Source organism: Jeotgalibacillus malaysiensis, from assembly GCF_044789845.1.
In the GTDB taxonomy this organism is placed as follows: domain Bacteria; phylum Bacillota; class Bacilli; order Bacillales; family Jeotgalibacillaceae; genus Jeotgalibacillus; species Jeotgalibacillus malaysiensis_A.
The window spans coordinates 1,790,039-1,905,381 of the sequence record NZ_CP085252.1; the positions used below are offsets into that span (position 1 = coordinate 1,790,039).

125 protein-coding genes, 1 other RNA gene, 1 riboswitch and 2 other annotated features (2 of these 129 running past the window's edge) are annotated in these 115,343 nt (G+C 40.0%); of the genes, 20 read left to right on the forward strand and 106 right to left on the reverse strand.

Going from position 1 to position 115,343, the window contains the following annotated elements:
• On the forward strand, positions 1–370 hold the end of the coding sequence (speD, locus tag LG330_RS09640; protein WP_404409440.1) for an adenosylmethionine decarboxylase. The gene continues 467 nt to the left of window position 1, outside the view; the window shows 370 of its 837 coding nt (coding positions 468–837); the start codon falls outside the window, past its left edge; its stop codon occupies positions 368–370.
• Between the two features lie 186 nt (positions 371–556).
• On the opposite strand, the gene LG330_RS09645 is transcribed toward speD, so the two are convergent.
• The 5 genes from LG330_RS09645 to LG330_RS09665 form a co-directional block, all read right to left on the reverse strand.
• Positions 557–748, reverse strand: coding sequence for a hypothetical protein (locus LG330_RS09645; protein WP_404409442.1), 192 nt, complete (start codon positions 746–748; stop codon positions 557–559).
• 14 nt (positions 749–762) lie between these two features.
• On the reverse strand, positions 763–1,182 hold the full coding sequence (locus tag LG330_RS09650) for a hypothetical protein (RefSeq protein WP_404409444.1): 420 nt from the start codon (positions 1,180–1,182) through the stop codon (positions 763–765).
• Positions 1,172–2,059, reverse strand: a complete 888-nt coding sequence (locus LG330_RS09655) for a S1 RNA-binding domain-containing protein (protein WP_404409446.1) — start codon at positions 2,057–2,059, stop codon at positions 1,172–1,174. Before LG330_RS09655 ends, LG330_RS09650 begins: the two co-directional genes overlap by 11 nt.
• Positions 2,060–2,191: 132 nt before the next feature.
• Positions 2,192–2,572, reverse strand: a complete 381-nt coding sequence (locus tag LG330_RS09660) for a PadR family transcriptional regulator (protein WP_404409448.1) — start codon at positions 2,570–2,572, stop codon at positions 2,192–2,194.
• Positions 2,573–2,682: 110 nt separating this feature from the next.
• Entirely contained in the window at positions 2,683–3,285 is a 603-nt protein-coding gene (locus tag LG330_RS09665) for an alpha/beta hydrolase (RefSeq protein WP_404409450.1), read from the reverse strand.
• 162 nt (positions 3,286–3,447) lie between these two features.
• Between LG330_RS09665 and LG330_RS09670 the strand changes: the two genes are divergently transcribed.
• The gene (locus tag LG330_RS09670; RefSeq protein WP_404409452.1) at positions 3,448–5,052 is read left to right on the forward strand and encodes an ABC-F family ATP-binding cassette domain-containing protein; all 1,605 of its coding nucleotides are present in this window, start codon (positions 3,448–3,450) and stop codon (positions 5,050–5,052) included.
• Positions 5,053–5,086: 34 nt separating this feature from the next.
• Here the strand turns inward: LG330_RS09670 and LG330_RS09675 are convergent, their stop codons facing one another.
• From LG330_RS09675 to LG330_RS09690, 4 genes are all read right to left on the reverse strand, one after another.
• A complete protein-coding gene (locus LG330_RS09675) occupies positions 5,087–5,542 on the reverse strand; it encodes a YkvA family protein (RefSeq protein ID WP_404409453.1) in 456 nt (151 codons plus the stop codon).
• A gap of 81 nt (positions 5,543–5,623) precedes the next feature.
• Positions 5,624–5,755: a hypothetical protein gene (locus LG330_RS09680; RefSeq protein ID WP_404409455.1), complete on the reverse strand. Its 132-nt coding sequence runs from the start codon at positions 5,753–5,755 to the stop codon at positions 5,624–5,626.
• Between the two features lie 123 nt (positions 5,756–5,878).
• Positions 5,879–6,079, reverse strand: a complete 201-nt coding sequence (locus tag LG330_RS09685) for a cold-shock protein (RefSeq protein ID WP_039809180.1) — start codon at positions 6,077–6,079, stop codon at positions 5,879–5,881.
• A gap of 207 nt (positions 6,080–6,286) precedes the next feature.
• A complete protein-coding gene (locus LG330_RS09690) occupies positions 6,287–6,565 on the reverse strand; it encodes a YkvA family protein (RefSeq protein WP_404403294.1) in 279 nt (92 codons plus the stop codon).
• A gap of 92 nt (positions 6,566–6,657) precedes the next feature.
• Here LG330_RS09690 and LG330_RS09695 point away from each other — a divergent pair, with 92 nt between their 5' ends.
• Entirely contained in the window at positions 6,658–7,779 is a 1,122-nt protein-coding gene (locus tag LG330_RS09695) for an AI-2E family transporter (protein WP_404403296.1), read from the forward strand.
• 15 nt (positions 7,780–7,794) lie between these two features.
• Here the strand turns inward: LG330_RS09695 and LG330_RS09700 are convergent, their stop codons facing one another.
• Positions 7,795–8,151 carry a DUF1033 family protein gene (locus LG330_RS09700; protein ID WP_404403298.1) on the reverse strand — a complete coding sequence of 119 codons (357 nt, stop codon included), beginning with the start codon at positions 8,149–8,151 and terminating at the stop codon, positions 7,795–7,797.
• Between the two features lie 79 nt (positions 8,152–8,230).
• Positions 8,231–8,563, reverse strand: a complete 333-nt coding sequence (locus LG330_RS09705; RefSeq protein ID WP_404403300.1) for an ArsR/SmtB family transcription factor — start codon at positions 8,561–8,563, stop codon at positions 8,231–8,233.
• Between the two features lie 266 nt (positions 8,564–8,829).
• Here LG330_RS09705 and LG330_RS09710 point away from each other — a divergent pair, with 266 nt between their 5' ends.
• Both LG330_RS09710 and LG330_RS09715 read left to right on the forward strand, forming a co-directional pair.
• Positions 8,830–9,447: a 5-bromo-4-chloroindolyl phosphate hydrolysis family protein gene (locus tag LG330_RS09710; RefSeq protein ID WP_404403302.1), complete on the forward strand. Its 618-nt coding sequence runs from the start codon at positions 8,830–8,832 to the stop codon at positions 9,445–9,447.
• Between the two features lie 15 nt (positions 9,448–9,462).
• Entirely contained in the window at positions 9,463–10,641 is a 1,179-nt protein-coding gene (locus tag LG330_RS09715; RefSeq protein WP_404403304.1) for a toxic anion resistance protein, read from the forward strand.
• A gap of 265 nt (positions 10,642–10,906) precedes the next feature.
• Here LG330_RS09715 and LG330_RS09720 read toward each other — a convergent pair whose 3' ends face one another.
• Both LG330_RS09720 and LG330_RS09725 read right to left on the reverse strand, forming a co-directional pair.
• On the reverse strand, positions 10,907–12,817 hold the full coding sequence (locus tag LG330_RS09720; protein ID WP_404403306.1) for a vWA domain-containing protein: 1,911 nt from the start codon (positions 12,815–12,817) through the stop codon (positions 10,907–10,909).
• Between the two features lie 9 nt (positions 12,818–12,826).
• On the reverse strand, positions 12,827–13,699 hold the full coding sequence (locus LG330_RS09725) for an AAA family ATPase (protein ID WP_404403308.1): 873 nt from the start codon (positions 13,697–13,699) through the stop codon (positions 12,827–12,829).
• Between the two features lie 132 nt (positions 13,700–13,831).
• On the opposite strand from LG330_RS09725, the gene LG330_RS09730 reads away from it, so the two are divergent.
• Positions 13,832–14,620 carry an ion transporter gene (locus LG330_RS09730; protein ID WP_404403310.1) on the forward strand — a complete coding sequence of 263 codons (789 nt, stop codon included), beginning with the start codon at positions 13,832–13,834 and terminating at the stop codon, positions 14,618–14,620.
• A gap of 13 nt (positions 14,621–14,633) precedes the next feature.
• Here the strand turns inward: LG330_RS09730 and LG330_RS09735 are convergent, their stop codons facing one another.
• From LG330_RS09735 to LG330_RS09745, 3 genes are all read right to left on the reverse strand, one after another.
• On the reverse strand, positions 14,634–15,014 hold the full coding sequence (locus tag LG330_RS09735) for a hypothetical protein (protein WP_404403312.1): 381 nt from the start codon (positions 15,012–15,014) through the stop codon (positions 14,634–14,636).
• A gap of 13 nt (positions 15,015–15,027) precedes the next feature.
• Positions 15,028–15,231 carry a DUF6501 family protein gene (locus LG330_RS09740; protein ID WP_039809200.1) on the reverse strand — a complete coding sequence of 68 codons (204 nt, stop codon included), beginning with the start codon at positions 15,229–15,231 and terminating at the stop codon, positions 15,028–15,030.
• Between the two features lie 181 nt (positions 15,232–15,412).
• Positions 15,413–16,351: a C45 family autoproteolytic acyltransferase/hydolase gene (locus LG330_RS09745; protein WP_404403314.1), complete on the reverse strand. Its 939-nt coding sequence runs from the start codon at positions 16,349–16,351 to the stop codon at positions 15,413–15,415.
• 188 nt (positions 16,352–16,539) lie between these two features.
• On the opposite strand from LG330_RS09745, the gene LG330_RS09750 reads away from it, so the two are divergent.
• Entirely contained in the window at positions 16,540–16,674 is a 135-nt protein-coding gene (locus LG330_RS09750) for a sporulation histidine kinase inhibitor Sda (protein ID WP_152614714.1), read from the forward strand.
• 110 nt (positions 16,675–16,784) lie between these two features.
• Here the strand turns inward: LG330_RS09750 and odhB are convergent, their stop codons facing one another.
• Positions 16,785–18,056 (reverse strand): 2-oxoglutarate dehydrogenase complex dihydrolipoyllysine-residue succinyltransferase, encoded by a 1,272-nt coding sequence (gene odhB / locus LG330_RS09755; RefSeq protein WP_404403317.1) that lies wholly within the window; start codon positions 18,054–18,056, stop codon positions 16,785–16,787.
• 20 nt (positions 18,057–18,076) lie between these two features.
• Positions 18,077–20,890, reverse strand: a complete 2,814-nt coding sequence (locus LG330_RS09760; protein WP_404403319.1) for a 2-oxoglutarate dehydrogenase E1 component — start codon at positions 20,888–20,890, stop codon at positions 18,077–18,079.
• Between the two features lie 303 nt (positions 20,891–21,193).
• On the opposite strand from LG330_RS09760, the gene LG330_RS09765 reads away from it, so the two are divergent.
• Complete coding sequence (locus tag LG330_RS09765) at positions 21,194–22,363, forward strand: ISL3 family transposase (RefSeq protein ID WP_404403321.1); 1,170 nt, start codon at positions 21,194–21,196, stop codon at positions 22,361–22,363.
• Between the two features lie 43 nt (positions 22,364–22,406).
• On the opposite strand, the gene LG330_RS09770 is transcribed toward LG330_RS09765, so the two are convergent.
• From LG330_RS09770 to dapF, 10 genes are all read right to left on the reverse strand, one after another.
• Positions 22,407–23,801 (reverse strand): ATP-binding protein, encoded by a 1,395-nt coding sequence (locus LG330_RS09770; protein WP_404403323.1) that lies wholly within the window; start codon positions 23,799–23,801, stop codon positions 22,407–22,409.
• Entirely contained in the window at positions 23,798–24,469 is a 672-nt protein-coding gene (locus LG330_RS09775; RefSeq protein WP_404403325.1) for a response regulator transcription factor, read from the reverse strand. Before LG330_RS09775 ends, LG330_RS09770 begins: the two co-directional genes overlap by 4 nt.
• A gap of 80 nt (positions 24,470–24,549) precedes the next feature.
• Entirely contained in the window at positions 24,550–25,326 is a 777-nt protein-coding gene (gene trpA, locus LG330_RS09780; protein WP_404403327.1) for a tryptophan synthase subunit alpha, read from the reverse strand.
• Complete coding sequence (gene trpB, locus LG330_RS09785) at positions 25,326–26,525, reverse strand: tryptophan synthase subunit beta (RefSeq protein ID WP_404403329.1); 1,200 nt, start codon at positions 26,523–26,525, stop codon at positions 25,326–25,328. Before trpB ends, trpA begins: the two co-directional genes overlap by 1 nt.
• A gap of 1 nt (position 26,526) precedes the next feature.
• A complete protein-coding gene (locus tag LG330_RS09790; RefSeq protein WP_404403331.1) occupies positions 26,527–27,126 on the reverse strand; it encodes a phosphoribosylanthranilate isomerase in 600 nt (199 codons plus the stop codon).
• Entirely contained in the window at positions 27,116–27,892 is a 777-nt protein-coding gene (gene trpC, locus LG330_RS09795; RefSeq protein ID WP_404403333.1) for an indole-3-glycerol phosphate synthase TrpC, read from the reverse strand. Before trpC ends, LG330_RS09790 begins: the two co-directional genes overlap by 11 nt.
• Positions 27,893–28,912 carry an anthranilate phosphoribosyltransferase gene (gene trpD / locus LG330_RS09800; protein WP_404403335.1) on the reverse strand — a complete coding sequence of 340 codons (1,020 nt, stop codon included), beginning with the start codon at positions 28,910–28,912 and terminating at the stop codon, positions 27,893–27,895. It lies immediately after the preceding gene.
• The gene (locus tag LG330_RS09805; RefSeq protein ID WP_404403337.1) at positions 28,913–29,491 is read right to left on the reverse strand and encodes an anthranilate synthase component II; all 579 of its coding nucleotides are present in this window, start codon (positions 29,489–29,491) and stop codon (positions 28,913–28,915) included. It lies immediately after the preceding gene.
• Positions 29,488–30,882, reverse strand: coding sequence for an anthranilate synthase component I (trpE, locus tag LG330_RS09810; RefSeq protein WP_404403339.1), 1,395 nt, complete (start codon positions 30,880–30,882; stop codon positions 29,488–29,490). Before trpE ends, LG330_RS09805 begins: the two co-directional genes overlap by 4 nt.
• A 48-nt stretch (positions 30,883–30,930) precedes the next feature.
• Positions 30,931–31,115 (reverse strand) — a binding site (T-box leader).
• A 25-nt stretch (positions 31,116–31,140) separates the two neighbouring features.
• Positions 31,141–31,368: a binding site (T-box leader), on the reverse strand.
• Positions 31,369–31,448: 80 nt separating this feature from the next.
• A complete protein-coding gene (gene dapF / locus LG330_RS09815; RefSeq protein ID WP_404403341.1) occupies positions 31,449–32,441 on the reverse strand; it encodes a diaminopimelate epimerase in 993 nt (330 codons plus the stop codon).
• Between the two features lie 84 nt (positions 32,442–32,525).
• Between dapF and LG330_RS09820 the strand changes: the two genes are divergently transcribed.
• Entirely contained in the window at positions 32,526–32,801 is a 276-nt protein-coding gene (locus tag LG330_RS09820) for a hypothetical protein (protein ID WP_404403343.1), read from the forward strand.
• A gap of 42 nt (positions 32,802–32,843) precedes the next feature.
• Here the strand turns inward: LG330_RS09820 and LG330_RS09825 are convergent, their stop codons facing one another.
• From LG330_RS09825 to ribD, 5 genes are all read right to left on the reverse strand, one after another.
• Positions 32,844–34,133, reverse strand: coding sequence for an NCS2 family permease (locus tag LG330_RS09825; RefSeq protein ID WP_404403345.1), 1,290 nt, complete (start codon positions 34,131–34,133; stop codon positions 32,844–32,846).
• Between the two features lie 150 nt (positions 34,134–34,283).
• A complete protein-coding gene (gene ribE / locus LG330_RS09830) occupies positions 34,284–34,754 on the reverse strand; it encodes a 6,7-dimethyl-8-ribityllumazine synthase (RefSeq protein WP_039809230.1) in 471 nt (156 codons plus the stop codon).
• Positions 34,755–34,766: 12 nt separating this feature from the next.
• Positions 34,767–35,960, reverse strand: a complete 1,194-nt coding sequence (locus tag LG330_RS09835; RefSeq protein ID WP_404403347.1) for a bifunctional 3,4-dihydroxy-2-butanone-4-phosphate synthase/GTP cyclohydrolase II — start codon at positions 35,958–35,960, stop codon at positions 34,767–34,769.
• Positions 35,961–35,981: 21 nt separating this feature from the next.
• The gene (gene ribE, locus LG330_RS09840) at positions 35,982–36,617 is read right to left on the reverse strand and encodes a riboflavin synthase (protein WP_404403349.1); all 636 of its coding nucleotides are present in this window, start codon (positions 36,615–36,617) and stop codon (positions 35,982–35,984) included.
• On the reverse strand, positions 36,618–37,694 hold the full coding sequence (gene ribD / locus LG330_RS09845) for a bifunctional diaminohydroxyphosphoribosylaminopyrimidine deaminase/5-amino-6-(5-phosphoribosylamino)uracil reductase RibD (protein WP_404409555.1): 1,077 nt from the start codon (positions 37,692–37,694) through the stop codon (positions 36,618–36,620).
• A 132-nt stretch (positions 37,695–37,826) separates the two neighbouring features.
• Positions 37,827–37,961: riboswitch (FMN riboswitch) on the reverse strand.
• 150 nt (positions 37,962–38,111) lie between these two features.
• On the opposite strand from ribD, the gene LG330_RS09850 reads away from it, so the two are divergent.
• Together LG330_RS09850 and LG330_RS09855 are read left to right on the forward strand one after the other, a co-directional pair.
• Positions 38,112–39,242, forward strand: coding sequence for an amidohydrolase (locus LG330_RS09850; RefSeq protein ID WP_404403351.1), 1,131 nt, complete (start codon positions 38,112–38,114; stop codon positions 39,240–39,242).
• Between the two features lie 285 nt (positions 39,243–39,527).
• The gene (locus LG330_RS09855; RefSeq protein WP_404403353.1) at positions 39,528–40,079 is read left to right on the forward strand and encodes a GNAT family N-acetyltransferase; all 552 of its coding nucleotides are present in this window, start codon (positions 39,528–39,530) and stop codon (positions 40,077–40,079) included.
• A 29-nt stretch (positions 40,080–40,108) separates the two neighbouring features.
• Here the strand turns inward: LG330_RS09855 and LG330_RS09860 are convergent, their stop codons facing one another.
• The 6 genes from LG330_RS09860 to LG330_RS09885 all read right to left on the reverse strand — a co-directional run bounded on the left by LG330_RS09860 (position 40,109) and on the right by LG330_RS09885 (position 46,005).
• The gene (locus LG330_RS09860) at positions 40,109–40,756 is read right to left on the reverse strand and encodes an SDR family oxidoreductase (RefSeq protein WP_404403355.1); all 648 of its coding nucleotides are present in this window, start codon (positions 40,754–40,756) and stop codon (positions 40,109–40,111) included.
• An 86-nt stretch (positions 40,757–40,842) separates the two neighbouring features.
• Positions 40,843–41,919 carry an undecaprenyldiphospho-muramoylpentapeptide beta-N-acetylglucosaminyltransferase gene (locus LG330_RS09865; RefSeq protein ID WP_404403357.1) on the reverse strand — a complete coding sequence of 359 codons (1,077 nt, stop codon included), beginning with the start codon at positions 41,917–41,919 and terminating at the stop codon, positions 40,843–40,845.
• A 46-nt stretch (positions 41,920–41,965) separates the two neighbouring features.
• Positions 41,966–43,438 carry a phytoene desaturase family protein gene (locus LG330_RS09870; RefSeq protein ID WP_404403359.1) on the reverse strand — a complete coding sequence of 491 codons (1,473 nt, stop codon included), beginning with the start codon at positions 43,436–43,438 and terminating at the stop codon, positions 41,966–41,968.
• Complete coding sequence (locus LG330_RS09875; protein ID WP_404403361.1) at positions 43,435–44,523, reverse strand: glycosyltransferase; 1,089 nt, start codon at positions 44,521–44,523, stop codon at positions 43,435–43,437. The genes LG330_RS09870 and LG330_RS09875 overlap by 4 nt, the downstream gene beginning before the upstream one ends.
• A 28-nt stretch (positions 44,524–44,551) precedes the next feature.
• Positions 44,552–45,256 carry a lysophospholipid acyltransferase family protein gene (locus LG330_RS09880; protein WP_404403363.1) on the reverse strand — a complete coding sequence of 235 codons (705 nt, stop codon included), beginning with the start codon at positions 45,254–45,256 and terminating at the stop codon, positions 44,552–44,554.
• Positions 45,253–46,005, reverse strand: a complete 753-nt coding sequence (locus LG330_RS09885; protein ID WP_404403365.1) for a carotenoid biosynthesis protein — start codon at positions 46,003–46,005, stop codon at positions 45,253–45,255. Before LG330_RS09885 ends, LG330_RS09880 begins: the two co-directional genes overlap by 4 nt.
• A gap of 101 nt (positions 46,006–46,106) precedes the next feature.
• Here LG330_RS09885 and LG330_RS09890 point away from each other — a divergent pair, with 101 nt between their 5' ends.
• On the forward strand, positions 46,107–47,468 hold the full coding sequence (locus LG330_RS09890) for an MATE family efflux transporter (RefSeq protein ID WP_404403367.1): 1,362 nt from the start codon (positions 46,107–46,109) through the stop codon (positions 47,466–47,468).
• 9 nt (positions 47,469–47,477) lie between these two features.
• On the opposite strand, the gene LG330_RS09895 is transcribed toward LG330_RS09890, so the two are convergent.
• The 13 genes from LG330_RS09895 to LG330_RS09955 form a co-directional block, all read right to left on the reverse strand.
• Positions 47,478–48,251 carry an SDR family oxidoreductase gene (locus tag LG330_RS09895; protein WP_404403369.1) on the reverse strand — a complete coding sequence of 258 codons (774 nt, stop codon included), beginning with the start codon at positions 48,249–48,251 and terminating at the stop codon, positions 47,478–47,480.
• 247 nt (positions 48,252–48,498) lie between these two features.
• Entirely contained in the window at positions 48,499–49,251 is a 753-nt protein-coding gene (locus LG330_RS09900) for a CAP domain-containing protein (protein WP_404403371.1), read from the reverse strand.
• 300 nt (positions 49,252–49,551) lie between these two features.
• Entirely contained in the window at positions 49,552–49,809 is a 258-nt protein-coding gene (locus LG330_RS09905) for a hypothetical protein (protein ID WP_404403373.1), read from the reverse strand.
• Positions 49,806–50,717 carry a CobW family GTP-binding protein gene (locus LG330_RS09910; protein ID WP_404403375.1) on the reverse strand — a complete coding sequence of 304 codons (912 nt, stop codon included), beginning with the start codon at positions 50,715–50,717 and terminating at the stop codon, positions 49,806–49,808. Before LG330_RS09910 ends, LG330_RS09905 begins: the two co-directional genes overlap by 4 nt.
• A 56-nt stretch (positions 50,718–50,773) precedes the next feature.
• Positions 50,774–52,267 (reverse strand): S41 family peptidase, encoded by a 1,494-nt coding sequence (locus tag LG330_RS09915; RefSeq protein WP_404403377.1) that lies wholly within the window; start codon positions 52,265–52,267, stop codon positions 50,774–50,776.
• A 169-nt stretch (positions 52,268–52,436) separates the two neighbouring features.
• On the reverse strand, positions 52,437–53,141 hold the full coding sequence (deoD, locus tag LG330_RS09920) for a purine-nucleoside phosphorylase (protein ID WP_404403379.1): 705 nt from the start codon (positions 53,139–53,141) through the stop codon (positions 52,437–52,439).
• A 97-nt stretch (positions 53,142–53,238) separates the two neighbouring features.
• The gene (locus tag LG330_RS09925; protein ID WP_404403381.1) at positions 53,239–53,457 is read right to left on the reverse strand and encodes a YozE family protein; all 219 of its coding nucleotides are present in this window, start codon (positions 53,455–53,457) and stop codon (positions 53,239–53,241) included.
• A 112-nt stretch (positions 53,458–53,569) separates the two neighbouring features.
• Positions 53,570–54,070 carry a PTS glucose transporter subunit IIA gene (locus LG330_RS09930; protein WP_404403383.1) on the reverse strand — a complete coding sequence of 167 codons (501 nt, stop codon included), beginning with the start codon at positions 54,068–54,070 and terminating at the stop codon, positions 53,570–53,572.
• A gap of 94 nt (positions 54,071–54,164) precedes the next feature.
• On the reverse strand, positions 54,165–54,587 hold the full coding sequence (msrB, locus tag LG330_RS09935; RefSeq protein WP_404403385.1) for a peptide-methionine (R)-S-oxide reductase MsrB: 423 nt from the start codon (positions 54,585–54,587) through the stop codon (positions 54,165–54,167).
• Complete coding sequence (gene msrA / locus LG330_RS09940; RefSeq protein ID WP_404409557.1) at positions 54,584–55,072, reverse strand: peptide-methionine (S)-S-oxide reductase MsrA; 489 nt, start codon at positions 55,070–55,072, stop codon at positions 54,584–54,586. Before msrA ends, msrB begins: the two co-directional genes overlap by 4 nt.
• Before the next feature lie 63 nt (positions 55,073–55,135).
• Positions 55,136–55,711, reverse strand: coding sequence for a YpmS family protein (locus tag LG330_RS09945; protein WP_404403387.1), 576 nt, complete (start codon positions 55,709–55,711; stop codon positions 55,136–55,138).
• A gap of 1 nt (position 55,712) precedes the next feature.
• On the reverse strand, positions 55,713–56,519 hold the full coding sequence (locus tag LG330_RS09950; protein ID WP_404409559.1) for an SGNH/GDSL hydrolase family protein: 807 nt from the start codon (positions 56,517–56,519) through the stop codon (positions 55,713–55,715).
• Positions 56,520–56,674: 155 nt separating this feature from the next.
• A complete protein-coding gene (locus LG330_RS09955; protein WP_404403389.1) occupies positions 56,675–57,496 on the reverse strand; it encodes a DegV family protein in 822 nt (273 codons plus the stop codon).
• Positions 57,497–57,741: 245 nt separating this feature from the next.
• On the opposite strand from LG330_RS09955, the gene LG330_RS09960 reads away from it, so the two are divergent.
• On the forward strand, positions 57,742–58,377 hold the full coding sequence (locus LG330_RS09960) for a hemolysin III family protein (RefSeq protein WP_404403391.1): 636 nt from the start codon (positions 57,742–57,744) through the stop codon (positions 58,375–58,377).
• Between the two features lie 32 nt (positions 58,378–58,409).
• Here the strand turns inward: LG330_RS09960 and LG330_RS09965 are convergent, their stop codons facing one another.
• Both LG330_RS09965 and LG330_RS09970 read right to left on the reverse strand, forming a co-directional pair.
• On the reverse strand, positions 58,410–58,892 hold the full coding sequence (locus tag LG330_RS09965) for a dihydrofolate reductase (RefSeq protein WP_404403393.1): 483 nt from the start codon (positions 58,890–58,892) through the stop codon (positions 58,410–58,412).
• 11 nt (positions 58,893–58,903) lie between these two features.
• Positions 58,904–59,845 carry a thymidylate synthase gene (locus tag LG330_RS09970; protein ID WP_404403395.1) on the reverse strand — a complete coding sequence of 314 codons (942 nt, stop codon included), beginning with the start codon at positions 59,843–59,845 and terminating at the stop codon, positions 58,904–58,906.
• Positions 59,846–60,115: 270 nt separating this feature from the next.
• Here LG330_RS09970 and LG330_RS09975 point away from each other — a divergent pair, with 270 nt between their 5' ends.
• Positions 60,116–60,691, forward strand: coding sequence for a YpjP family protein (locus LG330_RS09975; protein ID WP_404403397.1), 576 nt, complete (start codon positions 60,116–60,118; stop codon positions 60,689–60,691).
• A 9-nt stretch (positions 60,692–60,700) separates the two neighbouring features.
• On the opposite strand, the gene LG330_RS09980 is transcribed toward LG330_RS09975, so the two are convergent.
• The 8 genes from LG330_RS09980 to mntR all read right to left on the reverse strand — a co-directional run bounded on the left by LG330_RS09980 (position 60,701) and on the right by mntR (position 68,417).
• A complete protein-coding gene (locus LG330_RS09980) occupies positions 60,701–61,489 on the reverse strand; it encodes a class I SAM-dependent methyltransferase (RefSeq protein WP_404403399.1) in 789 nt (262 codons plus the stop codon).
• Between the two features lie 5 nt (positions 61,490–61,494).
• Complete coding sequence (locus tag LG330_RS09985) at positions 61,495–61,929, reverse strand: BrxA/BrxB family bacilliredoxin (protein WP_404403401.1); 435 nt, start codon at positions 61,927–61,929, stop codon at positions 61,495–61,497.
• 4 nt (positions 61,930–61,933) lie between these two features.
• Positions 61,934–63,070, reverse strand: coding sequence for a conserved virulence factor C family protein (locus tag LG330_RS09990; RefSeq protein ID WP_404403403.1), 1,137 nt, complete (start codon positions 63,068–63,070; stop codon positions 61,934–61,936).
• 72 nt (positions 63,071–63,142) lie between these two features.
• The gene (locus LG330_RS09995; RefSeq protein WP_404403405.1) at positions 63,143–65,014 is read right to left on the reverse strand and encodes an ABC-F family ATP-binding cassette domain-containing protein; all 1,872 of its coding nucleotides are present in this window, start codon (positions 65,012–65,014) and stop codon (positions 63,143–63,145) included.
• Positions 65,011–65,622: an HD domain-containing protein gene (locus LG330_RS10000; protein ID WP_404403407.1), complete on the reverse strand. Its 612-nt coding sequence runs from the start codon at positions 65,620–65,622 to the stop codon at positions 65,011–65,013. Before LG330_RS10000 ends, LG330_RS09995 begins: the two co-directional genes overlap by 4 nt.
• Entirely contained in the window at positions 65,622–66,122 is a 501-nt protein-coding gene (locus tag LG330_RS10005; RefSeq protein WP_404403409.1) for a hypothetical protein, read from the reverse strand. The genes LG330_RS10000 and LG330_RS10005 overlap by 1 nt, the downstream gene beginning before the upstream one ends.
• 106 nt (positions 66,123–66,228) lie before the next feature.
• The gene (locus LG330_RS10010) at positions 66,229–67,914 is read right to left on the reverse strand and encodes a formate--tetrahydrofolate ligase (RefSeq protein ID WP_404403411.1); all 1,686 of its coding nucleotides are present in this window, start codon (positions 67,912–67,914) and stop codon (positions 66,229–66,231) included.
• Positions 67,915–67,997: 83 nt separating this feature from the next.
• Positions 67,998–68,417: a transcriptional regulator MntR gene (gene mntR, locus LG330_RS10015; protein ID WP_404403413.1), complete on the reverse strand. Its 420-nt coding sequence runs from the start codon at positions 68,415–68,417 to the stop codon at positions 67,998–68,000.
• A gap of 243 nt (positions 68,418–68,660) precedes the next feature.
• Between mntR and cspD the strand changes: the two genes are divergently transcribed.
• Positions 68,661–68,864 (forward strand): cold-shock protein CspD, encoded by a 204-nt coding sequence (gene cspD, locus LG330_RS10020; protein WP_041122656.1) that lies wholly within the window; start codon positions 68,661–68,663, stop codon positions 68,862–68,864.
• A 48-nt stretch (positions 68,865–68,912) separates the two neighbouring features.
• Here the strand turns inward: cspD and LG330_RS10025 are convergent, their stop codons facing one another.
• Both LG330_RS10025 and LG330_RS10030 read right to left on the reverse strand, forming a co-directional pair.
• Positions 68,913–69,098, reverse strand: a complete 186-nt coding sequence (locus LG330_RS10025; RefSeq protein WP_404403416.1) for a zinc-finger domain-containing protein — start codon at positions 69,096–69,098, stop codon at positions 68,913–68,915.
• The gene (locus LG330_RS10030; protein WP_404403418.1) at positions 69,091–69,759 is read right to left on the reverse strand and encodes a reverse transcriptase-like protein; all 669 of its coding nucleotides are present in this window, start codon (positions 69,757–69,759) and stop codon (positions 69,091–69,093) included. Before LG330_RS10030 ends, LG330_RS10025 begins: the two co-directional genes overlap by 8 nt.
• An 87-nt stretch (positions 69,760–69,846) precedes the next feature.
• On the opposite strand from LG330_RS10030, the gene LG330_RS10035 reads away from it, so the two are divergent.
• Complete coding sequence (locus LG330_RS10035) at positions 69,847–70,245, forward strand: reverse transcriptase-like protein (RefSeq protein ID WP_404403420.1); 399 nt, start codon at positions 69,847–69,849, stop codon at positions 70,243–70,245.
• An 11-nt stretch (positions 70,246–70,256) separates the two neighbouring features.
• Here the strand turns inward: LG330_RS10035 and LG330_RS10040 are convergent, their stop codons facing one another.
• From LG330_RS10040 to LG330_RS10055, 4 genes are all read right to left on the reverse strand, one after another.
• Positions 70,257–70,526, reverse strand: a complete 270-nt coding sequence (locus tag LG330_RS10040; protein WP_404403422.1) for a DUF6123 family protein — start codon at positions 70,524–70,526, stop codon at positions 70,257–70,259.
• Positions 70,523–71,389 carry a 5'-3' exonuclease H3TH domain-containing protein gene (locus LG330_RS10045; RefSeq protein ID WP_404403424.1) on the reverse strand — a complete coding sequence of 289 codons (867 nt, stop codon included), beginning with the start codon at positions 71,387–71,389 and terminating at the stop codon, positions 70,523–70,525. Before LG330_RS10045 ends, LG330_RS10040 begins: the two co-directional genes overlap by 4 nt.
• 219 nt (positions 71,390–71,608) lie before the next feature.
• Entirely contained in the window at positions 71,609–72,478 is an 870-nt protein-coding gene (locus LG330_RS10050) for a sulfurtransferase (protein WP_404403426.1), read from the reverse strand.
• 168 nt (positions 72,479–72,646) lie between these two features.
• The gene (locus LG330_RS10055) at positions 72,647–76,216 is read right to left on the reverse strand and encodes a dynamin family protein (RefSeq protein ID WP_404403428.1); all 3,570 of its coding nucleotides are present in this window, start codon (positions 76,214–76,216) and stop codon (positions 72,647–72,649) included.
• A 158-nt stretch (positions 76,217–76,374) separates the two neighbouring features.
• Here LG330_RS10055 and LG330_RS10060 point away from each other — a divergent pair, with 158 nt between their 5' ends.
• The gene (locus LG330_RS10060) at positions 76,375–76,827 is read left to right on the forward strand and encodes a chemotaxis protein CheX (RefSeq protein WP_404403430.1); all 453 of its coding nucleotides are present in this window, start codon (positions 76,375–76,377) and stop codon (positions 76,825–76,827) included.
• A 50-nt stretch (positions 76,828–76,877) separates the two neighbouring features.
• Here the strand turns inward: LG330_RS10060 and LG330_RS10065 are convergent, their stop codons facing one another.
• From LG330_RS10065 to LG330_RS10110, 10 genes are all read right to left on the reverse strand, one after another.
• Positions 76,878–77,651, reverse strand: coding sequence for an SDR family NAD(P)-dependent oxidoreductase (locus tag LG330_RS10065; RefSeq protein ID WP_404403432.1), 774 nt, complete (start codon positions 77,649–77,651; stop codon positions 76,878–76,880).
• A gap of 11 nt (positions 77,652–77,662) precedes the next feature.
• The gene (locus tag LG330_RS10070; protein ID WP_404409561.1) at positions 77,663–79,186 is read right to left on the reverse strand and encodes a carboxypeptidase M32; all 1,524 of its coding nucleotides are present in this window, start codon (positions 79,184–79,186) and stop codon (positions 77,663–77,665) included.
• 150 nt (positions 79,187–79,336) lie between these two features.
• Positions 79,337–81,247, reverse strand: a complete 1,911-nt coding sequence (locus LG330_RS10075; RefSeq protein ID WP_404403434.1) for an ATP-dependent DNA helicase — start codon at positions 81,245–81,247, stop codon at positions 79,337–79,339.
• 12 nt (positions 81,248–81,259) lie between these two features.
• On the reverse strand, positions 81,260–82,402 hold the full coding sequence (locus LG330_RS10080) for a class I SAM-dependent RNA methyltransferase (protein ID WP_404403436.1): 1,143 nt from the start codon (positions 82,400–82,402) through the stop codon (positions 81,260–81,262).
• A gap of 135 nt (positions 82,403–82,537) precedes the next feature.
• Positions 82,538–82,919: RNase P RNA component class B (gene rnpB / locus LG330_RS10085), an RNA gene on the reverse strand.
• Between the two features lie 62 nt (positions 82,920–82,981).
• The gene (gene gpsB, locus LG330_RS10090) at positions 82,982–83,308 is read right to left on the reverse strand and encodes a cell division regulator GpsB (protein ID WP_404403438.1); all 327 of its coding nucleotides are present in this window, start codon (positions 83,306–83,308) and stop codon (positions 82,982–82,984) included.
• A gap of 60 nt (positions 83,309–83,368) precedes the next feature.
• Complete coding sequence (locus tag LG330_RS10095) at positions 83,369–83,929, reverse strand: SLOG family protein (RefSeq protein ID WP_404403440.1); 561 nt, start codon at positions 83,927–83,929, stop codon at positions 83,369–83,371.
• 388 nt (positions 83,930–84,317) lie between these two features.
• Positions 84,318–85,550, reverse strand: a complete 1,233-nt coding sequence (locus tag LG330_RS10100; protein ID WP_404403442.1) for a ribonuclease H-like domain-containing protein — start codon at positions 85,548–85,550, stop codon at positions 84,318–84,320.
• On the reverse strand, positions 85,540–87,831 hold the full coding sequence (locus LG330_RS10105; RefSeq protein ID WP_404403444.1) for a DEAD/DEAH box helicase: 2,292 nt from the start codon (positions 87,829–87,831) through the stop codon (positions 85,540–85,542). Before LG330_RS10105 ends, LG330_RS10100 begins: the two co-directional genes overlap by 11 nt.
• Before the next feature lie 293 nt (positions 87,832–88,124).
• Positions 88,125–88,487, reverse strand: a complete 363-nt coding sequence (locus tag LG330_RS10110) for a YppE family protein (RefSeq protein ID WP_404403446.1) — start codon at positions 88,485–88,487, stop codon at positions 88,125–88,127.
• A 146-nt stretch (positions 88,488–88,633) separates the two neighbouring features.
• On the opposite strand from LG330_RS10110, the gene recU reads away from it, so the two are divergent.
• Together recU and LG330_RS10120 are read left to right on the forward strand one after the other, a co-directional pair.
• Complete coding sequence (gene recU / locus LG330_RS10115) at positions 88,634–89,239, forward strand: Holliday junction resolvase RecU (protein WP_404403448.1); 606 nt, start codon at positions 88,634–88,636, stop codon at positions 89,237–89,239.
• A 25-nt stretch (positions 89,240–89,264) separates the two neighbouring features.
• Positions 89,265–91,973: a PBP1A family penicillin-binding protein gene (locus tag LG330_RS10120; protein WP_404403450.1), complete on the forward strand. Its 2,709-nt coding sequence runs from the start codon at positions 89,265–89,267 to the stop codon at positions 91,971–91,973.
• A gap of 17 nt (positions 91,974–91,990) precedes the next feature.
• Here the strand turns inward: LG330_RS10120 and LG330_RS10125 are convergent, their stop codons facing one another.
• The 18 genes from LG330_RS10125 to LG330_RS10210 form a co-directional block, all read right to left on the reverse strand.
• Positions 91,991–92,491 carry a YpoC family protein gene (locus LG330_RS10125; protein WP_404403452.1) on the reverse strand — a complete coding sequence of 167 codons (501 nt, stop codon included), beginning with the start codon at positions 92,489–92,491 and terminating at the stop codon, positions 91,991–91,993.
• Between the two features lie 2 nt (positions 92,492–92,493).
• The gene (gene nth, locus LG330_RS10130; RefSeq protein ID WP_404403454.1) at positions 92,494–93,153 is read right to left on the reverse strand and encodes an endonuclease III; all 660 of its coding nucleotides are present in this window, start codon (positions 93,151–93,153) and stop codon (positions 92,494–92,496) included.
• A gap of 14 nt (positions 93,154–93,167) precedes the next feature.
• Positions 93,168–93,848, reverse strand: a complete 681-nt coding sequence (locus tag LG330_RS10135) for a DnaD domain protein (RefSeq protein ID WP_404403456.1) — start codon at positions 93,846–93,848, stop codon at positions 93,168–93,170.
• Positions 93,849–93,914: 66 nt separating this feature from the next.
• Entirely contained in the window at positions 93,915–95,207 is a 1,293-nt protein-coding gene (gene asnS, locus LG330_RS10140; RefSeq protein ID WP_404403458.1) for an asparagine--tRNA ligase, read from the reverse strand.
• 77 nt (positions 95,208–95,284) lie between these two features.
• Entirely contained in the window at positions 95,285–96,475 is a 1,191-nt protein-coding gene (locus LG330_RS10145; RefSeq protein ID WP_404403460.1) for a pyridoxal phosphate-dependent aminotransferase, read from the reverse strand.
• 14 nt (positions 96,476–96,489) lie between these two features.
• A complete protein-coding gene (locus LG330_RS10150; RefSeq protein WP_404403462.1) occupies positions 96,490–96,957 on the reverse strand; it encodes a hypothetical protein in 468 nt (155 codons plus the stop codon).
• Between the two features lie 12 nt (positions 96,958–96,969).
• Complete coding sequence (locus LG330_RS10155) at positions 96,970–97,140, reverse strand: YpmA family protein (protein WP_322420981.1); 171 nt, start codon at positions 97,138–97,140, stop codon at positions 96,970–96,972.
• 55 nt (positions 97,141–97,195) lie between these two features.
• Positions 97,196–99,958 carry an ATP-dependent DNA helicase DinG gene (gene dinG / locus LG330_RS10160; protein ID WP_404403464.1) on the reverse strand — a complete coding sequence of 921 codons (2,763 nt, stop codon included), beginning with the start codon at positions 99,956–99,958 and terminating at the stop codon, positions 97,196–97,198.
• Positions 99,959–99,983: 25 nt separating this feature from the next.
• Positions 99,984–100,370: an aspartate 1-decarboxylase gene (gene panD / locus LG330_RS10165; RefSeq protein WP_404403466.1), complete on the reverse strand. Its 387-nt coding sequence runs from the start codon at positions 100,368–100,370 to the stop codon at positions 99,984–99,986.
• A complete protein-coding gene (gene panC, locus LG330_RS10170; protein ID WP_404403468.1) occupies positions 100,355–101,218 on the reverse strand; it encodes a pantoate--beta-alanine ligase in 864 nt (287 codons plus the stop codon). Before panC ends, panD begins: the two co-directional genes overlap by 16 nt.
• Positions 101,215–102,054 carry a 3-methyl-2-oxobutanoate hydroxymethyltransferase gene (gene panB / locus LG330_RS10175; RefSeq protein ID WP_404403470.1) on the reverse strand — a complete coding sequence of 280 codons (840 nt, stop codon included), beginning with the start codon at positions 102,052–102,054 and terminating at the stop codon, positions 101,215–101,217. Before panB ends, panC begins: the two co-directional genes overlap by 4 nt.
• Positions 102,055–102,272: 218 nt before the next feature.
• On the reverse strand, positions 102,273–103,247 hold the full coding sequence (locus LG330_RS10180; protein ID WP_404403472.1) for a biotin--[acetyl-CoA-carboxylase] ligase: 975 nt from the start codon (positions 103,245–103,247) through the stop codon (positions 102,273–102,275).
• Positions 103,232–104,419, reverse strand: a complete 1,188-nt coding sequence (locus tag LG330_RS10185; protein ID WP_404403474.1) for a CCA tRNA nucleotidyltransferase — start codon at positions 104,417–104,419, stop codon at positions 103,232–103,234. The genes LG330_RS10180 and LG330_RS10185 overlap by 16 nt, the downstream gene beginning before the upstream one ends.
• Positions 104,412–105,557 (reverse strand): N-acetyl-alpha-D-glucosaminyl L-malate synthase BshA, encoded by a 1,146-nt coding sequence (gene bshA / locus LG330_RS10190; RefSeq protein WP_404403476.1) that lies wholly within the window; start codon positions 105,555–105,557, stop codon positions 104,412–104,414. Before bshA ends, LG330_RS10185 begins: the two co-directional genes overlap by 8 nt.
• A complete protein-coding gene (gene bshB1 / locus LG330_RS10195; protein WP_404403478.1) occupies positions 105,554–106,249 on the reverse strand; it encodes a bacillithiol biosynthesis deacetylase BshB1 in 696 nt (231 codons plus the stop codon). The genes bshA and bshB1 overlap by 4 nt, the downstream gene beginning before the upstream one ends.
• Positions 106,242–106,625, reverse strand: coding sequence for a methylglyoxal synthase (mgsA, locus tag LG330_RS10200; protein WP_404403480.1), 384 nt, complete (start codon positions 106,623–106,625; stop codon positions 106,242–106,244). The genes bshB1 and mgsA overlap by 8 nt, the downstream gene beginning before the upstream one ends.
• 12 nt (positions 106,626–106,637) lie before the next feature.
• The gene (dapB, locus tag LG330_RS10205; RefSeq protein WP_404403482.1) at positions 106,638–107,438 is read right to left on the reverse strand and encodes a 4-hydroxy-tetrahydrodipicolinate reductase; all 801 of its coding nucleotides are present in this window, start codon (positions 107,436–107,438) and stop codon (positions 106,638–106,640) included.
• Position 107,439: 1 nt separating this feature from the next.
• Positions 107,440–107,778, reverse strand: a complete 339-nt coding sequence (locus LG330_RS10210) for a nucleotide pyrophosphohydrolase (protein ID WP_404403484.1) — start codon at positions 107,776–107,778, stop codon at positions 107,440–107,442.
• A 45-nt stretch (positions 107,779–107,823) separates the two neighbouring features.
• Between LG330_RS10210 and LG330_RS10215 the strand changes: the two genes are divergently transcribed.
• Positions 107,824–108,726, forward strand: coding sequence for a YitT family protein (locus LG330_RS10215; RefSeq protein WP_404403486.1), 903 nt, complete (start codon positions 107,824–107,826; stop codon positions 108,724–108,726).
• A gap of 43 nt (positions 108,727–108,769) precedes the next feature.
• Here the strand turns inward: LG330_RS10215 and LG330_RS10220 are convergent, their stop codons facing one another.
• From LG330_RS10220 to aroA, 10 genes are all read right to left on the reverse strand, one after another.
• Positions 108,770–109,447, reverse strand: coding sequence for a zinc metallopeptidase (locus tag LG330_RS10220; RefSeq protein ID WP_404403488.1), 678 nt, complete (start codon positions 109,445–109,447; stop codon positions 108,770–108,772).
• A gap of 56 nt (positions 109,448–109,503) precedes the next feature.
• On the reverse strand, positions 109,504–109,647 hold the full coding sequence (locus tag LG330_RS10225; RefSeq protein WP_404403490.1) for a sporulation protein YpjB: 144 nt from the start codon (positions 109,645–109,647) through the stop codon (positions 109,504–109,506).
• A gap of 35 nt (positions 109,648–109,682) precedes the next feature.
• Positions 109,683–110,285: a DUF1405 domain-containing protein gene (locus LG330_RS10230; protein ID WP_404403492.1), complete on the reverse strand. Its 603-nt coding sequence runs from the start codon at positions 110,283–110,285 to the stop codon at positions 109,683–109,685.
• Between the two features lie 89 nt (positions 110,286–110,374).
• Complete coding sequence (locus LG330_RS10235) at positions 110,375–111,139, reverse strand: c-type cytochrome (protein ID WP_404403494.1); 765 nt, start codon at positions 111,137–111,139, stop codon at positions 110,375–110,377.
• A gap of 28 nt (positions 111,140–111,167) precedes the next feature.
• On the reverse strand, positions 111,168–111,842 hold the full coding sequence (gene qcrB / locus LG330_RS10240) for a menaquinol-cytochrome c reductase cytochrome b subunit (protein ID WP_322420998.1): 675 nt from the start codon (positions 111,840–111,842) through the stop codon (positions 111,168–111,170).
• Positions 111,843–111,859: 17 nt separating this feature from the next.
• A complete protein-coding gene (locus tag LG330_RS10245; RefSeq protein ID WP_404403496.1) occupies positions 111,860–112,369 on the reverse strand; it encodes a ubiquinol-cytochrome c reductase iron-sulfur subunit in 510 nt (169 codons plus the stop codon).
• Positions 112,370–112,518: 149 nt separating this feature from the next.
• On the reverse strand, positions 112,519–112,980 hold the full coding sequence (locus LG330_RS10250; RefSeq protein WP_404403498.1) for a YpiF family protein: 462 nt from the start codon (positions 112,978–112,980) through the stop codon (positions 112,519–112,521).
• A gap of 76 nt (positions 112,981–113,056) precedes the next feature.
• Complete coding sequence (locus tag LG330_RS10255; RefSeq protein WP_404403500.1) at positions 113,057–113,596, reverse strand: ReoY family proteolytic degradation factor; 540 nt, start codon at positions 113,594–113,596, stop codon at positions 113,057–113,059.
• Between the two features lie 13 nt (positions 113,597–113,609).
• Entirely contained in the window at positions 113,610–114,863 is a 1,254-nt protein-coding gene (locus LG330_RS10260; RefSeq protein ID WP_404403502.1) for a tetratricopeptide repeat protein, read from the reverse strand.
• Positions 114,864–115,017: 154 nt separating this feature from the next.
• Positions 115,018–115,343 carry the final stretch of a 3-phosphoshikimate 1-carboxyvinyltransferase gene (aroA, locus tag LG330_RS10265; RefSeq protein WP_404403504.1) on the reverse strand. It continues 955 nt past the right edge of the window, so 326 of the gene's 1,281 nt are visible here — the last part of the coding sequence; the start codon falls outside the window, past its right edge; it ends in the stop codon at positions 115,018–115,020.

The following is a 115,343-nucleotide window of genomic DNA, read 5'->3' on the forward strand; positions in this document are numbered from 1 at the left end:
CTATCTAATTCATTCATTTGATACAGACATTATGACAATGGACTACAGAGTGCGCGGATTTACACGTGATGTGGACGGTCATAAATTATTTATTGACCATGATATTAATTCAATTCAAAACTTTATACCAAAAGAAATTAAGAAAGATTACGACATGATTGATGTAAATGTGTATCCGGAGAATATTTTTCATACGAAATGCAAGCTTAAGGATTTCGATTTAAATAACTATTTGTTCGGCTATAAAAAAGATTCACTGACTGATGATGAAGCAACTGAAATTACTGATAAACTTAAAATTGAAATGGATGAGATCTTTTATGGGAAGAATATGCGTGCACATCCAAGAGATCCTTCCAGAAATGAATAACCCGTGATTTGCGGGTTATTTTTTTTGGGAGGGGAAGCTAATATGAGCGTCTGAATTTTTTTATTTTCTAGTTTACATAATATATATTATAGGAAGTTAAATTATAAAAGCGTTTTATATCTCATATCTTAAGTTTACTACTAATAGTGAGACAGAACAGAAAAATAAAAAGTGCATCGGCACTTTCTATTTTGTTTCTTCATGAAATTTAGCGATTTTATATCTTCTGACGGCGATGAAAACATTCACTGCGCTGATTAAAATTAAAAATACACCGAGCGCAGCATCATTATCAAGAAATCGTCTTATACTCCAGACACCAAAAAATACAGCAAATATAAGATTTAACGCAATCATGGCTGGCTGTACTCTCATCAAGCGCATCCACTCCTTTATTTTACAGTAAGCGCAGATAATCCTTTTTCGTTAATCAGCTGGTGGTATTTTTCTTCCAGCTGGATTAACACCTCAATTGCATTGTCTTCAGTGACTTTACCTGATTTTATTTCTGTTTCAAGTTCATTTCTTGCAAGTACTGCTGCGATCTGATCTTCAAGGATCGCATTTTCATAATTTCTCAGGTGTGCAGACTCTTCAGATTCCATTAACAGTGTCGGCATGAAAATCTGATTATGCTCTTCTATCAGGTCTTCACTTTCAAATTCTTTATAAGATGCATACAGCTTTTGTTCCATATCAACAAATGACTGGTCATGCTGTCCCGCTTCCTTCATAGAATGTTTCACCATATCTGTCAGATAAACCGCTCTTAAAAGCTCACGGTATTCCTGTTTGGTTAAATCAATTTTCATTAGAATCCCCGCCATGCTGAACTAAATGGGTTTCACCGTTTTTCTGAATGATTTTCTTTTCCTTATACAATCTTCCAAGAGCACGCTTAAACGAAGCTTTACTCATGTTAAAGATCATTTTAATTTCATCCGGGTTACTTTTATCGCCAAATGGCATGCTGCCGCCGCGGCTTAAAAGATAATTAAAAATCACTTCCGAATCCTCATCCATTTTATCCTGTTTTCGTGGAAGTAATGATCCGTTTAATGTACCGTCGTCTTTCACGCCAATAATACGTACCGTAATATCCTGACCAAGACGGGGTTCACTTTTGCGTTCGCTTTCATGGATAAAGCAGCGGTATCCTTCTTCAGTCAATACAAACGTACCAACTCTCAGCAATCTGTATGGGCGTCCTTTTAACTCTTTGTTATGAACATCGTCATCTGCACGCTCTGAAAGCACCTGAACGACTTCCTCAGTAGCAAGCCTGCCGAACATCTGTCCTGCAAGGTCTGTACGGAGTGTAATGTATAAATAATCGCCGGCTTCCGGCCATACATGTTCTACTGCAGGCAGATCCTCCGGAACAACCGTTACTTCTCTAGAAATCCCGATATCAAGCGCTGCTCCATCACGGTCATTAACTTTAATGACTTTTGCCCATCCGTAAACCCCTTTTCTGATTTCCGGGATGATCGTAGACGCTGTCAGTCTGCCTCTTCTGTCAGGATAGACAAAAAACTCTCTGACATCTCCTTCATTAATTTCCTCATGAATTTCTGAGTCGTTAATCGGAATTTCTTCATCGCCTCTTAATAAATAAAAACCAAATGACGTTTTACTGCCCACTGTCAGTTTCTGAACGGTACCGCCAATAGATGTTTGCTCACTCATTTTATATGCCTCCTGAAATCTTAAATAACTGATTAACTTTAACACAAAACTTTATGCTATTACAGGTAAGTATAGCGTTCTTGCCCTATTTTTAACAGGAAGAACAAAAAAACACCGGCAAATTTGCCGATGTTACTTAAAAACGGTATTAAGTATATTCTGTATTATCCGTTTTTGTTCTTCAAATAACGGCAGAAATTGTTTTTTCATGACTTCGAAAGCTTCTTTCCCCTGATCTGTCAGCGTATACCAGTAAACCTTCTGTCTTTTACGTTCATGGGATTTATAATCTTCTTTTCTGTGAAGCAGCCCTTCTTCAGCCATATCATGTAGTGCATCAAGCAGTGTGCTCGGTGCAGGCTCCCAGTTCCCGCCAATCTTTCTGAATTCCGCTTTGAAATGCTCACTGATCATACCTGAGTGCCTGATAGAGAGCAGATGAAGTATGTAAAACTTGGTGAATTGTGAAGCACTCATATTTAACGCAAATTTCTTTGGATTATGCTTACTCATCTAAGTACTCCTCCCTTTTAACGATAAAAGTGCTCTTTTTACAGGTGGCGATCATATGTTTGCTTTTATTATACAATAAAAGCCTGCAATTTTGCAGGCTTTTCCAATCTTTATAAAGTGCTATACCATTGTTTAGCGTCATTGACCTCTTCTTCGATCAATTGATGACCTCTGTTATACCATTTAACTGTTACATCTGCACCTGCACCTTTTAACAGCTCGTCTAAATCTTCCGTTTCGCTTGCAGGACAGATCGGATCATTCTCACCAGCACCGATAAAGACCTTTGTGCCAGATAGTGACGGCAGCTCATGGTCTCTTAAAGGAACCATTGGATGATGCAGAATCGCTGCTTTTAATGAGTCGCTGTAATTGAATAACAGACTTCCTGCGATGTTAGCCCCATTGGAATATCCAATTGCAATCACGTTACTGCGGTCAAACTGATATTTATGAGCAGTGTCACCCAGGAATTCGTTCAGTTCCTGTGTACGGAATTTCAGATCCTCTATATCAAATACACCTTCTCTCAGACGTTTAAAGAATCTTGGCATACCGTTTTCACTTACATTGCCACGAACGCTTAACACGCTTGCTTCCGGATCTATCATATCAGCGATCGGGAGCAGGTCCTGTTCTGTTCCTCCTGTACCGTGCAGCAGTAATAAAACGGGCTTACCTTCTTTACCTTCATGATAAATATGATGCATCATTGACCTCCGCCTTTCACAATATGTCTTATCGTACATTCTATATCAGATGAAAAGATTATTTCAAATCTAAGACTCTCGATTCAAAAGTATATTCTTTTACATTTCAATGAAGTCTAAGAAGTGATATAATGTATTGATATGTTTTCTTGGAGGGATTATTAAATGATACAAGTATCAGATGTTAGTCTTCGTTTTGGAGACCGCAAGCTGTTTGAAGATGTAAATATTCAATTTAACCCTGGTAACTGTTATGGTCTGATTGGCGCAAACGGTGCAGGTAAATCAACGTTTCTTAAGATTTTGTCTGGAGAAATTGAAGCACAGACCGGCCACGTATCCATGGGACCGAATGAGCGTCTTGCAATTCTAAAGCAGAATCATTTTGAGTTTGAAGAAGAAGAAGTAATTAATGTCGTATTAATGGGTCATACCCGTCTGTATGAAGTTATGCAGGAAAAAAATGCGATCTATATGAAAGAAGATTTTTCTGATGAGGATGGTATTAAAGCTGCTGAACTCGAAGGTGAATTCGGTGAGATGAACGGATGGGAAGCTGAATCAGATGCTGCGATCCTCCTTCAGGGGCTTGGTATCAGTGAAGAGCACTTTAATAAAAAGATGGCTGAGCTGACCGGGTCTGAAAAAGTAAAAGTGCTGCTTGCACAGGCTCTTTTTGGTAAGCCGGATGTTTTGTTATTGGATGAGCCTACAAACGGACTTGATATTCAGGCAATCCAATGGCTTGAAGACTTCCTGATTAACTTTGAGAATACAGTTATTGTTGTATCCCATGACCGTCACTTTTTAAATACAGTATGTACGCATATTGCTGACCTTGATTTCAGTAAGATTCAGATCTATATGGGTAACTATGATTTCTGGTATGAATCAAGTCAGCTTGCTCAAAGACTCGTTTCAGACCAGAACCGTAAAAAAGAAGAGAAGATTAAAGAGCTTCAGGCTTTCGTTGCCCGTTTCAGTGCAAATGCTTCTAAGTCCAAGCAGGCAACTTCACGTAAAAAGCTTCTTGATAAAATCACGCTGGATGACATTAAGCCGTCTTCCCGTAAATATCCTTTCGTACAATTTGAAATGGAACGTGAAATTGGAAATGATGTACTTCAGGTGAAAGACCTGTCTAAAACAATTGATGGTGTGAAAGTACTTGATAATGTCAGCTTTACGATGAATAAAGATGATAAGATTGCACTTGCAGGAACTGACGAAATTGCTAAAACGACACTTATGCGTATTCTGATGGGTGAAGTTGAGCCTGACAGCGGAAGCTTCAAGTGGGGTGTTACTACTTCACAGTCATACTTCCCGCATGATAACTCATCATACTTTGAGGGACAGGAATCTGATCTTGTAGATTGGCTGAGACAATACAGCCCTGAAGATGAGAGTGAAACGTTCCTGAGAGGATTCTTAGGCAGAATGCTATTCTCCGGTGAAGAAGTAAGGAAAAAGCCTGCTGTGTTGTCAGGTGGAGAGAAAGTACGCTGTATGCTTTCCCGTATGATGCTTAAAAAAGCAAACGTGCTTCTGTTAGACGAGCCTACTAACCACCTAGACCTTGAGTCAATTACAGCACTCAACAATGGTTTAATTAACTATAAAGGTGCCATGATTTTCACATCTCATGACCATCAGTTTGTTCAGACGATTGCAAACCGCATTATAGATATTACCGATGGACAAATTACTGATAAGCAGCTTACGTATGATGAGTTTCTTGAATGGAATAAAGAACGCGTATCTTCATAATAAAAAAATCCTGCCGGGAGTCCGGCAGGATTTTTTATTTCTGGAACTTTTTCAGTAATCCAGGTAATGTGCCTTTCTTTAATACTTTATCAGAAAGCGCAGCAAGTTTATGAATGACTTCAAGTCCATCCTCATCACCGGCCCAGTGGTCCCTGATGATGTCCGGAGACAGGTTGTTTACGATTGTCTGTAATACAAATGAAGCGACAACCAGGTCATCTATGTATCCTCCAGGTCCGACCAACCCTTCTGGTATCAGATCAAAAGGTAAAATAAAGTAACTGATCGCACCAGCAACCATTGCTTTATCCTTTCCGGAAACTCTTTTGTCTCTTACGACCTGAATTAACAAATAAAAAATATCCGGTGCAAACAACAGGTATTTAGCGTACTTATGATTTTTACCTGTTCTGTTTTTTAGAAAGTCATCAATTTTGTTTCTCAAACGGAAATAAAAGTTTTCCTGTTCCTCGCGTGAGTGTTGTTCCATTGCTGCTTCCTCCCTATTAATCGCTTTCCGGATCCTATGTACACCGGCTCTGCTTATATCATAAGGCAGCCGGCATGTAAATTACCACCAATAAGGTTTTGTATGCTGGTTTTCTTTTATCTTTTCATTCCGTTCGGCTTTTTTCTTCTGAAATTCCCAGAATGCATCAAACGGGTGCGGCTTTGAGGACTTAACCGGTTCTTTTTCTTTCATCTTAACCCCTCCTTGTAATCACAATATGCGCTAGGTGCTAACGAGGTATAGGTCATACATCTAAAAGGCTTTTTTAAACGAAAAAAACCGCTCTCTGTTAAGAGAACGGTTTTATATCAACAATTACAGTTTTACAACGTTAGCTGCTTGTGGTCCGCGGTTACCTTCAACCACTTCGAATTCTACCTGCTGGCCTTCGTCAAGAGACTTGAAGCCTTCGCCTGTGATAGCTGAGAAGTGTACGAATACGTCGTTTTCTCCTTCAACTTCGATAAATCCGAAACCTTTTTCTGCGTTAAACCATTTTACTGTACCAGTTTTCATAATGAAAAACCTCCAAAAAATAAATTGACAATATGCAAACTTACCGAAATAGAAAAATTCACATATTACAAAAAGTACCGTGCTTTCCGATCACTCTTTGTAATATGTGAATCTTGTCATGCAGGTATCCTTGCTTATTGACTTGTTACTCTTATTATACAGCGTTTAGAGGGAATGTCAAATTAATTAATCAATTTTTGTTAAAATTTATTTAATGTGCAGCCGGTGCTTCTCTGCAAGTTCAGGTGGTGCCATCTTAACTGCAAGCTGCAGCATAAATGTCGTAAAGGCAATATCATCAGTAATGCCCACTAAAAACAGATAATCCGGAATAATATCCGCAGGCATTACTGCATATGCCACAATTAGTCCGGCGGTAACCAGTTTTTTAAGCGGGTGAACAGAGGATGAGATAAAGAAATCCTTTATAAATGGAAGTGAGCTCCTGAAATGAAAAACAAATTGTACTCTTTTTAGAAATTTCATTAAATCAATCCTTCGCTTATATATTTTGTTAGCATAATACATCCTCGTAGGTTATGATAATGTCATTATACATACAGATGGAGGGAAAAGTATTGAGTGAATTAGCAAAGTCAAAATGGTTTCGTTTTGGTTTTGGCTTGATTACCATTTTAATTATTATTTATTTACTATCATTAGTAGAGTTTATTTTTACCCCAATCGTTATTATCGTAACAACGCTGTTTGCGCCAATTGCGATCGCAGGTGTACTGTACTATTTATTAAGGCCGATTGTCAATTTTGCTGCAAAATACTTACCCCGGGGCATCTCAATTTTATTGATCTATCTTGCGGGTATCGGGTTGATTGTCGGATTGTTCTTCCTGATCGGGCCTCCACTTTCAAGACAGTTCAACTCACTGGTGGATAATATCCCTTCCATCTTTAATGAACTGTCAGCAATGACCATGAACCTCGTTCAGTCTGATTGGTTTAAAAATCTGCAGGAACAGCAGGATTTTTCCATTCAGGATATAACTGACCGCGTAGCAAGCACGCTCCAGGGCTCACTTGACTCGATTGGATCAAACCTGATGTCGATCATCGGTGTCATTACCAACATTGCAATTGTACTTGTAACGATTCCGTTCGTCCTTTTTTATATGTTAAAAGACGGTCAGAAGCTACCGGAAAGATTTCTTCGCTTTACACCTGAAGAATTTCGCCCTGAAGGAAGAAAAGTACTGCAGGATATGGATATCGCACTGAGCTCATACATTCAGGGGCAATTGATCGTCAGCTTTTGTGTTGGAGTACTGCTTTATATCGGCTACCTGATTATAGGACTTGAATACACAATCGTCCTTGCATTGGTTGCCATGTTTACCAACGTGATCCCGTTTGTTGGTCCTTTTATCGGTACAATTCCTGCAGTGATCGTAGGATTTATCGACTCACCACTTACGGCTTTATTAGTCATTGTTGTAGTGATTGCCGCGCAGCAGATTGAAAGTAACCTGATCTCACCTCAGGTAATGGGTAAAAAACTGCAGGTTCACCCGTTAACAATTATCTTTCTGCTCTTGGTAGCGGGAAGCTTCGGCGGACTTTTAGGATTAATTATGGCTGTGCCAACATATGCTGTAGGTAAAGCAATTGTTGTAAATGCATATAGGTTTATCACAATTAGAAAACGCTATGATGATCAGCGGATTAAAAAGAGTAAAATGGTATAAAAAAAGAGGCCTTTATCAGGCCTCTTTTTTGATGGTAAAAATCTTTTCAAAAAACTGCTTTTCTGTATCTGTCATTTTTTCTCTAATAAACGGCTCATGCTCTGAAAAAAGGATATATCCGTGAAAGACCTGTAAATCTTCATCACAGTCATCACAAAAGAGATATTCATCTTTATTCCAGAACGCAGCCTGAGTGCCCCTTTTTACACGTACATGCTCGTAATTAACGAGATTTTCATGCATTTTCTCTTTGTAATAGTTAAATGCTTCTTGCTTTGTGTCAAATGTCCATTCGCTCACAATGTCAGACTCCCAGCCTTCAAGAAACCACCAGGGTTCTGCATCACTTTTTAATTGTACAATCCTCCACAAAAGCAGCACCGCCCTTCTTTCTTGTGCTGCCTTAAGTGTACTGAACCTTGAAAAGAAATGAAACGTATTTGCTCACTGGTTATACGTTGACAGCCTGCATATCCGCTGCCTGAGTGTTTTCCTGTTCAATCAGTGGATCAATAATCCGTAACACTAATGGATACTGTTCAGCATCCTGATTCAACTTATAAAGAATTCTCTTACCATGTCTCTGCTCCGTAATGAGCTTTGCAGTTTTAAGTTTTTTGATGTGCTGGCTGACAAGAGGCTGGCTAATACCAAACAATTGTACAAACTCAGACACCGTCCACTCTTCTTTTGCCATTTTCTTCGCCATGATTAACCTTGTACGATCCCCGAATAAACGATAAATATCAGCTAACTCGTGTGAGTAATCCACTTCTTGACTCATCATCTGCCCCTCGCTTCCAAAAAAATAAACCAAATGGCTCATATATAGTACCTTCGTATTATATTATAACCGGATTAAATTAAAAAAACTACACTTCTTGGAATTTATTTCGTTTTAAATAGTCTTTAAGTCTATCGGAGAATTCATCAATTGCATTGCTTGCTTCCTTTTACTGAATGATAGACAATATAAATAAGCATATTTGAAACTTGGAGCAGGGTATAACCGTATAAGATACTATAAGTCCTAATAAGGAGAAGATGGATATGAAACAAATATTAAATTTTCTGACCCGTCTTGGCATTTCACTGCCGATTGCCAGTATTACCTGGATCACGGCCATTTTTCTGATGAATGTGTCATTTTGGCCTTCGCTTGCAGCAGGGATCATCGGAGGCATTATTCCATTTTATTCAATCAAATGGTTTCAAAAGCGTTCTCTTTTAAAATCATATGGATTAACAAAAAGAGAATACGAATATATTCACTCAAATTTGAGAGAAGCACAGAAAAAAATATCCCGCCTTCAGGGAAAGCAGTTTCAAATCCGCTCTATCTCAGCAATGAGACAGCTGAATGATATGATTAAGTTCTCAAGAAGAATTTTTACGATTGTTAAAAAAGACCCTAAACGGTTTTATACTTCAGAGCGGTTCTTTTTTTATCATTTAGACAGCGCGGTTGAATTAACGGAAAAATATACGATGCTTGTCACACAGCCGGTAAAGAATAAAGAAGTGCTTGTATCACTTGAAGATACCAGACAAACGCTCCATGAATTAAATCGCTCCCTTGAAGAGGATTTAATGAAAGTACTGTCGAATGATCTTGATACATTACGAATTGAACTCGATATGGCGAAAAATACAATAGAGCATAAATAGCAGGAGGTTGTATTGATGGAAGAAAAACAACAGTTCAAAGTAGAAGAAAGATCATCTAAGCTTGATGATCTGCTGGCAAACCCTTTTGGTGAAAATGAAATGACAGCTGCAGATACTCAATCAGGACAACCCGCTCCTAAAAGATTGGCAGATGTATTGTCTGAAGAAGACCGAAAACAGGCTGAAACGCTTTCCCGGCAGATTGATCCTGCCGATCATCAGTCTATTTTGCAGTACGGTACAGCTGCACAATCCAAGCTGTCTAATTTCTCTCATGCAATGCTTGATCACGTTCAGAGAAAAGACGTTGGTCCGATCGGGGACATTTTAAAAGAATTGATGAACAGACTTGAACAAATTGATCCGGACGAGCTTTCTGATCAAAAGAAAAACGTAATCTCAAAACTATTCAGCCGGGTTAATCGGTCAGTCAATGAAATTCTGTCCAAATACCAAAAGGTTGGCGCCCAGGTTGACAGAATCAGTGTAAGGCTCGATCATTCAAAAAAGTCACTTCTTGATGATATTCAGATGCTTGACCAGCTTTACAATGAAAATAAAGAATATTTTCAGGCGCTCAATATTTATATTGCAGCAGCTGAACTGAAGCGTGAAGATCTTGAACTGAATGTGATCCCTGCACTGCGTACAAAAGCAGAAAAAAGCAGTGATCAAATGGCCTATCAGGAAGTAAACGATATGATGCAGTTTTTAGACAGACTTGATAAGCGGATACATGACCTGCAGTTAAGCAGACAAATTACAATACAAAGCGCACCACAGATCAGATTGATTCAAAATATCAATCAGGCGCTTGCTGAGAAAATCCAGGCTTCAATACTGACAGCTATTCCGCTTTGGAAAAATCAGATTGCGATTGCCCTCACTCTTTTCAGACAGCAGCGGGCAGTTGAAGCTCAAAAGCAGGTTACTAAAACAACAAATGAATTATTACTGAAAAACTCAGAGATGCTGAAAACAAACAGTATTGAAACTGCTAAGGAAAATGAAAGAGGCATTGTAGATATTGAAACACTGAAAACAACGCAGTCTAATCTTGTTTCCACATTGGAAGAAACGCTGCGTATTCAGGAAGAAGGCCGTCAGAAACGCAGACAGGCTGAAGGGGAAATTCAGGCAATGGAAGCTGAATTGAAACAGCAGCTGTTACAACTGAAGAATAATCGCTCATAACGAAAAAACCGCTGTGTCAGGTATACACAGCGGTTTTATATTTTCTTCAGCCAGTCAGTTGTTTTTCTTTTAGCATTTTTCCATTGATTCCTGTTTACCTTTTCGTTGTGACGGCTGTATTCTTCCAGTCGGGCTAAATGATTTGTATTCATGTTCGTTCATCTCCTCTTCTTTTGATACTTTAATTGTAGTCAAAAAAAGAAGTTCAGAAACGGATACACAGCATGATTTTAACTCCGTCCAGGGGATGAAATCTCTCTCAGTCCTATATACTCTTATAAAGAAGTCTTTTCAATAACGGAAACAATACATCCGGCAGTTCATCAATATTCTGGACAAATAAGCTGAAGCGTCCATATATATTCTGAATGACTTCCTTTTGGCTCTCAGGGATTTCTGAGGTGGATAAAAACACGTTCATCACTTCAATGCCGCGTTTTCTGGCCGCAAGCACTGCATCATGTGTGTCCACAATACCATTTTGCTCGTAGTCGGCTGCAGCTGGCTCGCCATCGGAGAATACGAGGAGAAATTTCTGTTTTTCTGTTCTTTTCTCAAGCCGCTCAGTCATGTGTCTGATGGCATATCCGTCACGGTTATCTTCTTCCGGCTCGAGCTGCATAATGGCAGCTCCGTCCTGATAAATACTGTTGTTAAAAGAGATAACGGTTTTAAAATGATTTGGCTGCCCTTTTTGCCCCGCTTCCTGTGCATTTTCCCAAAACCCTGTAATCTCATGTGCTACCTGCACTGACTTCAATGCCTCATGAAATAAAACAAGTCCTTTTTTTGTTTCATCCATCTTATCAAACATGGATGCGGAGCAATCAAGCAATAATTCAAATGCTGCATCAATTTTTGGAGACTCTTCATCCTTTTTATAAAACACCCTCGGCTTTTCATCAGTAAAGTAAGGCATCAGATTCTTGCTGAGCCGTCCCTTTACAAGTTGCGTGCGCGGGCTTGTCTTTTTATGATCAAGCGTCTTTTCAATTACTTTTTTGAGTTTCTTTTGATAGAGCGAAATATCTTTTTTGTACTGTTCATAAAGTGTTTTCTCATGATTTTTTACTCGCTCCGGCAATTCGAATATAGGAAAAGCATGTTCATTTTCTTTTCCGTACTTTGAACCGCCTGTTTCTGCATCTTCTGATTTTCGATCCACATCATTTTGATCAAAATCCTGACGTCTGGATTGTTTTGAATTGCCCTGTACGCTTGCAAGTGCCTGCTCCTGATCATCGCCTTCTCTTGCAGCTTCAGTATTAATAGACGTTTTGGTACCGGCTTCTAAGTCAAATTGCAGGAACGATTCCCCTTTTTCCTCTGACTCCCTGTGCCATGCTTTAAATTCTTCATCTTCAACCTCTTCATCACCGCTGGGCTCTTCTTTTTCTGTATCATTATTAATTAATTCATCTTTTCTTTTTAAATCATCAAATGTTAAGCCGTCTGCCCAGTGCTGAATCGTTTTCTCAGGAAGGTGAAAATATTCATTTAGCATATCCTTTTTCAATAGCTCATCCACTACTTCACAGAGTGTTGTGCAAATCTTTACAGAATCCGCTGTTGTTTTTGTTTCATGCACTTTTTCAATCTGCTGAGTAATAAACGGCTTGGCCTGATTCAGGTCTGCTTGTATATACGGCCACTCATCGATCGGAGATTCAGCAAAAACCTGCAAATAGATCAGGTTGAAAAAAGCATCCGTCGTGATACCCTTCACCTGATGAACATTTAACTGAGATTCGAAATATTTGCCATAGACTGCGCGTCTTGTAGCAAAAGCATTTTTAGTACCCGGTCTTTTTCTCTTTGTGATTTCTTCTAATCTGGCATCCTCGATCAGCATGAAGAGCTGTTTTGCAAAAGAAGGATGTTCAAGCGTATGGGTATACTTTAAAAAATTCTTTATCTCTTCCGGATCTGAATGCTTATAAGCACCTTCTGCCCTTAAAAAGACGTCTGTAATCAGTCCGTGCCATTCTTCAGTTTCTGAGCGATGATCCCAAAAGTGGCTGACAAACACCGTATGACGTGCGACGTCAATATAATTCATCGGACTGTACTCAACGTTCATCTCTTTTTCACGTGTGAGTGTTTTTGCCAGGTCAATTAACTGCATCAGGCGAAATGAATTGACCTGCTCATCGTTGAATTGAATAAACCGCTGCATCTGCTCACCTCATTCAAAGATTGTGTCAGCGATATTTTTAACTGCTGATTTTTCTCTTTCATCCTCAAGCTTATCAATGATTCCACGTTGGATTGCCCTTTTAGGCGGCATATAGATTGCAAGATCACACGTATCGAGAAGTGCTCTTATTGAAGCTGCTTCTTCAGAAACCTGTCCATTTTGAACCTGGGCAAATAAGTCAGCTGAAAGTTCAACAAACTGATCGATCATCCGTTCATCTACTAACTCGCTCTGGTCCACTAAAACAGATTTTAATGTTTCACCTTTTATGTAAGGCACATCTACAACGATAAATCTGTTTTTTAAAGCTTCGTTCAATGGTACTGTACCGATATACCCTTCATTAATTGCAGCAATGACTTTGAAACCTTCAGCTGCGGTGATGACTTCATTGGTAAAAGGATTTGTGATCGTTCGGCGGTAATCAAGCACACCATTGAGTATAGGCAGTGTTTCAGGCTTTGCCATATTAATCTCATCAATATATAAAATATGACCTTTTTTCATAGCCTGAATAACCGGTCCTTCAACAAACGTAATGGTAGATTTTCCGTCGATCTGTTCGATGGTTTTAAAGCCAAGCATAGCCTCAGCATCAAGGTCTACAGAGCAGTTGATACTGTACATGGGCTGATTAAACGTGTGACTGACACTTTCAGCGAGCTTTGTCTTACCGGAACCAGTTGGTCCCTTAAGTAAAATGTTTTTTCTGAGTGATAATCCAATTAAGACATCGTGAAAGATTGATGGATCCTCAGCAGTATATCCGCCGGATCCGATTCTGCCTTTTGGATCTATATCCCCTTTTGAGCTGTTTACAACTAAACCTCTAATTTTTTCAGGTAGTTTATCTACATTCATTTCAATCATCCTTTACTTGTACGTCAATGTCTCATTGTACCGTTCTTTTATTAAATTGATCAACTCATGAGGTTAGACAGCGCGTCTGATAATGGGTAAAATAGTGATTGGAGTGAAAGGAGTTATACATAAATGAACCAAATGAAAACTCGGTTTACCTTTATAGCAGAGCACCGTCTTTTTAACGCGGTGATTATCGGATTGATTTTAATAAATGCAGTACTGATTGGACTTGAGACCTATCCCTCATTATATAACAGCTATAGTGAATTCTTTATAGGTGCTGACAGGATTCTTTTATGGCTGTTCACGATTGAGATCATCATCAGGCTCATTGCAGCTTCCTCAATTAAACAATTCTTTAAAGAACCCTGGAATGTTTTTGACTTTATTATCGTGTTAAGTGGCCATTTAATTACAGGTGGACATTATGTGACTGTTTTACGTATTTTAAGAGTATTACGTGTACTGAGAACGATCTCTGTGATTCCATCGCTTAGAAAAATGGTCAATGCGCTGCTGATGACCATCCCTTCAATGGGGACGATCCTGCTGTTACTGGGTATATTCTTTTACATTTATGGTGTGATCGGTACAATGCTATATGCATCAATTGCACCTGAATATTTTGGAAGTCTTCATAGTTCACTTTTAACACTGTTTCAGGTTGTTACACTTGAGTCATGGGCAAGTGGTGTGATGAGGCCGATACTTGAAGAGGATCCGACTTCCTGGTGGTATTTTGTTACGTTTGTCTTGATCGGGACGTTTGTCATCTTTAACCTCTTTGTAGGGGTTGTTGTAAATAACGTTGAAGAGGCTGATAAAGAAAACAGACCTTCACCTGAGGAAGTGAAATTAGCTCAGGTTCAAAAAGAACTTGAAGAAATCAAAGCACTGCTAAAAACCAAAAAAGAGTAGGGGCAAGCAGCCCTTACTCTTTTTCGTATATATACAACCCTCTATCAAGCTTTCTTACTTCAGGAAACCTGCGCTGAATGGTATTCATAAAGGTTGTGATATTAGCCACTTTAAAGCCGGTTTCTTCCTCAACAAAGGATTGTATATCTGTCCCTTTCACCGGCTCAAGCTTTTTCTGAAGTATGCTCAGTGCTGCAGCATGCATCTTTTTGGATTTTCCAACATTAATCGTTTTGGGAGCAGCTTTTGACATTTGCTGGTCAGAGGATTCATCGAGCTCTCTCAGCCTCTGCATAATTTTATCACGTTCATGCCTGAATTCCTGGAGGATCCTGATTTCTGAATCCGCCAGTTGTTCAAGTCTTATTTTTAACGCTGTTCTTTCATCGAACATGTGTCAGATCCCCTTAGGCCTCTTCAAAGTAGTCTTTGTAAAACCCGCCTACTTTTCCAGTGTTGTCAACAATAAAAATAAATTCTTCTGTTTCATTTTTCACATCATATGTCTTACCAACTGTCAGAACGTTGTTAACAACATATTTTGCAGCGTTATCATGCACGCATTTTACCTGCTTAATTGTTTCACGGTTTTCCCAGTCTAAATGAATCATGGATATAACCCCTTTCAGTATTGTCTATCGTAAGTATATCGCTAAATCCGAGGATTGTTAAGAACTTCTGTTAACATGGCTGAAGCGCTCATTGGTATCGACCTGTCCAAATATTTTAGTGACAGGGTATCTCTCGCCCGCAAGCCAGTCCTTGAAGTTGATAATCAGCGGTACTGCATTCTCACCTGCACCGAATATTGCTTGCATATGAACCCGGATCATATACGACTGTATGAATTGTTCCTGACCAGCTGCCATAGTTCTTTTTAAAGATCCCGTAAGACGGATCATTAAAGCGGTAAAAGGCTTGAAGCGGACTGTCAGTTGTACTTGATTGATCGTAAATGTTTTGCAGCCTCGTTTTTGATTCTGTCAGCTGATAACGGTTTTCCGATAATTTTTCATCTGTCTCAAAGTGATTTGTGCACGCATAATCACTTGTCTGCTCTCTCACTGCTACTCCAAGTGCTGATGCCTCCACAATTGCCCGTTCTCCGGCTGCATCATACAGCGTATAATTAAATGCGTGTCTATGTGGAATGTCTTTAAGCATACGTACAGCTTCTTCCGTTGTAGCACAGCTGTCGAGTAAGAACCTTGCGATCACAGAACAGGTAAATCCTTCTCCCGGATTTTTGCGGTTTACAAAATGAAATCCTACACATAAACCTTTTTCATTCATACCATCTATTCGTCCAATCATTCTGCCTGCAACACCAATCGAGGCATAACCGTTTTCTGGCTGCCAGATCATCAGCCGTCCTTCATATGTCTTCGGATGATAATCATAATTCCTTGCAAAAAATCCACTTTTCATTAATACAGAACAGCCGGATTTCACCCAGTCCTGCTGCCAGCCTGAATATTCGTGAACAACTTCTTCAAATGCCCAGTCGAGTTTACTGCTTAACCCTTTCAGTTCATCCCACAACCCCGGCGCAAAGGATTTAATATGTTGTTCTGCTTTTTGAAGATTGATCTGATAAGCTTTTTTAGATTTCTCTCTTCTTTTTAAGTGAGTCTGATAAAGGGGGGTCTCACGGAACAGACTTCCCGCTGTCTGACCAAGCTGATAATAAGAGCCTTTCCCCTTGATTACATCTATATGAAACTTCTGCATAATAGATCATATCCTTTCAGGTCTATTATGTATGAGCAGCAGAAGTCTTTCCAGTCTGAATACACGAATATAACAATTAGATAACATATTGGAATAGCTGTTGAAGAGTCATGGGCATCATCGTATAATGACGTTAATGGAAAGTTTAGAATATTCCATTAACATAATCACTAAGGAGGTTCTATCCATTGAAAATCTTAAGTAATGAACAGCTGCTTTCTGCTTACAGGGATGCTGAGAAACATGGAGAACACGATACACAGGTGATTTTAAAGAAAGAAATTCAAAAAAGAGGCATACATGCCGGCAGACATCGTAAATAACGTTAAAAGAACACACAGTGAACGCTGCGTGTTCTTTTATGTTGAAATTACATGAGTTATAGAAAAAATGCCAGTTCTATTCGTTTATCGAATAGAACTGGCATTTTAAATTAACCTTCGAGCAGAAGATCTTCCGGATTTTCAAGAAGTTCTTTTACCATCTTCAGGAATCCAACTGCCTCTTTACCATCGATAATACGGTGGTCATAAGACATCGCAATATACATCATTGGACGGTTTTCGCTTCTTTCAGCATCAATGGCTACAGGGCGAAGCTGGATTGTATGCATACCCAGGATTCCAACCTGTGGACCGTTCAGGATTGGTGTTGACAGTAGTGAACCGAATACACCACCGTTTGTAATTGTAAATGATCCTCCCTGAAGATCGCTCAACTGAAGCTTTTTGTTTTTAGCTTTTTCAGCAAGGTTTACAATTTCCTGTTCGATCTCAGCAAAGTTTTTACGGTCACAGTCTCTGACAATCGGTACAACAAGGCCATCGTCAGTTGAAACTGCTACACCCACATCATAGTAATGCTTCAGGATGACTTCATCGCCGTCAATCTCAGCATTTACATATGGATATTTCTTAAGAGCTGCTACAACCGCTTTGGTGAAGAATGACATAAATCCAAGTCGCACATCATGCGTTTCATGGAACTTATCTTTTTTACGCTTTCTAAGGTCCATTACATGTGTCATGTCAATTTCATTAAATGTTGTCAGCATCGCTGCAGTTTGCTGTACTTCAACCAGGCGGTTAGCGATCGTCTGACGGCGTCGGGACATTTTTTCTCGTGTAACCGGTTTGCCATCATCCTTTTTCGCTGCAGGCTTCTCCTGTTTTTTAGGAGCTGCTTCCTGTTTTTTCTCCTGTTGAGATGATCCGTGTGCTTCTACGTCCTGCTTTCTCACACGGCCCATTGGATCCTGTGTTGAAATTGCAGAGAGATCAATTCCTTTTTCTCTTGCAAGCTTACGTGCAGCAGGTGATGCAATTGTCCGTTCTTTTTTCTCAGAAGGCTCCTGCTTTTCAGAAGGCTGATCAGAAGTTTTTTCTTCAGATTCTTCATCTTTTTTCACTTCTTCAGCCTCAGCGGATTTTTCTTCTGTCTGATCTTCAGAAGAACTGCTGCCACCACCTTCACCGGCTTCTACAATTGCGATGACCTGACCCACTTCCACTGTATCGCCTTCTTCAGCTTTCAGCTCTTTGATCACGCCTGCTTCTTCTGAAATGACTTCAACATTTACTTTATCTGTTTCAAGTTCTACGATATATTCGCCTTTTTCTACTTCGTCACCAGGCTGTTTTAGCCATTGAGCGATGGTACCTTCTGTAATTGATTCTGCTAATTCTGGAACTTTAATTTCTGCCACTGTGTCTTCCTCCTCTATTCTTACCCTTTAACGACTGAATTTTCTAGAATACGCTGCTGTTCTTTTTTGTGTACTGTCGGGTCGCCCTCAGCCGGACTGCTTCGACGGCGTCTGCCAATATAAGATACTTCAGATCCCTCTGGTGAAAGCTTTTTGAGGCGTGGCTCTACAAAAGTCCATGCACCCATATTCTTTGGTTCTTCCTGTACCCAGACAATTTCTTTTAAGTTCTTATAACGGCTGAAAACTTCTTTTAGCTGTTCCATTGGGAATGGATAGAGTTCTTCAACACGAATCAGATGTAGCCAGTCGTTATTTTCTTCTTTTTCAGCTCTTTCAATCAGATCAATACCCACTTTACCTGATGAGAGAACAATTCTTTCAACAGCATCCTCATTCTTTCCAAATGAAGGGTGTTCAAGAATCGGTGAGAATCCGCCTTCTGCCAGTTCATCTACGCTGCGTGATACAACCGGATGTCTAAGCAGGCTTTTTGGTGTCATGATGACTAGCGGGCGAACTTCCTCTTTTTTCAGAATCGCTGCCTGTCTTCTTAAGATGTGGAAGTACTGAGCTGAGCTCGTCAGGTTCGCGACCGTCCAGTTATTCTCAGCTGCAAGTGTCAGGAATCTTTCCATTCTGCCTGAGGAGTGTTCCGGCCCCTGGCCTTCATACCCATGTGGAAGCAGCATAACAAGTCCAGATTTTTGTCCCCATTTTGCCCGGCTTGATGAAACAAACTGATCAAACATAACCTGTGCCATATTAGCAAAGTCTCCGTATTGCGCTTCCCATAAAACGAGTGTCTCTTTTGAGAATACGTTATAGCCATATTCAAAGCCGACTACAGCCGCTTCAGTCAGTGGGCTATTGTAAACGCAGAATGAAGCATTCGCATCTGAAATATGATGAAGAGGTGTATACTCCTCACCTGACTTCTCGTCATGCAATACAAGGTGTCTATGGGCAAATGTTCCACGTTGTGAATCCTGTCCGCTTAAACGGATCGGTGTTCCATCCTGAATAATACTGCCGAACGCCAATGTCTCAGCATGTGCCCAGTCAACCTTCCCATCTTTTTCAAAAGGATCATTTCTTCTCTGAAGAATCTTTTCAAGCTTTTTAAACACATTAAAACTTTCAGGGAAGTTCAATAAATCCTCATTCAGTTTTTTCAGTCTGTCATATCCTACTGAAGTGGAGATGTCATATAACATCGACTGTACATCCTCAGGCGGATTCATATCAGTATCCGGATCTTTTTCGGATTTTGGAACTGTATCATAAGCTTTTTGAAGTCTGGACGTATTTTCTTCAATCAGTTGATCTGCTTCATCACCGGACAGTGTCTCGTTTGAAATCAGCTGATCCTGATAAAGTTTTCGAACGTTATCATGCTTTTTAATATAGTTATATAAATCTGGGTTTGTCACCATCGGCTCATCCATTTCGTTATGACCAAAACGTCTGTAACCAATGAGGTCAATGACAAAATCTTTACCGAATTCAGCTCTATATTCACTTGCCATTATAGCAGCTGCAAGACATGCTTCAGGATCATCTGCATTGACATGCAGAATCGGAACTTCAAATCCTTTAGCTGTGTCAGATGCATACTTAGTAGAGCGTGAATCAAATGATTCAGTCGTAAATCCGATCATATTGTTTGCAATAATATGAATCGATCCGCCTGTATGATAGCCTCTCAGCTGACTCATATTCAATGTCTCAGCAACAACTCCCTGACCCGGGAATGCAGCATCACCGTGAATCATGATCGCTAATGAGGAAGCTTTTTCAAGTTCAGGAATACCAGCGCTTGTTCTTGTCTCCTGAGCTGCTCTTGTGTAACCGGCCACAATCGGGCTGACTACTTCAAGGTGACTCGGGTTATTTGCAAGAGTGACACGTGTTTTTGCTTCATCTTTACTGACATTACGATCTGCCCCGAGGTGATACTTCACATCGCCGGTCCAGCCATATGTAATACCGGTTGAACCCTCTGAAGGAATCAGGTCTTTACTTGGAGCATGCTGGAACTCAGCAAAAATCATTTCATAAGGCTTTTCAAGAACGTGTGCAAGAACATTCAGACGTCCACGGTGTGCCATTCCGATATTAATGGATGATGCACCCTTTTCAACGGTCGATTGAATAATTTCGTCAAGCAGAGGAACCATGGTGTCTAGGCCTTCAATTGAAAAACGTTTTTGTCCGACAAATGTTTTATGGACAAAATTTTCAAACCCTTCAACCTGTATCAGGCGCTTTAAGATGCTCTTTTTCTTTTCATCTTCAATTTTGGCATCAAGTGAACCTGATTCAATATAATTCTTCAGCCATTTCTTTTCTTTTCTGTCGTGGACATGTGAATATTCAAATGCGATTGTTTTTGTATACATCTTTCGCAGATATTCAATGGCCTCATATCCATTTGTTACTTCATCAGTCGAGTTTTCAATCAGAATATCCACTGGAATTTTTTCCAAATCTTCTTTTGTCAGATTGTAAGTTTCCAGTTCAATTCTCTCGGTGTCTTTTTCTTTATCATGAAGCGGATTAATATCAGCTGCAAGATGCCCGTATGAGCGGATTCCTTCAGCCAGCTGAACTGCAGCAATCACTTTGCTGTAGTCAGTCCCTTCAATCGCTACTTCTGTCTGCTTTGACTTCTCTTTGTACGGAGAGCCATTTTCTTTGAAAAACTGCTGTAATTCCTCATCAACAAGTGATGGATCTTCCTGATAAAGATCGTACATCTCCATCATGTAGCCCAGGTTAGGCCCGGAAAAAGTTAACGATGATGGATCCTGTTGCTCCGACTGTTTTCTCATTTTGAAAACCTCCAACGTATTGGACAAATCACCTTAAATATCATAAGGGAATTTGCTATGTAAATATACTAATAATAGAGAGCTAAAACGCTTACAGAGCCATTTTATCACTGTAAAGGAACGAGATAAAGCGTTTCGATCGATTTTTTCAAAATTTTATAAGATAAAATAATGAATGGTTCATCACCATAACCTGTGGGAAGAGCCCATATTTAGCACAAATTAACAGCTATAAATAGAAAGAAAACGAAAACTCCTGTATCGTAATTGTTGACGAGACAAACCACGAGAGGAGCTTTCGTTTTGTGTACTCATCTTAACAAACCTCATGATTTTTTACCAATTCATTTTTCTGTTTTTCCTACTGTTCAACCGAATGTGGTGCGGGTAGAGACGTCTCCACAAAGTATTTTATGTCCAGAATGTCATGGTCCAACCCATCGTCACGGTCTGCTTCCACGGATGGTTCGCCATAGTTATTCCTTTCATGCAGGTGTGATCTGGCTTTCGATTGACGTATTAAGACTGCGCTGTCCTGACTGCGAATTGACATTCACACATGACTTTGAACTGGGATTACAGAGAAAGAGCACTTTTTTCTTCCGAAAAAGTATCGTAGATCGGTGCCATGGGCGTCCGCTGAGTCAGGGGGCAAAAGAATATGACATTGCCTATACCACACTTGAGCGCTGGTATTATCTTATGACGGCAGAGGATGTAAAAGCTCGTATTCGCTCAGCTAAGCGAATCTGCGTTGATGAATTCGCCCTGCGCAAAGGGCATTACTATGCGATTGCCGCCCTTGATGCGGATACGGGACAAGTACTCTATATTGAAACAGGACGAAATAAAGAAACGGTTGAATCAGTCTTGAATGCGATCGGGCAAAAAGCGCAAACCGTCATTACTGATACGGCAGCCTTTATGGCGAAAGCCATTCAAACGGTCTTGCCGGAAGCTGAACATGTGTTAGATCGTTTTCATCTGATTCAGTTTTGTACCGAAGCACTTCGCAGAAGAAGAAAATATCTGATTGAAGCCAAGTCTCATTTTAAATCCCGTTTTATCGATCGGTGCCTATCCATTCCGCCGGAAGATTTAACGGAGGAAGAACAGGGTTTTGTCAGGGAGTGGCTGGAAGAAGACTGGCATACAAAGACGCTCTACTACTTTCTCCAACACGTTCGTTTTGTCCTGAAATCCAATCAATTCATTCAGGCAAAAAGAAGATTTGATGAGTTGATTCATCGCTTTCGCTTTCACAGTTGCGGTGCAGTTGCCAAAATCATCAAAACATATACACAGCGATATGAAGCTTTTTTAGACACAATTATTTCTCCTTATTCAAACGGAATTATGGAGGGAACAAACAACAAAATTAAACTGATTAAACGCCGCGGTTATGGGTATCGCAATGAGCAAAACCTGTTTCATCGCATTTGTTTAGAAACAGGTTCCCACGGTTTTTGGTGATGAACCTAATGAATAGAAATTCAATATCGAACCGCTTTCATCTCTATTTTGCTGATTTTATATAAATGGAGATCACAGTGTGCCCCGGCTGACTTTGTATATGAATCTTTGCGCTATACAAGTCAAGCAGCCTTTTTGCAATGGATAATCCAAGCCCGTTTCCACCCATTTCTCTGCTTCTGGACTTTTCAATCCGGTAGAAACGGTCGAAAATTAACGGCATATTTTCCTCAGCTATTCCTTCACCAAAATCCTCCACCTTAACTTCATAAGTGGATTCTTTATTTTTTCCTGATATCTTCACTTTCTGATCATCTGGTGAATATTTAATTGCATTTTCAATCAATATAATCAGAATTTGTTCAAGATGATCTGCCGCTATTTGTGCATAACCTACTTCAGCTTTAATTTCGAAAGAACGTTTACTATATACGGACTGCATTTTCTGAACAGTGTTCAGCAGAACCTTTTTGCAATCTGCAGGCTGAACATCACCTGGATGCATGTCACGGTCTGCTCTAGATAACATCAGCAGATCTGACACAAGTTTTTTCATCCTGTTAATTTCCTCCAAGGAAATAGCCAGGGATTCTTCTAATACTTCAGGATCTTTTTTACCCCACCGTTGGATCAGGTTCAGATGACCTTCAATAATCTGAAGAGGAGTCCTCATCTCATGGGAGGCATCTTCTGTAAATTGCTTTTGTTTTGCGAAGTTTTTCTCTAATTCAGTCATCAGGTCATTAAAAATGTCAATTAATCCTCCTACCTCGTCCTGATGGTCAGGCTCGGGAAGCTGATGCTGAAAACCCTCCTGCTGTGTCTTTTTCATCGTTTTTCCTAGCTGAATCACCGGCTTAATAAATGTGCCGGATAAGATGTAAGCAGCATAGGAGCTGAATATCAATGCAGCGATTAACAGGATCAGCGAAAGGAATATCATATAATTCAGCTGAGCAGTGTAAGCACTCAAAGGATGAATAATTTCAACATAGCCGTTGAAACCGTTTGAATTAACCGGGGTGCGGCCTACAAGAACGGATGTGCCATTCACCCGGGTTCTTTCAATTTCCGTTTCTTCAACCCTTTTGAACGGGACCGAAAAATCACTTTGAGTCCGCTGGATCTGATAGATTTTATAACCATCGTCATTATAAAAATGAATGATCTGTCCTCTTTCATAGATCTGTTCTGCAAGTTCTCTTCCTTCGTTAATATCATTAATGGTGACGAGCGGGTTACGACTTTCATAAAAATCTTCAAGGTCAGATAATACGTCATTAAGTGTATTTCTTTCTTCCTGCATCATCCATTGGCTCATCGCAACAATCAGAATAAAACTGAATGCTGTAAAAGCTAAAAAGATTGTAGCAGAAGCAGACAGCATCCACTTCCACCTAATTGATAATGCATTCCATTTGTTTTTTAGATGATTCATGATCTGATCACATACCCTGTCCCACGCACGGTTTCAATATAAGCTGATGGATTGCCTTGATCAATTTTATTTCGTAAATGTCTGATATAAACGTCAACAACGTTTGTCTCAGCATCAGCATCATAACCCCATACCTTTTCAATTATACGGTCCCGTGTAAGGACGATATCTTTGTTCTCAAGGAGCATTCTTAATAAATCAAATTCTTTTTTCGTTAAGAGAATTTCTGCTCCGTTTTTCTCTACCTTATACGATTTAGTGTTTAAAGTGAGATCTTTATGTGTTAGTGTCTCCTGTGCAACTTTACCTGTTCTTCTCATTAATGCACGCATTCTTGCAAGCAATTCTTCAATCGCAAATGGCTTAACAATATAATCATCTGCTCCGCTGTCGAGACCCGATACACGGTCCATAACACCATCTTTAGCAGTAATCATGATAATTGGTATATTCTTAGACTGACGAATTCTTCTACATATTTCCATGCCGCTGAGAGAGGGAAGCATTAAATCAAGTAAAATCAGATTAAAAGGTTCACTTAATGCTCTGTTCAGTCCATCTCTGCCGTCAATTTCGGTTACAACCTCATATCCCTCATATTTCAGCTCAAGCTCAATAAATCTGGCAAGGTTTTTCTCATCTTCTATAACTAGTATTCGATTTTCCATATGGCAGCCACCTTTACGGAGTAGATATATTCCATTCTATAACAAAAACCGGTTTCCTCACAGGAAACCGGTTGTTTTCACTATTTCACAGCTGCATGGATCAGACTTTCAATCTCAGATTGCAGTTTTTTATATTGAAGATCAACAATTTTACTGCCGACAATCACACCATCCCCATAGGATGACACTTCCTTTACCTGTTCAGGTGTTGATATGCCAAAGCCTGCAAGGACCGGCACTGAACTGTAATTTTTTAATCTGCTGATAAAGTTTTCAAGCTTATCGCTGATATTTGCGCGCTCGCCTGTTATCCCTGTTACTGACACTGCATATAAGAAACCCTCGGATGCTTCAGCAAGTCTTTTAATTCTTTCTTCAGGACTCGTGAGCGTCACCAGCTGAATCAGTGCGAGATCTGTTTTAGATATAAATGGCTGGATCAATGCGTTTTGCTCATAAGGCAGGTCTGGTATGATCAGCCCTGAAACGCCTGCTTTTTCAATGTCCTGAAATACGCCGGATAACCCATACTTGTATAAAGGGTTAATATAAGTCATCAGTACAATTGGAACCGTTAGTGTTTCTTTCATGGCAGAGAGCGCACCAAGAATCTTTGATAATGAAGCCCCGTTTTTCAATGCCCTTTTCCCTGCTTCCTGAATCACCGGACCATCAGCAGCCGGATCTGAGAAAGGAATACCAAGTTCAATCACTGTAGCACCGCTTTCCTGCAAAAAGAGCAGCTGATCTTTTAGTTCTTCAATTGAAGGATCACCAGCCATAATATAAGGAACAAATGCTTTAGCTCCCTGATCATTTACTTTTTCAATTGCTTGTTTGATTGCTGATTTTCCCATTACTTCTCATCCTCCAGCGCCGCTTTAACTGTATTCACATCTTTGTCTCCGCGTCCTGACAGACAGATTACGATTACATCCTCAGGACTTCCCTTTTTAGCTCTTTTTACTGCCTCAGCTACAGCATGGGCACTTTCTAATGCAGGGATAATCCCTTCAGTTTTTGACAGCAGCTGAAGTGCATCAAGCGCTTCTTTATCTGTAATTGACTGATACTGCACTCTTTTTATTTCGTGAAGATAGCTGTGCTCAGGACCTACTCCCGGGTAATCAAGGCCTGCTGATATCGAGTGTGCTTCCTGAATCTGACCATCTTCATTCTGAAGTAGATACATAAGAGACCCATGCAGAATTCCGACTTCTCCGGCAGTGAGTGTTGCTGCGTGTTTATTTGTATGGATACCGGATCCGGCTGCTTCCACGCCAGTCAGCTTCACATCTGTTTCATTGATAAATGGATAGAACATACCGATCGCGTTACTGCCTCCACCAATACAGGCAATGATTTCGTCCGGCAGACGCCCTTCTTTTTCAAGGATCTGTTTTTTCGTTTCATGCCCAATCACACTTTGAAAATCACGAACCATTTCAGGGAAAGGATGAGGTCCGAGTACTGACCCGATAATGTAATGAGTATCCTCTACATTTGCGACCCAGTATCTCATTGCCTCATTCACTGCATCCTTCAGTGTGCCGCTGCCCTGGGAAACCGATTCAACTCTAGCCCCAAGAAGCTCCATTCTGAAAACATTTAATTCCTGTCTTCTGATATCTTCTTCTCCCATAAAAATAACGCAGTCCAGATTGAGGAGTGCACAGACTGTCGCAGTCGCTACACCGTGTTGTCCCGCTCCGGTTTCTGCAACAATTTTCCGTTTACCCATTTTTACAGCGAGCAGCGCCTGGCCGATTGTATTATTAATTTTGTGTGCACCGGTATGGTTCAGGTCCTCTCTCTTCAGATAGATCTTTGAACCGCCTACTTTTCTGGTCAGATTTCCAGCGTAATAAAGTGGGGTTTCACGCCCTACGTAGTCTCTGAGGTAATCGTTTAGCTCACGCTGAAATTCAGGGTCTTCCTTCGTTTCTTTGTATGCTTTTTCCAGGTCGATAACAGATTGCATCAGTGTTTCAGGGACAAAGCGTCCACCGAATTGACCAAACTGTCCGTTAAGATCCGGTTGCGTATATAACGTCATATTAACAGCTCCCTTTTGCTTGTTTAATAAAAGCAGTGATTTTTTCATGATCTTTCTTACCTGCTATTTCTACTCCGGATGATACATCGACACCAAGCGGAGAGGTTTCAGTGATTGCCCTGCGTACATTTTCAGCAGTTAATCCTCCTGCAAGCAGCACTTTCTGTCCACTGTCTTTAAGAATGGACCAGTCAAATGTATGGCCGCTCCCGCCCCGGTAATCCGCCCCGGGTGCATCTGCCAGAATATGTGCGACATCAAACTGATTCATCCTTTCAATATCAGATTGATCTGATATACTGAATGCCTTAATCACAGGCTTTGGCATCAGTCTGCAAAATTCAGGGGACTCATCACCGTGAAGTTGAATCATATCAAGATTTGCAGCAGCAACTGCTTTCATCACTTCTTCAGCTGAAGGATTTACAAACACGCCAACCTTCTTCACGGAATGCGGCACTAAGGCACCGATTTCTGCTGCATGACTGTAAGTAATTTGTCTCCTGCTGTCTGCAAATACAAAGCCGATATAGTCAGCTCCGCTTTCAACCGCTGCCGCCACATCTTCCTGATTCATTAAGCCGCAGATTTTAACGAGCATGTGAATCACTCTTTAATGGAACCTGTAATGATCTTAATAACCGCCCGGTATCAGCAGCCTTCATCAGTGATTCACCTACAAGTACTGCTGAAGCACCTGACCTGGCTGCAGTTTCTGCATCATCTGCTGTAAAAATGCCACTTTCACTGACAAAAGGCAATCCTCTGGACGTAATGATCCTTCCAAGGTCTTCACTGACTTTAAGATCGACTTCAAATGTTTTCAGGTTACGGTTATTCACACCGATGATATCTGCTTTAGCTGATAACGCACGCTGAAGTTCCTCTTCATTGTGGACCTCTGTTAAAACAGAAAGATTTAGTTTTTTTGCATGATGATTCAGCTCATGAAGCTGCATATCTGACAGAGCAGCTACAATCAGCAGAATAATAGATGCGCCTGCATTAGCGGCTCTGTCAATCTGTTTTTTATCGATCATAAAATCTTTACACAATACCGGAATATTTACTGAATCAGCTACTGCTTTAAGATCATCAAAAGTCCCTTGGAAAAATGATTCATCTGTCAGAACCGATATAGCTGAAGCACCGTTTTCTTCATAAAGCTTCGCCTGTCTGACAGGATCCATATCAGGGTTAATGATGCCTTTTGAAGGAGATGCACGTTTAATTTCAGCAATCACATTCATGTGCTTGCTTTTTTGAATGTTAAATGGCAGCGGCTTAATATGATCCGTGGCATATTCAGCTTTATAGTGAACTAATTCTTCTTTTTTCTTATCAATGATTTTGTCGAGAATTGTCAATCAGACCACCGCTTTCTTCTTACTGAAATCAATTAGCTGATTCAGTTTATTTATAGCCGATTTTGAATCAATGCTTTCTTCAGCTTTTGCTACACCATTTTTAATCGTTGAAACCTGACCCGCAGCAAACAATGCAATTCCTGCATTAAGTAAAACCGTCTGACGGAATACTGACTCTTCTCCTGAAAGAACAGAAAGAAGAATATTTGCATTTTGTTTTGAATCTCCGCCTTTAATCATTTCATTCGGTACGACTGATAAACCAAGCTCTTCCGGATGAAGAGTGAATTCCTTAATCTGGTCTCCTTCAAGAAGTGCAAGATAATTAGTACCTGCTAATGATGCTTCATCCATGTGACCGGCACCATTCAGTACAACACCTCTTTTTCTTCCTGTCTTCTTCATTGCCAGTGCCATTGTATGAATCATGTCCCGGCGGTAAATGCCAATGAGCTGGGATGAAAGGTTCACTGGATTTGTCAAAGGCCCGATCAGATTAAAAATGGTTGGGACACCGAGTGCTTTTCTGGCCTTCATCACATTTTTGATCCCGCTGTGAACGTGAGGTGCAAATAGAAATGTAATCTGATGCTTCTCAAGCATTTCTTTCGTTTCATTTTTATTAAAGTCCAGCCTTACACCGAGATGCTCAAGCACATCTGCACTTCCGGTTTTACTTGAAATGCTTCTGTTGCCGTGCTTTGCAACAGGAACTCCGGCTCCTGCAATCACAAATGCAGCGCAGGTACTGATATTAAAACTCTGGGAGCCGTCACCGCCAGTTCCGCAGTTATCAATGATGTTTTCTGCAGTCGTTTCATACGTACCTGCAATTTCTTTTACCGCAGTGACAAGCCCACTGATCTCATCTGATGTTTCGCCTTTTTCTTTAAGGGAAAGAAGAAAGCGCTGAATTTCTTCCTGCGGTGTCTCCGGGTCAAACATCTGTCTTCCTGCCTCTGTCATTTCACTTTCTGTTAAGTGAATACTCTGCTCAACTAGCTCAATATACTTTCTCATCTAAACTCTCTCCTTTGCTGTTATAAACTCCGTACACATCTTTAATAGCTCTTTACCTTCATCGGTTCCAATTGATTCCGGATGAAACTGAAGTCCAAGTACAGGATATGATGTATGCAGGACAGCCATAATTTCGTTGTCATCTGTTGAATAGGCAATCGTCTCAAGACAGTCCGGAAGCGTCTTGTGATCAATAACAAGTGAATGATATCTCATCACTTTTTTATCACCTTCACCAAAAATATCCGGTCTTGCATGCTCTATCACAGATTCTTTAGCATGCATAATATTCTCTGCTCTAATAACATCTGCGCCATACGCAGCACCAATTGCCTGGTGGCCAAGGCAGATACCGATAATCGGCACCTCAGGTCCAAGTTCCTGAATTGTTTCAATGCATTTCCCGGCCTGATCCGGGTGCCCGGGACCTGGTGAAAGAACAATTAAATCAGGCTGACTTTTTCTCAGCTCATCTATTGTGAAAACATCATTCCGAATGACTTTCACTTCATCATATTCACTTAAATACTGATAGAGGTTATAGGTAAATGAATCATAATTATCAATTAAAAGAATCATCGTCCCACCTCCAGCAGTGATTTTGCTTTATTTAAAGTCTCTTCGTATTCACTTTCAGGTACTGAATCATAGACAATTCCTGCACCTGCCTGAACATGTGCGACCTGGTCCTTAATCACCATTGTTCTGATCGCAAGGGCAAAATCAAGCGCTCCATTAAATCCGGCATAACCTACAGCGCCTGCATAAACCCCCCGTTTTACCGGTTCAAAATGGTTGATCAGCTGCATCGCCCGTATCTTTGGGGCACCTGATACTGTTCCTGCCGGCAATGCTGCGATTAGTGCATCAAGACCGTCAATCTCAGGTTTTAAAATACCTTTTACTTCTGAGACAATGTGCATCACATGCTGATATCTTTCAATCACCATAAATTTTGATAGAGAAATTGACCCGGTCTCGCATACTCTACCAAGGTCGTTTCTGCCAAGATCAACAAGCATTTTATGTTCCGCACATTCTTTTTCATCGTTTAACAGCTCTTCAGCCAGCTGCTGATCCTGAAGTTCTGTTTTTCCTCTTTTTCTTGTTCCGGCGATCGGATTTGTTGTCACCTGTCTGCCGTTTACCTTGATCAGACTTTCAGGCGATGCACCAAGAACAGTGTAGTCTTCAAAGTCAATGTAAAACATATATGGAGACGGATTATCTTTTCTTAAATTTCGATAAAAAGAAAATGGTGAACCATTGAATGGTGCGCTCAGGCGCTGAGAGAGCACTACCTGAAATATATCTCCTGCCCGTATATATTCTTTTGCTTCTTCTACATATTTTTCATACTGTGCTTTTTTCATATTGGATTTGTATTGCAGCACTTCAGTTTTTTCAGGCTGAGGATCAACACTGCTGAAATCAAAAATCTGATTAATCAGTTCATCTATTTGTAATTCAAGCTCTTCAACTGACCTTTTTCCTGATGGATCAAAAGTAAATATGGTTACCTCATGTCTTTTATGGTCATAACTGACGATCGTACTGTAAAACATCAAATGTGTATCCGGCATCTTCAATTGATCATCAGGCGCAGAACCGATATTTTCATAGGATGCGGCTTCATCGTATCCGATATAGCCTATTGCACCTCCGGCTACCGGGCTTTGATCAGTTTCTATACGGTAGTATTCAAGTATTTTTTTTAGCAGTGAGATTGGCTTCTCTGTGCCGGTATTTAAGTCATTAAGCTGTGATATCATCACTGCTTCTCCCTGAACGCCTGTTAACTCAGCGAATGGGTCAGCAGCAATAAATGAATATCTGCCGGACTCTTCATGCTTCAAAGAACTCTCAAGCAGGCATTTCTTACTTCCTTTGATGCTTTGAAAAATTGAAATGGGTGTCAGTGCATCTCCGACAACTTTTCTGACTGCATATCTCTTCTCTTCTGAACTCATCTCTCTCACCTCATTAAAATTAAAAAACTCCGCACAGGAATATCCTGTACGGAGGACGGTTTTTACCGCGGTGCCACCTCTATTGAAGCAAATGCTTCCACTCGACATGCTGTAACGTACATGAAACGGATTCACTCACAGGTCCATTCTGTCAGTGCAACAGTCCTGCTTTCACCAGCCGCAGGCTCTCTTAACTGTGCTTACTGCATACTCTTCCTGATCATCGTTTTTGAATATAAAAAAGCTTCCTGTCCTGTAAAAAAGGACGGGAAGCCCGTGGTACCACCTTCATTGATTTCATTAAGAAACCCACTCATTGCGGGACATAGTGTCTCCGCCGTCATATATCAGTGACGAACCGCCTGTTCCTACTGTATTCAGACAGGTGCTCTGGAGTCCATTCATACTCATTCTTTACTGGTTTTCACCAACCACCAGCTCTCTTGAAAAGAGATAAGCATTACTACTCTCCGTCATTGCGTTAATTTAATGTTGTAAATGATCATAAAACGGATTGGAAAAAAAGTCAACACTTAAAGCTTAATTATTACATAATTCAGATTCTATCAGTTTTGTCGTAATTGTAGCTCCGGCTGTAAAATGTTAAGGTGTTCTTTTGCTGCTTCAGCCATTTTATTATAAGCTTCATCTTCATTCGTTCCAACTTGTTTCAGAATTTCAGCGTAACCCTCCTCATTAAGGGACAATTCTAACGTGTGAGTAAATGTTGCATTCCCAATGAGATCAATATGATCATACTGTCCGTTTTCACCGTGAACGACACATTTTACACGGCCTCCGTCATTGAAAATATTGATCGGCTCACCTGGCTGACGTTTTCCTGCAATGACCTGGACCAGGCTTGATGATGACATGGCAGTTCCACAGGCATTAGTAAATCCTACTCCTCGTTCAAAGGTTCTAACAAAAAATTCACCTTCTGTCAGTTCGACTACATAACTGACATTTACGCCATCAGAAAACCATTTATTATCACTGTTAAAAGAAGTTGCAAGTTTTTCCTGGCTGTCTGAGTTAATGAGTTCAACTGAAACATTCGTGATAATATGCGGGTTAGGCACAGCAATTGCAGTATACAGACAATCTTTTTCCCATTCAGGAACGGGCGCCAATATTAATTCTGTTTTATCTGAGATCTTTAAAGGCAGTGATTCCAGGTCAAACAAAATCGGGGAAATTTCCACAGAAAACGTTGGGATATCTCCATACAATTCATCAACCTGCTCTACTTTCAGGACGGCTTTCATCGTTTCCACTTGAAAAGATTCAACATTATCTCTTTCAGCAATATATCTCGCAGCACACCTAAGGCCATTCCCACACATTGAAGCTTCTGATCCATCAGAATTAAACACTCTCATTTTCGCCTGGGCTTTAATGCTTTCTGAAATAAATAGAATGCCATCTGTCTGAGTTTCATCACACAATTTTTTCGTCCATGCGGCTCTGATCTCATCTGAAAGTTTAAATTGGATATCTTTTTCATCTATTATGATAAAATTATTTTTAGATCCATGTGACTGAATTGCTGGAATCATGCAGTACAGCTCCTTATTATTAACGTTGTTTTTAAATACAATGACACAAATAGTGAAAACGTGCAATCGAACAGGGGGAATTTCATGAATCAGGATGATGTAAAATTCCGCTTTGAAGTACTTGAAGTAACGGAAATAGAAAACGGTTTTCAGATAAAAGTAGATGTGCAAATCAGGTGGTTGAAGGAGTCAGTCTATCAGGGACCGGTTCGTGTAGACATGAACACGATTGGGATCTTCCCTTCACCTGCAGACATTGCAACAGCATCTCCTTTTAAAGGGGTTCGGGGTAAGCTCGGTGCTGAGATCAAGCGATATATCAGAATCCAGAGGAAATTTATTCCGGAACTCGTCAAATAAAAACAGGGACCCGCTAAACGGATCCCTATTTTATATTTATTTTTAAATTCCCGGCAGAAAATGCAGAATAAAATAAACCAGGAACAGAATTGAAATAATCAATAAAGGAACAGTTACCTCTCTCCATTTTCCAGTAACGAACTTTAATAATGGATAAAGGATAAATCCGATCGCAATACCATCAGCAATACTGTAAGTGAAAGGAATCATCACAATCAACATAATAGATGGAATCGATTCTGTGAAATCTTCCATATTCATATGTCTCATCTGCTGAATCATTAATATCCCAATGATGATCAGAATAGGTGCAATCGCGTGATCGGGAATATAGCTCATAAATGGTATAAACGCTGCTGAAGCGATAAACAATACACCTACAGTGAGTGTTGTCAGTCCGGTTCTTCCGCCGGCTGCCATCGAAGCGGTTGATTCAACTGTTGAAACAGTTGGACTTGAGCCGAGTATACCTGAACTGAAAGCTGACAATGCATTCGCTTTTAGCGCGCCTGAATATTTTTCAGGTCGTTTAATAAAGTTTGTATGTCCGTGCACGAGACCGATATTTTCAAAGACGAGCACCATTGTCATTGAAAATACAGCGATCCAGAAAGGAATCTGCAGCCAGCTGTCAAATGAAAGCTGGAACCAGACAACAGAATCTGCTGACAATTCAGCGCTTCCTGCGCTTTCAGGAGTAATGTTCATCAAAAAGGCAAGACCAGTTCCAAAAAGAATGGTCCATAAAAAGTGGCCTGGTACATTTTTAATAAATAGAACCAGCGCTACCAGCAGTGTAATGATGGTTGCCAGTGTTTGAGGTTCATTAAAATGTCCAATTGCAAGGATTGAATTTTCCCCCTGAATCACGAGAGATCCTTTTTCTAGCCCAATTAATAGTAAAAAGAATCCAAGCCCAACTGTAATAGCATCTTTCAATGACTGGGGAATGGCTTCACTCAAAACACCTGACAGTTTTGTGAAGGCGACAATCACAAATAAAACGCCTGAAAATGTCACGATCGTTAAAGCTTCCTGCCAAGTAAAGCCCATAGATTGAACCAGCGTATAGGTGAACATTGCGTTAATCCCCATACCTGGAACTAAAATAATCGGTGCCTTTCCGATGAATGCCATCAGTATACAACCTAATGCACTCACAGCAATCGTTGCGATCACAGCACCTTCAAACGGCATACCGGATTCTGATAAAATCAGTGCATTGACTGCTACAATGTACACGATTGTAAAAAACCCGATGACGCCTGCGGTCACTTCCTTTTTAACTGAAGTGCCATGTTGTTCTAACTCAAAAAATCCTCCTGATTTCATTATATAGCCTGCCTTTGCAAGCGCCCTCTCCCTACCCGCTCAAACCGTTAGACGGCGAGCCACAAGAGTTTATTATACGATGTAAAAGTGTTGCTGTCATCCTTTTCGCGTGAAAAAACCGGCTATCAGATTGATAACCGGTAAAAGTTCTTAAACATCCATTCTTTTAAACAGGCTGGCCATTTCGATCGCAGCAGTAGCTGCTTCCCAGCCTTTGTTCCCGGCTTTTGTTCCAGCGCGTTCTATTGCCTGCTCAATTGTGTCAGTCGTCAGCACACCGAAAATAACCGGCATTCCTTCGTCAAGTGCTACTTTGGCAACACCTTTTGATACTTCGTTACTTACATATTCAAAATGCGGTGTAGCGCCTCTGATGACTGTGCCAAGTGTGATGACAGCATCATATTTCCCTGACTTTGCCAGTCGCTGTGTAACGACCGGGATTTCAAACACACCAGGTACCCATGCAACGGATACGTCAGCTTCTTCTACGCCATGTCTTTTAAGCGCATCCTCTGCCCCGCTTAATAACTTACCTGTAATAAATTCATTAAATCTGCTTACTACAATTGCAACTTTTAATCCTGATCCTGATAAATGACCTTCATATACTTTTTTCATTGATGATTCCTCCTATAGATTCAGCATGTGTCCAAGCTTGGATTTTTTTGTTTCAAGGTATTTTGCATTTTGTTCTTTGGTTGGCATCTGAATGGCTACACGGTCTGTCACTTCAAGTCCATAGCCTCTGACACCTGCAATTTTTCTCGGATTATTCGTTAACAGCCTCATTTGTGTGACACCCAGGTCTTTCAGAATCTGTGCGCCAATTCCATAATCTCTGAGGTCGGCTGCAAATCCAAGTTTATGATTTGCTTCAACGGTATCCAGCCCTTCTTCTTGAAGCTTATATGCTTTCAGTTTATTGACAAGGCCAATGCCCCGGCCTTCCTGACGCATATACAAGAGGATTCCGTTACCTTCACGCTCAATTTGAGACAATGCTGCGTACAGCTGAGGTCCGCAATCACAGCGGTTTGAACCGAATACATCTCCAGTCAGACATTCTGAATGAACCCTGACCAGAACTGGTTCTCCAGCTTTAATATCACCTTTAACTAATGCAACATGCTCCTGCCCGGTCAGAATCTCAGTATAGGCTACTGCCTGGAATTCACCGAACTCAGTAGGCATGAATGTTTCAACTTCTCTTTTCACAAGCTGTTCTTTGTTTCGTCTGAATGCGATCAAGTCTTCAATCGTGATCAGCTTCAAATCAAACTTCTTAGCGATTTTTTGCAATTCAGGTACACGCGCCATTGTTCCGTCTTCATTAATGATTTCACAAATCACACCTGATGGTTTTGAGCCGCTTAACACTGCCAGGTCAACAGCTGCTTCAGTATGGCCGGCTCTTTTCAAAACGCCTCCCTTTTTTGCGACAAGTGGAAATATATGACCTGGACGCTTAAAATCAGCCGCTTTTGCATCTTCATCAATTAATGCTCTTACCGTTAATGCTCTTTCAGGCGCACTGATTCCGGTTGTGGTGTCTTTGTGATCCACACTGACTGTAAAAGCTGTACCGTGTGAGTCAGTGTTCGTATCAGTCATGGGTTTCAGCTGAAGCTCTTCTGCACGTTCTTCAGTAATAGGCGTACAGACCAGTCCCCGGCCTTCAGTAATCATAAAATTGATCATCTCAGGTGTTGCTTTTTCTGATAACCCGATAAAATCCCCTTCATTTTCACGGTCTTCATCGTCAACTACAATGACCGGCTTACCATTTCTTAGATCCTCTAAAGCTTCTTCAATTGTATTGAACATATCATCATGCCTCCTGTGTCTTTACATAAACCCATTCTCTCTCAGATAAGATTCATCTATTCCAGTAGATTGTGGCTGTATTAAGTTTTGAACATATTTTGCAATCATGTCACATTCTATATTTACTATACTGCCAGGCGATTTTGAGGCGATGATTGTGTCGTCAGCCGTCTGCGGAATCAATGAGATCATAAACGCATTCTTTTGGACATCAAATACGGTTAATGAAGTTCCATCCACTGCAACTGAACCTTTCATCATAAAGTATTTGATCAGCTCCTCAGGTACTTGAATATAAATATATATGGCATTTTCTTCTCTTTTCATCGATTGTATAACGCCAGTACCGTCTACGTGTCCACTTACAAAGTGTCCCCCGAACCGTCCTACTGCAGCCATTGCACGTTCAAGGTTCACTTTTGACCCTTTTTTTAATTCATGCAGCGTTGTGGATTTCATCGTCTCAGGCATGACATCCACTGAAAATTGGTGCGCTGAGAGGTCTGTGACGGTCAGACACACGCCATTAATGGAAATACTGTCGCCGATTTTAGCGTCATCCAGAATTTTATAGCACTCAATTGTCAGGATCATAGAATTTTTGCCTTTTTGCAGGTTGTGAACTGTCCCTACTTCTTCAATTAAACCGGTAAACATTTATTCATCTCCCTTTGGAATTGCAATGATCTTAAGGTCAGTGCCAACCATCTCTGTGTGAACAATCTGCATGTTTTGTGCTTGATCCATGTGCTCGATACCAGTACCGCCTATAACCCCTTTAGCATTATGACCAGTAATCATTTTTGGGGCTATATAAGAGATGAATCTGTTCACTGCTTTTGAATGTATAAATGAGGCGTGGATTTCGCTTCCACCTTCAACATAAACAGAATGAATCCCCAGTCCGAACAGATAGGTCAATACTGACTGGATCTGAATTGAATCCTGTTTCATTCTGTAAACAGATACATTTTTAAGTTGATTTAAATTAAATTCTTTATCGCGGTCCGCATTTTTTCCGCATATCACATGAACCGCTGATTCTCCGTCATGCAGAAGTTTTGAGTGAATTGGAATTGAGAGCTGAGTATCAAGTATAACTCTATGCGGGGATACTCCGCCTTCCGAAAGCCTGACCGTTAATGAAGGATCATCATATTTAACTGTATTAACGCCTACTAGAATGGCATCATGCAGATGTCTGTCGCGATGAACATCTTTTCTTGCTTCCGGACCGGTCACCCATTTACTGTGCCCGGTATTTGTTGCAGTTTTTCCATCAAGTGACATCGCTGTTTTCAGGGTCACGAATGGTTTTTTATGCTTCATTGCATGAAAGAAGTATTCATTCAGTGCATCGGTTTCTGTCTGACACACACCGGTCACCACTTCTATTCCGGCATCTATTAATTTATTTATACCCTGACCTGACACTTTTGGATTCGGATCAGTACTGCCGATCACAACTTTGCTTATTTTCTTATTTATAATCAGATCGGCACATGGCGGTGTTTTGCCATAATGAGAACATGGTTCAAGCGTTACATATATGGTTGCACCTTCTGCCTGATCTCCAGCCATCTGCAATGCATGGACCTCAGCATGTGCCTCTCCGGGCTTTAAATGAGCACCCATGCCAATTACTTTTCCATTCTTTACAACTACACTGCCAACTGCAGGGTTTGGAGAAGTTTGACCCTGCGTTGCCTGAGCAAGACTAATTGCTGTTTTCATCCATTTTTCATACAACTACACCATCTCCCGGTAACGACCATACGTATATTGAGGAATAAACACAAAAAACTCCCGCTTCTGACGGGAGTTTGATCATGACGAAATAAGCGTTCAACACATGTGTTAAAACGCAATTCCTTTCTCCCATCCAGACTATAACTGTCGGCTTTGGAATCTCACCAAATCCACCGGTAACACCGGGTCACGGACTAAGAGCAGCTGCTCATCACCGCCGGTAGGGAATTTCACCCTGCCCCGAAAGGTACGTTATTTTATTGTCTTACTATTATGTCGGATATCTCTTATATTTGTAAAGGAAACAGTACTCAAATTAGTATTCTTTCTGAAAATTCTTTTCTCTTAATATTGATTCAAGTAAAATTAAGTTATAAATCGTATACTCAGGAGGGCTGTCACATGAAGATTTTACTTAAGGATGCTGTTGTCTATCCAATTACTTCTTCAATGATTCAGTATGGTGATGTTTTAGTTGAGAATGGCATAATTAAAGAAGTAAAAGACACCATAATAGGACATCAGGATGCAAAAGTAATCGATTGCTCGGGACAGCATTTGACTCCGGGCCTGATTGATGTACACACTCATCTTGGACTTTATGATGAAGGAACAGGATGGGCGGGAAATGACGCGAATGAATCGATTGAGCCGATGACCCCTCACATTCGTGCAATCGATGGTGTTTATCCGCTCGATGAAGGTTTTTTAAATGCCCGGTCACACGGGGTTACGACAGTGAATATACTGCCGGGGAGTGCGAATGTGATCGGTGGGATTACTGCGATTATTAAAACGAATGGGAAAACAGTTCAATCTATGATCGTAAACCCGGAATCCGGCTTGAAAATGGCGCTGGGAGAAAATCCGAAACGGATGCATTCAAATGGTTCTAATGATTCGATCACCCGTATGGGAATTATGGGGATGCTAAGAGAGCAGCTCTACCTTGCAAAAAACTTTGACGGCACAAATGACCTCCGGTTAAGTGCACTTCAAAAAGCTTTAAGCCGGGAAATACCGGTCAGAATTCACGCTCATCGTGCAGATGATATTGTTACTGCAATCCGGCTTGCTGAGGAATTTGATCTGGATCTGAGGATCGAGCATTGTACAGAAGGACATCTGATTACAGATGAAGTGAAACGCTCCGGAGCAAAAGTATGTGTAGGCCCTACATTTACCAGAAAATCAAAAGTAGAGCTTAGAAATAAATCTTGGAAAACGTATCAGGTACTCCATGACGCCGGAATTGAAGTATCCATTACTACAGACCATCCCTATACGCCTATTCAATATTTGAATGTCTGTGCAGCGATCGCTGTGCGTGAGGGATTATCTATTCAGGCAGCACTTGAAGCCATTACCATTAATCCTGCAAAAAACCTTGGAATAGGCGATAAAATCGGCAGCATTGAGCCTGGAAAAGAAGCTGATTTGGTACTCTGGAGTGAGCATCCACTGCATTTTATGTCTTCACCTGTATTCACGATGATCAAAGGGGATATTGTCTATCAGGACCAGAAAAAATAATTTTCAAATAAGGCAAAAAAACTATTCTCAAATGCACATTTTTTTTGTATGATTTAGATGCAAATATGTAGAAGAAACTAAATAAGTTTACGATACAAAGATGCCATAAGACTGTCATATGAGTCTGTTATGGAGGGAAGGCAAATGGTGCGCCACCAGCTGATCAGCTGGTTCTAGTGGGTTCGATTCCCACCCCGAAATTTTTTATGAACGCAATGAAAAATTTCGAGGGTGGTGTTCTACAGGTCCTGTCAGGATACTGCCCTTTTATGGAGGGCTAAAACCATGATAAAAAAACGTGACGTACACGAAAGCCAGGCGCTGTTTGAATTAATGACACATCCAGACGTATACCCTTATATCAGACAAAAAGCATCTTCTTCTGAAGAATTATTGTTTATGATCAAACAGATGATAGAAGCTGAAGAACGCGGTGAGATCATTTCAAGAACGATTTTAGATGAATGGGGAAATCCCGCAGGCACGATCAGCTTATTTGATGTGCAAAATAATAGTGGCTTTCTAGGTACCTGGCTCGGTAAGCCTTACCACGGCCTCGGATACAACCAGGCTGCTAAAGAAGCTTTTTTCAATGAATTATTTTACGAGCTTGGAATTGAAAATGTTTACCTCAGAATCAGAAAAACAAATCTCAGATCACAAAAAGCAGCAGAAAAACTTCCTTATGTTGTATCGGCGAATGAAACGAACAAAGCACTTTATGATGAGATTAATAGAGAAGAAAATCTATTTAATCTTTATGTTATAACTAAAGATTTATATACGCTCGTCCATATGCGTACGCAGAATGAAACTGAAAATGCACTCGAAGCATAAAATCACCGGACCATTGTCCGGTGATTTTTTTATATCCTATTGAGTGCTGTAATCATATCTTCTTCATCATTTAATATCTCAACTGCTTTATTGTTAAGATTTTCATGTTCAAGCGCTAAAACAAGAACTGCTGCAACATCAGCCTTTGTGATGTCACCTGAACGGTCAGTTAGAACCTCATCAGCTCTGATTTTTCCTGTTTCATTGTTATTAGTCAGCAGTCCAGGTCTAACGATTGAATAGTTTAAACCGCTATTTTCAAGATGTTTGTCTGCTTTATGTTTCGCATCGTAATAGGTTTTCATATCATCACTGATTTCCATCGTTGACAAATCACCTGCTCCAATTGCGCTTAACATCACAAATTTTTTAATCCCTTTTTTCACTGAGAGGTCTATTGCCCTGATCGCCCCATTCTCGTCTACAGCTTTTGTTTTATCGTTACCGGTATGACCTCCGGAACCTGCTGCAAATATCACCGCATCAACTTCATCAAATGCCTGTTCAAAATCACCTTCAAGGTCACCAAGCACTGGAAGACCACCCAGCTTTTCAATTTCTTCAAACTGTGATTCTTTTCTGACCATTCCTCTTGCATAATATTTATTTCTTTTAGCAAGCTTATTAATTGTGAGTTTTCCAGTTGTTCCGGCCGCTCCGATAACTAATACGTCCATATTCTCAAACCTCCTGTTATTCAATGTTTTACTTTTCCCTGTCTGGTCAGGGGTAAACGGATTCTGAGCTCAAAAAAAACAGCAAACTAAAGTCCGCTGTTTTTTGATAGCTCTGTTATTTCCTGTGCCATTTGACTGATCGTGTACGAAGGAGGTGCTTCATCCATCTTCTCAATCATCGTCCACTGCTGATCTCTTAACTGTCTGACAGCTGTGAGGAGAGATTCAGTTGTTAATTCTTCTTCTTCAAGCTTTAATGCAAAGCCCTGCTGTACAAAAGAATTAGCATTTAATATCTGGTCTCCTCTGCTTGCTTCTCTTGACAGAGGAATTAAAATCATCGGCTTTTTTAAAGCGAGAAATTCAAAAATTGAATTTGATCCTGCTCTTGAAATAACTAAGTCCGATGCTGCGATCAGATCCGGTAACTCACCTGAAACGAATTCATACTGAATATAATCAGGATTTTGATTTTCAACGACATTTCCCTTACCGCACAAATGAATAATAGAATAATGCTCTGTTAATTCAGGAAGGGCATTTCTGACAGTCGTATTAATACCCTTGGCACCAAGACTGCCACCCATGATTAATATGACAGGCTTTGGCTGGTCCAACCCTGCAAATGTCATTCCTTTTTCTCTCGATCCGCTAAAAAGCTCCTCACGGATAATCGCACCTGCACAGGTGGCTTTTTCTGCAGGTACATATTGAAGCGTTTCTCTGAATGTCGTATAAATCTTCGTCGCAAAAGGCATCGCTAATTTGTTCGCAAGTCCAGGTGTTACATCAGATTCGTGGATTGCCACCGGTACTCCAGCCAGTTTTGCTGCCAGCAAAACCGGCACAGATACAAATCCGCCTTTAGAAAAAATGACATCAGGCTTAATTTTTTTAATTTTCAGGTATGCCTGTACAGTACCAGCGAGAACACGGAAAGGATCTGAGAAGTTTTTTACTGAAAAATACCTTCTTAACTTTCCACTTGAAATACCGTAATAAGGAACATCCGGAAATTTTTCTGTAATTATGTCTTTTTCAATTCCATCTCTTGAACCGATGTAAGAGACATGCCATTTATTTTTCACAAATTCAGGAATGAGTGCAGTGTTCACTGAGACATGACCTGCCGAACCTCCGCCTGTAAACAATATTTTCTTCATGTGATACTCCAATCTAAAAATTCATTACCCGTCTATTATACCTGAATCAATTCAAACGGAAAGAGCCGTTTTCTTTTATGATTGATTCTGCAACATTTAACCCACTCATTACGACCATTGGAGAACCTCCGCCAGGGTGTGTGGAGCCCCCGGTATAATAAAGATTATGAACAAATCTGCTCTTATTACCGGGTCGTAAAAATGCGTCCTTCATTGAATTTGAAGAAATCCCGTAAATTGACCCTTTATAAGCTTTAAAAAGATGTTTCAAAGAGTCTGGTGTAAATATCTTTTCACATTCAAGCTGTTCACTGATTGGAATCCCTTTATCCTCAAGTTTACGGTAGATCTTCTCTTTATATGATTGAATATCGGGTATTTCTGCTGCCGGTGCGTTCACAAGTATAAACAGATTGCTGCCTTTTGTTATACTCCTGTCTGTATAAGCACTGTGGCTAATATAGATTGTTGGATCATCCGGCATTTTTTTATGTGTAAAGATATCTTCAAATTCCTGATCGTAATGTTCAGGAAAATATACCTGATGATGATGTATATCCGGTTGAAATTCTTTTAACCCTGCTAATATGACAAAAGCCGAAATAGAGGGTTCGTACTGATCAAGCTTCCGGTCCGTTAAACCTGGACGGTCAGACTCCTTTATCAGATTTTTTGTTGATGTCACAAAATCCCCATTTATAATGATCTGATCAAACTCAAAAGTACGTCCGCTTTCAGTCACTAATAACTGAGCATATTTCTGCTTAACCGTAATTTCCTTGACAGTTTCATTAAAGACTATTTCCCCCCCAAGTTTTATAAATACGTCTTCAAAAGCAGTAGCAATTTTGGTATTTCCACCTTTAACAGTAAATACACCTGATACCATTTCCAGATAGCCAATCATCGCAAAAGTAGCAGGACTCTGATAAGGAGAAGAACCAATATATGTCGCATATCGATTAAAAACTTTCTGGATGTCAGGATTTGAAAAGTATTTCTGATTAAATTTATACAGTTTCTTAAATGGCCTGACCCGCATAAATGCTCTTGCCATAGCAGGATCGAGAAAATCACACAGTGATGTAATGGCCTTTGGGAAAAATGCTTTTTCAGAAATGCTGTACAGACGTTCGATTTCTATCAGGTAATCCCAGTATAGAGAAGCAGCTTCAGGATCAATTTCATTAAGCTGTTTAATCATTTCATCCGGATGGACTGATTGAGTAAAAACTGTACCATCTGAAAAGATATTTTTAGTATGACGTTCGAGCCTGATAAATGAAAGGTAGTCATTCAAATCGAATCCTGTATCTTTTAAAACATTTTTAAAAACCCACGGCATTGTAATCGTATTTGGTCCAAAGTCAAAGTGATACTCACCTAATTTGACCGGCATCATTTTGCCGCCGGCATGGTCGTTTTTTTCTATAATTGTAACCTGATATCCGATTGACTGGAGCCTGATGGCAGCAGAAAGTCCGCCAAGACCGGCCCCGACGATACATATCCTCTTCATTGGTAGATCCGTCCCTTCCATTTATACCCGCTGCCGTTCAATCCTTTTATTGCTGCAGTACTCAGCAGTATAACTAAAGCGATTGCAGAGATAGGCATAAGTAAAAAATGCAGCTTAGATTGACTGGTGGCAGCATCTATTAAAAATGTCTGTAGAAAAATAATTAAGAGCGGAACAGTCAGCATCCAATTCCCGCTGAATACACCGATCAAAAATAGAGGTAGCGGAATAAAATAAAAGCTGATATAAAATAATGCGACAAGAAATGCTGCAGGTACCGACCTGCCAATCCCTGTGAAGATGTTTTTTGTGAAGCCTCCCCATACTTCAGCATTTGTCTCATACATATCACATGTGATTGATTTCGTCACATTGCTCAGAATACATCTGAAGCCATTTTGTTTTAAAGTTCTCGTTATATGTATATCCTCTACCAGCGAATGCCTGACTGCATAATGTCCTCCTGATGCTAAATAGGCATTTTTATCAAATAACATAAATGCGCCATGAGCAGCTGTAAAAGCAGGTTTAGTTGAATGATTTGCGACTATGTTCGGCAAATGAAAAAAAACAAAAAAATGCTGAAGTGGTACAAGTAACTTTGCCAAAAATGTTTTTGCCGGAAATTGAGGAAAACCAGTAATTAGACCGGCATGATGTTTTTTCAATAAATGAAGTCCTTTTGAAATTGCATCGGGCTCAAGTCTGACGTCCGCATCTATAAAACAATAGTAATCTCCTGTCGCCTGCCTGCTCAGCTGATGACAGGCAAACACTTTCCCTACCCACCGTTCAGGCAGTTTTTCTCCCTGAATGACTTTAATCTTACCCCTGTATGTATCCAGTATGTTTTCAGTCAGGTCTTCAGAGTGATCGTTTAAAACGATAATCTCTTTATTCATATAAGTTGATTTCAAAACGGAATCTATAACGTCGGCGGCATTTGCCTGTTCGTTTCTCATAGGGATCAGGATTGAAACCTTTGAAGATTCATGATCTGACTGATCCTTCAAACGGGGCATTGTAAGTATGTTCATGACGGTAAGCAGTAAAAAAATGAATAATATACTGATGTAAATAACCACGTTCAATCCCCCTTCAGACCCTTATAACTTATTTTCTTTTTAATACTTCCAGCCATTCGCTAGATGTTTTAAAGCCACTGATAAACTTTTTATAGTCATGTATGTTTTCATTTATAACATCAGTTTTAACCTGATTAAGGGATTCCTCAAGTGTGCGTCGAAAGAAATCGCTTTTTTCATTTCTATTCATCTTCTCGATATTTTCATTTCTAACGGGTGTTCCAATTGAGATAAAAAGTTCAGGCCGCTGATCATGCCGGAAAGTGTAATAAGCTGAAACAGGAATGATCTCAACATCCTGGTTTTTTTCTGCAAGATATGCCGGCCCGTTCATAAACGAGAGCGGTCTTTTTTCAAGATGTTCTTCTTTCCCCTGAGGAAAAATCCAGACTGATTTCTTTTCCTTTAATTTCTGATCAGCAAATTGCAGGCTTCTAATAAGAGATTTTGGTGAATCCGGATCTACAGGAAACGCCCCGATCTTAGAGAAGAATGAGAAATTCTCTATACCATCTTTACTCATCATGGCATAAGCGTCTTCCTTCAGTAAGTATCGGTTTAAATAAAATACAATCAACCCATCCCACCAGCTCGAATGGTTCATGATATATAATTTAGGCGTGTCTGATGAGACGTGATCATTTTTTACAAAAACCCTGTAAAAGTGTTTTTTTAATTGCCAGGTTAAATAGTTTCCGAGAATTAATTCTGTTTTAAATGATTTTTTATTCATTTAATCCTCCTCTTTAACAGCAGGTAGATCAGATAAGTGATTAAGAGACCCGATCCGGTAACAAAGATTGCAAAATACAATTGATAAGCGAATGCGGTAATCACAAACATAATAATCATTAAAAAATAGAGCCAATTTATCCGTTTAGTCCACGTCTCATCAGAAGGTGGAACTGCAATAAAGTAAACAATAAACTGAATGATAAATGAAACATAAAACCATGCGACGAAGTTTTGTGTTGGAATCTCGTAGTAAGGACCGGTATCATCCCACACCCAGTATTGTTTAGCCTGATAAGCAACAGGGTCGATAATCAGATCCATACATACGGCTAATAGCGAAGCAATAAACGCAAACCTTAAACCTTTGAGAATGCTTTTCGGTTTAATCAATAAGCGGGTCATTAAACTAAGTGAAGTAAAAATGACCATTACCCAGGCAAAACCAATTGTTAGTGGAACACCGAATACCTGTACGCCGAAATCCTGTTCATAGTGATAAGCACCAAAGATGATACCATATTCAACACCTAATGACTCAGCCCACATTGTAAAGGCCATAATCACTATACTAATTGATAACCCTCTTAAATTTCCAAGCACTTTCATCCCGTAGTAAATTGCCAGAATTCCTGATAAATATAAAAATACTGCATTAGCCCATTCTAAAAATGGCGGCAGCAAATCAAATGCAACTAAAATGACGCCAATTCCATACCATACTAAAAAAACTTTCCATACGACATTCATCCAATCACCTTCCGGACCTATATGATAGTTTGTTATGTTATAATGCTCTGAGATTTAAAAACTAGTCACTTTACGTGTAACAGAAAGCGAGCCGGGTTTTAATGGAGCAAACATTTAATCTGAAACAAAAGCTGAAACAGTTTTCAATTATTTTAATACCGATTCTTGTCACTCAACTTGGTTTATTTGCAATGAATTTCTTCGATACAATCATGTCCGGACAGTATTCAACTGCAGACCTTGCAGGTGTCGCAATCGGTTCATCGCTCTGGATGCCTGTCTTTACAGGACTCTCCGGTATTTTACTTGCAGTAACACCGATTGTTGCACAACTGATCGGGGGAAAAAAAGAAATGTATGTAAAAAACACAGTGATTCAGGGTATATACCTTGCTGTGATTATGGCAGTTATTATATTGATCGCGGGTTTTATTGTCGTAAATCCGATCCTATCTGCGATGAACATTGATAGCGAGGTAAGGAGAGTTGCCGGTCTATACCTTGCTGCACTCGCTGCAGGTATTGTCCCTCTTTTTGTTTATAACGTATTGCGCTCTTTTATCGATGCACTCGGATTTACAAGAGTAACGATGTATGTAACGTTAATGTCATTACCACTGAATGTCATATTTAACTATATTCTGATATTCGGAAAGCTTGGTTTTCCTGCACTGGGAGGGGTTGGTGCAGGTGTTGCTTCTGCGATTACATACTGGCTGATCTGTATCATCTCGATCGCAATCGTCCATCGCAACCGCCCTTTCAGTGAGTACAACGTTTTTCGTATTAAAGCAAAAGCAGATTTTACTAAATGGAAAGAGATTTTGCTGATCGGAATACCAATCGGTTTCTCTATTTTTTTTGAAACGAGTATATTCTCTGCCGTTACACTATTTATGAGTGTCTATACCACTGAAGTTATTGCTGCTCACCAGGCGGCTATTAATTTCTCTTCATTTTTGTATATGATCCCTCTTAGTATATCAATGGCACTTACAATTGTCGTTGGATTTGAAGCCGGTGCAGGCAGAATAAAAGATGCAAGAACTTACGGTTATATGGGTGTATCAATTGCAGTTTTAATTGCTGCAACAGGCGGATTACTCACCTTCATATTCAGAGATGCTGTAGCTGGTATTTATGTAACTGATCAGGAAGTAATCAGTCTTACTGCGCAATTTTTGATATTTGCCGTTCTTTTCCAGCTGTCAGATGCAATACAGGCCCCTGTGCAGGGTGTGTTAAGAGGCTACAAGGATGTAAATATCACACTGATTATGACGATGATTTCATACTGGGTGATTGGATTACCGGTTGGATATATCCTTGCCAATTATACAGACTGGACTTACTTCGGCTACTGGATTGGTCTGATCGCAGGACTGACGGCCGGAGCCATCACACTTACGATTCGTATGGTCATTATACAGCGCCATAAAATGAATGCAGCTCCCGGGAGTTAACCGGGAGCTTTACTGTTTGTGAATTTTACCCAACACATCTTTTCCACCGGTAACAGGAATAATGGCACCTGTGATAAAACCGGAATCTTCATGAACTAAAAATGAAAGCACTCTAGCTATATCCTCACCGCTGCCCGGTCTGCCTACCGGGTTTTCATGGTCGTCAGAGCCTGCTGTATCTTTAATACCAAGCTCCTTCCACTCCCCTTCAATATCACCAGGGCAAATCATATTAGCTGTAATTCCGTTCTCCGCTTCTTCCATCGCGATCGTTTTGGTTAAGGAAGCCAGTCCACTTTTTGCTGATGCAAATGCTGATCGGTAGAGCCAGCCTGGAGCGCTATCAACACGATCGTATCCAAACATAATCAGCCTGCCCCACGACTGGTTACGCATCATTGGAATAATATGTTTTGATAAATAAAATACAGCATTTAAATTACCATTAATCATTTGATCCCATTCTTCATAGGAATAATCCGTCATTTTTTTTCTTTCTGAAATATATGGTCCTGCATTGTGTACAAGGATATCTATTTTGCTGACGCCATGGTTTTTTAATTGTTCTAGTATAGACAAACTTCCTTGTTTGGAAGCAATATCAGCTTTAATGGCAATACACTCCTGATTGCTGATCTGACTGAGCTCAGCTGTAAAGTTTATTGCGTGTTCATCATTTGATCTGTAATTGATAATGATACGGTAACCCAATGTGGCGAGATACCCTGCTGTATATTTACCGATTCCTTTTGAACCGCCCGTTATTAACACTGTTTTATCCATTGACTTCAACTCCACACAATGTTCTTACTATCATTGTATGGATAAAGGAATATGGAAAGCAAATATTAACTTGCTTAATCAATGATTCCAGTGATTTTTATTTTCACTTCTATATTCATTTCAATCAGTTCAAGCTTCTTAAACCTTTTCTAATCCTTTTCACATAGACACATCCTTGTTATCAGTAAGTACAAAGAAAAAAGTAAAAAAACTCTCCAAATTTGGAGAGTTTTAAGGACTGTGCCAATTATTTACCGATAAACATTTGTGTCCAGTAATTTCCGTCTCCAACATATCCTACACCAATATGAGTATATGAAGTGCTTAGGATATTCTGACGATGACCTTCACTATTCATCCATGCAGTAACAACCTGCTCAGGCGTCTGTTGTCCCATCGCAATATTCTCACCTGCTGAACGGTAGTCAATACCATAAGTTTTCATCATGTCAAATGGTGATCCGTACGTTGGGCTTGTATGAGAAAAATACTGATTTCTTGCCATATCAGCAGACTTCTCTTCTGCAACAGCAGAAAGTTCAGGATCAGCAGATAATGCGGGAAGTCCATATTTACTTCTTTCCTGATTTGTCAGCTCAATCACCTGAGCTTCAAAGTTACCAATTTCATCATCAGAAGCAGCTGGTTGTGTAGTTTCTGTTTCTGTTTCTGTTTCATTCTCAGGCTCATTACTCTCCTGAACCGGCTCTTCTGCTGCAGTATTTGTATCATCTTCTGTATTTACTTCTACAGGCTGTTTTGCAGTCTCTTCTTCAGATGCACTACTTTCAGTTACATCCGGCTGTTCTTTTTTAACTGGAGCAGCTTTTTTCCAGACCTTTTTTTCCTGTGTTTTAACTTGAATGTCCTGATCGTATTGCTTTATCAAATACTCAAAGCAATTCTGATAGGAAGCTTTATTTCCACTTGCGTCTGCAGTACCAGCTGGTACTAATAACGCAAAAATGATGGCTGCTGAAGCTATTACTCTGACAAACATATAATCCCTCCAAATGTGTTTTGTCTTTTCGACATACCTATCGTATCACCAGTTTTACTGAAATAATTAAGGCATAATCTGGAGGGGATAAAAGTAAGGAACATTCTGCTAAAATATTAATCATGCTCTCTTGTAAATGCAACTTCACACTTAATATAGCAGGGATTACTAAATAGTTGTCATAGTAGTAAAGATTTACACCCGTGCATAAAGATTTCTTGCTTCAGTAAACATTACCATTAAACCATAATTGACAAGTTTAGATCTGAATCTTTATTTAACGATTATGACATCTTTTTTTCATTTGTTAAAATTCTGCTCATATAATCCGGTCACGTATTTGATAAGGATTTTCTTTTGATCCTGTGCCAAGTCAGACTGACTGATCAATTCTCTGGTAATTTGAAATTTCACACCAGGGGCCCTTCTTACTCTGGGATGTGTATTTTCATCAGAGAGTTCACTCAATATAGATTGCTCCATTTGTTCGAAAGAGCTGTAAGATCTGTTATTCCATAATAAAGTGTAAAGATCTAAAATCATTTTTTTATCAGTCATCTTTCAAGCCCCTCAAGATCTTTTTTGATTTGTTCACCGTTCAGATTTTCACCGATAATAACAAAGTTAGGGGTCATTTTCATATCATGCTCAAAGAACAATGGCATCCCGTAGGAATATTGAAACAATGTGGGGTATTTGTCATTATTAAATGGGATAAAACCTTTCATACGGTAGACTGATGTGGACAGGCTCTTCATCCATTCATTAAATGCCCCTCTTTGGACTGGACGATTGAATGTATGTACAATGACGTTCAATTGAAGTTCATGATTCAATCTGACCTGAGATGCCCCTTCATAATTAATCAAACTTAAATTGTCCAGCAATTTAAAATCAATTTTTGCATGCTGTGTCAAATATATGTTTGATGATAGCGATTGTATTTCGTTTAATATACCTGGAATCCTGTCTTCAGTGACGAGGTCCATTTTATTCAGCAGAACAATACTTGCATATTTAATTTGCTCTCTCATCAGTTGTAGCGCCTGTATTGACAGCACATCTCTCTTTTCCCATTGATGTGCATCTACGGTCGTTATAATTCCTTTAAAGCTGAACTGATCAGCAAACAATGGAGACAGTACAGAATCTACAACTTCCACAGGATGTGCTGCACCTGTTGTTTCTATTATTAACGTATCAAACCCCCCATCTATCAGAAGCTGTTGAAGCTGGCTTTCGAGTTTGTCCTGAATTGTGCAGCAAATACAGCCATCTAACAGTTCTGATAAAGGAATATCTTTATCTACTTCTTCAGAGTCAATTGAAATTTTTCCTGCTTCATTCATTAATACGGCCGGAAGACGTCCCTGTTTCTTTTCAAAACGGATCAGATTTTTTAATAATGTTGTCTTACCGCTTCCAAGAAATCCTGATAATAAATACACAGTTTTTTTGTTCTTCATCATATCATCCTTTCAAAAAACCCGGCCAATCTTTAGGCCGGGTTTAAGCATGTCACTTAAGAAGCTTCTTCTGCTTCGATATTCGCTTCCTCAATTAAATAATCAATTGCACGATTTACCTGTGGGTCATCTTCTTCAAGCTGTTCTCTCAGACTGAGCATAATTGATGAAGCCGTTTCCGGATCGATGATACCTGTGACTTCAAGGTCGTTTTCTTCCTGATAGGATTCAACTGCATTCACGGTGTCTTCATCAAATAAACCATCAATGTTTCCTGGATTTAATCCAAGTGCATTCAACATTTGTTCAGCAACTTTCACATCTTCTGACAGCATTGATTCTTCAAGATCTGAATCAATATTCAAGTAAGGTAAAGTAGCATATTCAGGCATAACTACCTCGGTTGTAGGTGCCACACCTTCTTCATGTACCCAATTATCATTAGGTGTCAGCCATCTTGCAGTTGTAATTTTCATGTTAGATGAATCACTGAAGTCCTCAGCTGTCTGGACAGTTCCTTTACCAAAAGTATTTTTTCCGAATAAAGGGATATCTGCAGTCTCGTTAACAGCAGCTGCAACGATTTCAGATGCACTAGCGCTTCCTTCATCGATAATAACAGCAGTTGGAACCTCGACTTTATCGCCTTCCTGAGCAGCGATCACCTGTTTATCACCATTGCTTTCCTCAATCTGAACAATCGTTTCACCGGCTGGTACAAACAGATTAGAGATTGAGATCGCCTGAGGCAGAAGGCCACCAGGGTTTTGTCTCAGATCGAGCACCAGTGCTTCCATCCCTTGTGATTCAAGGTCCTGAAGCGCCTCAGTCAGCTCATCAAAAGTTGTCTCTGAAAAACTTGTAAGCTGCACTGTTGCAACATTCTGATCGTTCATATCATAATAGACAGTTTCTAAAGGAATATCGTCTCTAGTAATCGTAACTTCAAGTGTATCCTGAGCACTAGGGCGCTGAATGGTTAATGTAACATCAGTTCCTTTTTCACCTCTGATCAGCATAACTGCTTCAGAAGCACTCATACCCTGAATACTTTCACCATCTACAGCAAGGATCTGATCATTTGGTAAAATCCCTGCTCTTTCAGCCGGAGAACCTTTAATAGGTGAAACGACTGTAATCAGATCATTCATTGATTGAATCTCAGCTCCAATTCCCTGGAAGCTGGAAGTTATGTTTTCATTAAATTGGGCAGTTTCTTCCTGATTCATATAATCAGAATATGGATCACCGAGCGAATCCACCATTCCGTTTATAGCACCATTGATCAGGTCTTCTTCTTCGTATTCAAGGAAGTAATTCTCCTGAATCGTATCGTACGCTTCATAAAGTTTATTAAATTCGGTCCGCTCCTGAACGCCTACTGTAACCGCCTTTTCATCCCCGAACGATAAAGCAAAAATTGAAATTCCGGCAGTTGCTAATACAGTAAAAAATAAAAGCATCACGAAATGAAATTTTTTAATATTCACGTAGTTTGATAAGGTTTCTTTAGCCTCTTCCTTTGTTACGTCTTGATGCTCGTTATCCATTTTTTCACCACTTTCTAATCTTACGCATATGACAATCTATTTTATCTTAACAGCTTTAGGTATATAGGAAAAGCAAAATCTGACCATTCTTCAATATGTCGAAATTCAGCAGTAATGCACAGCTGTAATGAAAAATAAAACCGGCTGCAATTTTGCAGCCGGTGAAATGTTATTCTGCGATTGCAGCATCAAGTGCAACAACAATCATGTCATTAAAAGTAACCTGGCGCTCTTCAGAAGAAGTTGCTTCGCCAGTAAGGATATGATCACTTACAGTCAAAACTGAAAGTGCTCTTCTGCCATGTTTAGCAGCTAATGTGTAAAGTGCTGATGTCTCCATTTCAACAGCCAGAATACCGTATTGAGCCCATTTTTCATGTTCAGCATTGTCATCGTAGAAAATGTCAGCTGTAAATACGTTACCTACCTGAAGATTAAGACCTTTTTCCAGGCCAGCATCGTATGCATTCTTCAGAAGACCGAAGTCAGCTGCAGGTGCATAATCAACACCTTTAAATGTTCTCTGATTCATATTGTTATCAGTTGATGCAGTCATCGCCAGGATCACGTCACGTACTTTAACATCCTTTTGAATCGCACCACAAGTTCCAACACGGATCAGATTTTTAACACCATATTCTTCAATTAATTCATTCGCATAAATTGAAATTGACGGTACACCCATTCCGGTACCCTGCACCGAAATTTTGTGGCCTTTATATGTACCAGTATAACCGAACATATTTCTAACTTCGTTATAGCACGTTACATCCTCTAGGAATGTTTCTGCGATATATTTTGCACGCAATGGATCACCTGGTAAAAGTACCGTTTCAGCGATATCACCTTTTTTTGCACCAATATGAATACTCATCATATTTCCTCCCTTACCTTTATGAAGCCTTATTGTAGCTCTTTTCTTTTATTATTTCAACTTATATATAGATTCGGAGTTGCTACTAAGTTTTTTGCTAGTTGTTAGTTGTTTCGTACTCCTCCCAAAGCTCGTCAAAAATAACCGCCAGTAAAAAATATTGTTCGGTCGTTTCAATATATTGGCTAATTTCATTATAATTTTTAGACCTTCTGGGAAAATCACCATCTTCATAGATTTTGTTTGCCAGTTTTTCTTTATTGTCGCGCGGAACAGGTTCTCTGTACTTTAATACGAAATGATAAAATGTCTTCAATGTTGTCCCCCCCTGTATTTTAAAAATGGATCCGGATCATGACATAACTTTTATACCTCATTCAATTTAGCACAAAAAAAACTGTTCCCCAAGTTTCAGGGAACAGCCGTCATTATTTAGATGATACATTCATAACTGTGTCTTGTCCTGCCTGTACAGATGATGCGGGTTTCTTTTCAATGCCGGCAAGATCATCACCATTTGTAATGATAATAGGAGTAATAATGCTTTTAGCTTCATTTCTTACAAGTTCGAGATCAAATGTTACAAGCGGATCTCCAACACTTACTTTTGAACCTTCAGAAACGTGTGCTTCAAAACCGTTTCCTTCCATAGATACTGTCTCAAGTCCGATATGGATCAGAACTTCAGCTCCATTTTTAGCTTTCAGTCCGATCGCATGTTTAGTTGGAAATACCTGAACAACCTCACCGTCAATAGGAGATACTACTTTTCCTTCAGTCGGTTCAATTGCAACACCGTCACCCATCATTTTTTGTGAGAATACCGGATCCGGCACTTCCTCAAGCGTTAGCAGATTACCAGTTAATGGAGATTTAATTTCAACGTTTTTTGGTGCCTCTTCTTTTTTACCGAATAATTTTTTTAGCATCTAATCACGCTCCTCTTGTTTATATAGACTGAATTCCATCCCTTTAAACTTTCGCACAATGCAGTTTATCAGATTGTTCATCTATTCACAAGTATTATTCACTGAATAACTTTTTATATTCCCCGTACCCCTCTTTTTCCAATTCTTCTTTTGGTACAAAACGCATCGCAGCTGAGTTAATACAATATCTTAAGCCATCAGGTCCCGGACCGTCATCAAATACATGACCTAAGTGGGAATCTGCTACATTGGATCTCACTTCAGTTCTGATCATGAAATGACTTGTATCTTTTTTTTCAATTATCTCTTCCTGATCAATCGGCTTTGTAAAACTTGGCCATCCGCACCCGGCATCATATTTGTCTTTAGAGCTGAATAATGGTTTGCCTGAAATGATATCCACGTAAATTCCGTCACCGAATTCATCCCAGTACTCATTTTTAAATGGTGGTTCAGTCCCGTTTTTTTGTGTGACTTCATACTGCATCTTATTTAATTCTGTTACATGCTTCTTCATCGTCTCAACCTTTCTGTGTTTTGTTCAACCATTCTTTTTCTTCCGGATCCCGTATAGTATGCCTGATAATGCGTAGGATTTTTTTGATAGTAATTCTGATGTCCTTCTTCAGCAGGATAGAATACTGATGCATCGAAAATATCAGTTACAATCGGTTTGCTGAACTTACCACTTTCATCAAGTGCTTTTTTCGAATTTTCAGCTAGCGCTCTCTGCTTTTCATTATGAACATAAATCGCTGTTTTGTATGATTCTCCGCGGTCAAAAAACTGGCCGCCGGGATCTGTTGGATCGATTTGAACCCAGAAGAGTTCAAGAAGTTTTTCATAAGGGAACACTTCAGGATCAAAGACAATCTGAACCGCTTCACGGTGTCCGGTTGTTTCACTGCATACTTCCTGATAAGTCGGATTTTCCGTATGTCCCCCTGTGTAACCTGAAGTAACTGACTCAATACCCGGTTCCTGATCAAACGGTTTTACCATGCACCAAAAGCATCCACCTGCAAAAGTTGCTTTTTCATAATTAGACACTTCACTTCACTCCTATTATTGTGGGACATAAATTGAAAATGATATTTCATCCTCTTCCAGATTAAACTGATTGGTCTTCACATTCAGACCCTGTGCAACATCAATTTCTGTAACCTGCACAACAATCTGCTGATTTTGAGGCTCCATTACGACCCATTCCGGAAACTCATAAGAATCATCAATAAATTTGAGTACGCTTGATACAGGCAGGTCGATTGCACCAAGCGATAAACTTTCCTGTGTCAGTAATAAATTTCCGTTTTCGAGCGCATTAGCCTCAAATGACATTTGAAAATCGATACTAGTGCTGAAGATTGGTATTTCCCCATTCAGTTTTACCCGATCGTCAAACAGCACTGAATAGTCAATAGAGCCGCCAAGTTCTTCCTCAATAAACCTGTTTGCTACTATTGTCAGGTCCTCGCGGTTGGTGATCACTTCAAATTCCGCTCTGGATTCAGGAGGTGTGCCGGGTGATGCATTTGCCTGTTCACCCTCAACAGGACGTAATAATAAATAACCAATAATCGCTGTCCCAATTAAAATAACCGCTAACAACGTAAAGAACATTACTTTCCAAATATTACTCATTTTACTCATCTCCCTGACTGCCGGCATCTATCACTTCTGCCACACCTGATTCAATTCTTTCAGCGATCAGAGAATAACCTTCATCGTTTGGATGGAAATAGTCAGTGTGCAGTAAATTCTGATCAGGATGTCTGAACAGATCTGCTATATCGACATATGAGGTGTTATCATAATCGCTTATAATACTTTCACCGCTGGCATTCCATGTATCAACAATCATTTTCATTTCTTTTACATCTGCTGAGAACATGAAGAACGGATTATAAATTCCCATAAGCACCACTGAAATATCACGATTAATTGTTCTGATCTCTGATAAAATATCAGTTAAATTTTCCTCATAATTCAGTCTCTCTCCTTCAAAGCTCTCAAAAGTTAAAGATGGAAATGTGCTTCTGACAACCTTCATTACATCATTACCACCAATTGTTATGATTGCGATATCTGAAGAAGCAATAGCCGTCTGTATGTCAGATTCTTCATTAATTCTCTTTAACAATTGATCCGAGCGGTTACCTCTTTTACCGAAATTCAGGATATCCACTTCTCCGATTTCATTTCTTGCTTCAAGCCTTTCTTCAAGTAGCGGTACATATCCGCCGAGATCTGTACTATCTCCTACTCCCTGTGTGAGAGAGTCACCTAATGATACGATTTTAAGCGGCTCCGGGAAAAATCCTTCTTCAGGCATTTCTTTTTCTGGAAGCTCAACCTCTCTCAGCTGCTGTTCAGATGAAACGTTTGTGCAGGCTGAAAGCATTACGATGATGACCATTAATAATATAGGTCCTGTTTTAGTCTTAAACATGTTATTCACCTGCCTAACTCCTCTATTCACATTATAACACCTGGAAATTAGGTTCAAACAATACGATGCCTGCTTAATCTGTAAAAAAAACTGTGTCCACCTGGCAGACACAGTTTTAATGAAGGATTATTAAATTTTAATAATAAAAGTTACATTTATTCATAATAAAACATGAAACCAATCGCACCTTTACCCGTATGAGTAGAAATAACAGGCGTAGTTTCACTTATAAAAACATCTTCACTGATTTTACTGATTACTTTTTCAGCCAGCGGCATTCCATCCGCATGCACTACACTTACTTCTTTTACTTTTCTGCCTTTCGTTTCCTGCTCATACTGAGACACAAGATATTTTGCAACCTGCGTATAGTTTCTGGCTTTGGAAACCGGTGTGTATTCACCACCTGCTAAAGAAGCAATCGGTTTGATATTCAGCAGTGACCCGAGAAATGCTCTGCCTTTACCAATTCTGCCACCTTTAACGAGATTTTCAAGCGTATCAACGACAACGAATAGTGAAGAACGGTCTTTAACATCTTTAACAATTTCAACGATCTCTTCTGAAGTTTTTCCGTTTTCAGCTGCCTGAGCAGCCTCCAGTACTTGATAAGTAAGGGCGCGGGATATAAAACCGGAATCGATGACTGTCACTTTAGTGTCCGTCATTTCTGCAGCACTCTCAGCAGATCGCACAGTTCCACTCATCTTCCCGGTCATATGAATAGAAATCACTTCTGACCCATCTTTACCAAGCTCATCATATACTTCTTTAAATGCTCCGGCAGAAGGCTGTGAACTTTTAGGTAATTCTTTAGATGTAGCCATTTTTTCCATAAATTCTGATGGTGAAATTTCAAACCTGTCCAGATAAGATTCACCATCGATTACAAGTGTTAATGGTACAACGGTAATGCCATACTTATTAATTTCATCATTTGTTAAATCTGAAGTTGAGTCAGTCACAATTTTAATCATTTAACTACCCCTCATCCAATAGGTTATTATCTTTAATTATACTAATGATCGCCTGAATCTCCTAATACTTCACTATATTTTTAAAAATAAGTGACAGATGTCATATTAAGCTGATATGAAAGCTTTTAAAACGCTTTTTTAATGTTATAATCTTTCCTGAATGCTTCAGGTCGCTCTTTGGTCATTGCCTGAATAATATGATAGCAGTACAATAATAGAAACAGATAACAGAGGTGATATTCGACTTGGACACTTTTGATTTTAAAGATCAGAAAGAAGAATTCTGGAATGCGATTACACATGGTGCAGGTTTTTTATTATCTATACCGGCACTGGTCATGATTATTTTAGCCGCTGTTGAAAGAGGAACAGCCTGGCATGTCGTGAGCTTTACGATTTTTGGTTCGACAATGCTGATACTCTATTTATGCTCAACTTTACTTCACAGTGTAAAGACTGAAAAATTGAAGCGTTTCTTTGCAATACTTGATCACTCAGCGATTTATCTATTAATTGCAGGTACTTATACACCATTTGTGCTTGTAACAATCAGAGATCCCCTCGGTTGGACGATTTTTGGACTTGTTTGGGGACTTGCCGTAGCAGGTATCGTATTCAAGTGTTATTTTGTAGACAGATATCAGATCATTTCAACACTATTTTACGTGTTAATGGGCTGGCTCATCATTATCGCAGCTGTGCCATTATATAATGAACTGTCAGCTGCAGGATTTGGTTTATTACTCACAGGCGGATTATTTTATTCCTTCGGTGCGATCTTCTATGTATGGAGGAAGCTTCCTTATAACCACGCAATCTGGCATTTATTTGTGATTGCAGGAAGTGCTTTTATGTATTTCACAGTATATTTTTATGCATAAAAAGAACCTTCAGAAAAACTGAAGGTTCTTTTTTATATCCTGTCATAAACCAGGTATTCAAAATCATAAGGATTTTTCTCATTCTTCTTACCTTTTACTTTAGAACTAAGCTTCCAGTCTTCTTTCGAATAAGCCGGAAAGTGAGTGTCCCCGTCAAATTCTTCGTGAATCAATGTGATATATAACCGGTCTGCTTTTTCAAGCGCCATCTTGTATATTTCCCCTCCGCCAATTACAAACCCTTCTCCGGATTCATCTAGCAGCTTTAGCCCTTCTTCAAGATCACTTACAGTAATGGCACCTTCATGTTGCCATTCCTGATCCCTCGTAAGTACTATATTTTTTCTGTTTTTTAGCGGTCCATTCATGGATTCAAATGTCTTACGCCCCATCAGGATGCTGTGCCCTGAAGTGACTTTTTGAAAGTACTTCAGATCGTCAGGTAAATGCCAGGGCATATCCCCATCTTTACCGATTACTCTGTTCAAATCATGTGCACTAATCATTGATATCATATTTTCCCCTCCTATACAGCAACCGGTGCTTTAATGGCAGGATGCGGCTCATAGTTTTCAATCGTAATATCTGAAGGTTCAAGGTCGAAAACAGATTTTTGACTACTAATTCGAAGTACGGGCAGAGATTTGAAATCTCTTTTCAGTTGAGTTTTAACCTGTTCAGTATGATTAGAATAAATATGTGCATCACCGATCGTGTGGATAAATTCACCGACTTTTAATCCACATTCATTAGCGATCAGATGTGTAAGCAGCGCATAGCTTGCAATATTGAATGGAATACCTAAAAACAGGTCTCCACTTCTCTGGTATAGCTGACAGGAAAGTTTCCCTTCAGCAACATAAAATTGAAACAGCGTGTGACATGGAGGAAGAGCCATCGAAGGAACATCTTCAGGATTCCATGCACTGACAATGTGTCTTCTTGAATCGGGATTATTTTTTATCGATTCAATCACTTCTTTCAGCTGATCAATGGTTCCGCCGCTCGACTTGGACCACTCTCTCCACTGTTTGCCATATACAGCTCCCAGATCGCCGAACTTTTCCGCGAATTGATCATCTGATAAAATTTTTTGCTGGAAATGCCGCAGTTGTTTTTGATATTCAACGTTAAAATCTTCGTCATTTAAAGATTTCAATCCAAAATTGGTCATGTCAGGACCTGTATAATCAACTGATTCAACCCAGTTTTTAAATGCCCATTCATCCCATATATGATTATTATGTTCAAGCAGATAACGGATATTAGTGTCACCTTTTATAAACCATAATAACTCACTCACGATTAGTTTGAATGGCACTCGTTTAGTCGTTACCAGAGGAAAGCCTTCTTCAAGATCAAATCTCATCTGATGACCGAAGGAGCTGATTGTGCCTGTACCTGTTCTGTCACCTTTACTGATCCCCTGGTTCAGAACCTGTTCTAATAAATCGTGATACTGTTTCATTAAGCAGCGCTCCTTTATGGTTTATGTAAATAAAAAGCTGGCGGCGCCAGCTTTTTATTATTCAGCAAATTGTAAGTAGACAAAGTAAGCAAGCATTAATAGAAATCCGATACTGATCATAATTTCTTCCAACACATTTACCCCCTATTCAAGGAACAATATTTAAAAAACTAGCGCTTTTCTTTTCGTATTCTAGTATAATTGATTTAACAATATGAGTCCATTCCAGATTTTAATTATTTGAATTCTTATTGAAGGGAATAAAAAGTTATGCCTAACTGGTTAAAAAAATCATTTGTCGTATTAATATCGATCCTGACATTCGGAATGATATCACCCCAGGATTTATTAGCCTGGAATAATCAAAAGTCTGACGATCATGAAGTGATACCGGATCATATAGAAGTTTCGGCTCTGCCTGCATTAAGCAGGGAACAATCTGCTGAACAATTAATTTCTCAGGCAAGAGAAATTACAGCTTCCAAGCTCGGTGACAGAATTCTGCCGAGAATTGAGTCTGACTTTGAATCTGAAGTGTTACCTAAAATTGAAGAAATTATTCTTGACCTTCTCGATACATACCCAGAAGAAGAATTGCATGATATTGCGATCTCACCTATCCTTGGAAAAGGTGATGGTGAAAGAATATTTCATATTATGGATACAAAATCCAATGATGAGATTCTATATTTTCATGTAAGAAAAGACCGCCCGCCACTTGAGGGCTACAGCTTTAATTTTCACTATCATACTGCTGAAGACGGCTTTGAAACACACCATGAATTAGCAGAAGTTTACTGGGGTAAAGATACACCTGCAAAATTCGGATCAGAACAAATCCACTAAAAAACCAGTCTAGTTCAGACTGGTTTTTTCTAATGATATCACGCCATAATGCTGCTTTGTAGAGGGTCTGACAATTTGTTCGAAGCCAAGCTCTATAAACCTTTTTGACCGGAAATGATCTTTGAAAACGATTCTTCTACGTGCAACTCTTTTCGCTTCCCTAACCGCTTCTAAAAGATATTCATCCTCATACTCAGCAATTTGTTTCAGTCCTGAAATCCCTTCAGATTGGATCGTTTTAGAGAACATTGGATCGAAATAAATCACATCATATTCATCTTCTGTACATTTTTTAAGAAAATCATAAGCATCACAATGGATAAGGTTAATTTTTCTCATGGCAGCCGTGATCGAAGCATTATTATGTTGAAAGCTTTTAAGTCCTTCACCGGTGATAAATGCGACTTCTTTACTCCGTTCAACGGCGGTTACTGAATGGGTGCAATACCAGGATACGACCAGTGCATCAGATGCGATACCAGCAGTACAATCCAAAAAGCGATCACTTGGCAAAAGACCCGCGGCTGATACAAGCGGGTCCTGCTCACCTTTAATTAGTCTTTTAATTCTGAAGGATGCAGAGTTAGGATGATAGAAAAAAGGTTCATCTGAATCACGCGAAAAAAGTTCGAACCTGTTTTCCCCTGCTACTAGTATAGTCGAATGGAATTGATCAATTAAATGCCTGATAGATTTTTTATTTCTCACTGCATATATTGCGTCGGGAAAATGCGCTTTTGCCTTTTCCAGATTGATTAAAGCGTTTTTCCCGGGTCTGCCGGAAGTTGTAATGATCACGACTGTCAGCAGTATTGATCCATTGCATTTTTTAGGTTAATCACAATATCTTCTACATCATGGTCCTCAATTTCTTCTCTCGGAATAAAGTGAGCCACTTCATTATCTTTTAATAATACGATAGATGGTGAAGAAGGTTCATAATCAGGAAAATGAGCCCGCATTTTTGCAGTTGCTTCTTTATCCTGACCTGCAAATACTGTGACAAGGTGATCAGGTTCTTTGTCATGAGTAATTAAAGCCTGTGTAACTGCAGGTCTTGCAAGTCCTGCTGCACAACCACATACTGAATTAATGACGATGAGTGATGTCCCTTTAGACTCTTCAAGAAAAGACTCGACCTCTTCAGCTGTTCTCAGCTCCTGAAAGCCAGCCTGTGTAAGCTCCTGTCTCATTGGCTTTACTAATTGTCTCATATACTCTTCATATGCCATTGACATAATATTATTCCTCCATTCTCTGTTTTCTTGCTTCAGTCATCTGTTTCCAAACTGATCCTTTAGCTTCCTGTCCCTCAGCAATTCTTTCTATTGCCATTTTAATTTGAAGTTTAACTTCAAACTCAGGATCCTCTTCAGCAGCTCTTAAGGCACCTAATGATCTTTCAGTACCAGCTTCATATAAGAACATCGCTGCTCTCCAGCGAACAAGTTTATTTTTATCTGATAATGCATGAATCATTTCTTCTTCTGCAGCCGGAAACCCAAGATCTGAGAGGCAGTCTCCCGCTGTACGTCTTACTGAAGCGTTTTTGTCACGAAGTCCTTTATACAATGATGGCAGCACCTCTTCATCTTCAATCATACCTAGATAAACAACTGCAAGCCTTCTGACCGAGACTTTTTCATCTTCTAATGCAACATTCAGCATTGGAATGTCATCAACTTCAGGTTCAGGGATTTGTTCAAGCAGCTGATATCTTTCCTGCCATGTGTCACAGGCTTTAAGCATTTCCACAGTTACTTTTTTCAATTCTCTGCTTTGAATTGGCGTATCTCCAGCTTCTTTAGCAGCTTCTACAATTGCCTGGACTCTGCTTGAAGGATATGAAGCAAGGAGTTCATCTGTTACTTCCTGAGCTATTTTATCCAGATCGCCATACCTGATCCCGAAATCTTTCCACTTTCTCTGAAGAACAACATTATCGCCTTCAAGCTGAGCTTCACTCATCGCACCCGCAAAGTAATCAGGTAATCCGTATCTTTTTTCTTCTTCACCATTTAACAGCTTGATCTGCAATGGAATTCCTTTAAATTGAAGCACCTGAACATTTACTTCCCCGAAGTGTTCCTCCGTTTTATCTTCCTGCTGTGCAGAATCGTTTTCTTCACCGAATACAGATCTCACTTCAGGAAGGACAGCTTCCCAGTCTGCTTTTGGATGTCTCTCCACAGCAAGAAAATCTGCTACATGATAGATTCCTTTCACACCGTCGATCTGTAAAAGCAGTTTAATTTTATCTGGTGCTTTTTCTGCATCGTCTTTTTTATAGTTATTACTCTTTCCGCCTGCTAATGCTTCGTCTACAATTACTTTCATTGTATTAGGACTAGGCGTTGGTTCAATAGAAAGTATTTTCACTTTTACCCCTCCGATTATTCCCAAATCTAGTTGCATTGTATCATAATTGAATTTTCTGTTGAAGAAATGGGCTTACTCTGCGTATTCAGATAAATAACTCCAGCGCTCAATCAGCTGTTCAAGCTTGTTATTTAATTCCTTCAACAATTCATTAATTTCTTCAGCTCTCATATAATCACTGCCTGTTTGAACTAACTCTTCTTCGAGTTCATTAATCTTATTTTCAACGTCTTCAATATCAGTAGTGATCGATTCCCATTCTAGTTTTTCCTTATAAGATAACCTTGTCTTTTCTTTATCATCTGATTGTTTGAGCTCTTTAACAGCCGGTCGATCCGGCACAGCATGTTTAAATTCAACTTTCTTTTCCAGATAGTCTGAATAATCATCAAGAGTGATTTCAGGTGTAGTGGAGTGATTCAGGATAATTAATTTGTCAGCTACTTTATCTAAAAAGTAACGGTCATGAGATACAGTAATCACAACACCGCTGAAATCTTCGAGAAAGTTCTCAAGTACAGTGAGCGTCTGAGTATCGAGATCGTTTGTAGGTTCATCAAGCATTAATACATTTGGCTGTTTCATTAAAAGCTTTAATAAATACAGTCCCCTTTTTTCACCACCAGAAAGTTTATAAATTGGCGTTCCATGAACTTCAGGTGGAAATAAAAACTGTTCAAGCATTTGTGATGCTGAAACGGAGCCGTCACGGGTTTCAACAACTTCAGCAGCTTCTCTTATATACTCAATCATTCGCAACTTCTGATCCATCTCTTCAATTTCCTGAGAAAAGTAAGCGATTTTAACAGTTTGACCTATTTCAACCGTACCGCTGTCAGGCTCAATTTTACCTGCAATAATGTTCATTAACGTAGATTTACCACTTCCATTGGACCCGGCTATTCCAATTCTGTCTCCTGGGATAATCAGCAGGTTGAAGTCAGTAAATAATTCCCGTTCATATTTTTTTGAGACATTTTTTAACTCAATTACCTGCTTGCCCAATCTGCTGCCTAATGCACCAATACTGAGTTCCTGGTCCTGACTTTTATCAAGTGATTTCTCCAGGCTGTCAAATCGCTGAATTCTTGCTTTTTGCTTTGTAGTACGGGCTTTTGCACCTCTTCGCATCCAGGCAAGTTCATTCTTGTATAAATTACCTTTTTTCTTCTCTGCAGATGCTTCCTGATCTTCCCGTTCAGCCTTTGCCTCAATAAACTGCTGGTAATTCCCTTTATATTTAAAAGCTCTTCCTTTATCAATTTCAAGCATCGCATTTGACACCTGGTCAATAAAATATCTGTCGTGCGATACAAATAATAATGAACCTTTATATTTCTGCAGGTACTGTCCAAGCCACAGAATTGCCTCATAATCCAGGTGGTTCGTCGGTTCATCAAGCAGTAGAAGATCAGGTTCTTCTAAAAGTACCTGAGCGAGAGCGACTCTTTTTTTCTGCCCGCCTGAGAGTTCAGAAATCTTTTTCTCTGTTTCATTTATTCCAAGCTTTGACAGAATCGATCTGGCTTTTGACGCCGCGTCCCAAGCGTCTGCTTCATCCATTTTCTGTTGAATAACAAGCATCCTTGATTGAACTTCTTCAGAATCAGGGTTTTCTTCATAATCCTTCATTACCTGCTGATATTCTGTCATAAGCTTTGTGACTTCTGCATCACTTTCAAAGATAGTTTCCATTACTGTAAATTCACTCTTCAGTTCCGGCTCCTGGTCCAAAAGTTTAACTGAAAAATATTTAGGTTTTTCAATTTCACCAGCATCAGGATATTCGATACCTGCAATCAACTTCATTAATGTAGATTTCCCGGTCCCATTTACACCAATCAGACCGATTCTGTCAGAGTCAGTAATTGTAACAGATAAATCTTCAAAGAGCGTCTTTTCACCATATGATTTATGTACATTTAATAGCTTACACTGCTTCATTTTTTACCATTCCATTCATTCAAAAATTGATCTTTAAATAATGTTAAAAAGCGATCCCTCTCAACTGCTATTTTATAGGCAGTTTTTGTATGCATCTGATCCTTAAGCTGTAATAATTTTTCGTCAAAGTGAGAAATGACTGTCGATTCATCTCTTTTTTGACTGTGCAATTTAACACCGTTAGCACCGCCATATGTAAATGCTCTGCCTATCCCAATTGCTCCTATTGCATCGAGTTTGTCAGCATCAGAAACAATTTTGCTCTCGATCGTCCCTGTATAAATATGGCGGTTTCTGAAGCTTATAGATTTTAATTCATTTAAAAGCCAACTCTGTTCAGCTTCATTCATACCCAATTCACTGATGATATTTCGCAAAAAAAATTCAGCACCCTGCTTGGATTCATGGAGTTTATCATCTCCAGCATCGTGTAACAGGCTGAGCAATTCAATTAAATGAAGATTTTCAATCCCTTCTATATGGGCAATTTTTAATGAGAGATTCCTCACCCTGATGATATGATCCCATCCGTGACCGGAGTGATCGTTCACATGAAAACTTTTCACTGCCGACTCTGCGCTCTTTAATTGTTCTCTCGAAATCATCATTACTTCTTTCCACCTTCAAGAAAATCCAGCGTCTCTATTACGAAATAGACCATATCTTCTAAATCTCTAAGCATATCTTCTGTAATTGTTCTTTCAAAGCGGACGACCGCTTCACAATAATCATCATTTCTTGTAGAGGAGATCTTTCTGATGTCATAGCACCTGTTTTCCCCCCATTGCCCCGATAGAATTGATAGTTCTTCTCCAGTCCATTCAGTTCCGTACTTTCTAAAAACAATTGAAATGGCTGCTCCTGCTTCTTTCTCCTGATTGTCAGGCAGCAATTCTGCAGTCAACTTTTTCAGGTCTGCATACAGGTTCATATCCGCTTCAAATGATTTCTCCTGCACATGAAAAGTAAGTGTGAAACTCCGGGAGAGTGTGGCAATATCTACCTGGTCAGACCTTGTTGTGATTTTTATTGTTCCATCAAGATCTCTGTCATAGACAGTACCCTCAAGAACTGTTTTTAAGTTGTCAAAAGCAGTTGGATCAAACATATTATCCCCACATTCTTTTTCGTCATCATATCAGTCTTTACCCGAAAGTTGCACTTAAAAAGCAAAAGCATCCATTTAAAGGATGCTTTACTTTGTATAAGTCAGATTAAAATAATCCGATTCCTTTACCATCGTCTGTTACGTCCATATTATTTGCAGCAGGGTTTTTAGGAAGACCAGGCATTGTCATCACATCACCGGTTAATGCAACAAGAAAACCTGCACCAAGCTTTGGTACAATTTCTCTGATTGCTACTTTAAAACCTTCAGGTCGACCAAATTGAGAAGGATCATCAGATAATGAATATTGAGTTTTTGCCATACAAATCGGTAATGCTCCCCATCCATAAGATTCAAATTGTTGAATCTGAGCGTCAGCTTTTTTAGAGAAAACCGCTTCTGACCCTCCATAAACTTTTGTCACAATCGTATTAATCTTGTCCTTTATCGGCAGATCGAGATTGTAAAGGTAAGAAAACTCCCCTGGACTTTCTATCGCTTTAATGACTTTTGCAGCCAGATCAATCCCGCCGGCTCCACCCTTTTCCCACACTTCGGTCAACGAAAAAGGTACCTGTTCGCTTTTACAGAAATCTTCAAGGATATTGATCTCCGCTGTACTATCGGTATGGAATTTATTAATCGCGACTACAGCCGGCAGTCCGAACTGCTGAATGGTTTCAATATGCTTTTTCAGGTTAGCAAGACCTGCTTTCAAGGCCTGGGTATCTTCGTGTATTAATTCTTTTTTAGATTTTCCACCATGCATTTTAAGCGCTCTTACAGTAGCTACAATTACAACTGCGTCAGGGTGTTTTTCAGTTGTTCTGGTTTTAATATTTAAAAACTTTTCAGCACCAAGGTCGGCACCAAATCCTGATTCTGTCACTACATAATCCGCAAGCTTTAAAGCAGTTTTCGTAGCAAGAATTGAATTACAGCCGTGAGCAATGTTAGCAAACGGCCCTCCATGAATGAGTGCCGGTGTCTGTTCGAGTGTTTGCACAAGGTTTGGTTTCAGCGCATCTTTAAGCAGGAGAGTTAATGCCCCCTGAACATCAAGGTCAGCTACCGTTACAGGTTCTCCTTGATATGTATACGCGATAACAATGTTGGATAAGCGATTCTTCAGATCCTGTAAATCAGATGATAGACATAATATAGCCATGATTTCTGAAGCAACTGTAATATCAAAGCCATCTTCTCTCGGAACACCTCTTGCAGGTCCACCGAGGCCGATGACAATTTGTCTAAGTGCACGGTCATTCATGTCCATTACACGTTTCCATATAATTTTTCTTGAATCGATTTGAAGATCATTTCCCTGGTGAATATGATTATCTATAAATGCAGCTAACGCATTATTCGCTGTCGTGATAGCATGTATATCACCTGTAAAGTGAAGGTTAATATCCTCCATCGGTAGCACCTGAGCATATCCTCCACCGGTAGCACCGCCTTTTAAACCCATTACCGGTCCAAGAGACGGTTCTCTTAAAGCAACCATTGAATTTTGACCTGATGCTTTCAATGCATCAGCAAGTCCAACTGTAACTGTGGATTTCCCCTCACCGGCTGGCGTTGGATTAATAGATGTAACCAAAATCAGTTTTCCGTCCTGTGCAGTTTTTAAGCGGTTTATTGTTTCAAATTTTATTTTGGCTTTATGTTGGCCATACATTTCAATGTCCTCAATAGTCAGTCCTGCTCCGGCAGCAATTTCATTGATTGGTGCCATTGAAGCAGCTTGTGCAATATCAATATCAGAAGGTACAGTTTTATTAGTCGTCATAACAAGCCTCCGCAACATGTAATGATTTAATTATAACATGCGACAACTATATATAAACATGCAAAAACCGCCCTAAAGGCGGTTTATTGGTCTTCTTTTTCCTGTAATTTCCTTAGCTTTTCTATTAATTCAGGCTCGTTTTCGAATAATTGAACTAAATCACCGATCCGGTCTATTGAATTCCAGCTTAGATGATGCTCGATCCCCTCAACATCATTATAAATGTTCTCATCTTTAACCCCGATAACAGTTAAAAACTGTTCTAATAGTTCATGTCTGAAGACAAGTCTTTTACCAATTTTATTACCCTTTTTTGTTAAAACCAGCCCTCTGTATTTTTCATAGATCAGGTATTCATCCTTATCCAATTTTTGTACCATTTTCGTTACTGAGGATGGATGAACTGACAGTGCTTCAGCAATATCTGAAACTCTAGCATACCCTTTTTGATCTATCAGTAAGTATATTTGTTCTATATAATCCTCCATGCTGGGCGTTGGCATGCGGGGACCCCTCCTCCGGAAACCATGATTTGACTACTTGTAAAGTGTACTATAACGGTCTTTATGAAACAACTGTCACGAGACAAGCGGAGAAATGAAATCAAAAAAACCCGTGAAATGTTTTTTGAAAATTCTCTCTAGTTATTGACGCATTTTTTAATGATGTGTATAGTTAACATATCATTTATCGGCGAAATGCTGAGAATGGAAATCTCTTTAGGGAAATAGCAGGGAGGAAATCAGATGCATAATGGCAAAGTAAAATGGTTCAATAACGAAAAAGGCTACGGATTTTTGGAAGTTGAAGGTGGCGATGATGTATTTGTACATTTTACGGCCGTGCAGGGCGATGGCTACAAATCCCTAGAGGAAGGTCAGGAAGTTTCATTTGAAATTGTAGAAGGTAATCGCGGGCCTCAGGCTGCGAATGTTGTAAAAAAGGAGTAATTTAAGCCGGCGGAAACGCCGGCTTTTTTAATGGGAAATATATGATATTCACGTTAATAAACGGCCGATTTCTTTAATTTTCAGACCGATAGAACATTCAGAGATACAGAATTTATGAGCATGTAATTTCCCTTTTTCTGCTCTCAGCTGTTTTTTTATCGGACAGCCTTTGCAATAAGTGCTCATTAAATCATCTACAGCTGAAATTGCGGTTTGTTTTTCCATTTTACTCATCCTTATCATTCCTGTTCAGACTTTTAATATCAGTTTGATCCATTGCCTGCTGAGCTAATTTGTGAGCAGGTTTATTTTGAGTTCTTCCGATATGGAGGTAGTCTGCTGTCATTTTTTGATTGCTTAATAACAGATCTATTCTGTCTGCCCATTTTGATAACTCCTGGTCATAACATGGCCATTCCCCTGACATTTGATTCGTTACTGTCAGTGCGTCACCATAGCATCTGATGACCTGCTGAAACCCTTCAGCAATCTTTAAGGCATGCTCTAATGCATAATATAAAGCTGCATATTCTGCTTCATTATTTGATTGTATCTGACTTATTTTTTTGTTCCTTTTTTCAATAAATGATTCCCCATCTTTTACATACTCTATCGTCCATCCAAGGCCTGCAGTTGAGCCTGCTTTGAAATAGGTTGCATCAAAATGGAGAGAAATATCTTTGGCAGCACCTGAAGATTTAGCCATCAGTTTTTTAAATTCTTTTGTACTCCATTGCTGACCCAGATCATCATGAATAGAAATCATGGCAAACCTTCCTGTCCTTTCGAAATCTGAGATAAATGAAAGTGCATAATGATCATCAATCCAATCACTTTGAAAAGCAATGCTCTCGCCTGAAGGGTGCTCATATTGAGCAGTAAAGTAAATTTTCAAATTTAATCCCTCCTTCATTCATACTATTGTACATTTGATTTGTTCACGTATGCAACTGCTGATACACTTCTGTTAGAGGTGATATGAATGATTGAACTTTTTATAGATGGCGCAAGCGCCGGTAATCCCGGATTAAGTGGAGCAGGTGTTTTTGTGAAAAATGGAAAAGACAGTCTCCAATACTCTATTGAATTAAATGAAATGACAAATCATGAGGCTGAATATGAGGCACTTCTGATGGGTCTTGAAAAATGTCTTCCATTCAAAGATCATATTATCTCATGCAAAACAGATTCACAGGCAGTATTTGCAGCAGTGGAAAAAAGATATATTAAAAACCAGAAGTACGCCCATTATCTTCCGAAAATCATTTTATTGCTGGACCAGTTTGATCTATTCTTCATAAAATGGATACCCAGCAAGGAAAATGCAGTTGCCGATAAGCTTGCCAGACAGGCGATCTATTCACAAAAAAAGAAGAGCTGATTGGCTCTTCTTTAAAGTGGCATACCTTTAAGCTTTAAATGCATAGTCATCTCATTTTTATTTTTCCATTCTTTACCTGACAACTCTTCTAGCACGGACATATAAAAGCTGGAATCGAAACGCTTTTGGCATTTAAGTGTCGCTTCAATCGCCATTTTAATCAGCTGATCATCTGCGCCTGTAAATTTTTTCCCAAAGTAGATAAACCCGATTGCCTCGTCATCAAGCTTGAATCCTCTAGCAAGCAGGTCAGCCACAAAATCATCTAATGATTTGTTCATTTCATTCCCTGCTCCATAAACCTTCTGACGGATCTCAGACCAAATTCATCTACTACGTCAAAGGCATGGCCCGGCAAACCATTCCAATCCTTTACAACCGGCGTTTCGAGTGGAACATCACAATAAATTTCTGCAAGCTTGCGCGAGAGATGAAGCATTTCCTGGTCCTGAGTAATTTTATTTCTTTGGCCCGGGGTCAGCTTTTCCAGGTTCTGCAGGACCCCATCTATTGAACCAAATTCTTTAATTAATTTGAATGCAGTCTTTTCTCCGATGCCTTTTACACCAGGGTAGCCATCACTGGTATCTCCCATCAGCCCTTTAACATCTATAAACTGTTGAGGAGTAATATCATATTCCCGGATAAACCTGTCCAGGTTGTACGTTTCATAAGTGCCAAAACCTTTTTTAACCAGCCACACGTCCACATTAGGTCTCAGCAGCTGCAATAGGTCTTTATCTCCACTTACAATGCTGATTTTGCTATCCGTTTCCATTGTGGCAATCGTGCCAATACAGTCATCTGCTTCATATCCATTAACACCTACGTTGTGGAAGCTTAGTTTTTCAGCAATTTCTTTAACGAGATCAAATTGCGGAATCAACTCTTCAGGAGGTGCATTGCGGTTTGCTTTGTAAAGGGAGAACTCTTCATTACGAAATGTTTTTTTTCCCATATCCCAGCAAACGGCTACATGTGATGGTTGTATTAATTCTGCAGCAGTCACAGTATGTTTAATAAATCCCTGTATCCCGTTTGTTGGAATACCATTTTGGTTATACATAAATTGATTCGATATTGCAGTAGCAAAGAATGATCTGAATAATAGAGCCATTCCATCTATTAAAAGTACATGTTTCATTTTTTTCTCCTTTTTAATTGGCATTGTTAAAGTTGGCTGTTGACTGCAGCGAGAGGGGAAGCTTTCCGCAGCCAGGCGGTCAGCCCGCAGGCTTCGCCTAGGCCTCACACGCCCCTTCCTGCCGCAGGAAGTCGCCCCCTTACACCGCAATCTTCAAGCTATGCAGAAACAACAATGACCTTTGACTAAGCATTTTAGTTAAACCTTAACCATATCTGTTTAATGATCTTTATCTTTTTTTCTGATGTGGGTTGCATCTCCAAGCTCTATATCATGATGGTCGTAGGACACCCAATCGCTGTAACTGCCGGGATACAGCTTAACATTACTAAAACCTGCGAGTTTAAGCGCAATATAGTTGGGACACGCTGTAACACCGCTGCCGCAATAAACGATCAGCGGCTGTTTTTTATCCCATTCAGAAAACCTCTTCGTCTGCTCCTCGGCGTCAAGCATCCTTCCCTCTTTAAAGCTGTTCACCCATTCATTATTAATCGCTCCAGGAATGTGTCCCGGGACACGGTCAATCGGTTCGTGATCGCCAATATATCTGGAATAATCCCGTGAATCAACCAGGCATGCACTCTGATTTCCTGAGACCACATTTTCAACCTCTGTGCTGTCAGCCACAATATCATGCTTTACATAAAGATTGAACTCCGTATCCTGAGTTTCAGGCACAGCTCCAGTTACAGGATACTGCTTCTCTGACCATTCGCTATAACCACCGTTCAATAAGTAGACCTGTTCGTGTCCCGCATAGTGCAGCAGCCACCAGGCTCTCGCAGCCATTGCGCCTTCTCCATTATCATAAACAACAACAGGTATATGATTTGATACACCTGATTGCTCCATTTTTCGCTTAAAAAAATCTAAATCCGGTAGTGGATGCCTACCTCCATGATCTTGAACTTCTCCTGATAAATCGCGATTAAGGTGCAAGTAATATGCACCTGGAATATGTGAATGCTTGTATTTCTCCTGACCTGCATCTGGATTTTGTAAATCAAATCTGCAATCCAGAATTGTCACCGGGTTACTTAACTCTATTTGTTCAAGTAACCATTCTGCTGATACTGATGCCTGCATATTTATCCCCGCCTTTTTTTCATTAGGTCGATCACATGTTGTTTCGGTGTCCAGCAGCTAAACTGATAATGAGGTCTGGTTTCATATCCTAACCTTTCACATTTATACTTCATTACCCCTTCATTTCTTTCTGCTTTAAAGTAAATACAGGTAGCACACACATGATAACTATTGTCCATCTGATGATATCCTTTTGAGCGCACTTTCAAGTTTTAAAGCATATGCTTCAGAATATAGGTTCTCCACTGCCGCGTCAATTTGTGCTGACAGATCAGACTGCCAACTGCTGTATAATACGTTTTCAATCCTGGACATTTCTTTATCAATCCATTCCTTTATCTGACCGCTCACTACATCTGTCTCTATCAGGGCTTTATCCTTTAACCTATCTTCAAGAGCGTGCATCATAAATTTCTTTTCATTTTTTTCAAAGAAAGATTTAGTGTTTTTAAACATGGATTTTTCATGGCTGAAATCAGATTCTTTCACCTGATCAAAAATACGATTAAAAGTTAATAATTCAGATGTTTCAATAGCAGCTTCCGGTTTAACGCCCTCAGGAAACAGCTGTTTAATCTCATCCCAAATGCGGTTCATTTCAGATTTGTAAAGCTTCAATATCAGCTGTTCAACTCGGTAGTTAACGACCTTGAATTCCTGCGAAAGATCAAAAGCCACCATATTAATACATTCTGATAACGCCTCTGAAAGAGCGGTTTTATTAGACTTCCCATGGAAACCTGCAGGGTTGAAAGATTCCTTAAAGAAATCTGAAAATCTGTAAAACACCCGCTGATTAACGTAATGAAGCAGTTCTTTTAACTCCTGTTCTGTTTGAGCTCTGGCACTTTCTTTGAAAGAAAAATTAAAATAGCTGTTCAGATTTTCAGATAGCGCAGTAAGGTCTGATTTTCTCTGCGCCTTTTCTTTTTCATCCGATCTCATCTGTTTCAAAAGAACCTTCATTCTCTGCAGTGTCTGTTCATAATAGTCAGCTGTGTTATTTTTAACAATTGAATCAAGCTCCCGGTCAATAAATGTTGAAAATTCATTCTGAAACTGCTCCAGACCGGAATTCTCCTCATTTTTTAATGCCTGCAGACTTGATACGCCAAAGATTTTTGGGTCCGTAACTCCAAAAGTCTGAAGCTGCTTCTTCACATACTGAATGACGTCCTGTTTTTCTTCTTCGCTTTCAGCAAGGTCTACTGCGTTGACGATAAAAAACATTTTATCGTGATCAAAGCTTTCTTTAACCCTTCCCATCTGTATCAGAAACTCACGATCAGCCCGTGCAAACGCATGATTGTAATAAGTAACAAATAAAATTGCATCAGAACTTCTTATATAGTCAAATGAAACATCAGTGTGTCTTGCATTTACTGAATCTGCTCCTGGGGTATCAACTAGTGTAATGCCTTTATCAGATACTGAGGAAGATGTGTACAAATCAATTGCTTCTACAAAACATGACTGATGTTCATTAGATACAAAGCCTTGAAATTCTTTATACGCTACCTTTCTTTTCTGGCCAAGCATGTTTTTATATTCGTTCCATCCTTTCAGAAATGCACGAATAAAACTTTTCCTGGATTCTGATAGGCCAGACTCTTTCTTTATGATGTCAGGGAGATGATCTGCCATTTCTTCAAGAGTTTTTATTTCATTTAATTGTGAGGCTTCTTTCAGGTCTTCAAATAGTTCTTCTGACTGTTTAAAATGAACGATAACCGTTTCGTCAGGATGCCGCTGATCGGGCGGAAATATCTTGTTTATCGAAGCGGTAGTGGGATTTGGTGAAACAGGAAGTACCTTATTACCAAGCATCGCATTCGCAAAGCTTGATTTGCCTGCACTGAATGCCCCGAATAAAGCTACTGTATATTGTTTATTTTTCAACCGCTCCGCCTGATCAAAAAGCATTCGGGATTGTTGCTCGAATCCTCTGATATCACTTGTTTCACTGGCAAGCTGCAGTGTTTTTCGCAGCAGCACCTCTTCGTCGATATCACTTGAAGGAGCTGATTTGGAAATGGCTGGTTCATTTTCTGACAGTTCACCATCAGAAACCATCTGATCAAGGCTTGACAATTTTACAATCGTTTCATCCTGATTCCAGTTATGTTCCCATTCATTTTTTAAAAATTGATCGGCTTTCATATGATTCAGTGAGGCGATCTTACTTTCTAGTTCTTCGATTTGCTTCAATATATTTACCTTTTTTGATATTTCATTCTGGTCCGCTGATTTTCTTATTGCAAATTCTTCTATCTGATCATCAAGCGTCTCAAGAATGTCATCTTTTATAAAAAGCATTTGAGATTTAATTTCACTTTTGAAGTTTTCAGCCAGTGCCTCACAATAATTAAGTAACGCTTCACCTGTGAACCCGGCACCCGATTTAATGTTTTTATCAGCTATGATCTCCGGTTTTTCAATTGCAACATTCTCTATTTTTTCAGCCCAGCCGTTACGGGAAATACCTGCATGTTCGAGAAACTGATACATGATTGATTTTGCATGCCAGACAAGCTGTTCATCGATGACTGATTTAAGACGTTGATTAAATTCAGCTTCTCTTGCTTCTTTTTCCTGTTTCGTCTTTTTTCCTGAAAACAAACCTCCCGCTTTAAAGTTTGGCTGCCTGGATTCAAGATATTTTTCAGCGAGAATTCTCACATCTGACGGCATAAGGTAACTCGACTGAAGCATTTTATTCATTTCCTGATCATAATTCCCTGACCAGTCTTCAAATGAATGTATCGTTCCCTCAAGCTCTTTTGCCTGTTCATAGATCTTTTCTTTATTGTTTAAATCTTCATCAGTCACAATCAAGGAATACGCTTCAATAATTTCCGCCTTTTCTTCTTCTAAGAAGCTTAGCATTTCTGATTTTAAGACACTTAAAGAGCTCTCCACTGATTCAGTTAAGAGTGAATATCTGTTTTTAGTCATTATAGAGATTTCATTTTTCAGTTCGCTGCTCTGGTTTTCTAAGTGATCGGGCTTTTTAAGTGACGTATAGAAAAACTTTTCCGGCATTGCATCCCAGTCAAAAAACGCTCTTTCAACAGCGTTTTTATAGGTATTGAATGAAAGCTCTTCTTCTCTATGTTTATCCACCTGATTAATCACAGCATAAATTTTCCGGTTATGCTGTGACATATTTTTTATGTATTCAAAGTTCATTTCCGACTGCACATGATTATAATCCATAACATAAAATAACAGGTCAGCAAGGTGTACTGCAGATTCAGTCGATCTTTTGTGTGCATCATCCACTGAATCAATCCCAGGCGTGTCAAGCAGTGTTACACCATGAGGCAGATTGGTAGAGTTTTTCCACAGATCAATTCTTTTTACCGTTAGACCCTCTTTTCCTAACTGGATAATCGATGTTTCATCGAGCGGGGGTTCTAATTCGTACATTGTCTGATCGGCAGCAGTGACCCTCACTGGTTTTGCTGAACCTGTATGTAAAGCAATCAGGTTCGCACTTGTTGGAATCGGGCTTGATGGCAGTAAGTGTTCCCCTGCAAGATAGTTGATCATTGCTGATTTCCCTGCAGAAAAATGTCCACAAAAGGCAATAACAATTTGTTCACGGTAAAGCTTCTCTGCCAGGTTCTTAGATTTTTCTGCCCTTTCTGTATCACCATACTCAACAGCTTTTATATGAAATGCCATACAATCATTGATTAATTCATCTTTCCGGATAATAAAATCCGCTTTATTCACATAGACCATTCCTTTTTGTTCGATTATATCTACTATTGTAACGAAAAAAAGATATTGTCGTTTGAAATTTTATCAATTCTTAAAAAGAAATTTATAAACCTCTTTAATAAGCACAAAGTAATGGTATAATAGAATCATTATTTACACTGGAGGTTTTCATGAACACATCAAAAGTAATATCAAATCTTTTAAATGGAATGGTTCACTCTATCAGTAAAGTCGTGCCGGTGTCCATTCAGCATAGCAATCCTTCTGTATTAACTGTGCCTTATAAGCAGGATCAGATTGCAGTTTTGATCGGAATGACAGGGGAACTTAAAGGAAATATCCTGATTGATGGTGATAAACAGCATTTCAGCAGCCTCGGTGAATCGATGTACGGTATGTATCTAGAAGATGATATGCTGATCTCATTTATCGGTGAAGTCGGAAATATGATAGCTGGTAACCTCACAACTTATATTTCCTCTGAAGGAGTAGAAATGGATATTACACCGCCCTCAGTTATGACTGGTGAGACAACCATGCATAACTTTAAACAGGCCATTCATTTACCATTTGAAGCAGCGGGTATAGGTCATTTTTCAATTCTTGTTTCTATCCAGCAATAAAAAACAGAATTCTGCAGGCAGAATTCTGTTTTTTATATTATTTCAATTAGTTAAAACCCGTTAATTGTCATACCACCGTCTACAAAGAGCGTTTGACCGGTTACATAGCTTCCGGCTTCTGATGATAGAAATAGTGCCGGACCGATCAGTTCTTCCACCTGACCAACTCTTTTAAGAGGTGTTACAGCCAGAATTTCATTTAAATAATTTTCATCTTCAAGCAGATGTTTGGTCAGAGGCGTTTCAAAATACCAGGGGCCGATTGAGTTCACTCTTACTCCTTGAGTCCCCCATTCATAAGCAAGAACTTTTGTCATCTGGATCATAGCGGCTTTTGAAGCTGCATAAACGACCCCCGTTTTAAGCGCGACATGCCCTGCAACTGAGGACACTGATAAGATACTGCCGCCACTTACCTGCTGCTGCATTCTCGTACCGACTGCCTGGGACATCATAAAAGCGGATTTCACGTTAGTATCCATGATTCTGATCCACTCGTCTTCCGTTACATCATTCGCTTTAGAACGAATGTTCATCCCGGCATTATTTACAAGAATATCAATGACCTGAAAATCATTGAATATCCTCTCTACCGTTTTTCTTAATTCAATCGTGTCTGTTACATCTACCGCGTAAACAGACGCTATCCCGCCAAGTGCTTCAATTTCACTTTTTACCTGTTCAAGCTCCGATTTTGTCCGTGAACATAAAATCAATTCCGCCCCTGCTTGTGAAAACCCGATCGCAAGCGCCCGTCCAATGCCTCTTCCGGCACCTGTGATAATGGCTTTTTTACCCTCTACTCTGAATGAAGGAAGAATCATGCTTTCACTCCTTATTTTGCAGGCTCAAGGTCATATAGTGCTGCATATTTGTCCTGCAGATATTTAATCAGATACTCTGCGTTAAGTCCTTCACCGGTTGCTTCATGTAAAATCTCAAGCGGCTTCTTTGTTTTACCGAAGCGATGTACTTTTTCAGTCATCCAGTTTTTAATCGGTGCAATATCACCGGTTGCAATACACTGATCAAATTCAGGAATATCTTTCAGCATAGCATTTTTGAACTGGGCTGCATACATATACCCAAGTGCATAAGAAGGGAAATAACCGAATGCACCCCCGGACCAGTGAACGTCCTGCAGGATCCCCTCCGCATCATTTGATGGTACTACTCCTAAATACTCTTTATATTTACTGTTCCAGACCTCAGGCAGTTCATTCACTTCATACTCACCATTAAACAGACCTTTTTCAATTTCATATCTGATCATAATGTGTAGAGCATAAGTCAGTTCATCTGCATCCACTCTGATCAGTGATGGCTTTGACTCATTGATACCTGATAGAAACTCTTCCACTGAAACATCATTGAACTGTTCAGGTGAATACTCTTTCAAAGATGGCAGGTGACGCTTCCAGAATTCAGGGTGTCTTCCAACGAAGTTTTCCATGAATAATGACTGTGATTCATGAATCCCCATTGATGTTCCTCCGCTGAGAGGGGTTCCCGTTAATTTCGGATCAATATTCTGCTCATACAATGCATGTCCGCATTCATGGATTGTTCCGAAAATTGCCCCCCGGAAATCATTTTCATCATAACGAGTTGTAATCCGCACATCACCAGTGTTCAGACCTGTTGCAAATGGATGTACTGTTTCATCAAGTCTTCCTGCATCAAAGTCGTAACCCAGCTCCTTCAGCACATGTATACTGAATTCCCGCTGTGCCGATTTTGGAAAATGTTTATAGATAAAAGATGTTTCCGGTTTAACAGCAGATTGCTCAATCCCTTTTACAAGCGGAACAATTGCTTCACGGACTTTACCAAATACTTCATCCAGCACCTCAACTGTCACTCCAGGCTCAAACATATCCAGCAATGTGTTATAAGGGTTACCTTCATAGCCCCAATACCCAACAAATCGTCTAGTGGTTTCAACAAGCTCCTTCAGGTACGGTTCAAACATCGCGAAATCAGATTGTTCACGTGCTTCTTCCCAGACACTTTCAGCTTTTGATTTTAATACAACGTACTTCTTAAACTCGTCTTCTGGAATTTTGCGGTTACGGTCAAATTCTTTCTCACATTCCTCTACCATTTTAACTGTTAGCTCATCCAGCTCACTTTTATGTTTATTCAGTTCTTTTATGTAGTCTGCCATCTGGTCTGAGGTAGACAGATTAAATACTTCTGATGACAACATACCAATTACTTCAGAGCGCTGATCGATTGCTTTTTTCGGTGCTCCGGTACGTAAATCCCAAAAAATCAGTCCCAATGCTTCCTGATAGGCTGAAATTTTATTCAGGTGGTTGATAAAATCTTTTTTTACTGTTTCTAAAGTCAACGTAATCCCTCCAGTCAATTTCAATACTTATCTTATCATACTTTTCTGAAAAAATAATGAATTTGCTTCGGGACTTGAAATAAATAATTAGGAGCCCGGGACTGTGTCCCGGGCTCCTAAAAGCAGTAAAGGGGTATACCCCTTAGCATTTATATTTTATCTAATAATCTCCGGCTCAACAGGAAGGATTTTTTTAATCGCCGGTATCCACTTTTCTTCATCTTTTGATAAGAAAATTGTAATTTTTCCTTTATCAGATGAAGAACGGATTAATCGGCCTGCACCCTGCTGCAATCTTAAGAGCATATATGGGAGATCCACTTCATTTATCGGGTCTACCGAATGATTACGTTTTGCTTCAAACACCGGATCATCAGGCGGGAATGGAAGAGAATCAATGATAACCTGATTCAGACTTAACCCTGGTACATCAAGACCTTCCCATAAATTGATTGAAGCCAGTACTGAAGAAGTATCTTCCTGGAATTTCTCAACCAGTGTACTGATTTCTTCATCACCCTCAAATAGACACTGCTTGTCATCTATCAGGTTAGTAAACCTGAATAAATCCTGATCTTCATAATTGTTAAATAAAATTAGTGATCCGCCATCGTTTTGATTGACGATGTCAGAAATAGCGGACGCACGATCTGTCTCATCGAGCACTCTCACCTGTATACTCATAACTTCATCGTATTCATACGGAGATTCTACTGTAAATGATGAGTAGTCGTCGATTCCGAGACTGGATGCTAAATACGAAAAGTCTTCATCAACTGAAAGAGTGGCTGATGAAAATATGAACGGCAGTTTTTTTGAAAAGACTTCTTCTCTCAAAATTTCCTCTACCATTCTTGGCATAATGACAAGCCTTTCATCTTCAAAATTTTCTTCAAGCCAGATAATTGCGTTGTCATCTTCAACCAGTAATTTTAATGAAAAAAGAACGGTTTCAAGATATTCTTCTGAAATTTTAAGATCGTATTCATCTATTACATACATTTCAGATTCAAATACCAGTTCCTCAAGCAATTCATCTATTGATTTTTTCAGTCTGGCAGAAGCCTTGATCAATTGATCAGACTTTTTAATTTTCATTCTCTCTGAACTATGGTCTGCACTGCTTGAAATTAAAGCAAACCAATCATCATGTAACTCAAGTATGGAGTCTATCAAATATAACGTCTTTTCTCTTATATCATTACCTGAAAGCTTTGAAAGAACTTTTTCCATCGACTGCATTGACGTTTTATAGGTCAATGCTTTTTGTGCAGCATATTCTAGCAGATGTCCTTCATCAAAAATAACGGAGCTTGCTTCAGGAAGCAACGGAAGCTGTCCTTCTCTTACTCTGGCATCCTTTGTCCAGATATGTTCCATATAAAAGTCATGTGAGCAGACAATCAAATCACCGGACTGCCTGTAATATTCACGATGAAGTGTCTGACCGCAGCGATGTCTCACATCACAGCTCAGGCAATCCTGAAGAGAATCATAATTTACAGCCTGCCACTGTTCATCATCTAAATATGGATACTCTTTTCTGTCGCCATAAGGGTAAAAGGATGACATGGATCCTGCTCCATAGACGAATTCGGGAAGCTGCAAATAAACATCCTCAATTGCTTCATCTTCAGTCCGTTTATCAGCTTCATCAAGCTTTTTCAAACATAAATACTGTTCTCTGGATTTGGCGAGCCTGACATCAATCTCCATATCCAGCATCTTTTCAATTTTTTTAATATCCCCGGTTGGTTTTACTAATTGTTCTATCAGTGTTTCATCCGCACACGCGATAATAGCCGGTCTGCCTGTATACCTTGCATAAGCAACCGCATAAAGCAGATATGCAATTGTTTTACCAGTACCGACTCCTGCTTCTGCAAAGATAACTGATTTATTTTTATAGGCCTGTTCAAGCTGAAAAGCCATAAATATCTGCTCATCACGCAGCTCTAACCCTTTTTCAGGTAATATGTCATAGAAGACATCACCAATCCAGTCTCCCAGAGCTTCATAGAATGACTGGTCGCTTGTTACAGGAAAAGGTAGGCTTTTTGTATTCATTCAATCATTCCCTTAATCATTTTTACGTTTAGGACGCTGACCAAAATATTGATAATAATCTGTACGAATAAACCCGTTAAATAATTTGCGTTTTTTAGTTGCCTTTTTACCATATAAGTCTTCAAAATGAGGATGTGATGTAATAATGTACTTTGACCACGTCGGATATTGTTCGAAAACCTCACCCATATCACGGTACATTTCTTCAACTTCTTCCTCTTCCCCGATCCGTTCACCGTAAGGCGGGTTTCCTACAATGACGCCGTAATCATTATAAGCGGTGAAGTCTTTTACCTGCATTTGTTTAAATTGTATTAAATCACCGAGCCCCGCTTCTATGGCATTTTCCTTAGCCACTTCAATCATCTTATGATCTACATCTGTCCCGTAGATCTCAAGCGGCTGATCGTAATTTGCTGCAGATTCTGCTTCTTCTCTCACTTTATCCCATAAAGCTTCAGGAATGATCGGCCATTCTTCTGATATAAATTCACGGTTGAACCCTGGTGCAATGTTCTGCCCGATTAGCGCTGCTTCTATCGGAATTGTACCTGAACCGCAGAATGGATCATGAAAAGGACGGTCGGGACGCCAGTTTGTTAATTTGATCAGTGCAGCAGCCATTGTTTCTTTTAACGGTGCTTCCCCCTGACCTGTACGGTAGCCTCTTTTATGTAAGCCCGCACCACTCGTATCAACGGTAAGTGTCACTTTATCATTTCTGATTGCAACTTCAATTTTGTAAGTAGGACCTGTCTCTTCAAGAAAGCTCATTCTTTTATATGCTGCTTTCATTCGCTCAACGATTGCTTTTTTTACAATAGACTGACAGTCAGGAACACTGTATAGTTTAGATTTAACAGACTTACCCGACACTGGAAATGCTGCATCTACCGGCATTAGGGTTTCCCAGGGAAGTGCTTTTGTCCCTTCAAAAAGCTGATCAAATGAGTAAGCATTAAATTCACCCATCACAAGCTTCACCCGGTCAGCGGTTCTCAGCCACATATTCGCTTTTACAATTGCGAGTTCATCCCCTTCAAAAAATACCTTGCCGTTCTCTACTGTAGTTTCATAACCAAGATCTTTTACTTCTCTTGCAACAATCGATTCGAGTCCCATCGCTGCTGTGGCGATCAGTTTGTACGTAGCCATGTTTCACCTCGTGTTATATTTATGATCATTTCATCTATGCTCATCATACCCTGTTTCGAAAGAAAAAAGGCAGACCTCCTGATAATGGTCATGCCTTCTGATAATTTCACTATAAAATTGGTCAACCAGCTAATGGTCTGTAAGCCATGTTTTGTTCATGCGTACTTTAACGCTTATTAAGCTCGTACGACATGCGGCAATCATCTATCTGCCGGCATAAATACCGGCCTTTCCCTCAGTTCATTTCCCCTGGGAAAGTGCCTCTACCATTGTTTGAGTTTCTCACTCGTGGGGTTTACCTCGTTCCACTTCTGCCATTTCTGACAGAACTACGTCACTGTGGCACTTTCAAGAGATGCATACCGTATCTTAAAAAGACTTAGGTATCTTCTCTGCCGTCAGCCTGACGATTCAGGCTGCCTCCGCTTATTATTTCGCGAAGCACGAACACTACGGGCATCTCAGCACCGTGTGAGCATGGACTTTCCTCTGCATAACGCAGCAATTGCCCAACCATATAGCCGGTTTCGCCAAAATCAAATTATACAGTGAACATTGGTAATAAGCAAGAAGCTTTTATTACCTGTCCTCGTATAATTTTCTGCCAAACACTTCTTTTTCCAGATTAGACAGTCTCTTCAAAATATCAAAATTTGTAGTACCGCTTGCAGTTGTCTGCGGCTGAGTCTGTTGTACGGTAGATCTGCGCTGAGGTTCCGCAGTGCTTTTCTGTGCTTTCTTCAATTCATTTTCAAGCGTTTCAATTCTTTCAGTAAAAGCTTCATAATCTTTAATAATCTGGTCAAGAAATGCATCTACTTCTTCAGGCTTATAGCCTCTCATTGCTGTTTTAAATTCTCGTTCAAGGATTTCTTTCGCAGTTAATTGTGCAATTTCGCTTTTCATTATTATTCACCTCGGCATTCGTATCCAGTATATTTATTTTTCCAAAAAGCAGGTCGCTTGTCAATCAGGTTCTATTTCATTTAATGCTTCTTCATCTGCAATCCACTGTAAATCCTGAAAATTAATATACATAATTTCCAATTTATCAGTTTCTGCATAGTTTTTCGCTTTTTTCACAAGAAAACCGGGCGATCCGTCTTTTTCCTCATCATAGACAATCAGTAAACCATCAGCTTTCCGGAGTAGCAAGTCATCTCTATTTTTAAACTGTGAGGGATCTGTATAAGATTTATTAGAAACAGATGCCGTAAAGTCAGCACTTTTAAGGATATTTTGATACTTGTTCTGATTCTCTTCATTCCATTTTTCTTGCTGGTTCAAAAAAGGTGTTATTACAGCCAGCTGTATTTGAGCATGGTCACGTTTCATTTGTATGACCTCTTCTGCGGCCCACTGTTCAATACCGAGTCCCCCGGATACAATGACCCATTCAAGACCTTCTTCTATAAGGGGTTCCACACGCTGTCTGATTGCTTTTTTAATGATCCTAACTGCAGGATCATCAGATTTAAAAATGCCGATTTCCTGTGCCCGATATCCTGAGATAACGAGTGTTTTCATATTGATCACCACATTTTATATAGACGTTTATCAAAAAAAGCGGCGGGACTATTTTATCCTGCCGCTTCCAGATGCTTTTACTCAGCTAACATATCCGGTTCATTACTTATTATAATATTGAAAGCTGATCTCCAATTGCCGAGAATACGTAAGCAGTAGCTCCAATCACGAAGAAAAACAACAATAACAGTAATTTTCTCATACTTTCAACCCCAAATATAATCAATAATTTAATAGTACAATTGTTTCGCACATGAAACAACCATCTAATAAACATAGATTCTTGTCTATTTTGTGACAATTATGCAATCCCCTGCGGAAATTAGTCGAAATGAAGGGTTGAAAAAGCTGTTAAAACGTCGGTTTATGCGCTTGCCCGGGAAATACTTTAATGATTTCCACGTAATTTCCGGGAAATACGATTTAACCTGTGTTTAATTTCTTCAAGCTTTTTTTGCTTATATTCTTCTTTTACTACATCACGATCCAGTGCTTTTATCGCCTTCATTGCAAATAAATAGGCCTGTTGATAATCTTTTTTTTGATGCTCAAAAATTTTTGAGATCTCAATTGCGGAGATTCTTTGTTCTTTATACTCACTATTTTTCAGGGAAATTTTAAAAAGCTTAATTGCCTGATCAAATTTTCTCTGGTTTTTATATTCATAGGCCAGATGAAAAGCAGCAGAAGGATTTTCATCCATTTCATACGCATCTTTCAGGTATTTTTCTGAAATCAGCTGTTCCCCTTCTTTTTTAAACCACTTTCCGGTTTCAAGTTTTTCCATGCTGTTTTGATTCAGATCTGTCCCTAACAGCTGAAGACTGATATGAGTATAGAGCGTAATCAATGATAGAATGTCTTTTTCATTATGCTCAAGTACCTTCAGCATGCCTTCAGGATGCTTTCTTTCTACAAAATCAAAGTAGATTGCCGGTGCCAGATAGCCTGGCACATCGTCCGTTCTGACAAATCCGAGTTTCTCTTCTTCAAGACTTTTTAATTTTAATGATTTCAGGCTGCTCTTCCATAGTCTTTTAGCTGCATGATATAAATCAAAATGACCTGTTTCAGGAAGTTTTGGCACATGATTACGTATTAATGTATGACGTGATTGCACCTGAGGCCAGTCAAAAGACTTCCCATTAAAAGTAACGAGTGTTTCGTAGTTAACATTTTCTAAAAAGCTCAGATACAACGCAATCTCATTAGATGGATCAGTTAAAATATGTTGTTTTAATATGACTTTGTCTTCCTTAAATGTCGCGTAACCAAGTAAAAATATTGTAGTGCCTGTCCCGCTCAGTCCTGTTGTTTCAGTATCGAAAAAGAATAAGTCCTCAGGGTTAAACGCTTTGGCAGATAGTGAATGATCAAAATTGGTCTGGTTCCATGATTTTACTACCTCTGAGAAATCTGAAAGCCTGTAATGGCCGTGCTGATGATCTGCAGAATAGTGAACTTCTCTGATCAGACAGTACTGGTCTTCATAGACATATACATTTGTCTGATGATCTTTCCAGATATCCATATGAGGCAGTTTTTCAGTTACAACTTCAGATTTCACTTCACTTTGCTGTAAATGAGGCTTCATCCGTGCAAGCTTTTTTTTAAAGTTCATTTCGAGCATTCTCCATTGCTTCTGCAAATAATGTTAATAGTGTGTATGCATCTTTCTTTCCACCTGAGAATGAAATCTCGGTCCCGACGCATGATGGACACCCTTCCTCACAGCTGCACCCTTTTACAAGTAAGGCTGCTTCCCGGATCAGGCTGCCCCCTGTCTCATATACCTTTTCACTCAGCCCGATTCCCCCAGGATAACGGTCATATATAAATATAGTAGGCAGTTGATTATGAACTGCTTTTACCTGTGGAGTAATCTGGATATCCTGAGGGTCGCACATGACGTATACAGGAACGATTGCTTTTAGGGCATGTGCTGCACCTATCAGACCCTGTTCGATTCTTTCATCCGTCATTTCATGAAGATCCTCATTTAATGCAAACCATGCTGCACTTGTGTGTAATTCTTCTTCAGGCAGATCGATTGGTCCTGAACCGATGTTTTCATGTGTATCAAATTTAATTTTCTTAAATATTGTAGCCATTGCCCTGACGGATACATCCCCGTATGAGACCCTCGCTTGATCAGTTTGTTTACATTTGTCTTCTTCAAGCACTGATAGCTGAACTGCAAGATTTGCATCCGTATAATAATCGACTTCCACTTCTCTTACAAATGCCTTTTTTTCTTCCCAGTCAAGAAATTCAACCTGATACTGGATACCCTGGTGAAGATAGATCGCTTCATCATGTAATAGTGTCATTGCGCTGAAACGGTCCATCTCGCCGAGTACTTTATGATCAGCAGTTTCTGTCTGATCAATGATCACTACATTTTCCTGTGAAGCAGATCTGAGACTGATGTTGTGAGCAGGAAAGGCATCATTCATCCAATGCCATTTATTTCCTGAAAAATGCAATACACGTTCTTCTGTTAAATATTCAAGCAGATCAGCAGGATCGATATCACCAAAAAGCTCGTCCCGTTCAAAAGGAAGCTCAAATGCAGCACATTTTAAATGATCAAGCATGATAATGATATTTTCAGGATTAATCCTGGCTGTCTCTGGACTTGCTTCAAGAAAATAGTCAGGATGCTGAATAACAAACTGATCCAGAGGACTTGAACTTGCCACCATAATAATTAAGGCTTCTCCCTGTCTTCGTCCGGCACGCCCTGCCTGCTGCCACGCGCTGGCAATGGTCCCGGGGTATCCGGTCATCACACAAGCCTGGAGCTGTCCAATATCAACTCCGAGCTCGAGCGCATTTGTACTTACAACACCATACACATCCCCTGTACGTAGCCCTTTTTCAATTTCTCTGCGCTGTGTGGGAAGGTACCCGCCGCGGTAACCCCTGATCGATTTTGGTCCGAGTTCATTTTTCACGAGCTCCTGAAGATAAGTAAGAATTATCTCAACTCTTACTCTGCTCCTGGCAAAGACGATGGTTTGTATTTTTTCTTTTAATAACAGTCCTGCAATTCTTCTGACTTCCAGTGTTGCACTCCGTCTGATATTCATCTGGTGATTGACTACAGGAGGATTATAAAATACAAAATGTTTTTTTGCTGAAGGAGCTCCATTCCTGTTGATCAGTTCCATTTTGTTGCCTGTAAGATTTTCTGCAAGTTCCTTTGGATTTGCAATCGTTGCGGATGTGCAGATAAAAATCGGATCACTCCCGTAAAATTTACAAATTCTTTTTAATCTTTTAATCACATTTGCCACATGGCTGCCAAAAACGCCCCGGTAAATATGCAGCTCATCAATCACAACATATTTCAGATTCTCAAAAAGCGATACCCATTTTGTATGATGCGGAAGTATCGCTGAGTGGAGCATATCCGGATTTGTAATGACGATGTGGCCCGCCTTTCGGACTTTCTGTCTGATTCCTGCCGGAGTATCCCCATCATAGGTATATGAATTAATGGAAGCCTCAGCAAGCTCAAGCAGCTCATTTAACTCCGTTTTCTGATCCTGAGCCAGTGCCTTTGTAGGGAATATATATAATGCCCTGCTATGTTGTTCTTTCATGATCTGATGAATTACAGGAAGGTTATAACAAAGTGTTTTACCTGATGCTGTCGGTGTAACAGCAGTAATAGAATGACCGTTATTGACAGCTTCAAATGCCTCAGCCTGGTGTGAATAAAGCTGCCCGATGCCCCTGCGCTCCAGCGCTTTAACCAGGTCCGGGTGAACACGATCAGGAAGCGGTGCATACACCGCTTCCTTAGGTTCTATCGTATGCCATTTTATAATCTGATCTGAAATTTCCCGATTCTGTTTAAAGTTTTCTGCGATTTCACTTAGCGTCTTCTTACGCATGCGATCACCTCTGTACCCCTATTATACGAACATATATTCCTTCATGCAAATAGGGTTAAGTTTTTATTACCTTTGTGATAGATAGAATGAGCTGATTCGCCTGGCTGCACGTATTTACGAATTGGTTACAGGTTGACATAATATGATTAAAGTCAACTTTTTGCCTTTTTTCCTCTTTTTCCTCTTTTTTTACTCCTGGTTCTTCGGCAGCATAATGATATAAAGGACGACAGCAATATGGACAGAAATACACGGTCATTCCCCTTTTTAGATAGCTTATGCCTATCAGTGCTTTAATGATCCTCCAGAATTGCGCTTAATTGTTCTAATACATAAAGACTTGATTGTATATAGCTCTTGAATCGCTTGTAGCTTGTTTCCGGGAAAAAGCACTGTACAACAATTAACTCAATATTTTCAGCAGTTGCAGCAATTTGATTCTGGTGAATATTTTTTTTCGGTTGATTGATCAGATAATTTGATGCAGCTTCTTTCCACTCGGACAAAATAGAATGTGCGTGATCTGCAAATGGTTTGACTTCTGTGTAAAAATCACCCTTAACTTTTGAATCTCTTCTATTGTTATATTCCTGATCTGCATGTCTGGTTATTTCAATTAATTTATTCGTTTGTTTTAATATCTTATCCGGTTTCAAATGTAACACCTCAATTTAGTTATACAGTTAGTTTAACAAACGAATGCCGGACTGTAACTTTAATTGATGTATGTACGTCTAATTTTACGACCAATCAGTTTGATCAAACCACGCATGTGGTATGATGTTCAGGTGAGGTGTTACACATGGAATTTCATTATCCAAATGGAAAAAAATTCAGCTCTAAACCTACTGTGAACAGTGCTGTAAAAAAAGAAAAGTCATATTCTCACGGAAAAAGAGGAATGACCCTCGAAGAAGATCTTAATGAAACGAATGACTATTATGTTCATTCCGGTACTGCAGTTATTCATAAAAAACCTGTACCAGTGCAGATCGTAAATGTAGATTATCCAAAAAGAAGTGCTGCTGTTATTAAAGAAGCTTATTTTAAGCAGGCTTCTACCACCGACTATAATGGTGTTTATAAAGGAAGTTACATTGATTTTGAGGCGAAAGAAACGAGAAATCGTACTTCTTTTCCACTGCAGAATTTCCATCAGCATCAGCTTGATCATATGAAACAGGTCACTGCTCAAAAAGGAATTGCATTTGTCATTATCAGGTTTTCATTGACTGAGGAAATATTCCTGATGCCGTACGTGCAGTTAAATCAATTTTGGGAGAGGATGTTAAAAGGCGGAAGAAAATCTATGACAAAAAAAGAAATAGAGGAAACTTCCTACCCTATCCCTTTGGGGTTGCACCCCAGGATAGATTACCTTAAAATTATAGATCATTTGCTTAAATGAGCTTTTGAAAGAGAGGAAATGTTAAATGGCTGATTATAAATCACGCGAAGAAAAAAGGAATGCGCAAAAAAATTCCAAGACCAAAAATAAAAAGAAGAAAAAAGGATCTATATTTAAAAAGATTATCATGACAGTCCTGATCGTTGGACTGGCCGGACTATTGTTTGGAGGCGGCTTGTTCGCCTACTACGCTTCACAGGCTCCGGACCTGAATGAAGAAGATTTTATAGACCCGATCACAACAGAAATTAAAGATGTTAATGGCGATGTTTTCGCAAGGATTGGTGCACAAAACAGAGAGTTTGTATCTTATGATGAAATTCCCCCGGTCGTTGAAAATGCAGTCCTTGCAATTGAAGATAACCGCTTTTATGAACATCAGGGCGTAGACTTTTTCCGTCTTGTTGGAGCAGTACTTGCAAACATTACTGAGGGATTTGGTGCTGAAGGTGCCAGTACATTAACACAGCAGGTCATTAAACAATCTGTTCTCACACCTGAAAAGTCACTTGAGCGTAAAGCCCAGGAAGCATGGCTTGCATATCAGCTTGAACAGGATTACAGCAAAGAAGATATTTTTGAAATGTATGTAAATAAAATTTATTACTCAGACAGCATTTATGGGATCAGAACAGCGTCTCAATACTATTACGGTGTAGACCTTTCAGATCTTCAGCTGCACCAGGCAGCCCTCTTAGCAGGACTACCGCAGCGCCCTAATGCTTATAACCCATATGAAAATCCTGATCTTGCAAAAGAACGTCGTGATATTGTACTGCGACAAATGAATAATCATGGCAAGATATCTGAAGAAGAAATGAATCAGGCAATTGAAACAGATATCACAGATGGTCTTGTAGACCGCAGTGAAGGTTCTGAAAATCCAAGACAACAGCTTGCAGCTGAAGAATCGAAATATGATGCTTTTGTTGATGTCGTACTGGATGAAATTGATGACCTAGAAGATGTTAACCCGTATGAAGATGGTTTAACCATTAACACGACACTTGACCCGAATGCACAGACGATCGTCGAAAATACGCTGAATGATGGAAATATCCAGTTTCCTGCAGATATGAATGATGTGATGGCTCAGGCTGGTGTGACATTGCTTGATACCGAAAGTGGTGCAATCAGAGCAATCGGCGGCGGCCGCGGATATGGAGATGAAGTGCAGCGTGGCTTTAACTACGCTACTGATCAGACCCGTCAGCCTGGATCAGCAATTAAGCCACTGCTTGATTATGCACCAGCAATTGAATATCTGGACTGGTCTACTGCACAGACAATTGTCGATGAGCCTTATGAATATTCAAATGGCTTTGCACCAAATAACTATGACGGTCAGTTCAAAGGACCAATGACAATGAGAGAAGCTTTAGCAGATTCTCGAAATATTACTGCAATTAAAGCCTATATGGAAGTTGGCCAGGAACAGGGAACTGAATTCCTCAGAGACCTCGGCTGGAACTTTAACACAGAAAATTGTGGTGAAGTACTTTGTGAAAGTGCAGCAATTGGTGGTGAGCCTGAAACAAATACATTAGAAATGGCTGGTGCCTATGCAGCATTTGGTAACAAAGGCGTTTATAACGAGCCGCATTCAGTTACAAGTATTGAATTCAGAGACGGCTCATCAATGGAGCTTGAGGCTGAATCAGAAGTTGTCATGAAGGATTCTACAGCATACATGATGTCAGATATGCTAAAGGATGTACTTGAGCCTGGTGCAACAGGTGAACTCGCTCAGGTGAACGGTCTGCCGCTTGCTGGTAAGTCAGGTACAACCAACTATCCTGAAGATATCCGTAATGCTAATAATATTCCATCAAATGGAGCGCCTGATTCTTGGTTTGCAGGATATACAACGCAATACACTGCAGCAGTCTGGCTTGGGTATGCAGCAGATGTTAACCAGAACTACCTCTCTCCTCAGGACCGCTGGGTTTCCCAGTATATATTTAGAGATATTATGAGAGGCGTTCATGAAGGAATCGAAACACCTGATTTTGAAAAGCCGGATAGTGTGGTTGAAGTGGAAATTGAAAAAGGCACTTCTCCGGTTCAGCTGGCGAGTGAATACACGCCTGATGATCAGAAATCAGTTGAATTATTTATCAGAGGTACAGAGCCGACTGCTGTATCTGAAGAATTTGTCGTTCCTGACCTGCAGGCCCCTTCTAACCTGTCAGCAGAGTACAATGAGGAAAATGGTACAATACAGCTGACCTGGGATCACAGTCAGGAGGAAAACGATGATCGTGATGTAGAATTTGAAGTGCTAGTGAGCATCGACGGCGATGAAGAACGTGAGCTTGCTGTTACCTCTCAAAACGGGTTGAATATTGAACAAGTACAGGAAGGCTCAACTTATACGTTCACAGTTACAGCGATCGCTGATGATGAACGAAGCAGTTCTGCGAACACGAATATTGAAATTGTACGTTCTGAAGATGAGAATCAGGATGAAGAAAACGAAGAAAATCCTGAAGAAGAACAAAATGAAGAAGAAAATCAGGAAGAAACGCCTGAAGATAATCAGGATGAACAAACTCCAGGTGAAGGCGACGGCAATGGAGAAGGTCAGGGCAACAATGATGGCGAAAACTCCGGAAATAACGATGAAGAAAATCCTGATCAGGGAACAGGTCAGGAAGAAGGAGACAGTGGGAATGAAACCCCTGAAGAACCTGCTGAAGGTTCTTCAGACGGCACAACTGATTCCGAAGAATAAAAAAGAAAGCGCGGAGGTCAAATTCCGCGCTTTCTTTTTTTTATGGCTGCAAATTTAGCAGATGTTTTAGTCAGCTCCCGGAACATTTCGTCCAGCTGGATAAAAGAAAAGTAAACAGCAGGTCTTTTCATCACAAATGAGATCCGTTCATGCGGGTTCATGATTGATACTTCAAAATGTTTTATATCCTCTGCCCACGTCGAGACTGATACATGCTTTTCATTTGTCCAGTATAAAAGTGTAAAGAAAAGCGAAATTCCTTTTACCATAGAATCAAATGTCTTTTCAGCCTGACCTTCAAAAAGCGGCCTCATTTCATCTGAAAGAACCTTCCATTCCTCATTGATGGAACCGATACAGGATTCAATATCCTCCCAGGGCTTTACTTGATGATGCCTAGCCAGTAGATCTTCTGCAAAATAAGGGTCAAAACTTCTTTTATCATCTATCTCCACTTCAACGTGATCTGGCTGATAAAACAATGGATGCTTATACTGATCCGGCAGTATATATTTCATGATTATATCTCCTGCCTCAGTTTCTTTTGTCTTTTCTTCCCTTCGCGGCATAAGTGCAGCAATGGACAATTAGCGCAATCCGGCCTTTGAGCTTTACAGTGATAGCGGCCGAAGAAAATCATTCTGTGATGAGTGACCGACCACTCCTCCTTCGGCACTTTTTTCATCAGCGTCTGTTCTACTTCAAGGACTGAGTCCTTCCACCTGCAGATACCAAGCCTTTTGGATATACGCTCTACATGTGTATCAACAGCGATTGCAGGCCAGTCAAATGCAACGGACATAACAACATTTGCAGTTTTTCTGCCAACGCCAGGTAAAGTAGTCAGTTCTTTGTGATCTGCCGGGATCTCACCATTATAATGCTCTATTAATCTTTCACATAAATTACGTATGTGCTTTGCCTTATTTCTGTATAAACCTATAGACCTGATATCCTGCTGCAGTTCTTCGAGCGTTACATTCAGGTAGTCTTCAGGTGTTTTATATTTTTTAAAAAGGTCCTTCGTCACTTTATTAACCAGCGCATCTGTACATTGTGCTGATAATAATACAGCGATCGTTAATTCAAATGCATTGTCGTGAATTAACTCACAGTGAGCATCCGGAAACATTCTTTCCATTTCATCTAGACACTCTCTAATTTGAGGCTTAGTCAGCATATTATCACTTCCAGTCAATTCTCAAGCCAATTATAAAATGGCGCAGGCTCATGAGGTTTCTCTGTCTGATTTTTTGGTTTTCTGAATTGCTCCCCCTGTTTTTTTGCGTCTTCCGGGGATTTGATGCCTTTTTTCTTCCATTCAAATAATATGCGGTCAATATATCTGAAGTTCAGTTTTTCAGAAATGACCGCCTCTCTTAATGCAGATTTTACGATCTCCGGACTGTGATCATCCTGATCAATCCACATCGCAAGCGTTTCACATTCCAGTGGTGATAAAGGACGGCCGAATTCCCGTTCGAACATTGTATAAAGGTCCGTCTGCATTGCCATCGTCTGTTCAACCGTTTCCTGGAACTGTTCCTGACCTGCAATGTTCAATATGCAATTCCATAATGGTTCGAGTGAATAGTGCTCTGTTTTAATTTCTTCTTCACTATTATTTATTTCAAGAAGATTTTTTTTAATCAGCTTTTGAATGATCTTCAGACATTCTGATGAAGTTAAAGTCATTCTTTCAGCGATCTCATCGGGTGTCGGAAAATGATTTCCCTTATCTATAAATGAATGAAGCTGAATGAGCAGCATGCTTTCAGTTTCGGTGAGATTCAGTTTTTTGTAATACTTCAACAGCATTACAGGGATCGCTGTGTATCCCTCTTTAATCCATTTTTGCAGTGGAAGCTGTGCCACTCTGTCCCCTCCTTTCAGCTTGAAAAATGACCGAAAAAGCAGTTGTGCTTATCCGGTCATTTGTCATTAAGGATATAGTCTGTTTAATAGTCTCGGGAATGGAATTGTTTCTCTTACATGCTCCACTCCACTGATCCACGCAACTGTTCTCTCAAGTCCGAGTCCAAAGCCTGAGTGAGGCACTGAACCGTATTTTCTAAGCTCAGAGTACCACTGATAAGCTTCAGGCTCGAGGTTATGTTCTTTGATTCGCTGTTCAAGTAATTCCAGATGATGAATCCGCTCAGACCCTCCAATAATTTCCCCGTATCCTTCAGGGGCGATCAGATCTGCACATAGCACGACGTCTTCATTATTTGTATCAGGCTGCATATAAAATGGTTTCAGGCTCGTTGGATAGTGCGTAATAAAAACAGGCTTATCATAGCTTTCAGCAATCGCTGTTTCATGCGGCGCCCCAAGGTCGTCACCCCATTTAATATCATCAAACCCTTTTTCATGAAGAAACTTCAGTGCATCATCATATGTGATCCGAGGGAAAGGTGCTTTAATTTTCTCTAAAACTGATGTATCTCTTCCGAGTCTTGTCAATTCAAGCTGGCAGTTATCAAGTACAGATTGAACGACGTAGGAAACATACTGTTCCTGTACTTTCAGATTATCTTCGAATTCATAAAACGCCATCTCAGGTTCGATCATCCAGAACTCAATCAGGTGACGGCGAGTTTTTGACTTTTCAGCACGGAAAGTCGGACCGAAAGAAAATACTTTTCCAAGTGCCATTGCAGCAGCTTCCATATATAATTGACCACTTTGTGAAAGGTAAGCATCTTCTTCAAAGTATTTAGTATGGAAAAGTTCTGAAGTACCTTCAGGCGCACTGCCTGTCAGGATAGGCGGATCTACCTTTACAAAACCTTCTTTATTGAAAAATTCATAAGTAGCCCGGATGATTTCATTTCTGATTTTCATGACAGCATGCTGACGGTTAGAACGCAGCCATAAATGACGGTGGTCCATCAGGAACTCTGTACCGTGTTCTTTCGGCGTAATTGGATAATCAATCGATTCATGAATCACTGTCAGATCTTTCACATCCATTTCATAGCCAAATGGAGAACGTGAATCTTCTTTGATTACACCAGTTACATAAATAGAAGACTCCTGCGTCAGTGATTTTGCTTTTTGGAAAATGTCTTCTCCAACTTCACTTTTAACAACGACTCCCTGAATAAATCCTGTACCATCGCGTAACTGTAAAAAAGCGATCTTTCCGCTTGAGCGTTTATTTGCGAGCCACGCGCCAATTGTCACTTCTTCCCCAACATGGCTGCCGGCTTGAATAATTGATGTTTTCACTTGATTTCCCTCCAGGAACATTAATATCTATTGTTTCATCACTAACGTATTATACCTTTGTTACGTATATGGTTCAATCAGCGTCTTTTATTTTCAACGTAGTCATTGATTCTATTCAATGCCGTTTCAAGCGAATTCAGGTCCGTTGCATAGGATAATCGAATGTTATCAGGCGAACCGAATCCTGATCCCGGAATCACTGCAACATTTGCTTCACTTAAAAGGTCTTTTGCAAATTCATCCACTGAATCAAACCCACATAGCACAGCTGCTTCTTTTACATTTGGAAACAGATAAAATGCACCTTGTGGCTTAATGCACCGGAAACCGGGAATTTGATTGACCTGATCATATACTTTGTTCAGACGGCTTTCAAATGCGGTTCTCATTTCTTCAACAGCATTTTGAGGTCCTTCATAAGCGGCCAGCGCACCAAATTGAGCAGTAGTTGTCGGGTTGGATGTAGAATGACTAGCCAGGTTCGTCATCGCCTTAATCAGATCCTGTCTCCCTGCAGCATACCCAATTCTCCAACCGGTCATTGAATGTGATTTGGAAACCCCATTTATAATCAATGTCTGGTCTTTTAAAGCAGGTGAAATTTCTGCAATAGATGTATGTTTCGCCCCGTCATACAGAAGCTTTTCATAAATTTCATCTGACACGATTAAAAGATCTTTTTCAATACATGCTGCTCCGATCGCTTCAAGCTCCTCTTTCGTATAGACCATCCCTGTCGGATTACTTGGCGAATTAAGAATAACAGCTTTTGTATTAGGTCCTGCAGCTTCAATGATCTGCTCAGCAGTTACTTTATACTGATTCTCTTCTTTTCCTTCAACGATCTTAGGTGTTCCCCCTGCAAGTTTAACCTGCTCAGGGTAGCTTACCCAGTACGGTGTCGGAATGATCACTTCATCACCGTCGTTCAGGATTGCCTGGAACAGACAATAAAGGACGTGCTTGGCTCCACTGCCTACAAAAACTTCAGAAAGCTCATATGTAATATGCTGGTCTCTCTTGAATTTATCAGCAATCGCCTGCTTTAATGCGACTGTACCTGCTGCAGGCGTATATTTAGTTTCACCGCTTTTCATTGACTGGTATGCTGCTTCAATAATATGATCAGGCGTGTTAAAATCCGGTTCTCCGGCACCCAGTCCGATCACGTCTTTTCCAGCTGCTCTCAGCTCTTTTGCTTTAGCTGTAATCGCTAAAGTAGTTGATGGTGTTAATGATTTAACTCTGTCAGCAAGTAATTCTCTCATATTCTTTCCACTCCTTATAAGTTACGGATTGTTCTCCACCAATCGCCGCTTTCAAATTTAACATAATAATAATTCAGAAGCTCATCCTGATCTTCATACACAATTTCCCATACTGGACCAACTGATTCCATTCCAATCTTGGAAGATAAAATTTTGCTGGGTTCATCATCAGCGTAAAGCATCTCAATGGCCTGTTCCTCTGTGATCCCTTCATCATATGGAACAGTGACAGATTCGAGCTCACTATTTTCAGAATAAAAGAATAATTGATTTGAACCTTCAATGCTTCCTGAAACAACATAATAAGCTTCACTGCCATGATAATGATAGCTGTCTGATACTTCCATCCCTTCTGACCTTGCAGCTTCTTCAGCTATTTCAAGCTCTGCGTTAACCTGCTGATTTGCAGTAAAGTAAATCAGTGCAAAACAGATCATAAACACTGAAACAACAGCAGTTAACAAGAGTATCCATTTTTTCATATTAAACCTCACTTATGTTCTGTAAATTGTAAAAACTGCTTTTGACTGATCTTCTTGATCAAGTGCAAGACCAAACATCAGATCATCTCGTTTAAGGGACCGATTTAAAGCATCTACAATTTTATAAAGATCTTTTGAGTGATCTACTGTCACTGTCGAAATGATTTCAATCTTTTCACCCATCAGCTTCACTTCTTTCATCAGATTTATCATAAATAGTATAACAGGTTTATTCAGTCTACAACCATTCTTCAATGTCAAAGATACATTCATCCAGGCTTTTTTCTTCCACTTTCATTTTCGGGATTGAATCTGTAAATGCTTTACCGTAGGATGCACTAATCAGTCTCCTGTCAAATACCATAAAAATGCCGCGGTCATTTTCGTGTCTGATCAGTCTGCCAAAGCCCTGTCTGAATCTGAGTACTGCTTTTGGAAGGGAGACTTCCTGAAACGGATTTCTATTTTCACTTCTTGCTCGCTCCCATTGAGCTTTTATTAACGGTTCATCCGGTGGTGAAAAAGGTAGCCTGACCATAACAAGACAGGATAAGTCCTCCCCTGGTATATCTAGCCCTTCCCAAAAGCTGCTTGTACCAAATAAAACCGCTTTATCGAATTTACGGAAGTTCTTCGAAAGCTTTGTTCTGCTTCCTGCTGATATCCCCTGGGCAATCAGGATAAAATCCTCCATCTGCTGGCTTTCTTTAATCAATTCATACGTATTGCGCAGCATTTCATGAGATGTGAAGAGTACTAACATTCTTCCCTGGGTTGCTTCAGCAATAACTGCTAAATGTCCTGTGATCCATTCAACATATTCCTCAGGTGACACTGATTTAATATCCGGAAGATCATTAGGTACCATCAGCCGGACATGATTCTGATAATCAAACGGTGACTCGTATTTTTTTGTAATCAGCTTCTTCCCTTCAAGGCCTGTTGATTGAATAAAATGATTAAATGAGTCATTAACTGTGAGAGTAGCACTTACTGCTGCAGAAGGGATCTGATCAGCAAAAAAGGCCTGCTGGATTTTCGCTTTAAGGTCCAGTTCATTCGCCACTATCGTCAAACTGCCCGGAACTGATCTTAAATCACCTTCGACCCACTTCACATGATGATCATGCTTTCTGATGAATAGCATTCTGATCATTTCTATCAGGCGTTCCCATTCCTGAACCAGCGCGCCCGCATCTTCAACTGCAGCTTTTTCGGTTACAGTCAATTTTGTTTTCTTCTTCCCGATTGCATCAAGCTGGACAGATAGAACTTTTAGACAGCTCTTCAATTCAAAGAATAGTCTTTCAAAACTGTATTTTACATATTTCCAGTCATCATGTTTTTCCGAATTTAAAAGCAGCTTTTGCCTTTGAAGTCCTTTTTGCCGCTTTACATACTGCTTAAAATATTGACCCAGTTGATTAAACGATGAATCTGTTTCCTGATTTAATTTCTCAAAGCTGTCAGGATCCAGCCTGTCACTGCTTATATCATATTTGTTTAAAATCAAATGAAGTTTTTCTGATACGCCATCATCCTGTGCGCCTGTCAGACGGGTGATGGCAAACTTTATTTTCATATAATCGAGCCTGATTCCCCACTGATTTCTGCATGTATCTTCGAGATGGTGTGCTTCATCAATCATTAAATAATCATAGCGCGGAAACGTCTGAACCTCTTTATGCTTATCAGCAGCAAGCATTGAATGATTTGTAATCACAATATCCGCGTTTTCAGCTTTTGTAAGAGAGTAGCTGTAAAAATCCCTGTTTGCCCATGGATCCTGATTTTTATCTAAATACCAGCCGCTGTGTCTGATTCTGTTCCAGTACAAGAGACTGCCGCCTGATAGATTTAATTCATCAATATCACCGGTTTCGGTTTCAGTCAGCCAAGTTAAAAGCTGCATCTTCGCCAGAACAGTATCATACTGGCGATCTGATTCTTTTAATGACTGCTCAAACTTCAGCATATGAATATAGTTGCTTCTTCCTTTTAAAACAGTAGTTGAGATTGAATCATTAAGCAGCAGATTCATTTTTTCAGCTGTTAACATTAGCTGATCCTGCTGCTGAAGTGTTTGAGTGGTGATTAAAACTTTTTTACCTCTGCTCACTTCGATCATGGCAGGGATCAATAACCCGAGCGTTTTCCCTACCCCGGTTCCCGCTTCAATCACTGCATGCATCTGCTGATCATATGCAGTCAAAAGATCACTGATCATGTTCAGCTGGGCTTCTCTTTTTTGATATCCCGGCACGAGCTGTCTGATAAAAGGTTCAATGTTAAACTCAGCTGGCTGGTTCTGCTTTCTTGTAAATTGTTTCTTCTTTACAGCGATGCCCCTAAAGACTTCTAGCTCTTGCGGGAGGTCGGTTAAATTTTTCTTTTTTTCATATATGCAGGCTTCAAAAAAAAGAGTCAGATCACTTTTAAGGAAAGCAGACTGAACAGAAAGCTGTTCAACAGTGATTAACGGCATAGACATCACTTTATTATGTAAGCTGATTAACAATTCTGCAGTTGCCAGCGCATCACTGTCTGCCTGGTGGGGACGTTCATGATCCAGTGACAGATTATCAGTCAGGTCACCGAGTTTGAAGCTTGCTGCTTCGGGCATCAATGCCCGTGACAGCTCAACTGTATCCCAGGTTTCACCCGAAAACTCATGATAACCAGCACGGGAAAATTCACCATTTAAAAAAGGCAGGTCAAACTGAACATTATGTGCAACAAAAACAGCCCCGTTCAGCATCTCATTGATACGGGGAGCAATCACTTCAAAATCAGGTGCGCCTTCAACATCCTGATCTGTAATACCGGTAAGTTCGGTGATAAAAGCAGGAATTGGCTGCTTCGGGTTTACAAATGATGAATAGGTTTCTGTAATTTGCATGTCTTCAATCAGAACGACCGCAATCTGAATCATGCGGTCGCCTCTTTTGTATGAATTTCCTGTTGTTTCTATATCCACCACTGCAATTTTTTCTGATTTCATACCTGTCACAGCCTTTATCTGATTTCTAGCCCATTACTGTTGCTTCAGGCTCATGATGAATCATCTCTGTAATTTCGTTATGCTCATTCATAATTGCTACTTTTGGCTGGTGGTGTTTCGCAGCTTCATTTTCAACCAGCATATAGGAGATCACAATAATGACATCCCCTTCCTGCACCAGTCTGGCCGCTGCACCATTAACACACATTACCCCGCTGCCGCGTTTACCTTTAATGATATATGTCTCAAACCGAGCACCATTATTATTATTTACAATCTGTACCTTTTCATTAGGGTACATGCCGACAGCATCTAAAATATCTTCATCTATTGTAATGCTGCCTACGTAATTCAGATTGGCTTCTGTTACTCTTGCTCTATGAATTTTCCCACTCATCATTGATCTGAACATGCTGTTTCCTCCTCAGTCGTAAATATGATATTGTCGATTAATCTGGCCCGCTCGAACCTCACCGCAGCAGCTATAATCAGACGGGTATCTGACTCAGAAGGTACCTGTAATTCCGGATAGGTGAGGATTTCTATATAATCAATGTCTCCGCTGACAGTTGAAAGTTCATGTTTAAAGTGCTCGATTGCAGCATTGCTGCCGTCTGTCATATATATTTCAGAAGCTGTTTTTAACGCCTGGTAAATGACAGGTGCTTCCGTTCTTTCCTGATCGCTCAGATATACATTTCTCGAGCTCTTAGCAAGCCCGTCCTGTTCTCTGATCGTTTCAACAGAAATGATTTCGGTAGGGAAATGTAAGCTTCCTGCAAGGCCTTTCACCACTGCGACCTGTTGAGCATCCTTTTGCCCGAAATAACTTTTATCCGGATCAATGATATTAAACAAAATCGATAAAACTGTCACAACTCCATCAAAATGCCCGGGTCTCGAAGCTCCGCAAAGAACGTCGGTGCGTTCAACCGCTTTTACACTTACAGAAGGCTCTGCAGGATAAAGTTCGTTTACATCCGGAGTAAACAGCACATCTACGCCCGCTTTTTCTGCAAGCTCTATATCTCTTTCGATGTCTCTTGGATATCTGTCATAATCTTCTCCGGGACCAAATTGAAGCGGGTTAACAAATATACTCATGATTGTAATGTCACAGTCACTGCCTGATTTACTTACGAGAGTTAAGTGACCTTCATGTAAAAAACCCATTGTGGGTACAAAGCCAATTGTTTTACCCTGTTTTTTATAGTCTTTTATCATTTTTTTTATTTCCCGGGTGGTGCTGACAATATTCACGACTTCGTTCCTCCGTAAAGTGAAATTCTTTCTTCTTCTTTCAGATTAAATGAATGTAATTCGGCAGGAAACTCCTGCTTTTTTACTTCTTCGTTATACTGTTTGATTGCACTGATTATATCCGGGTAAACTTCAGTATATTTTTTAACGAATTTTGGTACACGATGGTCACCATACCCAACCAGGTCATGGAATACAAGTACCTGGCCATCTGCCTGAACTCCTGCGCCGATCCCTACAGTTGGAATCTGACATTCAGCTGATACTTTTTCAGTGATCTGCTGAGGAATACATTCCAGAACAACTGAAAATGCACCAGCTTTTTCACAAGCTGCGGCATCGTTGATCAGCTGTATCCCCTGCTCAGCAGTTTTCGCCTGTACTTTAAAGCCTCCAAGTACTCCGGCACTTTGAGGTGTCAGCCCCAGGTGAGCCATGACAGGAATACCACTTTCAACAAGCGCTTCGATCATAGGCAGCACATTACCCGCACCTTCGACTTTCACTGCATCAGCACCTGATTCCTGCATGATTCTAGCAGCGGACTTCAGCGTTTCCTCACGTGATAAATGATAGGTCATAAAAGGCATGTCCACTACAATAAATGTGTTTTTCGCACCACGTCTGACCGCTTTTGCATGATGTATCATATCTTCTAGTGTGACCGGAACCGTTGAATCATACCCAAGCACAACCATCCCGAGAGAATCCCCCACCAGGATCATATCTGATTGTGCCTGTTCTGCTGCTTTAGCAGACGGGTAATCATAGGCAGTCACCATTGTTATTTTTTCACCGTCTTGTTTCATTTTAAGAAAATCAGCAGTTGTTTTCATGTTTTCTCCTCCTTTATTTCAGAGGGAAACGAAATCCCTGCAGACATAAATAAAACCTTCTGATAGACAGAAGGATGCCGCAGATTATTCCGGTCCTCTGTCCCTGTCACTTAATGGATCAAGGCAGATCATGTCAGTTTTTTGTTATAAGGTGCAGTTCATTTAAGATACTGCCCAACCACAGTATAACAGATCACTCCTGATCCCAGCTATAAAAACTACTCAATATCAGCTGAGTAAATCAGGTGCGTCTTTCCACATTCGTCAATCAGTTTTAAAACACCCTCATTTGTAATACCTGAAGCAAACCCTTTAATTTCTTTATTCAATGTTCTGGCTGTAATCTGTTTACCAATCGTGACCGCATATTTTTCCCAGACCTCTTTGATCGGTTCAAAACCTTCACTGATATAAATGGCATAATACTTCTCAAGGTTAAATAGAATTTCCTGAACAATCCCCGCTCTTGAAAATGTTTTACCACTTTCTATATGAAGTGAAGTGGCAATTTCACGGATCTCTTCCGAAAAATCATCAGCAGACTGATTCACATTAATCCCCATTCCGACAATAAGTGAATGAATCTGCTCACTGTCTGCCTGCAGTTCCGTTAAAATACCTGTAACCTTTTTGCTGTTGATCAGCAGATCATTAGGCCATTTAATATCAACCGAGAGTCCACACGTGCTTTCTATTGCCTCTACAATGGCTACAGCAGCGATTAATGTGAATTGCGGAGCTTTTTGCGGTGACAGAGAAGGTCTGAGTAATAAGCTCATCCATATTCCCGTTCCTTTCGGTGAATGCCATGAACGTGCCATTCGCCCTCTTCCTGATACCTGTTCCTCTGCAATCACAAGGGTTCCTTCAGGTGCATTTTCCTGCGCAAGACGGTGTGTAATTTTCTGAGTACTTTCTACTGATTCATAGAAATGAACAGATCTGCCAAGCTTAACTGTTTTTAAGCCGACCAGGAGATTATTTTCATTTAATTCATCAGCCTTTCCAAGCAGCCTGTACCCTTTCTTTCGCTTAGACTCAATCATAAATCCGGATGATCTTAAATCTTCTATGTGCTTCCATATAGCAGTTCTCGAACACCCTGCCTGGTCTGCCAACTCCTGACCGGAAAAATAACTGTTATCAGAAGATGACAGTGCGGCCAGTATTGATTCTCTTATTTTTGAAGCCATTCTGATTCCACCCACTCTTTTATGTCACTTAAGTTATTTTCAAGCTCTTCATCTAAAATCAGCTGTTCTATTACTGATGTGCAGTCTTTCACCCATGGTCCACCCTTTTTACCCGTCCATTTAATTAAATGTGTCCCTTTAAAAGCTAAGTCTGATCTGGATTTAATTCTCATTGAATGATACAGATCTTCCATATATTGCGCATCATATGGTCTCTGGTTAAGCACCGCTGCTATCTTTTCAGCAGATGTAACAGGCTCTATACCCATATGATAAATATCCGCTTTCGTAAATGCTCTTCCTGCCCTGATCGTCAGCAGATCTGATAGGGACAGCTGCTTTTTAATTGTTTTATTAGACATTTTCCACTGCTTGAGTAAGGTTTTCACATCGTCAAATTCTCCGATCGCTATGATGAGCGCAAGACGTTCTCCAGCATTTAAAACTTTCCAGTCAATCTCTCCTAATGACTTCACAACTTTTTCTGTTATGAGTACAGGCAGATAGGCATGAAGGTTTGTCTCTATCACATAGCGCAGCGCTCTCTCCATTGCAGGACCATTGATCAGTTTTTCAAGTTCTGCTGCAATCCGCTCTGTTGCAACCCTTGACAGTCTCCGGGCATATACTCTGATCGCTTCAAATGTATGATTTTCAATTGAAAAATCAAGCTGTGATACAAACCGGACCGCTCTCAGCATTCTCAGTGCGTCCTCCTCAAACCTCTCCATGGGAAGACCTACAGTTTTGATTTCTTTCTTTTGGAGATCTTCTCTCCCGCCAAAAAGATCTGTTAATTCATATGAAGAAGAGAGGGCCATTGCATTCATCGTAAAATCTCTTCTTTTCAAATCTTCTTCAAGAGACCTGACAAATGTAACTTTATCAGGCCTCCTGCTGTCTGAATATGTGCTTTCAGTTCTGAAAGTGGTCATTTCAAACTGACCTTTTTCATGGAGTACCAATATCGTTCCGTGCTCGATGCCAACATCTATCGTCTTTTTAAAAATCTGTTTGATTTCTTCCGGCGTTGCAGATACAGCAATATCAATATCATTGATTTCCCTGCTCAGGTAATAATCACGTACACAGCCTCCAACAAAATAAGCCTCATAGCCGTTTGCCTCGATTTCTTTTAAAACAGGCAGTGCCTGACTGAACAATTCATTCATTGTGCATGTCTCCATTTAGCAATTCATCATACATTGCTTCATACTGTCTGATGATTTTACTTGAGTGAAAATCATTTTGAACGGTGACGACAGCCTGACGTGAAAAAGATGAATGGAGCTCTTCGTTTTGGAGAAGGTTAACAGCTGCTTTTCCCATTGAATCAGTATCACCAACAGGGAAAATATAACCGTTTTTCTGGTCCATGATTACCTCAGGTATGCCGCCTGCATCAGTTCCGATACACGGGACGCCACAGGCCATTGCCTCCAAAGCAACAAGACCAAAGCTTTCTTTTTCAGATAACAGTAACATCAGATCACTGATGGAGTACAGTTCCTCAAGGTTATCCTGTTTACCAAGGAAGAGCACATGTTCTTTAATCCCCAGTTCATCCACTTTTTTCAGGACTGCAGACATTTCAGGGCCATCACCGGCAAGGATTAACTTTGAAGGCAATTCTTTATGAATGTGTGCAAATACCGTCACGACGTCAAGCACTCTTTTCACTTTTCTGAAGTTAGATACATGAATAATGATTTTTTCATGATCTGTTATGCCGTAGTCCTTTTTCAGATAATCTGACTGGACTTTTCTGTAGATCCTTTCATCAAGAAAGTTATATAGCACATCAATCTCTTTATCAGGAGCAATCAGATCTTTTGTCTGTTTTACCAGCGCTTGTGAAACTGCAGTTACACGATCGGATTTTTCAATCCCGAATTTAATTGCTTTTGTCAGACTGTCATCAACTCCTAGTACTGTAATATCTGTCCCATGAAGTGTAGTGACGATTTTCACATCGCTATTTGCCATTTGCTTACCCATAATCGCACAGACTGCATGCGGAATAGCATAATGGACGTGCAAAATATCAAGCTCTTCCCTTTCAATGACATCTGCCATTTTATTAGCAAGGGCAATATCATAGGGCGGATATTGAAATACCGAATAATGATTTACCTCTACCTGATGAAAATAAATATTCGAATACATCTTATTCAGTCTAAATGGGATACTTGATGTAATAAAGTGGATCTGATGTCCTTTTTCAGCAAGCAACTTCCCGAGTTCAGTCGCAATTACACCTGACCCGCCAACAGTCGGGTAACATGTAATACCTATTTTCATTTTTTTCATTTTACACCTGCAATATTCCTGTTAATAAGTAAAGGTTTATCGCTTATAAACCCTTCTGCCATTTTCACTTCAACTTCCTTACCAAAAACCTTATCTCTTGAAATGACTGTTTCTATGTAATCATCCGTCAATGGTGTCTGAACACCATCCACGGGTGTGAACTGGCTTTTATAAGAAGAAAGAGCGCGTACTTTCTGTTCGCTAAAATCTGTTATGTCAATTACAAAATCAGGCTTATGTATGCCATTAATCATATAATGATAAAGCATCGTTTTATGTGGTTCCTGTCCGGTTTCAAACTTTCGGATTCTCGCTGAAAATACAGCTTCAATCACTAACTTCGCAGCATGGATGTGATCGGGGTGTCTATCTTCATAATAGGGACAGAATACAATTTTCGGTCTGACATCTCTGATTACTTTAACAACCTGCTCAATTGTGTGATTATCGGCAGTAAAATTGCGGTCCCCAAGATCCAGATTGATTCTTTTTTTTACTCCCAGAATTTTCGCTGCATGTTCAGCCTCATTCATTCTGTTTTCAGGCGTACCGTTTGATGACAATTCAGCTTTTGTCAGATCACAGATAACTGCATTCATTCCTTCATCTACCCATTTGGCAAGCGTACCACCCATCCCGATCTCAACATCATCTGAATGAGCTCCGATTGCCAATATATCAGCTTTAGACATGTTTAAGATCCCCTCTTATGATTCCTTTAATCAAAATGTCAGCAGAGCCGATATTTGTAGCCATGGGAATATTATATACGTCTCCAAGTCTAACGAGTGCAGATACATCCGGCTCATGCGGCTGTGCAGTCAATGGATCCCGGAAAAAGAAAACTGCATCCAGCTCCTGATTTGCAATTTTTGCACCAATTTCCTGGTCACCGCCTAGAGGACCTGATTTAAACCTGTGGATCGGCAGGTTAGTCAGTTCATTAATTTTTTTTCCGGTTGTCCCGGTTGCAAATAATTGATGCTTAGCAAACTCATCTTTAAATTCATCAACAAATTTTAATAGCGCTTCTTTTTTCTCATCATGTGCGATTAATGCGATATTCATTTGACCATCTCCTTAATCAATAATGTTTTCCACTCCATAGATCAATTCTTCCAGATCCATAATTGTATGAATACATAACTTTACACCTGACATAAAGGACCCTCTGTCGTGAGAATCGTGCTTAATTGTGAGAAGCTGTCCTTCCCCGCCAAACATGACCTGCTGATGAGCCACAAGACCAGGCAGTCTAACGCTGTGAATCCGGATACCGTCAATGTCACCACCGCGGGCTCCTTCAATTGTTTCTTTCTCATCAGGATGGCCCTGCTGCTTTGCTGTACGCTGCTCTTGAATCATCTCGGCAGTTTTCAGGCCGGTGCCTGATGGTGCATCAAGTTTCTGATCATGATGCATTTCAATGATTTCAACATCTTCAAAATATTTTGCTGCCATTTGTGAAAATTTCATCATTAAAATTGCACCGATTGCAAAGTTTGGTGCAATAATTGTTCCTAACTGATTTTCTTTAGACAGCTCCTTGAGCTCTTCTAATTCCTCTTTGGTAAAGCCGGTCGTTCCTATAACCGGTCTGACTCCGTTTTGCAGTGCTGTTTTAGCATGAAGGTACCCTGTTTCAGGCGTTGTAAGATCTACAAGCACATCGGGTTTTACAGTGCTGAAGCATTCCTCAGGATTTGTAAAAATGACAGCATCCGTGCTGAACCCTTCCAGATCAGACAGGTTTTGCTGATTATACTGCCTGTCAATAACAGCCGAGAGCTTCATCCCTTCAGTCTGTTCTACTAATTTTACCGCTTCTTTTCCCATTTTCCCACGCGGTCCTGCAATGACTACTGAAATTTCTTTTGCCATATTACTTGTCCTCCTTTTTTGTCCATCTGTCTTTATCTCTCGATTTGAATTTATTCATCACTTTATGGTGCGCATCTTCCAGGCTGATCCCCTGCTCGTTAGCAAAGCAGATCAATACAAAAAGTAAATCACCCAGTTCTTCTTCAATTGTGCTTGCATCTTCAGTACTTTTTTTCGGCTTCTCACCATAGTGGTGGTTAATCTCTCTTGAAAGTTCTCCTAATTCTTCAGTCATACGGGCAAGCATTGTTAAAGGTTTGAAGTACCCTTCTTTAAACTGTCCAATATACTGATCTACATCGTCCTGCATATCTTTTACTGTAAAATGATTATCTTTCATCTGCTACCTCCATAATATTGCTAATAGATCGTCAATTAGCATATAATGTTGAACGTATGTATAAGGGGGGGAATTGTATTGTTCGGTCTGAAATTTAAAAATATACTCTTTATTATTCTGGGTGCTGCTATATTCAGTTTCGGCATTGTTCATTTTAACATTCAGAATAACCTGGCTGAAGGCGGATTTACAGGGATCACGCTATTATTATACTTCATATTTGATCTGAAGCCTTCTATTACGAATCTGCTATTAAATATTCCTGTATTTGTTGTCGGCTGGAAACTGCTTGGATTAAGATCTTTTTTGTATACACTGCTTGGAACATTAAGTGTATCACTTTTTCTTGAATTATTTTATATTTATCAATTCTCGATCCCGCTTTCAAATGATTTGTTTTTAGCAGCACTGTTTGCAGGTGCTTCTATTGGCGTTGGGCTCGGGATTATTTTCAGGTATGGAGGCACCACAGGAGGCGTGGATATTATTGCGCGGCTTGTTAAAAAATACGCCGGGTGGAGTATGGGACGGACAATGTTTATTTTTGACGCTGCTGTGATTATTTTATCTCTTGCAACTTATCTGAACTATAGAGAAGGAATGTACACTTTAGTCGCTGTTTTTGTCGGTGCTAGGGTCATTGATTTCATGCAGGAGGGTGCATATACTGCAAGAGGTGCTATGATCATCTCGCCACACCAGAAACAGATTGCCGACCTGATCACAGCAGAAATGGACCGCGGCGTCACAGTCCTGACCGGTTATGGACATTATTCCAAGGAAAAGCGCGAGGTATTATATTGTGTGGTCGGAAGGAATGAACTTGTCAGACTGAAAAACCTGATTACTTCAGTAGATCCTCATGCGTTTGTATCTGTTACTGATGTTCATGATGTGTTAGGAGAAGGTTTTACTTTGGATGAGAACAAAAAACCGATAGAAACGTAAAAAAAGCCGTAAGCCTCTATATAGAAGCTTACGGCTTTACTTTTTAATCGTCTCCATTCATTCCGATAAACATCAGAATAAATCTAAGCAATTCAAGCAATGCAACTAATGCAGCTGCGACATACGTGAGTGCTGCAGCATTTAGTACTTTTTTAGCGTGAGGTTCTTCTTCATTTCTAATCAGTCCAATGCCGACCATCTGGTTCATTGCACGCGATGAAGCATTAAACTCAACCGGCAGTGTAACGAATTGGAACAGAACTGCTGCAGCGAAGAAAATAATCCCGCCAAGCATGAATTCCATCGAACCGAGAAGCATACCTGCAATGATCAGAATAAAAGAAAAGTTTGAGCCGAGATTTGCCACAGGAACAAGCTTATGGCGCAGTCTTAAAAATGCATAACTTTCTGCGTCCTGAATCGCATGTCCCACTTCATGGGCTGCTACAGCTGCTCCGGCAACTGACATCCCGTGATAATTATCGGGTGAAAGGACAATTTCTTTCGTCCGCGGGTTGTAATGATCACTTAAGAACCCTTTACCCGGTTTGACAGAAACATCATAGATCCCGTTCTCATGAAGGATTCTCTGCGCAACTTCAGCACCAGTCATGTTTGCTGTTGTCTGAACTTTAGAGTATTTTTTATACGTCTTTTTCACACGGCTGCTAGCCCATAAAGGCAAGATTAAAATCAGCGCAAAATAAATCAGGATTTCCATTCAGACCCTCCATTTTATTTGTTTGATTAAATTTTACCTTTGAATTAAATTTACTGTCAATTATTACGTTCACGGTCCGGCACATTCTTTTTCTGTCCGACATATTTTCGCCATGAAACATAGGATAGGACTAATATGATGGAACTCAGTGTAAATATACATAATACGATAAACGGAATATTAAACACTGCAGGCAGCATAAGTCATTCCTCCTTGACCTATGCTATGCCCGTAATTAATTTCTATGTAAAGACCTCTGCCACTCTTTTCGATATATTCCTACATACCATGCGATCAAGACTGAACATACGCTTAACCAAAAAGTAAAATAACCGATGTGGTCAATCATCTCAGATAATCTTGAATACACAGGATACTGCATATACACATAATCAATCACATCATTATGAAACGTCCATACAGCAGCAAAAACAATGTGCCAGAGTTTCATTCTGTAAAAAGGAGCATATAAAAGACCCTGTACAGCCATTGCAGCATGAGAAAGTACGAGCATCCATGCAACTGCAGACATCTCACCAGTCACACCCCAGGTCAAAAAATTCATGACAACTGCCCAGATCCCGTATTTAAACAGAGTAATGATTGCCAGTGCTTCAATGAGCGGCCACTGCCTGTTAATTAAATAGCCGAAAATAACGATGGTAAAGAAAAGACTGGCAGTTGGACTGTCAGGTACAAAGATTAAAAAGATGGGTTCTGTATCTGCCAGCTGAAATCTGTACCAGTAATATCCATAAATTGTTCCGAGCAGATTAACGATAAATAATACGATAAGAAAATATCTGTTTGTCAGCCATGAAAAGATGTATTCCTTCATTTGTTCACCTCCTGCGTAATCGTTCAATTTCATTGTCAAATCACAAAATCTGATTAAAAAAAGAGCCGGAACATCCGGCTCTTTTCATATTATTCAGCTGCTGGATCAGTCAGATACTCAGCTAACTGCTGAAGTTCTTCATCAGAACCTTCAAACAGACCAGCTGGCATATTTCCCTGTCCATTGACAGCAATATCAGCAATTTCTTCGGCTGATAGTTCTAATTCACCAAGTGCAGGTCCTGCTCCACCTTCAAGGTTTTCACCGTGACAGTTTATACAGCCCTGCTGTTCATAGATCGCATAACCTTCAGCTTCCGTATTAATATCAACTTCAGCTACGATTTCACCCTGACTGCGCTGTGTTTCCCAGTCATGGTAAGCAACTGATTCCCAAGTCAGGAAGATCGTTGCAGCGACACCAAGCAGCATAAATCCGGTTGCAAGTGGTCGTTTACCGGGACGACGTGCAGGTCCGCGGTCAATAAATGGTGCAAGCAGTAAAGCGCCAAACGCGATACCAGGAATAACGAAAGCACCAATTACATTATAAGGACCAGAAGCGAAATCATATTTCAACAGCTGGTATAAGAACAAGAAGTACCAGTCAGGAAGAGGAATATATCCTGCATCCGTCGGGTCAGCAATCTTCTCGAGTGGTGGCTCGTGCGCTACAGTTAATGATAAGTAACCAATTAAGAATACAGCACCTACCAACCATTCTTTTAATAGAAAGTTTGGCCAGAAAGCTTCCGTTTTTCCAGGAAACTCTGAGTAATCTTTTGGAATATTTGGTTTACGGTTCGCCGGAACACGTGAGTCCCCGACAAACTTCATCCCTTTTCCACGATGCATAGTTTTCCCTCCTTTTAGTCCAGATGTTTTACAGCGGTCCTGAGATACCCTGCTTACGGATCATAATAAAGTGGGCTGCCATCAGACCAAGTAGTGCACCTGGCAGGAAGAATACGTGAATTGCAAAGAATCTGGTTAATGTCTGAGCACCCAGTATGCTCGTATCCCCTGCTAATAGAACACGGATCTGCTCACCAATTAATGGTGTTGCAGCAGCAATTTCAATACCTACCTTAGTTGCGAATAGTGCTTTCATATCCCAAGGCAGAAGATAACCTGTGAAACCAAGTCCAAGCATAACGAAGAAAATAAGTACGCCTACCACCCAGTTAAGCTCACGCGGTTTTTTGTAGGCACCTGTGAAGAATACCCGTAAAGTATGAAGAAACATCATGACAATAACAAGACTGGCTCCCCAGTGGTGCATACCACGGACAATTACGCCGAAGGCAACTTCATTTTGTAAGTAATAAACTGAACGCCATGCATTTTCGATATCTGGCACATAATACATGGTCAAAAACATTCCGGATAAGATCTGTATAACGGTTACAAAGAATGTCAGTCCGCCGAAGCAGTATACGAAAGCTGAGAAGTGGTGAGCGGGGTTAACGTGCTCAGGAACTTCGTGATCAGCAATGTCACGCCACATTGGGGTGATATCCAACCGTTCATCTACCCAATCATAAATCTTATTAAGCACCCATTACGCCTCCTTTACTATGCAATTGTGTTTGGAACAACTTGTCCAAGCTGCAAGATGCCATCGTCAGATACTCTCGTCTCGAACATGTCAAGAGGAGCAGTCGGTGGCGTTCCCGGTACGTTCTTACCGGATTTCTCATACAGTCCATTATGGCAAGGGCAGAAGAATCTGTTAGGATCACTTTCTCTTCCTTCCCAGTTGACTGTACAGCCTAAGTGTTTACATGTTGGATTCAGTGCAACAACTTCCTGATTTTCATCAAGATAAACCCAAGCAGTCTGAGTGACCTCGGACGTATACCATGCGTCTACCTGTTCATAAGAAAAGTCTACGCGGGTTGGTACGTCACTCAATTCATCAATTGAAGTACCAGTAGAGATAAAATCTCCTCCGGCTTCAGCAGTTAGTACAGGATCAATTGCAAATCGCACCATTGGCATAAGCATACCTGCAGCCATGAAACCGCCTACACCAGTTAATGTATAGTTTAAAAATTGACGACGTGAAACACGCTGATTACTCATTAATTTCCCCCCTCTACCGTCAGGTCAGTCCCTCGGACATTTTTCGCACAAATATATAACTAGGACATATTCATGATATATCAATATATTATCAAGGTCAATAATCCGTTAAACCTTTTCATTTCAACTATGTGAAGTTTTTTTGAACGTTAGTTCGCCTGCCATTTACCAACGACAATTTTCAACAGCTGGCTGACCTGGTCTTCTATGATTTTCTGCTTATACTTTCCTTCCATATGTTCCATCGGAATTGACGGAAGCCAGATTAAATCCGCATTCAGATCATTTTCAGTCTCTCTCCAGAAGGAATCAGACGTCACAAGAAAAATATGGTCAAATCCATTATCTTTTAGTGTGTCTGCCCATTCACTCATTCTTAATTTCCTCTGCTCTTTATCTTCTGATGAGAAATAAGTAAAAGGCGGCAGCAACATCATACGGCCCTTAAACTGCTTTTCAAGCATCGCTGTAACGAGCGGGATAAATTCCGCCTGGTCAGCTTCCTGCTTTGCCTGCTCTCCAAAACTCACCGGCAGCAGCGGTACAACTGCTGTATCTATGTACTTTTGTTCCTGAAAAAATAATTCGATATCTTTTGTATTCCAAATCACATACATCACCCCTTTAAATAGTTCCGCGATTAAATTGTAGCACAAAAAAATATAGACAGCTCTCACTGTCTATATGTTACGTCAGAGTTTTCAGCCGCTCTGTCAGCTGTCTGAATTTGCTTTCATCATGACGGTCCAGAGCCTCATCAATTTCTTTCATCAGCTGATGTCTCAGATTTTCATTAATGCTATCTGTAAGGAATTGTTCAGCCATTTCTCTTTCTTTTTTTGATAAATGGACTTCTTTCGGTGTATAAGGGTTGTCTTCGAGAACTGCTGCATACTGATAAGATGAATACGCTGATTCGAAATTCAACTGTACATACAGATCCTCTTCACGGTGAAGCCTGATATCATGAAACGACTTTTCAGCATCCGTCGTCATTACCTGTTCCTTATAAAACCTGAATGGCACTTCATCACTGCAGGCAGTTGACATAACAATTCCCCGTGGACAATACCTTGCATCTTCTACGAAGTGTAAATGCTCGATTAACTGGTCATGGCTCAGCAAATAATTCATAATCCAAACTGATTCTCTTTTCTTCAACTGATAGTGCTGTAAAAACCATTTAATAAAATCTTTTTTTTCATCTGCTGAAATGGATGGGGCCAAGCCAATCCCTCCTTTATTCTTGTCTCAAATGTTCAATATTCATCTGCCACTCTTCATTAGCAGGATCCTTTTTTGAAAGTTTCACATAAATCTCCAGCGCTTCCTGATGTCTGCCTTCTTCTAAAAGAAAGTTTCCGTAATCTTCAAGAAAATCACTATGATCATTATATACCACATAAGCTTTTTTATATTCTTCTGCTGCTTCAGAAAAATCTTCTCTTAATTCAAAAGCCCTGGCAGCATCCCATAAAAATTGTGGGTCATCTTCACCGGATTCTCGTACTGTGTTGATGATATCGAGACATTCATCAGGTTTTTCCTGTCTTAATAAAATTCTATTCAGGATCAAAGCCGCTTCAAGATAATCAGGATCAATTGCGATTGCCTGACGCAAATACGTTTCAGCTTTAACTTCGTCTGCTGATTTCAATGACAATTTACCCGCAGTTAAAAACAGCTCCTTATTAAACGGATCATGCTTCACACCTTTTTCTGCTGCATCTAGTGCAAGGCTGATCTCTTCCTCATGCTCATAAGAGTGCGCGAGCAGTTTATAGGCACTGTTATAGTCTGGGTCAAGCTCTATCAGTTCTTCAAAAACTTCTGCTGCTGTCATATGATGGCCGGCCTGATAAGCTGTGAAACCATACTGGAATAAAGTTTCTGCATCTCTTTCATCCTCGAGCGCCTCTTCATAATAAGGCAGTGCTTCTTCAAACGAGCCTCCCGCACTGTAGCATTCTCCCAGACGTTTGCTGATCAGTACACCTGCAATTTCACTTTCATTTAGCATTTTATAATATCTGATCGCTTCAAGAAATCTACCCTGCTGAATATAGAACTCAGCAAGTGCAAATTGAATAATTTCTTCAGATTTATCATGATCATAAGCTTTCAGCAGTTTCTGTTCACTGACTTCATGTAATCCCTGCATATGATAAAGATCTGCTGACAGCAACATGGCACGCGAATAAAATTCACTTGTTTCAGTAATTGTCTCAAGACATTCCAACGCTTCCTCGATCTGGTCAAGCTCTGCATGCGCTTCAGCTTTTAGTACCACAAGCTCTGTTTCCTCCGGATAAAGTTCAATCAAATCTTCGTAAAGCTCAATGCTTTTTTCCTGAAAGCCCAGACTAAAAAGTGCTTCAGCTGCTTCATATTTTTCTTCGTCTGTACCTGTTCTCTTGATTTCCTGAAATAGCTGCATTGCTTCTTCAAGACTTCCTGAATGAAGATAGTCAATCATCTGTTCGATATGATTCATTGTAAAACCTCTTTTCGTTCTTATCTCATAAAAGAATAAGAGAACTTGAGTTCAGATTCAACCATAACCTCTTAACTCTTACATTCGCTTTTTCTTTTAGAAACCCTTTTTTCCCAATTAAAAAGAGCAGAAAATTCTGCTCTGATTTGGTTCATTATTTTGCGACCAGTGAGAGGTCTTCAAAAAAAGTTGGATAAGAAACACTGATGCAATCTGCATTCTCAATATGCACCGGCCCTTCTGAAACAAGCGCTGCAACTGCAAGCATCATACCAATTCTATGGTCTCCTCTTGAGTCAGCATAACCACCCTTCAGCCTGACTGGTCCATTAATGACCATCCCGTCCCCGGTTGCCGTGATATCCGCACCAAGCTTCTGCAGCTCTTCAACAACTGCATCAATACGGTTTGTTTCTTTCACCTTTAATTCTTCCGCATCCCTGATCACAGTTTTACCGCTTGCCTGCGTAGCAAGAAGGG

Coding starts and splice junctions, on each gene's coding strand:
- LG330_RS09650 (WP_404409444.1), bottom strand. CDS start 1,182: ATGAAAATTGATTTAACCAAACAGGAATACCGTGAGCTTTTAAGAGCG.
- LG330_RS09655 (WP_404409446.1), bottom strand. CDS start 2,059: ATGAGTGAGCAAACATCTATTGGCGGTACCGTTCAGAAACTGACAGTG.
- LG330_RS09660 (WP_404409448.1), bottom strand. CDS start 2,572: ATGAGTAAGCATAATCCAAAGAAATTTGCGTTAAATATGAGTGCTTCA.
- LG330_RS09665 (WP_404409450.1), bottom strand. CDS start 3,285: ATGATGCATCATATTTATCATGAAGGTAAAGAAGGTAAGCCCGTTTTA.
- LG330_RS09670 (WP_404409452.1), top strand. CDS start 3,448: ATGATACAAGTATCAGATGTTAGTCTTCGTTTTGGAGACCGCAAGCTG.
- LG330_RS09675 (WP_404409453.1), bottom strand. CDS start 5,542: ATGGAACAACACTCACGCGAGGAACAGGAAAACTTTTATTTCCGTTTG.
- LG330_RS09680 (WP_404409455.1), bottom strand. CDS start 5,755: ATGAAAGAAAAAGAACCGGTTAAGTCCTCAAAGCCGCACCCGTTTGAT.
- LG330_RS09685 (WP_039809180.1), bottom strand. CDS start 6,079: ATGAAAACTGGTACAGTAAAATGGTTTAACGCAGAAAAAGGTTTCGGA.
- LG330_RS09690 (WP_404403294.1), bottom strand. CDS start 6,565: ATGAAATTTCTAAAAAGAGTACAATTTGTTTTTCATTTCAGGAGCTCA.
- LG330_RS09705 (WP_404403300.1), bottom strand. CDS start 8,563: ATGAGTCAAGAAGTGGATTACTCACACGAGTTAGCTGATATTTATCGT.
- LG330_RS09710 (WP_404403302.1), top strand. CDS start 8,830: ATGAAACAAATATTAAATTTTCTGACCCGTCTTGGCATTTCACTGCCG.
- LG330_RS09715 (WP_404403304.1), top strand. CDS start 9,463: ATGGAAGAAAAACAACAGTTCAAAGTAGAAGAAAGATCATCTAAGCTT.
- LG330_RS09720 (WP_404403306.1), bottom strand. CDS start 12,817: ATGCAGCGGTTTATTCAATTCAACGATGAGCAGGTCAATTCATTTCGC.
- LG330_RS09725 (WP_404403308.1), bottom strand. CDS start 13,699: ATGAATGTAGATAAACTACCTGAAAAAATTAGAGGTTTAGTTGTAAAC.
- LG330_RS09730 (WP_404403310.1), top strand. CDS start 13,832: ATGAACCAAATGAAAACTCGGTTTACCTTTATAGCAGAGCACCGTCTT.
- LG330_RS09735 (WP_404403312.1), bottom strand. CDS start 15,014: ATGTTCGATGAAAGAACAGCGTTAAAAATAAGACTTGAACAACTGGCG.
- LG330_RS09740 (WP_039809200.1), bottom strand. CDS start 15,231: ATGATTCATTTAGACTGGGAAAACCGTGAAACAATTAAGCAGGTAAAA.
- LG330_RS09745 (WP_404403314.1), bottom strand. CDS start 16,351: ATGCAGAAGTTTCATATAGATGTAATCAAGGGGAAAGGCTCTTATTAT.
- LG330_RS09760 (WP_404403319.1), bottom strand. CDS start 20,890: ATGAGAAAACAGTCGGAGCAACAGGATCCATCATCGTTAACTTTTTCC.
- LG330_RS09770 (WP_404403323.1), bottom strand. CDS start 23,801: ATGAATCATCTAAAAAACAAATGGAATGCATTATCAATTAGGTGGAAG.
- LG330_RS09775 (WP_404403325.1), bottom strand. CDS start 24,469: ATGGAAAATCGAATACTAGTTATAGAAGATGAGAAAAACCTTGCCAGA.
- trpA (WP_404403327.1), bottom strand. CDS start 25,326: ATGGGAAAATCAGCAATCAAACAAGCAATTGAAAAAGTAAATGATCAG.
- trpB (WP_404403329.1), bottom strand. CDS start 26,525: ATGACGTTATATACGCAACCGGATCTTAACGGACAGTTTGGTCAATTC.
- LG330_RS09790 (WP_404403331.1), bottom strand. CDS start 27,126: ATGCTCGTTAAAATCTGCGGCTTAATGAATCAGGAAGATGTGGCGGCA.
- trpD (WP_404403335.1), bottom strand. CDS start 28,912: ATGAGAAAGTATATTGAGCTAGTTGAGCAGAGTATTCACTTAACAGAA.
- LG330_RS09805 (WP_404403337.1), bottom strand. CDS start 29,491: ATGATTCTTTTAATTGATAATTATGATTCATTTACCTATAACCTCTAT.
- trpE (WP_404403339.1), bottom strand. CDS start 30,882: ATGAGTTCAGAAGAGAAGAGATATGCAGTCAGAAAAGTTGTCGGAGAT.
- dapF (WP_404403341.1), bottom strand. CDS start 32,441: ATGATTCCAGCAATTCAGTCACATGGATCTAAAAATAATTTTATCATA.
- LG330_RS09820 (WP_404403343.1), top strand. CDS start 32,526: ATGAATCAGGATGATGTAAAATTCCGCTTTGAAGTACTTGAAGTAACG.
- LG330_RS09825 (WP_404403345.1), bottom strand. CDS start 34,133: ATGAAATCAGGAGGATTTTTTGAGTTAGAACAACATGGCACTTCAGTT.
- ribE (WP_039809230.1), bottom strand. CDS start 34,754: ATGAAAAAAGTATATGAAGGTCATTTATCAGGATCAGGATTAAAAGTT.
- LG330_RS09835 (WP_404403347.1), bottom strand. CDS start 35,960: ATGTTCAATACAATTGAAGAAGCTTTAGAGGATCTAAGAAATGGTAAG.
- ribE (WP_404403349.1), bottom strand. CDS start 36,617: ATGTTTACCGGTTTAATTGAAGAAGTAGGGACAGTTCACAACCTGCAA.
- ribD (WP_404409555.1), bottom strand. CDS start 37,694: ATGAAAACAGCAATTAGTCTTGCTCAGGCAACGCAGGGTCAAACTTCT.
- LG330_RS09850 (WP_404403351.1), top strand. CDS start 38,112: ATGAAGATTTTACTTAAGGATGCTGTTGTCTATCCAATTACTTCTTCA.
- LG330_RS09855 (WP_404403353.1), top strand. CDS start 39,528: ATGATAAAAAAACGTGACGTACACGAAAGCCAGGCGCTGTTTGAATTA.
- LG330_RS09860 (WP_404403355.1), bottom strand. CDS start 40,756: ATGGACGTATTAGTTATCGGAGCGGCCGGAACAACTGGAAAACTCACA.
- LG330_RS09865 (WP_404403357.1), bottom strand. CDS start 41,919: ATGAAGAAAATATTGTTTACAGGCGGAGGTTCGGCAGGTCATGTCTCA.
- LG330_RS09870 (WP_404403359.1), bottom strand. CDS start 43,438: ATGAAGAGGATATGTATCGTCGGGGCCGGTCTTGGCGGACTTTCTGCT.
- LG330_RS09880 (WP_404403363.1), bottom strand. CDS start 45,256: ATGAATAAAAAATCATTTAAAACAGAATTAATTCTCGGAAACTATTTA.
- LG330_RS09885 (WP_404403365.1), bottom strand. CDS start 46,005: ATGAATGTCGTATGGAAAGTTTTTTTAGTATGGTATGGAATTGGCGTC.
- LG330_RS09890 (WP_404403367.1), top strand. CDS start 46,107: ATGGAGCAAACATTTAATCTGAAACAAAAGCTGAAACAGTTTTCAATT.
- LG330_RS09895 (WP_404403369.1), bottom strand. CDS start 48,251: ATGGATAAAACAGTGTTAATAACGGGCGGTTCAAAAGGAATCGGTAAA.
- LG330_RS09900 (WP_404403371.1), bottom strand. CDS start 49,251: ATGTTTGTCAGAGTAATAGCTTCAGCAGCCATCATTTTTGCGTTATTA.
- LG330_RS09905 (WP_404403373.1), bottom strand. CDS start 49,809: ATGACTGATAAAAAAATGATTTTAGATCTTTACACTTTATTATGGAAT.
- LG330_RS09910 (WP_404403375.1), bottom strand. CDS start 50,717: ATGAAGAACAAAAAAACTGTGTATTTATTATCAGGATTTCTTGGAAGC.
- LG330_RS09915 (WP_404403377.1), bottom strand. CDS start 52,267: ATGGATAACGAGCATCAAGACGTAACAAAGGAAGAGGCTAAAGAAACC.
- deoD (WP_404403379.1), bottom strand. CDS start 53,141: ATGAGTATTCATATTGGTGCAAAAAAAGGTGATATCGCTGAAACGGTA.
- LG330_RS09930 (WP_404403383.1), bottom strand. CDS start 54,070: ATGCTAAAAAAATTATTCGGTAAAAAAGAAGAGGCACCAAAAAACGTT.
- msrB (WP_404403385.1), bottom strand. CDS start 54,587: ATGAAGAAGCATGTAACAGAATTAAATAAGATGCAGTATGAAGTCACA.
- msrA (WP_404409557.1), bottom strand. CDS start 55,072: ATGGTAAAACCGTTTGATCAGGAACCGGGTATTGAGTCAGTTACTTCA.
- LG330_RS09945 (WP_404403387.1), bottom strand. CDS start 55,711: ATGAGTAATATTTGGAAAGTAATGTTCTTTACGTTGTTAGCGGTTATT.
- LG330_RS09950 (WP_404409559.1), bottom strand. CDS start 56,519: ATGTTTAAGACTAAAACAGGACCTATATTATTAATGGTCATCATCGTA.
- LG330_RS09955 (WP_404403389.1), bottom strand. CDS start 57,496: ATGATTAAAATTGTGACTGACTCAACTTCAGATTTAACAAATGATGAA.
- LG330_RS09965 (WP_404403393.1), bottom strand. CDS start 58,892: ATGATATCAATGATTAGTGCACATGATTTGAACAGAGTAATCGGTAAA.
- LG330_RS09970 (WP_404403395.1), bottom strand. CDS start 59,845: ATGAAACAGTATCACGATTTATTAGAACAGGTTCTGAACCAGGGGATC.
- LG330_RS09975 (WP_404403397.1), top strand. CDS start 60,116: ATGCCTAACTGGTTAAAAAAATCATTTGTCGTATTAATATCGATCCTG.
- LG330_RS09985 (WP_404403401.1), bottom strand. CDS start 61,929: ATGTCAATGGCATATGAAGAGTATATGAGACAATTAGTAAAGCCAATG.
- LG330_RS09995 (WP_404403405.1), bottom strand. CDS start 65,014: ATGAAGCAGTGTAAGCTATTAAATGTACATAAATCATATGGTGAAAAG.
- LG330_RS10000 (WP_404403407.1), bottom strand. CDS start 65,622: ATGATGATTTCGAGAGAACAATTAAAGAGCGCAGAGTCGGCAGTGAAA.
- LG330_RS10005 (WP_404403409.1), bottom strand. CDS start 66,122: ATGTTTGATCCAACTGCTTTTGACAACTTAAAAACAGTTCTTGAGGGT.
- LG330_RS10010 (WP_404403411.1), bottom strand. CDS start 67,914: ATGACGACTAATAAAACTGTACCTTCTGATATTGATATTGCACAAGCT.
- mntR (WP_404403413.1), bottom strand. CDS start 68,417: ATGCCAACGCCCAGCATGGAGGATTATATAGAACAAATATACTTACTG.
- cspD (WP_041122656.1), top strand. CDS start 68,661: ATGCATAATGGCAAAGTAAAATGGTTCAATAACGAAAAAGGCTACGGA.
- LG330_RS10025 (WP_404403416.1), bottom strand. CDS start 69,098: ATGAGTAAAATGGAAAAACAAACCGCAATTTCAGCTGTAGATGATTTA.
- LG330_RS10035 (WP_404403420.1), top strand. CDS start 69,847: ATGATTGAACTTTTTATAGATGGCGCAAGCGCCGGTAATCCCGGATTA.
- LG330_RS10040 (WP_404403422.1), bottom strand. CDS start 70,526: ATGAACAAATCATTAGATGATTTTGTGGCTGACCTGCTTGCTAGAGGA.
- LG330_RS10045 (WP_404403424.1), bottom strand. CDS start 71,389: ATGAAACATGTACTTTTAATAGATGGAATGGCTCTATTATTCAGATCA.
- LG330_RS10050 (WP_404403426.1), bottom strand. CDS start 72,478: ATGCAGGCATCAGTATCAGCAGAATGGTTACTTGAACAAATAGAGTTA.
- LG330_RS10060 (WP_404403430.1), top strand. CDS start 76,375: ATGAACACATCAAAAGTAATATCAAATCTTTTAAATGGAATGGTTCAC.
- LG330_RS10065 (WP_404403432.1), bottom strand. CDS start 77,651: ATGATTCTTCCTTCATTCAGAGTAGAGGGTAAAAAAGCCATTATCACA.
- LG330_RS10075 (WP_404403434.1), bottom strand. CDS start 81,247: ATGAATACAAAAAGCCTACCTTTTCCTGTAACAAGCGACCAGTCATTC.
- LG330_RS10080 (WP_404403436.1), bottom strand. CDS start 82,402: ATGGCTACGTACAAACTGATCGCCACAGCAGCGATGGGACTCGAATCG.
- gpsB (WP_404403438.1), bottom strand. CDS start 83,308: ATGAAAAGCGAAATTGCACAATTAACTGCGAAAGAAATCCTTGAACGA.
- LG330_RS10095 (WP_404403440.1), bottom strand. CDS start 83,929: ATGAAAACACTCGTTATCTCAGGATATCGGGCACAGGAAATCGGCATT.
- LG330_RS10100 (WP_404403442.1), bottom strand. CDS start 85,550: ATGAACTTTAAAAAAAAGCTTGCACGGATGAAGCCTCATTTACAGCAA.
- LG330_RS10105 (WP_404403444.1), bottom strand. CDS start 87,831: ATGCGTAAGAAGACGCTAAGTGAAATCGCAGAAAACTTTAAACAGAAT.
- recU (WP_404403448.1), top strand. CDS start 88,634: ATGGAATTTCATTATCCAAATGGAAAAAAATTCAGCTCTAAACCTACT.
- LG330_RS10120 (WP_404403450.1), top strand. CDS start 89,265: ATGGCTGATTATAAATCACGCGAAGAAAAAAGGAATGCGCAAAAAAAT.
- LG330_RS10125 (WP_404403452.1), bottom strand. CDS start 92,491: ATGAAATATATACTGCCGGATCAGTATAAGCATCCATTGTTTTATCAG.
- nth (WP_404403454.1), bottom strand. CDS start 93,153: ATGCTGACTAAGCCTCAAATTAGAGAGTGTCTAGATGAAATGGAAAGA.
- LG330_RS10145 (WP_404403460.1), bottom strand. CDS start 96,475: ATGAGAGAATTACTTGCTGACAGAGTTAAATCATTAACACCATCAACT.
- LG330_RS10150 (WP_404403462.1), bottom strand. CDS start 96,957: ATGAAAAAATGGATACTCTTGTTAACTGCTGTTGTTTCAGTGTTTATG.
- LG330_RS10155 (WP_322420981.1), bottom strand. CDS start 97,140: ATGGGTGAAAAGATTGAAATCATTTCGACAGTGACAGTAGATCACTCA.
- dinG (WP_404403464.1), bottom strand. CDS start 99,958: ATGAAATCAGAAAAAATTGCAGTGGTGGATATAGAAACAACAGGAAAT.
- panD (WP_404403466.1), bottom strand. CDS start 100,370: ATGTTCAGATCAATGATGAGTGGGAAAATTCATAGAGCAAGAGTAACA.
- panB (WP_404403470.1), bottom strand. CDS start 102,054: ATGAAAACAACTGCTGATTTTCTTAAAATGAAACAAGACGGTGAAAAA.
- LG330_RS10180 (WP_404403472.1), bottom strand. CDS start 103,247: ATGGCTTCAAAAATAAGAGAATCAATACTGGCCGCACTGTCATCTTCT.
- LG330_RS10185 (WP_404403474.1), bottom strand. CDS start 104,419: ATGAATGAATTGTTCAGTCAGGCACTGCCTGTTTTAAAAGAAATCGAG.
- bshA (WP_404403476.1), bottom strand. CDS start 105,557: ATGAAAAAAATGAAAATAGGTATTACATGTTACCCGACTGTTGGCGGG.
- bshB1 (WP_404403478.1), bottom strand. CDS start 106,249: ATGTCTAAAGCTGATATATTGGCAATCGGAGCTCATTCAGATGATGTT.
- mgsA (WP_404403480.1), bottom strand. CDS start 106,625: ATGAATATCGCATTAATCGCACATGATGAGAAAAAAGAAGCGCTATTA.
- dapB (WP_404403482.1), bottom strand. CDS start 107,438: ATGGCAAAAGAAATTTCAGTAGTCATTGCAGGACCGCGTGGGAAAATG.
- LG330_RS10210 (WP_404403484.1), bottom strand. CDS start 107,778: ATGAAAGATAATCATTTTACAGTAAAAGATATGCAGGACGATGTAGAT.
- LG330_RS10215 (WP_404403486.1), top strand. CDS start 107,824: ATGTTGAACGTATGTATAAGGGGGGGAATTGTATTGTTCGGTCTGAAA.
- LG330_RS10220 (WP_404403488.1), bottom strand. CDS start 109,447: ATGGAAATCCTGATTTATTTTGCGCTGATTTTAATCTTGCCTTTATGG.
- LG330_RS10225 (WP_404403490.1), bottom strand. CDS start 109,647: ATGCTGCCTGCAGTGTTTAATATTCCGTTTATCGTATTATGTATATTT.
- LG330_RS10230 (WP_404403492.1), bottom strand. CDS start 110,285: ATGAAGGAATACATCTTTTCATGGCTGACAAACAGATATTTTCTTATC.
- LG330_RS10235 (WP_404403494.1), bottom strand. CDS start 111,139: ATGCATCGTGGAAAAGGGATGAAGTTTGTCGGGGACTCACGTGTTCCG.
- LG330_RS10245 (WP_404403496.1), bottom strand. CDS start 112,369: ATGAGTAATCAGCGTGTTTCACGTCGTCAATTTTTAAACTATACATTA.
- LG330_RS10260 (WP_404403502.1), bottom strand. CDS start 114,863: ATGAATCATATCGAACAGATGATTGACTATCTTCATTCAGGAAGTCTT.